This window comes from Streptomyces sp. NPDC046870, assembly GCF_040704595.1.
Classification (GTDB): domain Bacteria; phylum Actinomycetota; class Actinomycetes; order Streptomycetales; family Streptomycetaceae; genus Streptomyces; species Streptomyces argyrophylli.
The window spans coordinates 55,986-168,562 of record NZ_JBEYXM010000011.1 but is presented as its reverse complement, the minus strand read 5'-3'; the positions used below and the strand labels follow the sequence as shown (position 1 = coordinate 168,562).

General features: G+C 72.3%; 106 protein-coding genes (2 of these 106 cut by a window edge). 43 read left to right on the top strand and 63 right to left on the bottom strand.

Going from position 1 to position 112,577, the window contains the following annotated elements:
• The 4 genes in view from AB0946_RS24100 to cobI are tightly spaced (each overlapping or abutting the next) and all read left to right on the top strand, a layout consistent with a single transcriptional unit that may run on beyond the window.
• A protein-coding gene (locus tag AB0946_RS24100; RefSeq protein ID WP_366762707.1) for a putative cobaltochelatase crosses the window boundary here: on the top strand, window positions 1-134 show its 3' portion. Its footprint begins 1,864 nt before the window's first position; 134 of the gene's 1,998 nt are visible here — the last part of the coding sequence; its start codon lies beyond the left edge, outside the window; it ends in the stop codon at window positions 132-134.
• Window positions 134-733 carry a cob(I)yrinic acid a,c-diamide adenosyltransferase gene (gene cobO, locus AB0946_RS24095; RefSeq protein WP_366762706.1) on the top strand — a complete coding sequence of 200 codons (600 nt, stop codon included), beginning with the start codon at window positions 134-136 and terminating at the stop codon, window positions 731-733. Before AB0946_RS24100 ends, cobO begins: the two co-directional genes overlap by 1 nt.
• Entirely contained in the window at window positions 733-2,106 is a 1,374-nt protein-coding gene (locus AB0946_RS24090; protein WP_366762705.1) for a cobyrinate a,c-diamide synthase, read from the top strand. Before cobO ends, AB0946_RS24090 begins: the two co-directional genes overlap by 1 nt.
• Entirely contained in the window at window positions 2,103-2,834 is a 732-nt protein-coding gene (gene cobI / locus AB0946_RS24085) for a precorrin-2 C(20)-methyltransferase (RefSeq protein WP_366762704.1), read from the top strand. Before AB0946_RS24090 ends, cobI begins: the two co-directional genes overlap by 4 nt.
• Window positions 2,835-2,845: 11 nt before the next feature.
• On the opposite strand, the gene AB0946_RS24080 is transcribed toward cobI, so the two are convergent.
• On the bottom strand, window positions 2,846-3,574 hold the full coding sequence (locus AB0946_RS24080) for a ZIP family metal transporter (RefSeq protein WP_366762703.1): 729 nt from the start codon (window positions 3,572-3,574) through the stop codon (window positions 2,846-2,848).
• A gap of 82 nt (window positions 3,575-3,656) precedes the next feature.
• Here AB0946_RS24080 and cobM point away from each other — a divergent pair, with 82 nt between their 5' ends.
• From cobM to cobC, 6 genes are read left to right on the top strand one after another with little or no spacing between them, the layout of a single operon-like run.
• A complete protein-coding gene (gene cobM, locus AB0946_RS24075) occupies window positions 3,657-4,475 on the top strand; it encodes a precorrin-4 C(11)-methyltransferase (RefSeq protein WP_366762702.1) in 819 nt (272 codons plus the stop codon).
• A complete protein-coding gene (gene cbiE, locus AB0946_RS24070) occupies window positions 4,472-5,707 on the top strand; it encodes a precorrin-6y C5,15-methyltransferase (decarboxylating) subunit CbiE (protein WP_366762701.1) in 1,236 nt (411 codons plus the stop codon). The genes cobM and cbiE overlap by 4 nt, the downstream gene beginning before the upstream one ends.
• On the top strand, window positions 5,704-7,386 hold the full coding sequence (gene cobJ / locus AB0946_RS24065) for a precorrin-3B C(17)-methyltransferase (RefSeq protein WP_366762700.1): 1,683 nt from the start codon (window positions 5,704-5,706) through the stop codon (window positions 7,384-7,386). Before cbiE ends, cobJ begins: the two co-directional genes overlap by 4 nt.
• Window positions 7,383-7,973 carry a precorrin-8X methylmutase gene (locus AB0946_RS24060; RefSeq protein ID WP_366762699.1) on the top strand — a complete coding sequence of 197 codons (591 nt, stop codon included), beginning with the start codon at window positions 7,383-7,385 and terminating at the stop codon, window positions 7,971-7,973. The genes cobJ and AB0946_RS24060 overlap by 4 nt, the downstream gene beginning before the upstream one ends.
• The gene (locus tag AB0946_RS24055; RefSeq protein ID WP_366762698.1) at window positions 7,970-8,887 is read left to right on the top strand and encodes a sirohydrochlorin chelatase; all 918 of its coding nucleotides are present in this window, start codon (window positions 7,970-7,972) and stop codon (window positions 8,885-8,887) included. The genes AB0946_RS24060 and AB0946_RS24055 overlap by 4 nt, the downstream gene beginning before the upstream one ends.
• A complete protein-coding gene (gene cobC / locus AB0946_RS24050) occupies window positions 8,877-9,980 on the top strand; it encodes an Rv2231c family pyridoxal phosphate-dependent protein CobC (RefSeq protein WP_366762697.1) in 1,104 nt (367 codons plus the stop codon). Before AB0946_RS24055 ends, cobC begins: the two co-directional genes overlap by 11 nt.
• A gap of 148 nt (window positions 9,981-10,128) precedes the next feature.
• Here cobC and AB0946_RS24045 read toward each other — a convergent pair whose 3' ends face one another.
• The 5 genes from AB0946_RS24045 to AB0946_RS24025 all read right to left on the bottom strand — a co-directional run bounded on the left by AB0946_RS24045 (window position 10,129) and on the right by AB0946_RS24025 (window position 14,774).
• On the bottom strand, window positions 10,129-11,040 hold the full coding sequence (locus AB0946_RS24045; protein ID WP_366762696.1) for an SCO1860 family LAETG-anchored protein: 912 nt from the start codon (window positions 11,038-11,040) through the stop codon (window positions 10,129-10,131).
• 155 nt (window positions 11,041-11,195) lie between these two features.
• A complete protein-coding gene (locus AB0946_RS24040) occupies window positions 11,196-12,287 on the bottom strand; it encodes an amidohydrolase family protein (protein WP_366762695.1) in 1,092 nt (363 codons plus the stop codon).
• Between the two features lie 17 nt (window positions 12,288-12,304).
• The gene (locus tag AB0946_RS24035) at window positions 12,305-13,099 is read right to left on the bottom strand and encodes an amino acid ABC transporter ATP-binding protein (RefSeq protein ID WP_014671928.1); all 795 of its coding nucleotides are present in this window, start codon (window positions 13,097-13,099) and stop codon (window positions 12,305-12,307) included.
• The gene (locus tag AB0946_RS24030) at window positions 13,096-13,929 is read right to left on the bottom strand and encodes an amino acid ABC transporter permease (protein WP_366762694.1); all 834 of its coding nucleotides are present in this window, start codon (window positions 13,927-13,929) and stop codon (window positions 13,096-13,098) included. Before AB0946_RS24030 ends, AB0946_RS24035 begins: the two co-directional genes overlap by 4 nt.
• Entirely contained in the window at window positions 13,926-14,774 is an 849-nt protein-coding gene (locus tag AB0946_RS24025) for a transporter substrate-binding domain-containing protein (protein ID WP_366762693.1), read from the bottom strand. Before AB0946_RS24025 ends, AB0946_RS24030 begins: the two co-directional genes overlap by 4 nt.
• 139 nt (window positions 14,775-14,913) lie before the next feature.
• On the opposite strand from AB0946_RS24025, the gene AB0946_RS24020 reads away from it, so the two are divergent.
• From AB0946_RS24020 to thpD, 5 genes are all read left to right on the top strand, one after another.
• Window positions 14,914-16,014 carry an aminotransferase class V-fold PLP-dependent enzyme gene (locus AB0946_RS24020; protein ID WP_366762692.1) on the top strand — a complete coding sequence of 367 codons (1,101 nt, stop codon included), beginning with the start codon at window positions 14,914-14,916 and terminating at the stop codon, window positions 16,012-16,014.
• A 347-nt stretch (window positions 16,015-16,361) separates the two neighbouring features.
• Complete coding sequence (gene ectA / locus AB0946_RS24015) at window positions 16,362-16,880, top strand: diaminobutyrate acetyltransferase (protein ID WP_366762691.1); 519 nt, start codon at window positions 16,362-16,364, stop codon at window positions 16,878-16,880.
• Between the two features lie 13 nt (window positions 16,881-16,893).
• A complete protein-coding gene (gene ectB / locus AB0946_RS24010) occupies window positions 16,894-18,165 on the top strand; it encodes a diaminobutyrate--2-oxoglutarate transaminase (RefSeq protein WP_366762690.1) in 1,272 nt (423 codons plus the stop codon).
• Window positions 18,166-18,195: 30 nt separating this feature from the next.
• Complete coding sequence (locus AB0946_RS24005) at window positions 18,196-18,600, top strand: ectoine synthase (protein WP_366762689.1); 405 nt, start codon at window positions 18,196-18,198, stop codon at window positions 18,598-18,600.
• A gap of 6 nt (window positions 18,601-18,606) precedes the next feature.
• Window positions 18,607-19,500, top strand: coding sequence for an ectoine hydroxylase (gene thpD, locus AB0946_RS24000; protein ID WP_366762688.1), 894 nt, complete (start codon window positions 18,607-18,609; stop codon window positions 19,498-19,500).
• Between the two features lie 82 nt (window positions 19,501-19,582).
• On the opposite strand, the gene AB0946_RS23995 is transcribed toward thpD, so the two are convergent.
• The 4 genes from AB0946_RS23995 to AB0946_RS23980 all read right to left on the bottom strand — a co-directional run bounded on the left by AB0946_RS23995 (window position 19,583) and on the right by AB0946_RS23980 (window position 23,733).
• Window positions 19,583-20,644 (bottom strand): aminotransferase class V-fold PLP-dependent enzyme, encoded by a 1,062-nt coding sequence (locus AB0946_RS23995; protein WP_366762687.1) that lies wholly within the window; start codon window positions 20,642-20,644, stop codon window positions 19,583-19,585.
• Window positions 20,645-20,739: 95 nt separating this feature from the next.
• Entirely contained in the window at window positions 20,740-21,459 is a 720-nt protein-coding gene (locus AB0946_RS23990) for a DsbA family oxidoreductase (RefSeq protein ID WP_366762686.1), read from the bottom strand.
• A 105-nt stretch (window positions 21,460-21,564) separates the two neighbouring features.
• Complete coding sequence (locus AB0946_RS23985; protein WP_366762685.1) at window positions 21,565-22,194, bottom strand: DUF1349 domain-containing protein; 630 nt, start codon at window positions 22,192-22,194, stop codon at window positions 21,565-21,567.
• 9 nt (window positions 22,195-22,203) lie between these two features.
• On the bottom strand, window positions 22,204-23,733 hold the full coding sequence (locus AB0946_RS23980) for an aldehyde dehydrogenase (NADP(+)) (protein WP_366762684.1): 1,530 nt from the start codon (window positions 23,731-23,733) through the stop codon (window positions 22,204-22,206).
• Window positions 23,734-23,885: 152 nt separating this feature from the next.
• Between AB0946_RS23980 and AB0946_RS23975 the strand changes: the two genes are divergently transcribed.
• The 3 genes from AB0946_RS23975 (at window position 23,886) to AB0946_RS23965 (ending at window position 26,722) form a co-directional block, all read left to right on the top strand.
• Window positions 23,886-24,659, top strand: a complete 774-nt coding sequence (locus AB0946_RS23975) for an IclR family transcriptional regulator (RefSeq protein WP_365781551.1) — start codon at window positions 23,886-23,888, stop codon at window positions 24,657-24,659.
• A gap of 39 nt (window positions 24,660-24,698) precedes the next feature.
• The gene (locus tag AB0946_RS23970; protein ID WP_366762683.1) at window positions 24,699-25,172 is read left to right on the top strand and encodes a GNAT family N-acetyltransferase; all 474 of its coding nucleotides are present in this window, start codon (window positions 24,699-24,701) and stop codon (window positions 25,170-25,172) included.
• Between the two features lie 95 nt (window positions 25,173-25,267).
• Window positions 25,268-26,722, top strand: coding sequence for a penicillin-binding transpeptidase domain-containing protein (locus AB0946_RS23965; RefSeq protein WP_366762682.1), 1,455 nt, complete (start codon window positions 25,268-25,270; stop codon window positions 26,720-26,722).
• A gap of 4 nt (window positions 26,723-26,726) precedes the next feature.
• Here AB0946_RS23965 and AB0946_RS23960 read toward each other — a convergent pair whose 3' ends face one another.
• From AB0946_RS23960 to AB0946_RS23920, 9 genes are all read right to left on the bottom strand, one after another.
• Window positions 26,727-28,124 carry an NCS2 family permease gene (locus AB0946_RS23960; protein ID WP_366762681.1) on the bottom strand — a complete coding sequence of 466 codons (1,398 nt, stop codon included), beginning with the start codon at window positions 28,122-28,124 and terminating at the stop codon, window positions 26,727-26,729.
• Between the two features lie 279 nt (window positions 28,125-28,403).
• Window positions 28,404-29,201 carry an HAD family acid phosphatase gene (locus AB0946_RS23955; RefSeq protein ID WP_366762680.1) on the bottom strand — a complete coding sequence of 266 codons (798 nt, stop codon included), beginning with the start codon at window positions 29,199-29,201 and terminating at the stop codon, window positions 28,404-28,406.
• Window positions 29,202-29,486: 285 nt separating this feature from the next.
• A complete protein-coding gene (araD, locus tag AB0946_RS23950) occupies window positions 29,487-31,229 on the bottom strand; it encodes an L-arabinonate dehydratase (RefSeq protein WP_366762679.1) in 1,743 nt (580 codons plus the stop codon).
• Entirely contained in the window at window positions 31,217-32,128 is a 912-nt protein-coding gene (locus tag AB0946_RS23945; protein ID WP_366762678.1) for a dihydrodipicolinate synthase family protein, read from the bottom strand. Before AB0946_RS23945 ends, araD begins: the two co-directional genes overlap by 13 nt.
• A complete protein-coding gene (locus AB0946_RS23940) occupies window positions 32,125-32,781 on the bottom strand; it encodes a GntR family transcriptional regulator (protein WP_366762677.1) in 657 nt (218 codons plus the stop codon). The genes AB0946_RS23945 and AB0946_RS23940 overlap by 4 nt, the downstream gene beginning before the upstream one ends.
• 222 nt (window positions 32,782-33,003) lie before the next feature.
• The gene (locus AB0946_RS23935) at window positions 33,004-33,285 is read right to left on the bottom strand and encodes a hypothetical protein (protein ID WP_366762676.1); all 282 of its coding nucleotides are present in this window, start codon (window positions 33,283-33,285) and stop codon (window positions 33,004-33,006) included.
• Window positions 33,286-33,322: 37 nt separating this feature from the next.
• Window positions 33,323-33,628, bottom strand: coding sequence for a hypothetical protein (locus AB0946_RS23930; protein ID WP_366762675.1), 306 nt, complete (start codon window positions 33,626-33,628; stop codon window positions 33,323-33,325).
• A 110-nt stretch (window positions 33,629-33,738) separates the two neighbouring features.
• Window positions 33,739-34,326: a TIGR03086 family metal-binding protein gene (locus AB0946_RS23925; protein ID WP_366762674.1), complete on the bottom strand. Its 588-nt coding sequence runs from the start codon at window positions 34,324-34,326 to the stop codon at window positions 33,739-33,741.
• Window positions 34,327-34,328: 2 nt separating this feature from the next.
• On the bottom strand, window positions 34,329-34,775 hold the full coding sequence (locus tag AB0946_RS23920; RefSeq protein WP_366762673.1) for a DUF6010 family protein: 447 nt from the start codon (window positions 34,773-34,775) through the stop codon (window positions 34,329-34,331).
• Between the two features lie 231 nt (window positions 34,776-35,006).
• Between AB0946_RS23920 and AB0946_RS23915 the strand changes: the two genes are divergently transcribed.
• Entirely contained in the window at window positions 35,007-36,221 is a 1,215-nt protein-coding gene (locus AB0946_RS23915) for an MFS transporter (RefSeq protein ID WP_366762672.1), read from the top strand.
• Window positions 36,222-36,303: 82 nt separating this feature from the next.
• Here the strand turns inward: AB0946_RS23915 and AB0946_RS23910 are convergent, their stop codons facing one another.
• Window positions 36,304-37,467 (bottom strand): hypothetical protein, encoded by a 1,164-nt coding sequence (locus tag AB0946_RS23910; RefSeq protein ID WP_366762671.1) that lies wholly within the window; start codon window positions 37,465-37,467, stop codon window positions 36,304-36,306.
• Between the two features lie 34 nt (window positions 37,468-37,501).
• Entirely contained in the window at window positions 37,502-38,443 is a 942-nt protein-coding gene (locus AB0946_RS23905) for a 5-dehydro-4-deoxyglucarate dehydratase (protein WP_366762670.1), read from the bottom strand.
• A gap of 212 nt (window positions 38,444-38,655) precedes the next feature.
• Between AB0946_RS23905 and AB0946_RS23900 the strand changes: the two genes are divergently transcribed.
• From AB0946_RS23900 to AB0946_RS23870, 7 genes are all read left to right on the top strand, one after another.
• Window positions 38,656-39,465, top strand: coding sequence for an NAD(P)-dependent oxidoreductase (locus AB0946_RS23900; RefSeq protein WP_366762669.1), 810 nt, complete (start codon window positions 38,656-38,658; stop codon window positions 39,463-39,465).
• A gap of 282 nt (window positions 39,466-39,747) precedes the next feature.
• On the top strand, window positions 39,748-40,518 hold the full coding sequence (locus tag AB0946_RS23895) for a DeoR/GlpR family DNA-binding transcription regulator (protein ID WP_366762668.1): 771 nt from the start codon (window positions 39,748-39,750) through the stop codon (window positions 40,516-40,518).
• An 85-nt stretch (window positions 40,519-40,603) separates the two neighbouring features.
• Window positions 40,604-41,974 (top strand): sugar ABC transporter substrate-binding protein, encoded by a 1,371-nt coding sequence (locus tag AB0946_RS23890; RefSeq protein WP_366762667.1) that lies wholly within the window; start codon window positions 40,604-40,606, stop codon window positions 41,972-41,974.
• Window positions 41,971-42,909 (top strand): sugar ABC transporter permease, encoded by a 939-nt coding sequence (locus AB0946_RS23885; protein WP_366762666.1) that lies wholly within the window; start codon window positions 41,971-41,973, stop codon window positions 42,907-42,909. Before AB0946_RS23890 ends, AB0946_RS23885 begins: the two co-directional genes overlap by 4 nt.
• Entirely contained in the window at window positions 42,906-43,733 is an 828-nt protein-coding gene (locus AB0946_RS23880) for a carbohydrate ABC transporter permease (RefSeq protein ID WP_366762665.1), read from the top strand. Before AB0946_RS23885 ends, AB0946_RS23880 begins: the two co-directional genes overlap by 4 nt.
• On the top strand, window positions 43,730-44,719 hold the full coding sequence (locus AB0946_RS23875; RefSeq protein WP_366762664.1) for a zinc-dependent alcohol dehydrogenase family protein: 990 nt from the start codon (window positions 43,730-43,732) through the stop codon (window positions 44,717-44,719). The genes AB0946_RS23880 and AB0946_RS23875 overlap by 4 nt, the downstream gene beginning before the upstream one ends.
• Before the next feature lie 86 nt (window positions 44,720-44,805).
• Window positions 44,806-45,942: a TerD family protein gene (locus tag AB0946_RS23870; RefSeq protein ID WP_366762663.1), complete on the top strand. Its 1,137-nt coding sequence runs from the start codon at window positions 44,806-44,808 to the stop codon at window positions 45,940-45,942.
• 36 nt (window positions 45,943-45,978) lie between these two features.
• Here AB0946_RS23870 and AB0946_RS23865 read toward each other — a convergent pair whose 3' ends face one another.
• The 3 genes from AB0946_RS23865 to AB0946_RS23855 form a co-directional block, all read right to left on the bottom strand.
• Entirely contained in the window at window positions 45,979-46,551 is a 573-nt protein-coding gene (locus tag AB0946_RS23865; RefSeq protein ID WP_366762662.1) for a helix-turn-helix domain-containing protein, read from the bottom strand.
• Between the two features lie 228 nt (window positions 46,552-46,779).
• Window positions 46,780-48,231 carry an alkaline phosphatase PhoX gene (locus AB0946_RS23860; RefSeq protein WP_366762661.1) on the bottom strand — a complete coding sequence of 484 codons (1,452 nt, stop codon included), beginning with the start codon at window positions 48,229-48,231 and terminating at the stop codon, window positions 46,780-46,782.
• A gap of 188 nt (window positions 48,232-48,419) precedes the next feature.
• On the bottom strand, window positions 48,420-49,847 hold the full coding sequence (locus AB0946_RS23855) for a hypothetical protein (protein WP_366762660.1): 1,428 nt from the start codon (window positions 49,845-49,847) through the stop codon (window positions 48,420-48,422).
• Window positions 49,848-50,112: 265 nt separating this feature from the next.
• Between AB0946_RS23855 and AB0946_RS23850 the strand changes: the two genes are divergently transcribed.
• Window positions 50,113-51,939: an endonuclease/exonuclease/phosphatase family protein gene (locus AB0946_RS23850; protein ID WP_366762659.1), complete on the top strand. Its 1,827-nt coding sequence runs from the start codon at window positions 50,113-50,115 to the stop codon at window positions 51,937-51,939.
• A 71-nt stretch (window positions 51,940-52,010) separates the two neighbouring features.
• Here the strand turns inward: AB0946_RS23850 and AB0946_RS23845 are convergent, their stop codons facing one another.
• The 4 genes from AB0946_RS23845 to AB0946_RS23830 are packed head-to-tail and all read right to left on the bottom strand — an operon-like array spanning window position 52,011 to window position 53,855.
• On the bottom strand, window positions 52,011-52,544 hold the full coding sequence (locus tag AB0946_RS23845; protein WP_366762658.1) for a DUF3618 domain-containing protein: 534 nt from the start codon (window positions 52,542-52,544) through the stop codon (window positions 52,011-52,013).
• Window positions 52,541-52,960, bottom strand: coding sequence for a phage holin family protein (locus tag AB0946_RS23840; protein ID WP_366762657.1), 420 nt, complete (start codon window positions 52,958-52,960; stop codon window positions 52,541-52,543). Before AB0946_RS23840 ends, AB0946_RS23845 begins: the two co-directional genes overlap by 4 nt.
• 53 nt (window positions 52,961-53,013) lie before the next feature.
• Window positions 53,014-53,709, bottom strand: a complete 696-nt coding sequence (locus AB0946_RS23835) for a hypothetical protein (RefSeq protein WP_366762656.1) — start codon at window positions 53,707-53,709, stop codon at window positions 53,014-53,016.
• The gene (locus tag AB0946_RS23830) at window positions 53,706-53,855 is read right to left on the bottom strand and encodes a hypothetical protein (RefSeq protein WP_366762655.1); all 150 of its coding nucleotides are present in this window, start codon (window positions 53,853-53,855) and stop codon (window positions 53,706-53,708) included. The genes AB0946_RS23835 and AB0946_RS23830 overlap by 4 nt, the downstream gene beginning before the upstream one ends.
• A gap of 167 nt (window positions 53,856-54,022) precedes the next feature.
• Between AB0946_RS23830 and dapA the strand changes: the two genes are divergently transcribed.
• Window positions 54,023-54,922 (top strand): 4-hydroxy-tetrahydrodipicolinate synthase, encoded by a 900-nt coding sequence (gene dapA / locus AB0946_RS23825; RefSeq protein ID WP_366762654.1) that lies wholly within the window; start codon window positions 54,023-54,025, stop codon window positions 54,920-54,922.
• A gap of 41 nt (window positions 54,923-54,963) precedes the next feature.
• On the opposite strand, the gene dapD is transcribed toward dapA, so the two are convergent.
• The 3 genes from dapD to AB0946_RS23810 form a co-directional block, all read right to left on the bottom strand.
• Window positions 54,964-55,950 (bottom strand): 2,3,4,5-tetrahydropyridine-2,6-dicarboxylate N-succinyltransferase, encoded by a 987-nt coding sequence (gene dapD, locus AB0946_RS23820; protein WP_366762653.1) that lies wholly within the window; start codon window positions 55,948-55,950, stop codon window positions 54,964-54,966.
• 65 nt (window positions 55,951-56,015) lie between these two features.
• Window positions 56,016-56,549 carry a TetR family transcriptional regulator gene (locus AB0946_RS23815; protein ID WP_366762652.1) on the bottom strand — a complete coding sequence of 178 codons (534 nt, stop codon included), beginning with the start codon at window positions 56,547-56,549 and terminating at the stop codon, window positions 56,016-56,018.
• Window positions 56,549-56,872 carry a multidrug efflux SMR transporter gene (locus AB0946_RS23810; protein WP_366762650.1) on the bottom strand — a complete coding sequence of 108 codons (324 nt, stop codon included), beginning with the start codon at window positions 56,870-56,872 and terminating at the stop codon, window positions 56,549-56,551. The genes AB0946_RS23815 and AB0946_RS23810 overlap by 1 nt, the downstream gene beginning before the upstream one ends.
• Before the next feature lie 106 nt (window positions 56,873-56,978).
• Between AB0946_RS23810 and AB0946_RS23805 the strand changes: the two genes are divergently transcribed.
• Window positions 56,979-57,722 (top strand): AbfB domain-containing protein, encoded by a 744-nt coding sequence (locus tag AB0946_RS23805; RefSeq protein ID WP_366762649.1) that lies wholly within the window; start codon window positions 56,979-56,981, stop codon window positions 57,720-57,722.
• A gap of 53 nt (window positions 57,723-57,775) precedes the next feature.
• Here AB0946_RS23805 and AB0946_RS23800 read toward each other — a convergent pair whose 3' ends face one another.
• From AB0946_RS23800 to AB0946_RS23765, 8 genes are read right to left on the bottom strand one after another with little or no spacing between them, the layout of a single operon-like run.
• Window positions 57,776-58,108: a metal-sulfur cluster assembly factor gene (locus tag AB0946_RS23800; protein ID WP_171157451.1), complete on the bottom strand. Its 333-nt coding sequence runs from the start codon at window positions 58,106-58,108 to the stop codon at window positions 57,776-57,778.
• Complete coding sequence (gene sufU / locus AB0946_RS23795) at window positions 58,105-58,572, bottom strand: Fe-S cluster assembly sulfur transfer protein SufU (RefSeq protein WP_366762648.1); 468 nt, start codon at window positions 58,570-58,572, stop codon at window positions 58,105-58,107. Before sufU ends, AB0946_RS23800 begins: the two co-directional genes overlap by 4 nt.
• A gap of 16 nt (window positions 58,573-58,588) precedes the next feature.
• Entirely contained in the window at window positions 58,589-59,845 is a 1,257-nt protein-coding gene (locus AB0946_RS23790; RefSeq protein WP_356341027.1) for a cysteine desulfurase, read from the bottom strand.
• Window positions 59,842-60,606, bottom strand: a complete 765-nt coding sequence (gene sufC, locus AB0946_RS23785; RefSeq protein ID WP_014671977.1) for a Fe-S cluster assembly ATPase SufC — start codon at window positions 60,604-60,606, stop codon at window positions 59,842-59,844. The genes AB0946_RS23790 and sufC overlap by 4 nt, the downstream gene beginning before the upstream one ends.
• A 7-nt stretch (window positions 60,607-60,613) precedes the next feature.
• On the bottom strand, window positions 60,614-60,934 hold the full coding sequence (locus AB0946_RS23780; protein ID WP_366762647.1) for a bifunctional 3-phenylpropionate/cinnamic acid dioxygenase ferredoxin subunit: 321 nt from the start codon (window positions 60,932-60,934) through the stop codon (window positions 60,614-60,616).
• A complete protein-coding gene (sufD, locus tag AB0946_RS23775) occupies window positions 60,931-62,115 on the bottom strand; it encodes a Fe-S cluster assembly protein SufD (protein WP_366762646.1) in 1,185 nt (394 codons plus the stop codon). Before sufD ends, AB0946_RS23780 begins: the two co-directional genes overlap by 4 nt.
• Before the next feature lie 58 nt (window positions 62,116-62,173).
• Window positions 62,174-63,595, bottom strand: a complete 1,422-nt coding sequence (gene sufB / locus AB0946_RS23770; protein WP_014671980.1) for a Fe-S cluster assembly protein SufB — start codon at window positions 63,593-63,595, stop codon at window positions 62,174-62,176.
• On the bottom strand, window positions 63,592-64,326 hold the full coding sequence (locus AB0946_RS23765) for a metalloregulator ArsR/SmtB family transcription factor (RefSeq protein ID WP_366762645.1): 735 nt from the start codon (window positions 64,324-64,326) through the stop codon (window positions 63,592-63,594). The genes sufB and AB0946_RS23765 overlap by 4 nt, the downstream gene beginning before the upstream one ends.
• A 182-nt stretch (window positions 64,327-64,508) precedes the next feature.
• Here AB0946_RS23765 and AB0946_RS23760 point away from each other — a divergent pair, with 182 nt between their 5' ends.
• Genes AB0946_RS23760 through AB0946_RS23745 form a run of 4 tightly spaced genes read left to right on the top strand, consistent with a single transcriptional unit; the run spans window position 64,509 to window position 68,113 of the window.
• Window positions 64,509-65,321, top strand: a complete 813-nt coding sequence (locus tag AB0946_RS23760; RefSeq protein ID WP_366762644.1) for an AAC(3) family N-acetyltransferase — start codon at window positions 64,509-64,511, stop codon at window positions 65,319-65,321.
• Window positions 65,322-65,352: 31 nt separating this feature from the next.
• Entirely contained in the window at window positions 65,353-66,276 is a 924-nt protein-coding gene (locus AB0946_RS23755; RefSeq protein ID WP_366762643.1) for an ABC transporter ATP-binding protein, read from the top strand.
• 50 nt (window positions 66,277-66,326) lie between these two features.
• Window positions 66,327-67,043 (top strand): ABC transporter permease, encoded by a 717-nt coding sequence (locus AB0946_RS23750; RefSeq protein ID WP_366762774.1) that lies wholly within the window; start codon window positions 66,327-66,329, stop codon window positions 67,041-67,043.
• A gap of 59 nt (window positions 67,044-67,102) precedes the next feature.
• Window positions 67,103-68,113: a COX15/CtaA family protein gene (locus tag AB0946_RS23745; RefSeq protein ID WP_366762642.1), complete on the top strand. Its 1,011-nt coding sequence runs from the start codon at window positions 67,103-67,105 to the stop codon at window positions 68,111-68,113.
• A gap of 1 nt (window position 68,114) precedes the next feature.
• On the opposite strand, the gene AB0946_RS23740 is transcribed toward AB0946_RS23745, so the two are convergent.
• From AB0946_RS23740 to AB0946_RS23725, 4 genes are all read right to left on the bottom strand, one after another.
• A complete protein-coding gene (locus tag AB0946_RS23740; protein ID WP_366762641.1) occupies window positions 68,115-68,852 on the bottom strand; it encodes a nucleotidyltransferase domain-containing protein in 738 nt (245 codons plus the stop codon).
• Between the two features lie 18 nt (window positions 68,853-68,870).
• The gene (locus AB0946_RS23735) at window positions 68,871-69,977 is read right to left on the bottom strand and encodes an amidohydrolase family protein (protein WP_366762640.1); all 1,107 of its coding nucleotides are present in this window, start codon (window positions 69,975-69,977) and stop codon (window positions 68,871-68,873) included.
• Between the two features lie 133 nt (window positions 69,978-70,110).
• Window positions 70,111-70,431 carry a hypothetical protein gene (locus tag AB0946_RS23730; protein WP_366762639.1) on the bottom strand — a complete coding sequence of 107 codons (321 nt, stop codon included), beginning with the start codon at window positions 70,429-70,431 and terminating at the stop codon, window positions 70,111-70,113.
• 69 nt (window positions 70,432-70,500) lie between these two features.
• A complete protein-coding gene (locus AB0946_RS23725) occupies window positions 70,501-71,472 on the bottom strand; it encodes a heme o synthase (protein ID WP_366762638.1) in 972 nt (323 codons plus the stop codon).
• A gap of 363 nt (window positions 71,473-71,835) precedes the next feature.
• On the opposite strand from AB0946_RS23725, the gene tkt reads away from it, so the two are divergent.
• Genes tkt through pgl form a run of 5 tightly spaced genes read left to right on the top strand, consistent with a single transcriptional unit; the run spans window position 71,836 to window position 78,497 of the window.
• Complete coding sequence (tkt, locus tag AB0946_RS23720) at window positions 71,836-73,923, top strand: transketolase (RefSeq protein ID WP_366762637.1); 2,088 nt, start codon at window positions 71,836-71,838, stop codon at window positions 73,921-73,923.
• 33 nt (window positions 73,924-73,956) lie between these two features.
• Window positions 73,957-75,075, top strand: coding sequence for a transaldolase (tal, locus tag AB0946_RS23715; protein WP_366762636.1), 1,119 nt, complete (start codon window positions 73,957-73,959; stop codon window positions 75,073-75,075).
• A 1-nt stretch (window position 75,076) separates the two neighbouring features.
• Window positions 75,077-76,615, top strand: a complete 1,539-nt coding sequence (gene zwf, locus AB0946_RS23710; protein WP_366762635.1) for a glucose-6-phosphate dehydrogenase — start codon at window positions 75,077-75,079, stop codon at window positions 76,613-76,615.
• Window positions 76,612-77,718, top strand: coding sequence for a glucose-6-phosphate dehydrogenase assembly protein OpcA (gene opcA / locus AB0946_RS23705; RefSeq protein ID WP_366762634.1), 1,107 nt, complete (start codon window positions 76,612-76,614; stop codon window positions 77,716-77,718). The genes zwf and opcA overlap by 4 nt, the downstream gene beginning before the upstream one ends.
• Window positions 77,715-78,497: a 6-phosphogluconolactonase gene (pgl, locus tag AB0946_RS23700; protein WP_366762633.1), complete on the top strand. Its 783-nt coding sequence runs from the start codon at window positions 77,715-77,717 to the stop codon at window positions 78,495-78,497. The genes opcA and pgl overlap by 4 nt, the downstream gene beginning before the upstream one ends.
• Before the next feature lie 71 nt (window positions 78,498-78,568).
• Here the strand turns inward: pgl and AB0946_RS23695 are convergent, their stop codons facing one another.
• The 6 genes from AB0946_RS23695 to AB0946_RS23670 all read right to left on the bottom strand — a co-directional run bounded on the left by AB0946_RS23695 (window position 78,569) and on the right by AB0946_RS23670 (window position 90,235).
• Entirely contained in the window at window positions 78,569-83,452 is a 4,884-nt protein-coding gene (locus AB0946_RS23695) for a DUF3320 domain-containing protein (RefSeq protein WP_366762632.1), read from the bottom strand.
• Between the two features lie 162 nt (window positions 83,453-83,614).
• Complete coding sequence (locus AB0946_RS23690) at window positions 83,615-84,454, bottom strand: carbohydrate ABC transporter permease (protein WP_366762631.1); 840 nt, start codon at window positions 84,452-84,454, stop codon at window positions 83,615-83,617.
• 10 nt (window positions 84,455-84,464) lie between these two features.
• Complete coding sequence (locus AB0946_RS23685) at window positions 84,465-85,820, bottom strand: ABC transporter permease subunit (protein ID WP_366762630.1); 1,356 nt, start codon at window positions 85,818-85,820, stop codon at window positions 84,465-84,467.
• Between the two features lie 11 nt (window positions 85,821-85,831).
• Complete coding sequence (locus AB0946_RS23680; RefSeq protein ID WP_366762629.1) at window positions 85,832-87,157, bottom strand: ABC transporter substrate-binding protein; 1,326 nt, start codon at window positions 87,155-87,157, stop codon at window positions 85,832-85,834.
• Window positions 87,158-87,188: 31 nt separating this feature from the next.
• A complete protein-coding gene (locus AB0946_RS23675; RefSeq protein WP_366762628.1) occupies window positions 87,189-88,799 on the bottom strand; it encodes a glycoside hydrolase family 13 protein in 1,611 nt (536 codons plus the stop codon).
• A gap of 164 nt (window positions 88,800-88,963) precedes the next feature.
• Window positions 88,964-90,235 carry an ABC transporter substrate-binding protein gene (locus AB0946_RS23670; RefSeq protein WP_366762627.1) on the bottom strand — a complete coding sequence of 424 codons (1,272 nt, stop codon included), beginning with the start codon at window positions 90,233-90,235 and terminating at the stop codon, window positions 88,964-88,966.
• A gap of 124 nt (window positions 90,236-90,359) precedes the next feature.
• On the opposite strand from AB0946_RS23670, the gene AB0946_RS23665 reads away from it, so the two are divergent.
• The 3 genes from AB0946_RS23665 to AB0946_RS23655 are packed head-to-tail and all read left to right on the top strand — an operon-like array spanning window position 90,360 to window position 93,927.
• Window positions 90,360-90,875, top strand: coding sequence for a PadR family transcriptional regulator (locus tag AB0946_RS23665; protein WP_366762626.1), 516 nt, complete (start codon window positions 90,360-90,362; stop codon window positions 90,873-90,875).
• Window positions 90,872-91,624, top strand: coding sequence for an ABC transporter ATP-binding protein (locus AB0946_RS23660; RefSeq protein ID WP_366762625.1), 753 nt, complete (start codon window positions 90,872-90,874; stop codon window positions 91,622-91,624). The genes AB0946_RS23665 and AB0946_RS23660 overlap by 4 nt, the downstream gene beginning before the upstream one ends.
• A gap of 20 nt (window positions 91,625-91,644) precedes the next feature.
• Window positions 91,645-93,927, top strand: coding sequence for an FtsX-like permease family protein (locus tag AB0946_RS23655; protein WP_366762772.1), 2,283 nt, complete (start codon window positions 91,645-91,647; stop codon window positions 93,925-93,927).
• A gap of 6 nt (window positions 93,928-93,933) precedes the next feature.
• On the opposite strand, the gene AB0946_RS23650 is transcribed toward AB0946_RS23655, so the two are convergent.
• The 13 genes from AB0946_RS23650 to uvrC form a co-directional block, all read right to left on the bottom strand.
• Entirely contained in the window at window positions 93,934-94,149 is a 216-nt protein-coding gene (locus tag AB0946_RS23650) for a hypothetical protein (RefSeq protein ID WP_366762624.1), read from the bottom strand.
• Window positions 94,146-94,652, bottom strand: coding sequence for a thioredoxin domain-containing protein (locus tag AB0946_RS23645; RefSeq protein WP_366762623.1), 507 nt, complete (start codon window positions 94,650-94,652; stop codon window positions 94,146-94,148). The genes AB0946_RS23650 and AB0946_RS23645 overlap by 4 nt, the downstream gene beginning before the upstream one ends.
• A 124-nt stretch (window positions 94,653-94,776) precedes the next feature.
• On the bottom strand, window positions 94,777-96,429 hold the full coding sequence (pgi, locus tag AB0946_RS23640; protein ID WP_366762622.1) for a glucose-6-phosphate isomerase: 1,653 nt from the start codon (window positions 96,427-96,429) through the stop codon (window positions 94,777-94,779).
• Between the two features lie 454 nt (window positions 96,430-96,883).
• Entirely contained in the window at window positions 96,884-97,219 is a 336-nt protein-coding gene (locus AB0946_RS23635; RefSeq protein WP_003976875.1) for an RNA polymerase-binding protein RbpA, read from the bottom strand.
• 203 nt (window positions 97,220-97,422) lie between these two features.
• Window positions 97,423-97,659, bottom strand: a complete 237-nt coding sequence (gene secG / locus AB0946_RS23630) for a preprotein translocase subunit SecG (protein ID WP_014672006.1) — start codon at window positions 97,657-97,659, stop codon at window positions 97,423-97,425.
• 107 nt (window positions 97,660-97,766) lie between these two features.
• Window positions 97,767-98,543 carry a triose-phosphate isomerase gene (gene tpiA, locus AB0946_RS23625; protein WP_366762621.1) on the bottom strand — a complete coding sequence of 259 codons (777 nt, stop codon included), beginning with the start codon at window positions 98,541-98,543 and terminating at the stop codon, window positions 97,767-97,769.
• 3 nt (window positions 98,544-98,546) lie between these two features.
• On the bottom strand, window positions 98,547-99,758 hold the full coding sequence (locus AB0946_RS23620; RefSeq protein ID WP_366762620.1) for a phosphoglycerate kinase: 1,212 nt from the start codon (window positions 99,756-99,758) through the stop codon (window positions 98,547-98,549).
• Between the two features lie 136 nt (window positions 99,759-99,894).
• Window positions 99,895-100,902, bottom strand: a complete 1,008-nt coding sequence (gene gap, locus AB0946_RS23615; RefSeq protein ID WP_366762619.1) for a type I glyceraldehyde-3-phosphate dehydrogenase — start codon at window positions 100,900-100,902, stop codon at window positions 99,895-99,897.
• A gap of 298 nt (window positions 100,903-101,200) precedes the next feature.
• Window positions 101,201-104,155, bottom strand: coding sequence for a M14 family zinc carboxypeptidase (locus AB0946_RS23610; RefSeq protein ID WP_366762618.1), 2,955 nt, complete (start codon window positions 104,153-104,155; stop codon window positions 101,201-101,203).
• A 152-nt stretch (window positions 104,156-104,307) separates the two neighbouring features.
• Complete coding sequence (gene whiA, locus AB0946_RS23605; protein WP_061919442.1) at window positions 104,308-105,297, bottom strand: DNA-binding protein WhiA; 990 nt, start codon at window positions 105,295-105,297, stop codon at window positions 104,308-104,310.
• A complete protein-coding gene (gene yvcK, locus AB0946_RS23600; protein WP_366762617.1) occupies window positions 105,288-106,355 on the bottom strand; it encodes a uridine diphosphate-N-acetylglucosamine-binding protein YvcK in 1,068 nt (355 codons plus the stop codon). Before yvcK ends, whiA begins: the two co-directional genes overlap by 10 nt.
• On the bottom strand, window positions 106,352-107,473 hold the full coding sequence (rapZ, locus tag AB0946_RS23595; protein ID WP_366762616.1) for an RNase adapter RapZ: 1,122 nt from the start codon (window positions 107,471-107,473) through the stop codon (window positions 106,352-106,354). Before rapZ ends, yvcK begins: the two co-directional genes overlap by 4 nt.
• Window positions 107,470-109,626: an excinuclease ABC subunit UvrC gene (gene uvrC / locus AB0946_RS23590; protein ID WP_366762615.1), complete on the bottom strand. Its 2,157-nt coding sequence runs from the start codon at window positions 109,624-109,626 to the stop codon at window positions 107,470-107,472. Before uvrC ends, rapZ begins: the two co-directional genes overlap by 4 nt.
• Window positions 109,627-110,223: 597 nt before the next feature.
• Here uvrC and AB0946_RS23585 point away from each other — a divergent pair.
• Window positions 110,224-111,171 carry a hypothetical protein gene (locus AB0946_RS23585; RefSeq protein WP_366762614.1) on the top strand — a complete coding sequence of 316 codons (948 nt, stop codon included), beginning with the start codon at window positions 110,224-110,226 and terminating at the stop codon, window positions 111,169-111,171.
• A gap of 66 nt (window positions 111,172-111,237) precedes the next feature.
• Here the strand turns inward: AB0946_RS23585 and AB0946_RS23580 are convergent, their stop codons facing one another.
• The gene (locus AB0946_RS23580; protein ID WP_366762613.1) at window positions 111,238-111,666 is read right to left on the bottom strand and encodes a Rieske (2Fe-2S) protein; all 429 of its coding nucleotides are present in this window, start codon (window positions 111,664-111,666) and stop codon (window positions 111,238-111,240) included.
• 301 nt (window positions 111,667-111,967) lie between these two features.
• On the opposite strand from AB0946_RS23580, the gene AB0946_RS23575 reads away from it, so the two are divergent.
• Window positions 111,968-112,577 carry the 5' portion of a LacI family DNA-binding transcriptional regulator gene (locus tag AB0946_RS23575; protein ID WP_366762612.1) on the top strand. 542 nt of this gene lie beyond the right edge of the window, so the window shows 610 of its 1,152 coding nt (coding positions 1-610); the start codon lies at window positions 111,968-111,970; its stop codon lies beyond the right edge, outside the window.

Below are 112,577 nucleotides of genomic sequence, written 5' to 3'. Positions count from 1 at the left end.
CGGTGCGGCTCGGGCTCGCCGGGCAGCTGGCCGGTGAGCTGGGCGGTACGGCCGTCACGCTGGACGAGCTGCGGGCCGACTCGATCGCCGGGCTGGTCAGGGATGTGCAGGGGACGTCGAGGAGGGCCGCGTAATGCCGCAGGGACAGCCGAGTGTCGTACCGGACGACGGGCTGACGACTCGTCAGCGACGGAACCGTCCGCTGGTCGTCGTGCACACGGGCGTCGGCAAGGGCAAGTCCACCGCCGCGTTCGGGCTCGCGCTGCGCGCCTGGAACCAGGGGTGGCCCATCGGGGTCTTCCAGTTCGTCAAGTCGGCGAAGTGGAAGGTCGGCGAGGAGAACGCGCTCAGGGTGCTCGGCGCCTCCGGCGAGGGCGGGAGCGTCGACTGGCACAAGATGGGCGAGGGCTGGTCGTGGGTCCAGCGCGACGCGCAGATGGACAACGAGGAGAAGGCCCGCGAGGGCTGGGAGCAGGTCAAGCGGGACCTGGCCGCCGAGACGTACCGGCTGTACGTGCTCGACGAGTTCGCGTACCCGATGCACTGGGGCTGGGTCGACACCGACGAGGTCGTCGAGGTGCTGCGCGGCCGTCCCGGCACCCAGCACGTGGTGATCACCGGGCGCAACGCGCCGGAGAAGCTGGTGGACTTCGCCGACCTGGTCACCGACATGTCCAAGGTCAAGCACCCCATGGACGCGGGCCAGAAGGGCCAGAAGGGCATCGAGTGGTGATGTCCGTCCCCCGGCTGGTCATCGCCGCGCCCTCCTCGGGCAGCGGCAAGACCACCGTCGCCACGGGGCTGATGGCCGCGTTCGCCGCGCGGGGGCTCACCGTGTCCCCGCACAAGGTCGGACCGGACTACATCGACCCCGGGTACCACGCCCTCGCGACCGGACGGGCGGGGCGCAACCTCGACGCGTACCTGTGCGGGCCGGAGCTGATCGCTCCGCTGTTCCTGCACGGGGCGCGGGGGTGCGACCTCGCGGTGGTCGAGGGCGTGATGGGGCTGTACGACGGGGCCGCCGGCGAGGGTGAGCTGGCGTCCACCGCGCAGGTCGCCAAGCTGCTGCGGGCGCCGGTGGTGCTCGTCGTGGACGCGTCCTCGCAGTCGCGGTCGGTGGCGGCGCTGGTGCACGGGTTCGCCTCCTGGGACCCCGGGGTGCGGGTCGGGGGCGTGATCCTGAACAAGGTCGCCTCCGACCGGCACGAGGAGTTGCTGCGGGAGGCGCTGGACGCGGCCGGGGTGCCGGTGCTGGGCGCCTTGCGGCGGGTCGCGCGGGTGGACGTGCCCTCCCGGCACCTCGGGCTGGTGCCGGTCGCCGAGCGGCGGGCTGCGGCGGTGGACGCCGTCCAGGCCATGGCCGCGCAGGTGGCTCGGGGATGTGACCTGGCCGCGTTGGAGGCACTCGCCCGCGGCGCCGGTGCCCTCCCGGGGGGCTCCGCCCCCTGGACCCCCGAGCCGCCCGCCCACGGCGACCCGTCCCGGTCGGCCGGCGGGCGCGGGCCCGTGGTCGCCGTCGCCGGCGGGCCCGCCTTCACCTTCTCCTACGCCGAGCACACCGAGCTGCTCGCCGCCGCCGGTGCCGAGGTCGTCACCTTCGACCCGTTGCGGGACGAGCGGCTGCCCGAGGCAACCGCCGGGTTGGTGATCGGAGGCGGCTTCCCCGAGGTGTACGCCGCCGAGCTGTCCGCCAACGAGCCCCTGCGCAAGGCCGTCGCGGACCTCGCGTGCTCCGGCGCCCCCGTGGCCGCCGAATGCGCCGGGCTCCTCTATCTGTGCCGCGAGCTGGACGGACGGCCCCTGTGCGGGGTGCTCGACGCCACCGCGCGGATGACCGACCGGCTGACCCTCGGCTACCGGGACGCCGTGGCCGTCGGCGACAGTGCGCTGGCGGCGGCCGGGACGCGGATGCGGGGCCACGAGTTCCACCGCACCGCCGTCGAGCCGGGCGCCGGTGCCGCTCCCGCCTGGGGCGTACGGGCCCCGGTCCGGCGGGTCGAAGGTTTCGTACAGCAGGGCGTGCACGCGAGTTACCTGCACACGCACTGGGCGTCCGAGCCCGGTGTCGCCCGTCGGTTCGTGGAGAGGTGCCGGACGTCATGAGCAGCAGGCTGGTCGGGGTCGGGGTCGGTCCCGGTGATCCGGAGCTGGTGACCGTGAAGGGGGTCAACGCGCTGCGGGCCGCCGCTGTCGTCGTCGTACCGGTCCTGGACACCGGGGAGCGGGGACGGGCCGAGGCGACGGTGCTGCACTACGTGCCCGCGGAGAAGGTCGTCCGGGTGGTGTTCGCGCTGAACGAGCGGACCGACCGGGCGCGGCGGGAGGCGGCCTGGGACGCGGCCGGTGCCCGGGTCGCCGAGCTGCTCGCCCGGCACGGGTCCGTCGCGTTCGCCACCATCGGCGACCCGAACGTGTACTCGACGTTCACGTATCTCGCGCAGACCATCACCGGGCTGGTGCCGGGTGTCACCGTGGAGACGGTGCCCGGGATCACCGCCATGCAGGATCTCGCGGCGCGCTCGGGGGCCGTGCTGACCGAGGGCACCGAGCCGCTGACCCTCGTGCCGGTGACGGCCGGGTCGGCGGTGCTGAAGGAGGCGCTGGCCGGGCCGGGGACGGTCGTGGCGTACAAGTTCGGGCGGCAGGCCGCCGAGGTCGCCGAGGCGCTGCGGGAGACCGGGCGGCTCGGGGACGCCGTGTGGGGCTCGGCGCTGGGGCTGCCGGAGGAGTCGGTGCGGCCGGCCGCCGAGCTGGACGGGGCGCCGCTGCCGTACCTGTCGACGCTGATCGCGCCGCCGCGCCGGGACGGCGGCCGGGGCGGAAAGCTGTGACACGGCCCGGGTCACCCCGTGACGCCCACCACCAGCCAGATGAAGGCCGCGCCCGCGACCGTGCACAGCAGGGTGGAGCGGGCGGGGTGCTCGTGGTGGGCCTCGGGGAGGATCTCCGCCGCGGCGAGGTACAGCAGCGCGCCGCCGAACAGGCCGAGATAGCCGCCGAGGACGCCCGCCGGGACGGTGAGGAACGTGGACGCGGCGGCTCCGGCGACGGGCGCCACCGCGTCCGCGAAGAGCATGGCCAGGGCCTTGCGGCGGGCGTTGCCGTACAGGCTGGTGAGCGTGAAGGTGTTGAAGCCGTCCGCGAAGTCGTGCGCGATGACGGCGAGCGCGACCGCGGTGGCCATCCCGCCGCCCACCTGGAACGACGCGCCGATCGCCACGCCGTCCATCAGGCTGTGGCCCACCATCGCCGCGGCCGCCGTCAGGCCCACCTCGGGGGCCCTGTGGTGGTGTTCGTCCGCCCCGTGCGAGGCGCGGCGGGCCGCCAGCAGGCGTTCCACCAGATGGGCGAGGAGGAAGCCGGCCAGGAACAGCAGGAGCGCGGCCGGGACGCCGTGGACCTCGGTGCCCGCCGCCCGCAGCGCCTCCGGCAGCAGGTCCAGGCAGACCACGCCCAGCATCAGCCCGCCGGCCAGGCCCAGCACCAGATGGCGGCGGTCGGTCACGCGCTGTGCCGTCCAGCCGCCGGCCAGCGTCATCAGGAACGCGCCGAGCGCGACGAAGACCGCCATAGGCCCTTGCTATCGGATCGACCCGCGTTCGCGCACGTCCGACAGCCACAACCGCAGTACTCGTAGGAGAGGACCGATTTCCATGGCCGATGCCCCCACCGGCAAGGTGACCTTCGTCGGTGCCGGCCCCGGCGCCGCCGACCTGCTGACGTTCCGTGCCGCGCGCGCCATCGCCGAGGCCGACGTCGTGATCTGGGCGGCGAGCCTGGTCCAGGCGGAGGTCCTCGAACACGCCCGCGAGGACGCCGAGATCCTGGACTCGGCGACCATGTCGCTGGAGGACGTCGTCGCGGTGTACCGACGCGCGTTCGAGGAGGGACTCCGGGTGGCCCGTATCCACTCCGGCGACCCGTCCCTGTGGGGCGGCACGCAGGAGCAGCTGGACCGCTGCCAGGAGATCGGCATCGCGACCGAGGTCGTGCCGGGCGTCTCCTCCTTCTCCGCCGTGGCCGCGCTGGCCCGGCGCGAGCTGACCATTCCCGAGGTCGCGCAGTCGGTGGTGCTGACCCGACTGGGCGGGGGCAAGACGCCGATGCCGCCCGGCGAGGAGGTCCGCGAGTTCGCCCGCCACGGCACCACCATGGCGATCTTCCTGTCGGCGGCGCGCAGCGGGCAGCTGGTGCGGGAGCTGCTGGAGGGCGGCTATCCGACGAGCACCCCGGTGGTGATCGCGTACCAGGCGACCTGGCCGGAGGAGCTGGTCGTGAAGTGCACGATCGGCACGCTGGAGGAGACCGTCAAGGAGCACCGGCTCTGGAAGCACACGCTGTTCCTGGTCGGCCCGGCGCTGGACGCGCACGGGACGCGTTCGCACCTGTACCACCCGGGTCACTTCCACGGCTACCGCAAGGCCGACCCCGAGGCGCGGCGGGCGCTGCGCGAGCAGCGGGCGAAGAGTTGATCACCGTCGTCGGTGCGGGGACCGGGGCGCCGGTGCCCGCGGACGTCCTCGCCGGTGCCGCGCTGGTCGTCGGCGGGCGGCGGCACCTGGACGCCGTACGGCTGCCCGAGGGGGCGGAGCGGGTGGTGCTCGGTCCGCTGGCGCCGGCGCTGGAGACCATCGCCGGGTACGTCGGCAAGGAGCTGCCGGTGGTCGTGCTGGCGTCCGGGGACCCGGGGTTCTTCGGGATCGTGCGGGCGCTGGCCGAGCGGTTCGGGTCCGGTCTGCTGGACGTGCGGCCGGGGGTGTCCTCCGTGGCCGCCGCCTTCGCCCGGATCGGGCTGCCCTGGGACGACGCGGTCGTGGTCAGCGCGCACGGCCGGGACCTGCGGACGGCGGTGAACGTGTGCCGGGCGCGGCCGAAGGTGGCCGTGCTGACCGGGCCGGGCGCCGGCCCGGCCGAGCTGGGGGCCGCGCTCCCCGGTGACCGGACCCTGGTGGTGGCGAGCGCGCTCGGCGATCCGCAGCGGGAGCGCGTGGAGCGGGTGACGGCCGCCGAGGCCGCGGTGCGGGACTGGGGCACGGCGGTGAGCGTGGTGCTGTGCCTGGACGGGGCACGGGCGCTCGGCACGGTGCGGACCGTGGCCGGGGTGCCCGGCGCGCCGGACCGGTGGGCCCTGGAGGAGGGCGCGTTCACGCACCGGGACTCGATGATCACCAAGTTCGAGGTGCGGGCACTGGCCCTGGCCCGGCTGGGGCCGCGCCTGGGCGACCTGGTGTGGGACGTGGGCGCCGGGTCGGGCTCGGTCGCGGTGGAGTGCGCGCGGCTCGGTGCCGCCGTCGTCGCCGTGGAGAAGTCCCCGGACGGGGTGGCGCGCATCCGTGCCAACGCGGACGCCCACGGCGTCGGCGTGGACGTGGTGCACGGCTCGGCGCCGGACGCCCTGGCGGGGCTGGCCGGCGATCCCGACGCGGTGTTCGTCGGCGGCGGGGGCCGGGAGCTGCCCGCCGTGGTGACGGCGTGCGCGCGGCGGGCCCGGCGGACGGTCGTCGTCGCCATGGCCGCGCTGGACCGGGTGCCGGCGGCCCGGCAGGCGCTGGCGGAGGCCGGGTTCACCTGCGACGGGGTGCTGTTGCAGTCCTCGCGTCTCGCGCCGCTGCCGGGGGACGTCACCCGGCTGGCGGCCACCAATCCCGTGTTCCTGCTGTGGGGCGTGAGAACCCCGGTGTCTAGTGAAGGAGTAGTCCAGTGATCGGCCTGATTTCCGCCACCGCGGCGGGGGCGGCGGCGCGGGACCGGCTGGCCGCGGCCTGGCCGGAGCGCACGCGCGTCTACGAGGGTCCCGTCGGGGAGGCCGTACGGGCCGCGTTCGCGGAGTGCGAGCAGCTGGTGTGCTTCCTGGCGACCGGGGCGGTGGTGCGGCTGCTCGCGCCGCTGCTCGCCGGCAAGGCGGCCGACCCGGGTGTGGTGTGCGTGGACGAGGGCGGCCGGTTCGCGGTGTCGCTGCTCGGCGGGCACGGCGGCGGTGCCAACGCGCTCGCCCGCGAGGTGGGTGCGGTGCTGGGCGCCGAGCCGGTGGTGACGACCGCGACGGACGCCGCCGGGCTGCCGGGCCTGGACACGCTCGGGCTGCCGTACGAGGGGGCGGTCGCCGCGGTCTCCCGTGCGCTGCTGGACGGCGAACCGGTCGCGCTGGAGGCGGAGGTGGCGTGGCCGCTGCCGCCGCTGCCGGTCGCGCCCGAGGGCGCGTACACGATCCGGGTGACCGACCGGGCCGTCACGGCGGGCGAGCGGGAGGTGCTGCTCAGGCCGCCGTCGCTGGTGGTCGGGGTCGGCGCGTCGAAGGGCGCGCCGGCCGAGGAGGTCCTCGGTCTGGTCGAGGAGGCGCTGCGGGAGGCGGGCCTGTCGCCGCGGTCGGTCGCCGAGCTGGCCACCGTGGACGCCAAGGCCGAGGAGCCGGGCGTCGTGGCCGCCGCCGAACGGCTCGGGGTGCCCCTGGTGACGTACTCCGCCGGGGAACTGGCGGCGGTCGAGGTGCCCAATCCGTCCGAGGCGCCCCTGGCGGCCGTCGGCACCCCGTCGGTCGCGGAGGCCGCCGCCCTGGTCCGGGGCGGTGAACTCCTCGTCCCCAAGCGGAAGTCGGACGCGCGGCCCGCGATGGCGACCTGCGCGGTCGTACGGCGTCCGGGGCGTGGGCGGCTCGCGGTCGTCGGCCTCGGGCCGGGCGCCCGGGACCTGCTCACCCCGCGCGCGGCGGCCGAACTGCGCCGGGCGTCGGTGCTGGTCGGGCTCGACCAGTACGTGGACCAGATCCGCGATCTGCTGCGGCCCGGCACCCGGGTGCTGGAGTCGGGCCTCGGCGCGGAGGAGGAGCGGGCCCGGACGGCGGTCGCACAGGCCCGCGAGGGGCACGCGGTGGCGCTGATCGGCAGCGGGGACGCGGGCGTGTACGCCATGGCCTCCCCGGCGCTCGCGGAGGCCTCGGACGACATCGACGTGGTCGGGGTGCCCGGGGTGACGGCCGCGCTGGCCGCCGGGGCGGTCCTGGGCGCGCCGCTGGGCCACGACCACGTGTCCATCAGCCTGTCCGACCTGCACACACCCTGGGAGGTCATCGAGCGCCGGGTGCGCGCGGCGGCCGAGTCGGACCTCGTCGTCACCTTCTACAACCCGCGTTCGCGGGGCCGCGACTGGCAGCTTCCGAAGGCGCTGGGCATCCTCGCCGGGCACCGGGACGCCGGCACCCCGGTGGGTGTCGTCCGCAACGCCTCCCGCGCCGACGAGTCCGCCCGGATCACCACGCTCGCCGCGCTCGACCCCGCGACGGTCGACATGATGACGGTCGTGACGGTGGGCAACACCGCGACCCGGAACATCGCCGGGCGCATGGTGACGCCGCGCGGCTACCGCTGGCAGGAGGACCCGAAGTGAACCGCGTCGTCCACCCGATCGAGCAGGAGTCCTACCGGCGGCTGCGCGCCCGCCTGGACACCTCGCACTTCCCGCCGCTGACCCGGGCGGTGGTGGAGCGGGTCATCCACTCCGCCGCCGACCTGGAGTACGCGAACGACCTCGTCATGGACGAGGGCGAGCTGGTGGCCGCGCACGCGGCGCTGCACGCCGGGGCGCCGGTGGTCGTGGACGTCGAGATGGTGGCCGCCGGGATCACCCGGCGCGAGACCGTCTGCCGGCTGAGGGACGCGGTGGCCGGGCCGGGTCTGACCCGGTCCGCGCACGCGATCCGGCTCGCGTACGAGCAGGTCGGTCCCGGTGCCCTCTGGGTGATCGGCAACGCGCCGACCGCGCTGGAGGAGCTGCTGACCCTGGACGCCGCCCCGGCGCTCGTCATCGGCCTGCCCGTCGGCTTCGTCGGCGCGGTCGAGTCCAAGGCCGCGTTGCGCGAGAGCGGGCTGCCCGCCGTGAGCAACGTGTCCGAGAAGGGCGGGTCGGCGGTCGCGTCCGCCGCGCTCAACGCCCTGCTGTACCACCCCGCTTCACACTCCGAGGAGAACGCGTGACCACCCCGCCCGCCCTGCTCATCGCCGGCCACGGCACCCGTGACGACGCCGGCGCCGAGGCGTTCCGCGCCTTCGTCCGGGAGCTGGGGCGCCGCCACCCCGGGCTGCCCGTCGCCGGCGGCTTCATCGAACTGTCCCCGCCGCCGCTGGGCGAGGCCGTCACCGAGCTGGTCGGACAGGGCGTACGCCGGTTCGCCGCCGTGCCGCTGATGCTGGTCTCCGCCGGGCACGCCAAGGGTGACATCCCGGCGGCGCTGGCCCGTGAGAAGGAGCGGCACCCGGGCATCTCGTACACCTACGGCCGTCCGCTGGGCCCGCACCCGGCGCTGCTCGGCGTGCTGGAGCGGCGGCTGGACGAGGCGCTGGGCGGCACGGACCGCTCGGAGGCGACCGTGCTGCTGGTCGGGCGCGGCTCCACCGACCCCGACGCCAACGCCGAGGTGTTCAAGGCGGCGCGGCTGCTGTGGGAGGGCCGGGGGTACGCCGGGGTGGAGACGGCGTTCGTGTCGCTCGCGGCGCCGGACGTGCCGAGCGGGCTGGACCGGTGCGCGGCGCTCGGGGCGCGGCGGATCGTCGTCCTCCCCTACTTCCTGTTCACCGGCATCCTGCCGGACCGGGTGCGGCAGCAGACCGAGGAGTGGGCCGCCGCGCACCCGGGGACCGAGGTGCGCTCGGCCGACGTCATCGGGCCCGAGCCGGAGCTGCTGGACCTGGTGATGGAGCGGTACGAGGAGGCCGTCAAGGGCGATCTGCGCATGAACTGCGACTCGTGCGTGTACCGGATCGCGCTGCCCGGCTTCGAGGACAAGGTCGGGCTGCCGCAGCAGCCGCACTTCCACCCGGACGACGACGACCACCACCACGGGCACGGGCACCACCATCACGGGGGGCACTCGCACAGCCATGCGCACTGAAGCGACCGCCTGGTCCGGCGGGTCCGGGCACGACCTGCGGCACCACGGGGACGCGGAGGTGCGGGACGACGGGGCCGCGTTGGTCGACCTCGCCGTCAACGTCCGCGCGGACACGCCCCCGGCGTGGCTGCGGGAGGAGATCGCCGGCTCGCTGTCGTCCCTCGCGGCCTACCCGGACGGGCGGGCCGCGCGGGCGGCGGTGGCGGCGCGGCACGGGCTGCCGGTGGAGCGGGTGCTGCTGACGGCGGGCGCGGCGGAGGCGTTCGTGCTGCTCGCCCGTGCGCTGAAGGTCCGCCGGCCGGTCGTCGTGCACCCGCAGTTCACCGAGCCGGAGGCCGCGCTGCGGGACGCCGGGCACACCGTGGACCGGGTGCTGCTGCGGGAGGCGGACGGGTTCCGGCTGGACCCGGCGGCCGTGCCGGAGGACGCCGACCTGGTGGTGATCGGCAACCCCACGAATCCGACGTCGGTGCTGCATCCGGCGGAGACGGTCGTCCGGCTCGCCCGGCCGGGGCGGACGCTGGTGGTGGACGAGGCGTTCATGGACGCGGTGCCGGGTGAGCGGGAGGCGCTGGCCGGGCGGACGGACGTGCCGGGGCTCGTCGTGCTGCGCAGCCTCACCAAGACCTGGGGGCTGGCCGGGCTGCGCATCGGGTACGTGCTGGCCGCGCCGGAGGTGATCGCCGAGCTGGAGCGGGCCCAGCCGTTGTGGCCGGTGTCGACACCGGCGCTGGCGGCCGCGCGGGCGTGTGTGGCGCCGAGGGCGCTGGCGGAGGCGGGGCACGCGGCGCACCGCATCGCCGGGGACCGGGCGCACCTGGTGGCCGGGCTGGCCGCGTTCGCCGCTCGCGGAGTGCGGGTGGTGGAGGCGGCGGAGGGGCCGTTCGTGCTGGTCCGCATGCCGGGGGCGGCCGGGGTACGACGGCGGTTGCGGCAGCTTGGTTATGCGGTGCGCCGGGGTGACACGTTCCCGGGGCTCGGGGAGGAGTGGGTGCGGGTCGCCGTGCGGGACCGGGCGACGGTGAACGGGTTCCTGCGGGCGCTGTCGTCCGCGCTGGACGCGCCGGCCCGCCCACCGGTGCCGCCCGGCTGAGAGACCGGGCCACCGACCGGCGCGGGCGAGGCGGGACCGGTCACGTGCACCGCCGGCGTGACCGCCCCCCGCCACCGCCGACGTGACACCCCCCAGCCACGGCCTGCCACCCGGCGGCGATCCGGCACCAGCCCGGCCGCCGACCCCGTCAGCCCTTCCGGCGCCGGGCCACGGCGACCGCTCCCCCGCCCGCCAGCAGCAGGGCGAGTGCGCCGCCCGCGATGTACGGGGTCGCCGAGCTGCCGCCGGTCTCCGCGAGGTCCGCTTCGGCGGGGGCGCCCTGGGGGCGGGGGCCGGCGGCCGGGTCGTGGCTCGGTGCCGGGGTCGCGGCGGGCGGGGACACCGGGGACTCGCAGGTGGCCTTGGCCAGGGTGACCGTGCCCTCGACGTCGGCCACGTTCAGCTTCAACGGGTTGACGGACACCTTGAGTTCGAGGGCGGTCGCGGCGGCCGTACGGGTCGTGGTGGTCCGCCGGGACAGGTCGAGGCGGACCTCGCCGACGCCGGGCACCTTCACCTCGGTCGGGCCGCCGGCGGTGAGGGTGACGCGCTTGCCGAGGACGGTGACGGCACCGAGGACGTTCGCGGAGGCGACCGGTGCCCTGCCGGCCTCACAGGTCGCCGTGGCGGTGATCGTGTCGGCCTTGATCAGGGACAGCAGGGGCAGGCCGGGGACGTGCAGCTCGGCGTGGGCGACATGGACCGAGCCCTCGGCGCGTCGCGCGGTCACCGTGGCCCTGGACCGGGCGACGTCCGCGCCGAGGACGGTGAACGGCTTGCCGCCGTTCACGCCGTCGAGGCGGGCGGACAGCGCCGTCCGGTCGGCGCTGCGCGGTGCCTGGACCTCGTTGAGGGAGACCGCGAGCGGGACGTTCACGGTCTTGTCGAGCAGGGACACGCCGAGCCCGGTGCGCAGGACGACGGCGGAGGCGCGGCCGTGGGCACCGGTCGCGTGCGCGGCGCCCGCGCCCCCCAGGACCACGGGCGCCGAGGCGAGGGCCGTGGCCGTCGCGAGGACGGTGAGACGGCGTGCGGACATGCGGAAGTTGTTGCTGTTCAAGGCGGTGGGACCCCCAGACGGAACCTGCTTGGGACCCGTCAACCTTGTCCCCGGTGTGGGTGAACGGTCAGCGATCCGGGGTTACTTCACTCAAACGTGGATTTTCCGCAAGCCGATTCGATTCCGGGGTGAGATCGGCGGGATCACGGGAACGTCTACTCGACCACCCGTCCGTTCAGCACCACCCGCCGGGGCGCCGCCAGCACCCGCACGTCCGTCCGCGGATCGGCCTCGTACACCACGAGGTCGGCCGGGGCGCCCTCCTCCAGCCCGGGCCGGCCGAGCCAGGCGCGGGCGGCCCAGCTGGTGGCGGCGAGCGCGTCGAGCGGCGGGATGCCGGCGGCGACCAGTTCGGCGACCTCCTCCGCGACCAGCCCGTGCGGCAGTGACCCGCCGGCGTCCGTGCCGACGAAGACCGGGATGCCGGCGTCGTAGGCGGCGCGCACGGTGTCGTAGCGCCGCTCGTGCAGCCGGCGCATATGGGCGGACCAGCGCGGGAACTTCTTCTCGCCGCCGTCCGCGAGCCGGGGGAAGGTGGCGATGTTGACGAGGGTGGGGACGATCGCGACACCCCGCTCGGCGAACAGCGGGATCAGGTCCTCGGTGAGGCCGGTGGCGTGCTCGATGCAGTCGATGCCCGCCTCGACCAGGTCGCGCAGGGAGTTCTCGGCGAAGCAGTGGGCGGTCACCCGGGCGCCCAGCCGGTGGGCCTCGGCGATGGCAGCCTCCACCGCGCCGCGCGGCCAGCAGGGGGCCAGGTCGCCGAGGTCGCGGTCGATCCAGTCGCCGACCAGTTTGACCCAGCCGTCGCCGCGCCGGGCCTCCCGGCCGACGTAGGCGACGAGGTCGTCCGGCTCGATCTCCCAGGCGAAGTTGCGGATGTAGCGGCGGGTACGGGCGATGTGCCGGCCCGCCCGGATGATCTTCGGGAGGTCGTCCCGGTCGTCGATCCAGCGGGTGTCGGAGGGCGAGCCCGCGTCGCGGACCAGCAGGGTGCCCGTCTCGCGGTCGGTGAGCGCCTGCTTCTCGGCGGTCTCCGCGTCGACCGGGCCCTCGGCGCCCAGGCCCACGTGGCAGTGGGCGTCGACCAGACCGGGCAGCGCCCATCCCTCGACGGTGGTGATGTCCCGGGCCCCGGAGGGCCGGTCGTAGCAGACGCGGCCCCCGACCACCCACAGCTCGTCACGGACGTCGTCCGGCCCGGCCAGGACCCGGCCCTTCACGTGCAGCACCGCACCATCGCTCATGCCCGCACCCTAACGACCTACGGCTCGGACTTCCCCACCTGGTCCGAGGTCTCCTCCTCGACCTCGGCCATGGCCGGGTCGAGCAGCCGGGAGAGGAAGTGCCGGGTGCGCTCGTGCTGCGGGTCGCCGATGACCCGCTCCGGGCTGCCGTCCTCGACGATCACACCGCCGTCCATGAAGACGACCCGGTCGGCGACCTCGCGGGCGAAGGTCATCTCGTGCGTGACGACCATCATCGTCATGCCCTCCCGCGCGAGCCGGCGCATGACGGCGAGGACGTCGCCGACCAGTTCCGGGTCGAGCGCGGAGGTCGGCTCGTCGAAGAGCATCACCTCGGGGCCCATGGCGAGCGCGCGGGCGATGGCGACGCGCTGCTGCTGGCCGCCGGAGAGGGAGGACGGGTAGGCGTCCGCCTTCTCGGAGAGGCCGACGCGGGCGAGGTTCTCGGCGGCGACGCGCGCCGCCGTCTCCTTGTCCCGCCCGAGGACGCGGCGCTGCGGCAGCGTGAGGTTCCCGGTGACGTTCAGGTGCGGGAAGAGGTTGAACTGCTGGAAGACCATGCCGATGCGGCGGCGTACGGCGTCGATGTCGACGTCGGGGTCGGTCACCTCGGTGCCGCCGACGAAGACCTGGCCCTTGGTCGGCTCCTCCAGCAGGTTCACGCAGCGCAGCAGCGTGGACTTGCCGGAGCCGGAGGGGCCGATGACGCAGACGACCTCGCCCTGGCCGATCTCCAGGTCGATGCCGCGCAGCACCTCGTTGTCACCGAAGGACTTGTGCAGTCCGCGGACCTCGATCTCCGGGCGGCTCACCGGATCGCCTCCTGGGCCTTGGATTCCATACGGCGCACGACGAAGCTGAGCGGGATGGTGACCAGCAGGTAGCACAGGCCCGCGACCAGGATCGGCGTGGAGTTGGCGGTCGTACTGGCGAGGTCGCGGCCGAACTTGGACAGTTCCCGCTCCTCCAGGGTGACACCGAGGAACAGCACCAGCGAGGAGTCCTTGAAGAGCAGGACGAGTTCGTTGGTGAGCGGCGGCAGGATGATCCTGAAGGCCTGCGGGACGATGATGGAGACCATGGCCTTCGCGGGCGAGAAGCCGAGCGAACGGGCCGCCTCCATCTGTCCCTTGGGCACCGCCTGGATGCCGGCCCGGATGGTCTCCGCCATGTACGCGGCCGAGACCAGGCCGAGCGCCAGGGCGACCTTGCCGTAGGTGCCGCCCGGGATCTCCGTGCCGGGGAAGGCGAGAGGCACGGCCACGCCGACGAAGATGAAGATCAGCAGGGCGGGCAGCCCGCGGAAGATCTCGATGTAGACGCCCGCCAGCCAGCGGTAGGGGCCCACGGAGGACAGCCGCATCAGCGCGATGACCATGCCGAGGACGAGTCCGACGACGAAGCCGGACAGCGTGTAGAGCACGGTGTTCTTCAGCGCCAGCGTGATGACGTCCGGGAACATCTGCTGCGCGATGTCCGCCTGGGCGAACTGGTTCTGCAGCCGGCCCCAGTCCGCCGTGACCGCGAAGGCGATCACGGCGGCGGCGAAGACGGCGTACTGGACGCCGCGCGACAGACCGCGCTTCTGACGCCGGGTCAGTCCCTTCTTCTTCGGCTGGAGGGCTGTGTCCGTGTCGGTCATGAGGCGGCGGGAGAGGCGACGGAGGCCTCGTACGGGCCGATCCACTGCTCGTAGATCTTCTTGTAGGTGCCGTCGGCCTTCGCGGTCCTGATCGCCTTGTTGACGGCGTCGAGCAGCGCCTTATTGCCCTTCTTGACGGTGAAGCCGTACTGCTCACCGGTCTTGAGGTTGTCGACGACCTTGAACTTGTCCGCGTTGGCCTTGTCCTTCAGCCAGCCCTGGACGACCGGGTAGTCGATCACGACGGCCTGGACCTGGCCGGTGCGCAGGCCGTTGAGGACGGCGTCGGAGGACTCGAAGGAGATCGGGTCGTAGCCCTTGCCCTTGACGTAGTCCTCGCCGGTGGTCTGCGCCTGGGCGCCGAGCTTCCTGCCCTTGGCCTTGACGTCGGCGAGCGAGTCGATCCCGCTGTTCTTGTCGACGAGGACGGCCTGGGTGGCCTCGAAGTACGGGTCGGAGAAGTCGACGTTCTTCTTGCGCTCGGCGGTGATGGTCATGCCGGCGGCGGCCAGGTCGCACTCGCCCGAGTTCAGGAAGGCGCCCGTCTTGAAGTTCTCGAAGGGCGTGTCGAGGATCTGCTGCTTGACGCCGAGGTCCTTGGCGACGAGGTCGATGAGGGAGACGTCGAAGCCCTGCACCTTGCCGTTCACCTCCGACTGGAACGGCGGGTACGGCAGGTGGGTGCAGGTGGTCAGCTGACCGGCCTTGACCAGGTGGACGCCCTTGACCGTGGTCTTGCCGCTCCCCGAGTCGCTGGAGGAGCAGCCGGCCGCGACGAGCACGAATGCGGCGGTCGCGGTGGTGGCGGCCAGGAGGCGGGTCCGGCGCCCGGCGAGCGTTTTCATGGGGGAGGTCTCCTGTCGGGGAACTAAGGGTTCCGATTATAAGGACGGGTTTGAGTCTCTCAAATCAAACCCATGGCCAGGCGGGCCCCCGACCTAAGATCGGGGGAGTCGGCCCCCGAGAGACGAAGAGAGCACCGCCGTGACCCACCCCTTCCTCGACCTGCCCCCGCTGACTGCCGAGCGTTTCGCCGCCATCGAGGACGGGGTGGCCCGGCTGCTGGACACCCGTCAGGACGTCCTGATCACCCAGGGCGAGGCGCTGCTGCCGCTGGAGGGCGCGATCCGCGCGGCCGCCGGTCCGGGCACGGTGGCCCTGAACGTGATCACGGGCCCCTACGGGCAGACCTTCGGCAACTGGCTGCGCGACGCCGGCGCCACGGTGCACGACCTCTCGGTCCCCTTCCACACGGCGGTGACCGCGGCGCAGGTCCGCGAGGCGTTCGCCGAGCACCCGGAGATCGACTTCGTGTCGCTGGTGCACGCCGAGGCGGCGACCGGCAACACCAACCCGGTTGCGGAGATCGGTGAGGCGGTGCGGGAGCAGGGCGCCCTGTTCTATCTGGACGCGGTGGCCTCCGTGGGCGCCGAGCCCGTGCTGCCGGACGCGTGGGGCGTGGACCTGTGCGTGATCGGGGCGCAGAAGGCGATGGGCGGCCCGGCGGGTGTGTCGGCGATCTCGGTGAGCGAGCGGGCCTGGGCCCGGATGGCCGCCAACCCGAACGCCCCGCGCCGCTCCTACCTGTCCCTGCTGGACTGGAAGGAGCGCTGGATCGACGCCGGCCGCAAGGCGCTGCCGCACGCCCCGGCGCAGCTGGAGATGCTGGCGCTGGAGGCGTGCCTGGAGCGGATCGAGTCGGCGGGGCTGGAGTCGGTGATGGCCCGGCACCGGCGCGCGGCACTGGCCTCGCGGGCCGGCGCGGTGGCACTGGGCGGGGGCCTGGAGCCGTACGTGTACGAGGAGCGGGACGCGGCACCGGTCGCCACGACCCTGCGGGTGCCGTCCGGCGTGGTGGCCTCCGACCTGGTGGCGCGCGCCCTGGCGGCCGACCCCGCCCTGCCGCTCGCGGCGGGCGGCGGCGCCCTGGCCCGGGAGATGATCCGCGTCAACCACTACGGCCCCGACGCGACCCAGGGCGCGGTCGAGGACTCCCTGGCGGCACTGGGCGCGGCGCTCGCCGAGCAGGGCGTGCCGGTGGACCCGGCCGCCGCCCGGGCGGCAGTGGAGCACGCCTGGCGTTGACGGCGGTCCGTGGTCATCCCGGGAACGCAACGGAACCCCGGACGCGACGAAAACGGCTCGCGCACCCCGCACGGGCCGTTTTCACATCTTGAATTCCAATTACCTTCACAAACTCCGCCAATTCTGCGGGCGATAGCTTCCCGTCTTCTTCTGCCCGCTTTTTGCAGAGCTAAACAAGGGAGTTTGCCGACACGTTTAGCGCGCTTTCCGGCTTGTGACACACTCCACAGCGAGGGTGATTTGTACAGATTTAGTGTGGGTCATAGCGGACATTTCATTGGCCGAGCCGGAAACCTCCGCGTTCGCTCTCGTGCATTTTCGAATTCGCCTCGCTAAATTCGTGCCGCATGACTGCCGCACCTGCAGACCTTCTCATCGAACAGCCGGCGACGACCGACGGAGCCGCGCTCTGGCGTCTCGCCAAGGAATCGAAAACCCTCGACCTGAACTCCTCCTACAGCTATCTGCTGTGGTGCCGTGACTTCGCCGGCACCTCGGCGGTGGCACGCGGCGCGGGCGGGGAGCCGGTCGGCTTCGTCACCGGATACCTGCGGCCGGACCGCCCCCGCACGCTGCTCGTCTGGCAGGTGGCCGTCGACCCCGCCCACCGGGGCCACGGCATCGCCGCCAAGCTGCTGGACGGGCTGACCGCCCGGCTCGTCGCGGAGCGGGGGATCACCGGGATGGAGACCACCATCACGCCCGGCAACACCGCCTCCGAGCGGCTGTTCACCTCCTTCGCCGAGCGGCACGGCGCACAGGTGACCCGCGAGGTGCTGTTCCCGGCCGAACTGTTCGCGGACGGCCCGCACGACCCCGAAGTCCTGTACCACATCGGCCCGTTGACCGACTCCACCGCCCACTGAGGAGCGAATCACCGTGACCATCACCCAGCCCGACCTCAGCGTCTTCGAGACCCTGGAGTCCGAGGTGCGCAGCTACTGCCGCGGCTGGCCCACCGTCTTCGACCGCGCGCAGGGCAGCCGGATGTACGACGAGGACGGTCATGCGTACCTCGACTTCTTCGCCGGTGCCGGCTCACTCAACTACGGCCACAACAACCCCGTCCTCAAACGGGCGTTGATCGACTACCTGGAACGGGACGGCGTCACCCACGGCCTGGACATGTCGACCACGGCCAAGCGCACCTTCCTCCAGGCCTTCCAGGACCTGGTCCTGCGCCCGCGCGACCTGCCGTACAAGGTCATGTTCCCGGGGCCGACCGGCACCAACGCCGTCGAGTCGGCGCTGAAGCTGGCGCGGAAGGTGAAGGGCCGCGAGGCGATCGTGTCGTTCACCAACGCCTTCCACGGCATGTCGCTGGGCTCCCTCGCCGTGACCGGCAACGCCTTCAAGCGCGCCGGCGCGGGCATCCCGCTGGTGCACGGCACGCCCATGCCGTTCGACAACTACTTCGACGGCACGGTCCCGGACTTCCTGTGGTTCGAGCGGCTGCTGGAGGACCAGGGGTCCGGGCTGAACAAGCCCGCCGCCGTGATCGTGGAGACCGTGCAGGGCGAGGGCGGCATCAACGTGGCCCGGCCCGAGTGGCTGCGCGCGCTGAAGGAGCTGTGCGAGCGGCAGGACATGCTGCTGATCGTCGACGACATCCAGATGGGCTGCGGCCGTACCGGCGCGTTCTTCTCCTTCGAGGAGGCCGGCATCACCCCGGACATCGTCACCGTGTCGAAGTCGATCAGCGGCTACGGGCTGCCGATGTCGCTGTGCCTGTTCAGGCCCGAGCTGGACGTGTGGGAGCCGGGCGAGCACAACGGCACCTTCCGCGGCAACAACCCCGCCTTCGTGACCGCCACCGCCGCCCTGGAGACGTACTGGACCGACGGCTCGGCCATGGAGAAGCAGACCCTTGCCCGGGGCGAGCAGGTCGAGCAGGCCCTGATCTCCATCACCGAGGAGAACCTGGCCGACGTGAAGGAGTACCGCGGCCGCGGGCTCGTGTGGGGCCTGGAGTTCCACGACACCTCCCGGGCCTCCCGCGTCGCCCGCCGCGCCTTCGAACTCGGGCTGCTGATCGAGACGTCCGGCCCCCAGGGCGAGGTCGTCAAGCTGCTGCCGGCCCTGACCATCACGCGCGACGAACTGGACGAAGGGCTCAGCGTCCTCGCCCGCGCCGTCCGCGAGACCGCCTGACCACACCCAGCAAGGAGGAAGTGCACCCCTATGATCGTCCGTTCGTTCAAGGACATCGAAGGCACCGACCGGCACGTCAGGGCGAAGTCCGGTACCTGGGAGAGCAAGCGGATCGTCCTCGCCAAGGAGCGCGTCGGCTTCTCCCTGCACGAGACCATCCTGTACGCCGGGACCGAGACGTCGATGTGGTACGCCAACCACGTCGAGGCCGTCGTCTGCACCAGGGGCGAGGCCGAACTCACCGACCAGGAGACCGGGAAGACGTACACCATCACCCCCGGCACCATGTACCTCCTCGACGGGCACGAGCGGCACACGCTGCGCGTCAAGGAGGACTTCCACTGCATCTGCGTGTTCAACCCGCCGGTCACCGGCCGGGAGGACCACGACGAGAACGGCGTCTACCCCCTGCTCACCGAGCCCGAGGAGGTGTGAGGACCGATGACCACCGCCACCGTGAAGGATCTCTACCCGACCCGCGGCACCACCGAGGTGACCGTCCCCCGCCAGGACCCCGTCCTCTGGGGCACCCCGGACACCCCGGGTCCGATCGGGACGGCCGACCTCCAGGCGTACGAGCGGGACGGCTTCCTCGCCGTCGACCAGCTGATCGGCCCGGACGAGGTCGAGGTCTACAAGCGTGAGCTGGACCGGCTGGTCGCCGACCCGGCGATCCGTGCCGACGAGCGCTCGATCGTGGAGCCGAAGTCGAAGGAGATCCGCTCGGTCTTCGAGGTGCACCGGATCAGCGAGGTGTTCGCGGACCTGGTGCGCGATCCGCGCGTGGTCGGCCGCGCCCGGCAGATCCTCGGCTCGGACGTGTACGTCCACCAGTCCCGGATCAACGTCAAGCCGGGCTTCGGCGCGAGCGGCTTCTACTGGCACTCGGACTTCGAGACCTGGCACGCCGAGGACGGCCTGCCGAACATGCGCACGGTGTCCGTCTCCATCGCGCTGACCGAGAACCACGACACCAACGGCAGCCTGATGATCATGCCGGGTTCGCACCGGACGTTCCTGGGCTGCGCCGGTGCCACGCCGAAGGACAACTACAAGAAGTCCCTGCAGATGCAGGACGCGGGCACGCCGTCGGACGAGGCGCTGACCGCGCTGGCGGGCGAGTACGGCATCCGGCTGTTCACCGGCAAGGCCGGCTCGGCGACCTGGTTCGACTGCAACGCCATGCACGGCTCCGGCGACAACATCACGCCGTTCCCGCGCAGCAACGTCTTCATCGTGTTCAACAGCGTGGAGAACACGGCGGTGGAGCCGTTCGCGGCGCCGGTGCGGCGGCCGGAGTTCATCGGGGCGAGGGACTTCACCCCGGTGCGGTGACCCCCGGCAGCCGGGCCGGGGCCTCCTCGTGTGGGACGGGAGGCCCCGGCCCGGTCGTGTCGGCCGGACGGCGGCCGGCGGGTCAGCCGGACAGCGCCTCCAGCAGCCGGTCCACGTCGGCGGCCGTGTTGTAGAGGTGGAAGGCCGCGCGCAGGTTGCCCGCGCGGTCGGAGACCTCGATGCCCGCCTCGCTCAGCCCGGGCTGCCGGGAGCCCAGTGCGGGGACCGAGACGATCGCCGAGCCCGGGGCGGCCACCGGCTCGTGGCCGAGGTCGGCGAGACCGGCGCGGAACCGGTCGGCGAGGGCGATGTCATGGGCGTGCACGGCATCCACCCCGAGTTCCTCGATCAGCTCCAGCGAGCGCCGCAGTCCGGCGAAGGTGAACAGGGCGTGGGTGAGGTCGAACCGCCGGGCGGAGCGGGCGAGCTCGGCCACCGGGCCGTAGCAGCTGTCCCACGGCCGCTCGGCCGCGACCCAGCCGGCGAGCAGCGGGGTCAGCCCGCCGAAGTCCTCCGGGACGGTGAGGAAGGCGGCGCCGTGCGGGCCCAGCAGCCACTTGAAGGAGACGCTCGCGGTGAAGTCGTAGGCGTCCGCCTCCACCGGCAGCCAACCGGCGGCCTGGGAGAAGTCGACGTAGGTGCGGGCGCCGTGGGCGCGGGCGGCCTCGCGCAGGGCGGGCAGGTCGGCGATCCGGCCGTCGGCGGACTGGGCGGCGCTGACCGCGACGAGCGCGGTGCCCGGCCGGACGGACTCGGCGATCCGCTCCAGCGGGACCGTGCGGACCTTGAGGTCGCCGCGGACGTGGAAGGCGTTGAGCACGGAGGTGAAGTCGTCCTCGGCGGTGAGGACTTCGGCGCCCGCCGGGAGCGAGGCGGCGATCACACCGGTGTGCGCGGCGACCGAGGCGCCCGCCGCGACCCGGGTGGCCGGGACGCCGGCGAGCCGGGCGAACGCGGCCCGGCTCGACTCCACGTCCTCGTACAGCGGGGTCAGCGGCCGGCCCTCGGCCCGCATGAGCGCCGCCTCCTGGAGGGCGGCGACGGTGCGGGCCGGCAGCAGGCCGTTGCTCGCGGTGTTGAGGTAGATGCTCTTCGGGGTGAACTCGGCGCGGACGAGGCTCTCGAACGTCTCCGTGGGCTCCATGGGTCCACTCTGCGGCCCAGGGAACTACACGTCCATCGCGAACTTTTACGTGGTTCCTCTTAGCGGCGCTTATACGACCGCCCCGGCCTGCGCCTTCAGCCCTGCTGCGGCACCGCGCACCCGTCCGGCCCGCACGCCTGGGCGTCACCCTGCTCGACGAGCCTCAGCGGCGAGCGCTCGCCCCAGGCCTGGGTGAGCGCCTGGGTGAAGACCTCGGCGGGCTGGGCGCCGGAGACGCCGTACGTCCGGTCGAGGACGAAGAACGGCACCCCGGTCGCGCCGAGCCGGGCGGCCTCGCGCTCGTCGGCGCGGACCTCGTCGGCGTAGCGGGCGGGGTCGGCGAGCACCGCGCGGGCGGCGTCGGCGTCCAGGCCCGCCTCGACGGCCAGCTCCACCAGGCGTTCGTCGCCCTCGGTGAAGACGGACCGTTCCTCGGCGAAGTTCGCCCGGTAGAGGATCTGGATCAGCTCGTCCTGCCGGCCCCGCTCCCTGGCGAAGTGCAGCAGGCGGTGCATGTCGAAGGTGTTGCCGTGGTCGCGGTCCCGGGTGCGGTAGTCCAGGCCCTCGGCGGCGGCCTGGGCGGCCAGGTTGTCCTCGCCGGCCTGCGCCTGCGCCTCGCTCATGCCGTACTTCCTGGTCAGCATGGCGATCACCGGCTGGACGTCGCCCTTGGCGCGGCCCGGGTCGAGTTCGAAGGAGCGGTGCACCACCTCGACCTCGTCGCGGTGCGGGAAGGCAGCCAGCGCCTTCTCGAAGCGGGCCTTGCCCACATAGCACCAGGGGCAGGCGATGTCGCTCCAGATCTCGACGCGCATGTCTTCGGCTCTCTCCGGGTCGTACGGGCGCGGGGACTCTCCCCGACCGGTGCGTGAACGTTCAAGCAGCCGGTTTCATTCCCGCACCGCCGTGTCCCGCGGGCCTCAGCCGCCGTCCCGCAGGTCGCCCGGCCCGCCGGGCCGGAACGCGATGTGGTCGTACGCCACCGCGCACCCCTCCCCCACCGGCGACTGCGCCATGAACCCGACCAGCACGGCGCCCGCCTCCTTCTCCTCCCCCAGGGTGAAGAACCGGACGAAGGTCCAGCGCACGCCGTCCGGGGAGGCGTGGAAGGCGAAGGCCCGTCCCGTCCGGCTGACCCGCAGCCACACCGAGTCCCCGTCCACCGTGAAGGCGTTGGCGTCGTCGGAGCGCCCCCGGGTGACCACGGTGCACACGGTGGGCACGTCCGGGGAGTACTCCAGACAGAGCTTGGCCCAGGCCCGCTCGCCCGCGTGGACGTACAGCACCCCGGCGTCGAACGCGTCCCGGAATCCCACGGAGACCCGGGCGATCAGTTGGAAGTCCCCTTCCGGCGGTGCGCCGAGCAGCCGGGGCGCGTCGGAGGCGGGTTCCAGCGCGTCACCGTCGGGCGGCACGAACCGGTCCTGACGCGGCCCGGCCCGCCCGGTCAGCACACCGTCCTCGTAGGACCAGTCACCGTCCGGGCCGTGGGCCTCGAGGGGGAAGGGCACCTCGGGAACGTCCAAGTACGTCGACCTCTCCTCACCCATCCTGCGGCGTCACCGCTCCAGAACCCCGTTGAACCGCCGCGGCAGCCCCAGGGGGTTGTCGTCCTTCAGCTCGTCCGGCAGCAGGGCCTCGGGCGCGTTCTGGTAGACGACCGGCCGCAGCCACCGCTCGATGGCGGTGCCGCCCACGGACGTCGACGTGGACGTGGTGGCCGGGTACGGCCCCCCGTGATGCTGCGCGGGCGCCACCGCGACCCCCGTCGGCCAGCCGTTGACCAGCACACGCCCGGCGAGCGGCGTCAGCTCGGCGAGCAGCTCCGGGCCCCGCCCCCGCCCGGCGGCCTCGTCCGAGGACACCTGGACGGTCGCCGTCAGGTTGCCCGGCAGCCGCGACAGGACCGCCGTGGCCTCGGCCTCGTCCGCGTAGCGGGCCACCACGGTGACCGGCCCGAAGCACTCCTCCAGCAGCAGGTCGTACGCGCCCTGCGTGGCCAGCTTCTCCGCCGGCACCGTGAGGAACCCGGCGCTGACCGCGTGTTCGCCGCCCGCGCCCGGGGTGACCGGCGACTCCACGTCCGGCAGCTCGGCGCGCTCGGCGACCCCGGCGACGAAGTTGTCCCGCATGCGGTGGTCGAGCAGCACCCCGGCGTCGGTGTCGCTGACGGCGTCGGTCAGGGACTTCACCAGCCGGTCGCCGGCCGCGCCGGACGGCACCAGCACCAGGCCGGGCTTGACGCAGAACTGGCCCACACCGAGGGTCATCGACCCGGCGAGCCCGCCGCCGATCTCCTCGGCCCGCTCGGCCGCGGCGGCCTCGGTGACCAGGACCGGGTTCAGCGAGCCGAGCTCGCCGTGGAACGGGATCGGCACGGGGCGCGCGGCGGCGGCGTCGAACAGCGCCCGTCCGCCCCGGACCGAACCGGTGAAGCCGGCGGCGGCGACCAGCGGGTGCTTGATCAGCTCGACGCCCGCCTCGAAGCCGTGCACGAGTCCGACGACGCCCTCGGGGATGCCGTGCTCGGCGGCGGCCCGGCGCAGCACCTTGGCGACCAGCTCGGACAGGGCCGGGTGGTCGGGGTGGGCCTTGACGACGACCGGGCAGCCGGCGGCCAGCGCGCTCGCGGTGTCGCCGCCGGCGACGGAGAACGCGAAGGGGAAGTTGGAGGCGGAGTAGACGGCGACGACGCCGAGCGGCACCTTGTAGCGGCGCAGGTCCGGCACGGGCGGGGTGGCGGTGTCGTCGGGGTGGTTGATGATGACGTCGAGGAAGGCGCCCTCGTCGACGATGTCGGCGAAGGCCCGCAGCTGGTAGCAGGTGCGGGCGAGTTCGCCGGTCAGCCGGCCGGGACCCAGCGCGGTCTCGGCGTCGGCGGTCTCGACGAGGCCGTCCTTCGCCGCGTCGAGGCCCGCGGCGGCCGAGCGCAGGAACGCGGCGCGGACCGCGCGGCCGGTGAGGGCGTCGCGCGCGGCGTGCGCCGCCCGGACGGCCGCGTCCACCTCCTGGGCTGTGGCCTCCACCGCAACCTGTTCACGCTGCTTCCCGGTGCGCGGGTCGACACTCCAGACTGGTGCTGCTGCCACCGCGGGTCCCTCCCAGTAAAGGCCGCATTGTCTACGACGATCCAGGCTCACCCATCAGCCGCGTTCGATATACTGAACACTGTCTCTGATGATGAATACGCTGCTCGGAGACTATATAACTCAGGTCCTGTCGAACGAAGGGGTCAAGGGCGATGACGGCAGGCGACACAGGGGGCGGGGCGCAGGTCAAGTCCGCGGTACGGACCGTTGAGCTGCTCGAATACTTCGCCGGCCGGCCCGGTATGCACTCCCTCGCGGCCGTCCAGGAGGCCGTGGGGTATCCCAAGTCCAGCCTGTACATGCTGCTGCGCACGCTCGTGGAGCTGGGCTGGGTGGAGACGGACGCGACGGGCACGCGGTACGGCATCGGGGTGCGGGCGCTGCTGGTCGGTACGTCGTACATCGACGGCGACGAGGTGGTGGCCGCCGCCCGCCCGACCCTGGACCGGCTCTCCGACGACACCACGGAGACCATCCACCTGGCCCGGCTCGACGGCACCAACGTGGTCTACCTGGCCACCCGCCAGTCCCAGCACTACCTGCGGCCCTTCACCCGTGTCGGCCGCCGGCTCCCGGCCCACTCCACCTCCCTCGGCAAGGCGATCCTCGCCAGCTACACCGACGAGCAGGTGCGCAAGCTGCTGCCGGAGACGCTGCCGGCGCTCACCGAGCACACCATCACCGACCGGGAGAAGCTCATCGAGGAGCTGCACCAGGTACGGGAGCAGGGCTTCGCCGTCGACCGCGAGGAGAACACGCTGGGCCTGCGCTGCTTCGGCGTGGCGATCCCGTACCGCACGCCCGCGCGGGACGCCATCAGCTGCTCGGTGCCGGTGGCCCGGCTGACCCCCGCGCACGAACAGATGATCAAGGACGCGCTGTTCGACGCGCGGGACCGGCTGACGCTGGCGACGCGCAGGCTCTGACCCCGCCGGCCGCGGTCCCGGGGCCGTAGGCTCGGTGGCATGGAGATCACGCTGCGGGCCGTACGGGACGGCGATCTGCCGGTGTTCTACCGGCAGATGACCGACCCGGAGGCCGTCCGGATGGCCGCGTTCGGCCCGGAGGACCCGTACGACCCGGAGGCCCTCGCGGCCTACTGGCGGCGCGTGCGGAACTCCTCCGACGTGCTGCGCACGGTCCTGGCCGACGGGGAGGTGGCCGGCAACACGGCCGTCTACGGCGTGGCCGGCGAGCGTGAGGTGACGTACTGGATCGACCGCGCCTACTGGGGCCGGGGCGTGGCGACGGCCGCGCTGCGGGCCCTGCTCGCCGAGGTCCCCGAGCGGCCGCTGTACGCGCGCGCCGCGGCCGACAACCACGCGTCGCTGCGCGTGCTGGAGAAGTGCGGCTTCCGCGAGGCGGCCCGCGCCCGGGGTTACGCGAACGCGCGGGGCCGGGAGATCGAGGAGGTCGTGCTGATCCTGGCGGCCTCCTGAACGCGGGCCGCGGGACGGCGCATGGCATGAACGCCGGATGAGAAAAACGGTCGTACGGGAACGATCGCCCCCGTCCCGGTCGTCTTCCCGGCGGGATGAACAAGACGATCAGGCGGGCGTCCGTCTTCGCGCTGCTGCTCGTGCTCGCCCTGCTGGTCAGGGCCACGTGGTTGCAGTTCTACGACGGCAAGGCCCTCGCGGACGACAACGACAACCGGCGGAACGCGATAGCGACCTACTCGCGGCCCCTCGGGAACATCATCGTGGCCGGGAACGCGATCACCGGCTCGACGCGGACGAAGGGGAGCGACCTCGCGTACAAGCGGACGTACACGGACGGCGAGCTGTACGCGGCGGTGACGGGGTACGCCTCACAGGCCTACGCCCCCACCCAGCTGGAGGGCGTCTACAAGGACCTGCTCAACGGCACGGACAACCGGCTGAAGACCGTGATGGACACCGTCACCGGCGAGCGCGCCGAACCGGGCGACGTGCTGACGACGATCGACCCGGCGGTGCAGAAGGCGGCCTACCGCGCGCTCGGCGACAAGAAGGGCGGGGCCGTCGCGATCGACCCCAAGACCGGCAGGATCCTCGCCGTGGTGTCGACGCCGTCGTACGACCCCTCCGCGCTCACCGACGCCAACACGGCCGGCAAGGCCTGGAAGACGCTCAACGCGGACAAGGACAAGCCGCTCACCAACCGCGCCCTGCGCCAGCCCCTGCCCCCGGGCTCGACGTTCAAGCTGGTCGTCGCGGCGGCCGCGCTGGAGGACGGGCTGTACGACAACGTGGACGAGCCGACCGACAGCCCCGATCCGTACCGGCTGCCGGGTACGGTGCGCGACCTGGCGAACGAGAACAGGTCCGCGCCCTGCCGCAACGCCTCGATCCGCGTCGCCCTGCGGTACTCGTGCAACAACGTCTTCGGCCACATGGCCGTCCAGCTCGGCCAGGACAAGGTGAAGGCCATGGCCGAGAAGTTCGGCTTCGACGACGACGCGCAGGACGTTCCGGTGCGGGCCTACGCCAGCGTGTACCCGTCCGGCATGGACCAGGCGCAGACCGCGCTGTCCGGCATCGGCCAGTTCGACGTCACCGCGACCCCGCTCCAGATGGCCATGGTGTCCGCGGCCATCGCCAACGGCGGCAAGCTGGTCTCGCCGCACATGGTCTCGCAGATCACCGACAGCGGCGGCGATGTGCTGAAGGACTACGACGACAGCGCCGGCACCAAGGAGATCGTCAGCTCCGCCACCGCCGAACAGCTCCGGTCGGCGATGGAGACGGTGGTGAAGGACGGCACCGGCACGAACGCGCTGATCGACGGGGTGACCGTCGGCGGCAAGACCGGTACCGCCCAGCACGGCGAGAACAACAGCAAGACGCCGTACGCCTGGTTCACCTCCTACGGCAGGTCCGACAGCAACGGCAAGGAGGTGGCCGTCGCGGTGATGGTGGAGCAGTCGGACGCGGCCCGCTCGGAAGTGAGCGGCAACGGCCTGGCGGCGCCGGTGGCCAGGGCGATGATGCAGGCGGCCCTGAAGTAGTCCCTCACCTCACCCCGAGGACCTGCTCCACCGGGTCGATCGCGAAGTACACCAGGAACAGCGCCGAGACCGCCCACAGCAGCCAGTTGACCTCGCGTGCCTTGCCGACCACCGTCTTGATGACGACGTAGGCCAGGAAGCCGGCGCCGATCCCGTCGGTGATGGAGTACGTGAACGGCATCGCGGCGATGGTGAGGAACGCCGGCACGGCGATCTCGTAGCTGTCCCAGTCGATGTGCTTGACGTGGGTCATCATCAGGAAGCCCACGGCGATCAGCGCGGGCGCCGCCGCCTGGAGCGGCACGATGGTGAGCAGCGGGGTGAGGAAGAGGGCGAGGCCGAACAGGCCGCCGGTGACCAGGTTGGCGAAGCCGGTGCGGGCGCCCTCGCCGACGCCGGCCGCCGACTCGATGTAGGCGGTGTTGGAGGAGGCGGAACCGATGCCGCCGGCGACGGCCGCGGCGCCGTCGATGAACAGCACGCGGCCGATGCCGGGCACCTGGCCCTGCTCGTCCAGCAGCCCGGCCTCCGCGGTGATGCCGACGATCGTGCCCATGGCGTCGAAGAAGTCGGACAGGATGAGGGTGAAGACCAGCAGGACCGCGGTGAGGACACCGGCCTCGGCGAAGCCGCCGAACAGGCTGAAGTGCCCGATCAGACCGAAGTCCGGGGCGGCGACGACCTTGTCGGGGACCTCGGGTGTGGTCAGGCCCCAGCTCTTGATGTCGGCGACGGCGTCGATGACGATCGCGACCACGGTCATCGTCACGATGCTGATGAGGATCGCGCCCTTCACCTTGCGGGCGAGCAGCGCGATGGTGAGCAGCACGCCGAGGCAGAACACCAGCACCGGCCAGCCGGTGAGCCGGCCGACGGCTCCGAGCTGGACCGGGACGGTGGTGTGGGCGGCGTCCGGGATGCGGCTGACGAACCCGGCGTCCACGAAGCCGATGAAGGCGATGAACAGGCCGATACCGACGCCGATGGCCTGCTTCAGCTGCTGCGGGATCGCGTTCATGACCGCTTCCCTGAGTCCGGTGAGCACCAGCACGCAGATGACGACGCCTTCGAGGACGACCAGGCCCATGGCGTCCGCCCAGCTCATCAGCGGGGCGAGCTGGAAGGCGACGACGGCGTTGAGGCCGAGTCCGGCGGCGATGGCGAGGGGCAGATTGCCGCCGACGCCCATGACGACCGTCATCACGCAGGCCACCAGGGCGGTGGCGGTGACGAGTTGGCCGGTGTCCAGGGTGTGCCCGAACTTGTCCTTGGCGCTGCCCAGGATGATCGGATTCAGGACGAGGATGTAGGCCATGGTGAAGAACGTGGCGAAGCCGCCGCGTATCTCCCGTCCGAGCGTGGATCCCCGCTCGGAGATCCTGAAGTACCGGTCGACGGACATGGTCCCACTCCTCGTCACCTGAAGATCGGTCGGCGGATGCTGGCTGGATTGTTCCCCTCGCGCACCTGCTTCAGGTTTTCTCCGTGTTACGTCCTCGAGTTCGGCCCGCCATACGGCGTCCGGTCCCCCCGAGGAGGAGCGACGGTACCGGCGGGTGAGCGGATGTTCGCGCCCGCGGCTCGAAGACGCCGTACGACCCCGCGCCGGCCGCCGCCACGGCAGGGTGCTGCCGGTGGCGGGGGCCGGGTGCGAGCGGCCGCCCGGGACGTACGGGTGGGCTCAGCTGACGAAGTACGTCGGGTTCGGCAGCTTGTACGTCCGGTCGGCGTGACCGCCGTCGAGGTCCGAGTACTGGTCGCCGAAGTTGGCGATGATCTCGTAGCCCAGGTCGTCCTCGATGTGCTGGCGCGTCCCCGACTTGTACTGCACGGTCGTGCAGTTCCAGGTGCCCGGGGTGGCGCAGTCCTTCAGGTAGGCCGGCGGGTTGGCCTTGTCCTTGAGGAACACGTGGCCGGCGTCGAGGTTCACGTCGGCGCCGACCTTCTTCAGGTTCTCCACGGCGGCGGCGCGCTGTGCCTCACTGAGGCCGGAGTTGTAGAAGACCTCGACGCCCTTGGACGCGGCGTAGCGCACGAGCTCCGGGCTGCCGAAGACGGCGGGCCGGTCGGCACGGTTCACGTAGTCGTTCCAGGTGCTGGAGTTGTACGTGTAGTTGTACCGCTTCTCGTAGTCGAGGCTGAGCAGCAGCGTGTCGTCGATGTCGAAGACGACGGCCGGCTTCTCGCCCCTGTGGTGCGCCTTGCGGGCCGCCTTGTCGATGTAGCTCCTGGCGTCGCTGTCCAGCCGCGCCAGGTCCTTGGCGTACGGGCTGTCCGGGGACGCCTGGTAGACGCCGTCGCTGTCGGCGGTGGTGCCGTAGTAGGCGTCGATGTCCTTCACCAGGACCCCGATGTTGTACGGCTCGTGAGTGGAGTTGGCCGTCGACTGACCGGCACCGGCCGCGCCCGCGCCGTACAGCGCCGCACCGGCGACGACACAGGCGGCACCGGCCGCGACCGCCTTGAGGGACTTCCGCATGGATTCTCCGGATCTGGTGGGTGGAATTGATGTACCAGGCCGGAGACTGTCTACGCGCATCACACACACAGGGCGAGCCCTGTTATCCGATCGATACCGACGCCTTGTCACATCCCGGCCCGCGTCATCGCCCTCGCCAGGGCGTCCAGTTGCCGAGGCAGGGCCGCGGCGAGGTCGGTCCGGAGGTGACGCACGTGCCGCCGCCGGGCTTGGGCGTGCCGGCCGCGCGGTCGTACACGATCACCACGTCCCGGGGGCCCTCCTGGGCGTGACGGGACGGGGACGTCAGCCGGTGTACGGGTCCGGCACGGTGCCCGGGCGGGCCAGGAACGCGAAGTCGCAGCCGGTGTCGGCCTGCGTGATCTGCTCGTTGTAGAGGGCGCCGTAGCCGCGCTCGTACCGGGCGGGCGGCGGCGTCCACCCGGCCCGCCTGCGGTCCAGCTCCTCGTCGTCCACGTGGAGGTGGAGGCTGCGGGCGTCGACGTCCAGCGTGACGAGGTCACCGGTGCGCACGAGGGCCAGCGGGCCGCCGACGTAGGACTCCGGGGCGACGTGCAGCACGCACGCGCCGTAACTCGTGCCGCTCATGCGGGCGTCGGAGATGCGGACCATGTCCCGCACGCCCTGCTTCAGCAGGTGGTCCGGGATCGGCAGCATGCCGTACTCGGGCATGCCCGGCCCGCCCTTGGGGCCGGCGTTGCGCAGCACCAGCACGCTGTCGGCGGTGATGCCGAGCGCCGGGTCGTCGATGGTGCGCTGCATGGTCCGGTAGTCGTCGAAGACGACGGCCGGGCCGGTGTGCTTGAGCAGGCGCGGCTCGGCGGCGATGTGCTTGATGACCGCGCCGTCCGGGCAGAGGTTGCCGCGCAGCACGGCCACCCCGCCCTCGCTCGCGACCGGATTGTCCCGGGGCCGGATGACGTCGTCGTCGTGCACCTGCGCGCCGGCGAGCTGCTCGCGCAGGGTGTCGTGCGCCACCGTCGGCCGGTCCAGGTGGAGCAGGTCGGTGATCCGGGAGAGGAACCCGGGCAGACCGCCCGCGAAGTGGAAGTCCTCCATCAGGTACCTCCGGCCGCCGGGGCGGACGTTGGCGAGGACCGGAACCGTGCGGGCGATGCGGTCGAAGTCGTCCAGGGTGAGCCGGACGCCCGCCCGGCCCGCCATGGCGATCAGGTGGATCACGGCGTTGGTGGAGCCGCCCAGGCCGAGCACGGTGGTGACGGCGTCCTCGAAGGCCTCGCGGGTGAGGATGCCGGACAGCCCGCGGTCCCGGTGGACCAGCTCGACGGCGGTCAGGCCCGCCCGCGCCGCCATCCGGTCGTGCCCGGAGTCCACCGCCGGGATGCTGGACGCGCCCGGCACGGTCACCCCGAGCGCCTCGGCGGCGGCGGTGAGCGTGGACGCCGTACCCATCGTCATGCAGTGGCCGGGCGAGCGGGCCAGGCCGCTCTCCAGCTCGGCCATCTCGCAGTCGCCGATGAGGCCGGCCCGCTTGTCGTCCCAGTACTTCCACATGTCGGTGCCGGAGCCGAGGACCTCGCCGCGCCAGTGGCCCGGGAGCATGGGGCCGGCGGGCACGAAGACGGCGGGCAGGCCGACGGAGGCGGCACCCATCAGCAGCGCGGGCGTGGACTTGTCGCAGCCGCCCATGAGGACCGCTCCGTCGACCGGGTAGGAGCGCAGCAGCTCCTCGGTCTCCATGGCGAGCAGGTTGCGGTAGAGCATGGGGGTCGGCTTCTGGAAGGTCTCGCTGAGGGTGGAGACCGGGAACTCCAGCGGGAAGCCGCCCGCCTGCCACACCCCGCGCTTGACGGCCTGGGCGCGGTCGCGCAGGTGGACGTGGCAGGGGTTGATGTCGGACCAGGTGTTGAGGATCGCGATGACCGGCTTGCCGAGGTGCTCCTCGGGCAGGTAGCCGAGCTGGCGGGTACGGGCGCGGTGGCTGAAGGAGCGGAGCCCGTCGGTGCCGTACCACTGGTGGCTGCGCAGTTCCCCGGGCTTCTTGCGGGGTGCGTTCACATGGACCACCCGGCGGCGATGGCGGCGACCTCGGCGCGCTCGTCCTCGGGCAGCGGCCTGCTCGGCGGGCGGACGTCCCGGCGGCACAGGCCGAGCGCGGCGAGGGCCTCCTTGACGACGGTGACGTTGTCGGCGTTGCCGTGCGCGGCGCGCAGTTCCTCGAACCGGCGGATCTGCTCCCAGACCTTCATGGCGGCCGGGTAGTCCCCGGCGCGCAGCGCCTGGAGCATGTTCAGCGAGACCGCCGGGGCGACGTTGACCAGTCCTGAGGTGAAGCCGGTGGCGCCGGCGGAGAAGTAGGAGGGCGCGTACGGCTCGGCGAGTCCCGCGACCCACACGAAGCGTTCCAGGCCCGCGTCCCGGGCGAAGGCGGCGAAGCGGGCGGCGTCCGGGACGGCGTACTTGACGCCGATCACGTTCGGGCAGTGGTCGGCGAGTTCGGCGAGCCGGGCACCGGGCAGCTGGGCGTCGCGCAGGTACGGCACCACGCCCAGCTCCGGGACGGCCTCGGCGATGGCCCGGTGGTAGTCGACCCAGCCGGCCGCCGAGACGTACGGGTGCACGGGCTGGTGGACCATCACCATCTGGGCGCCGAGGTCGCGGGCGTGCCGGGCGGAGGCGATGGCGGTGGGCAGGTCGTGCCCGATCCCGACCAGCAGGGTGGCCCGGTCGCCGGCCTCCTCGGCGGTCGACTCGGTGACGAGCCGGCGCTCTTCGGGGGTGAGGGCGTAGAACTCGCCGGTGTTGCCGCCCGGGGTGAGGGTCCTGATCCCGCCTTCGAGCAGGCGGCGCAGCAGGGCCCGGTGCGTCTCCCGGTCGACGGAGCCGTCCTCGGCGAACGGCGTCACCGGGATGGCCACCACGTCGGCCAGGGCCGCCCGTTGGCGCTCGAACGTCACGCTGCTCATCTCTGGCCTTCCTCTGGGCGGGGCTCGGGGAACGCACGGCGTACGAAGGACGCGATGTGCGCGTGCAGGGCGCTCGCGGCGCCGTCGGCGTCACCGTCCAGCGCGAGCCGCAGGATCTCCCCGTGCTCGGCGGCCTCCCGCTCCCAGGAGGGGTCGGCGGCCCAGGCCACGGCGGAGACGAGGGCGGCCTGGTCGCGGACCTCGTCCAGCATCCGGCCGAGCAGCGGGTTGCCGCACGGCAGGTAGAGGGCGCGGTGGAACTCCCGGTTGGCCAGCGAGCGTTCGGCGGGGTCGGCGGCGGCGTCGGCACGGGTCAGCGCGTCCCGTGCGGCGTCGAGGGAGACGCCCCGCGCGACGGTCCGGCGCAGGGCCTCGGGTTCGAGCAGCAGCCGTACGTCGTAGACCTCGCGCGCCATGTCCGCGTCCACCCTGCGCACCGTGACGCCCTTGTACTGGCTCATCACCACCAGGCCGGTCCCGGCGAGGGTCTTCAGCGCCTCGCGCACGGGGGTCTTGGACACCCCGAACTGCGCGGCCAGTTCCGTCTCCACCAGCGCCTGACCGGGCGTCAGCAGCCCGGTCAGGATGCGGTGTCTGATCGCGTCGAGCACGTACTGCGTGCGGGACGGGATCGGGGTGGGCACAGAGGTCATGCGGCCCTCTCGGATCTCACATATCGCGTCTCATATATGACGTACGAAGTACGACGCGTTGAAGGTAGGAGGGGGCCCGGTTTTCGTCAATGGCTGTGACAGAGGACGTCGGGAACCGGGGAGGCCGGCGTGCGGAGGGGGGATCCGGACCGCGGTGAGCCGCGCCGGAATCCGTGTGCCGCCGCGACGCGGCGAACCTGCCGGGCCGGCTCGGCGCGCCAGTCAGACCTCCATCACCGCGTCGCAGTCCGGGCACACCAGGGACGCGTACGCGGCCGGGTACCACGGCTCTCCGGGGCGCCCGGAAGACGTGTGGGGGGCTTTCGTCATGGCGAAGGTGTCCCTGCCGCACAGGGTGCGCGGGCCGGCGGCGTCGGGCCTGCCGGGTGCGGCGGGCGCCGCGTGCACCCTGCGGGGCAGCCGTTCCGCGCCGGGCGGCCCGGCCGCGGGGGTGTGGGCGGCCACGGCCTGTTCGAGCTCGTACACGACGACGATCCCGCTCATGTCTCCACCGTAGGCGCGGCGGTCCGGCGCGGCCCGTTCACCCGCCGGCGGCGCCGGGCAGACCGAGTTCACGGCCGCGGTAGAAGCCCTCGCGCTCCTCGGCGACGAAGGGGGCCATGGCCGCCCGCCGGCGTTGCTCCGCCTCGGAGGCCCGCCATGCGTCGCACGCCTCGCGTGAGGCCCAGAACGACACCCCGGTGATCTCCTGTCCGTCCTCGGACCAGTACGCGTAGGCCCGGTGCAGGCCCTGCGGTGCGGGCTCCGGGCGCCACGCCCGCTCGAAGTCCTCCAGCGTGCCCGGCTGAAGGCGGCGCGTCGTCACCCACACGTAGTGCTCCTGCATGGCGGCTCCCTCCGTACCCGTTCGGCTCGCCCCCTCCCAGGGTCACCGTAGGCCCGATGCGCCGCTTCCGCCGCCCGGCCGCCGCCCGGCCCGGGTCCGGCCGGCCCGGGTCAGGACCGGCGCGGCCACCCGGGGTCCCGGCCGCTGAGGCCGACGGCCCGGTCCAGCGGGGGCGCGTCCGCGGGAACCGGGACGACCGGGCCGAAGCCGCCGTTGCCGCGGCCGGGGTCGTCGGCCGCCGCGCGGAGGAAGGTGAGGGCCGAGTCGAGGGCGGCCGGGTCCGGGGCGTACTCCCGGCCGGTGGCGCGGGCCAGGTCCCAGCCGTGGACCACCAGTTCGTCGGCGACGACCGCGCCCGCGAGCGCGCCCGGCAGGTCCACCCCGCCGGCGCGGGTGTCGCCGGTCCAGGCGGCCGGGTCCCGCCAGGCGTCGGCCAGCTCGTCCAGCGCCTCGGGCAGTTCCTCGCGCCAGCCGGGGCCGAGGTCCGGGAGGGCGGCGTCCGGGTGGATGTCGGTGGTCGGGCCGAGGTCCTTGCGGGCGGCGTCCCGGAAGGCCACGGACAGCGTCAGCAGGTGGCCCAGAAGATCGCGCACCGCGTGCTCCGGGCACGGTGTGGCGGCGGTGAGCTGCTCGTCGGTCACCGATGCGGCGAGCCGCGCCACGATCCTGGTCTGCGGGCCGAGGTCCACCATGGTCATGGTCACTCCTTCAGGGTCGTGCTCCGCGGACGAAGGGGTGACCGGCGGGCCCCCGAAAACTCATCGGTGCGGCGCGGCGGCCCCCACGGCGCGCGGCCGCCGCCGAGGCACCAGAGGGCGATCACCGGGTCGCACAGCGCGCAGCCGAACGACGAGTCGTGCGCGAAGGGGATGATCGGGTGGCCCTTGAGGTGGTGGACGACGTCCCAGGCGGTGTGCAGCAGCCAGCCGGCGCCGATGAACGCCCACGAGTCCAGGCCCTTGTAGGCGACGCAGGTGGCGAGCGCCGTGAACGCGAACTCCCAGCCGCCGAGGCCGCCGCCGCTGAGGTAGGCGGCCCCCGCACCGGCGACCATGACGGCGTTGAGGCGGCGCCGGCGGGGTTCGGGGACGAGGGACATGAGGGTGACGTAGAGCAGGCCGACGAGAAGGGGCACCAGGTAGCGCATGCGGTCGACGCTAGGGTTCCGGGCCCCGGCGCCCCAGGGGCTCCCGTGCCAGGTTCCGACGGATTGTCGCCGTCACGCGGGGGCTGTCCGCCGTACCCAGGGTCGTTCGTCCGGATCAGGCCGGACCAGGGAGCGGTGCCAGGGCCCGCGAGCCCGGCATGATCCGAACGACAGGCCCTAGGTCACCTGCCCGATCCGCGGCCCCCCGCCTTAGGCCCACGATGACCGGGCATGACGACTTCCTGGACCGTGTCCCGCGTGCTGCGGGACCGCAACGCGGGACTGTGCCTGACCGGCCTGGTGGTGTCCGCCTTCGGCACCTCCTCGCTGTGGCTGGCGTCGGGTGTGTGGGTGAAGGAGCTGACCGGCTCGGACGGACTGGCCGCCCTGTGCCTGCTCGCGATGTGGGCGCCCACCCTCGCCGGCCCGGCGCTCGGCACGCTCGCCGACCGGTTCCGCCGCAGGCCCCTGCTCATCACGGTGAACCTGGGCCTCGCGGCGCTCCTGCCCGTCCTGTTCGCCGTCGACTCCCCCGGCCGTCTGTGGCTGCTGTTCGCCGTCCTGGTGGTCTACGGCGCCGCCGGTGCCGTCCATGACGCCGCCGAGTCGGCGCTGATGACGGCGGCGGTCGGCCCGGAGCTGCTCGGTGACGTCAACGGGCTGCGGATGACGCTCACCGAGGGCATGAAGCTCGTCGCCCCGCTGACCGGGGCGGGTCTCTACGCGGCCTGGGGCGGGCCGGCCGTGGCCTGCCTGGACGCCGTCACCTTCCTGCTCTCCGCCGGGCTGTGCGGCCTGCTGCGGGTGCGTGAGGACCGGCCCGTCCGGTCCGGCGACGGCTGGCGTGAGCAGACCGCGGAAGGCGTCCGGCACCTGTGGGGTCACCCCGTGCTGCGCCCTCTGCTCCGGGCGGGCGGCACGACGATGCTGCTGACCGCGCTGAGCGGCACCACGGTGTACGCCGTGGTGGACCGCCTCGGCCACTCCCCCGCGTACGCCGGCGTGCTGTACGCCGCGCAGGGCGCCGGTTCGGTGACGGCGGGGCTGCTGGCCGGCCCGGCGCTGCGCAGGCTGGGCGGGCTGCGGTTCGCGGCGGCCGGGATCGCGCTGACCGGGGCCGCGGTGGTGGCACGGGCCGTGCCGTGGGACCCGGTGGCCCTGGCCACCAGTGTGGCCTGCGGCCTGGGTCTGCCCTGCGTCCTGGTCGCCGCGCTGACGGCGGTGCAGCGGGAGACCCCCGGCCCGCTGCTGGGCCGGGCGACGGCCACCGCCGGCACGCTGCTCTTCACCCCGAACGTGCTGGGCCTCGCGCTGGGCGCCGGCCTGGTCGAACTGGCCGGCCCCGGGCTGCTGCTGCCGCTCTACGGCCTGGCGCTCCTCCTGACGGCCACGCTGCCGGCGCGGCACATCGCGAGCGCGACCGGGTCCCCGTCCGACACGGCGTGACGCGGCCGCGGTCCATCCGCGCCTTGCGCACGCGCGCCGCGACTGCCCCGCCCCCGGACCGGGGCTGCCGCTCCACGGCCGTTCAGCGCGCCGCCAGTGCCTGCCGGACCGCCGCCAGGTCCGCGTCCGACGCCAGCCCGGCGTGGTACAGCCGCAGTTCCGTCGCGCCTGCGGCTCGCGCGCGTGCCGCGTCCGCCGCGAGGGTGGTGGGGCTGCCGCCCATCCCCGCGACGACCGTGAGGTTGGCGGCCAGCACCGTGCCCTCGCGTGCCTGGGCGGCGAAGGGTGCCAGCAGGGCCGTACCGCCGGTGCAGGGCACCACCACGCCGTCGGCCACGGACAGGATGTGGGCCGGGTCGACGCCCACGTTGGCGCCGCAGTGGTACGGGACCGGGTCGGCGTGCAGCAGGATCCGGAAGCCGTCCGGTGCGGCGGCGCGCACGGCGGCGACGGCCTCCTCCTGGAGGGTGCGGGCGGTGGTGTCGCGCCACGCGCGCGTGGCGGCCGCCGTGTCCCCGCCGAGCAGCTTCTCCACCGTCGGCCAGCCCTCGTCGTCCGCCGTGCCCCGCCACAGCGGCTCCAGCGCCCCCCGCACGGCCCCGGCCAGCGCGTCGGCGTCCAGTCCCCGCTCGCCGTAGCCGGTGCGGCAGGACGGGCAGAAGCACAGGGACATCAGGTACTGCCCGGCGTCCCCGAGGCCGACGCCGGCGGTCTTGTCGTGGGCGTGCAGGTGCTGGAGCCCGTACCAGCCGAGGGACTCCAGTTCGGTGCCGCGCGCGCCGGGGCGCACGGCGGCCTCGGCGGCCAGGTCGACCAGGTACGCGCGCGTGGCGGGCTGGGCGACGCAGGGGGCCCACGGGTAGCGGTCGCCGTAGGCGTTGACGACCGAGGTGTCCGGATGCTCGGCGCCCAGACGGGAGTTGTGGGCGAGGACGACCCAGGTGTGCACCTCCAGGCCGGCCGCGGCGAGGGCTTCGGCGGCCTCGCCGTGGGCGTTGCCGGGGGCCCAGCGGCCGGCGGGGTAGGGCCGCAGGCCGCGGCCCGCCCAGCGGTCGCCCGGCGGGTAGAGGACGGCCGCGTACTCGGCGGTGACGATGCGGTGGCGGGGGTGGCGGGGGGTGAGGGCACGGGTGGAGTGGTAGGCGGAGGCCAGGGTCACCTGCTCCACACCGAGTCCGGCGATCCGCCCGGGGGCGGCGGGGTCCCCGTTGACGTCCCAGGGGTAGACGAACGCCGACGCCTTCACGCGTCCTCCCCCGCCAGGGCGTGGCCGTGCCCGCTCACGCGCCCTCCTCCAGCAGTTCGTAGCCGTGTTCGATGAGCCGGGCGAGCTGTTTGACGTGCTCCTCGGCGGGCTCGTGCAGCGGGGGCCGGACCTCGCCGACGTCGAGGCCGCGCAGCCGGACCCCGGCCTTGACGAGGGAGACGGCGTATCCGCGGCCCTGGGCGCGCAGTTCCACGAACGGGCGGTAGAAGCCGTCCAGGAGGCGGTGGGCGGTGGGCAGGTCGTCCGTGAGCAGGGCTTGGTGGAAGGCGAGGGCGATCTCCGGCGCGAAGCAGAACACCGCGGAGGAGTAGAGGGTGATGCCGAGGGCGCGGTAGGCGAGCTGGGTCTGCTCGGCGGTGGGCAGGCCGTTGAAGTACAGGAAGTCGCCGGGGACCTCGGTGCGGACCGCGCTCACGACCCGCTGCATGAGGTCGAGGTCGCCGAGGCCGTCCTTGAGGCCGATGACACCGTCGGTGCGGGCCAGTTCGGCCACGGTCGCCGGGGTGAAGACGGCGTTGTCGCGCTGGTAGACGATGACGGGCAGGTCGGTGGCGGCGGCGACCTCCCGGTAGTGCCGCAGCAGGCCCTCCTGGCCGGCGACCACGAGGTAGGGCGGCATGGCGAGGAGGCCGTCGGCGCCCGCGCCGGCGGCGATGCGCGCGTAGCGGACGGCGAGGGCGGTGCCGTAACCGGCGCCCGCGACGACCGGGACGCGCCCTTCGGCCGCCTCGACGGCCGCCCGGAGGCAGGCCTCGAACTCCTCCGGCAGCAGCGCGTGGAACTCCCCGGTGCCGCAGCAGGCGAAGACGGCGGCGGCACCGGCCGCGACACCGCGGCGCACATGGGCGCGGTAGGCGTCCAGGTCGAGCGAGCCGCCGGGGCCGAAGGCCGTGACGGGGAAGAACAGCGGCCCGCGCGGATCGCTGAGCCGTTCGGTCAGAGGGGCTGGCGTCACGGACTCTCCCTTGGGACACGCCGGTGCATGTTTCTGATCCACGTCCATATTTCTGAACGGGACCACGCTAAAGGGCCGTGTCGCGGCGGGTCAAGCGGGCAAACTCGCATGACCGGGAGCGAATGAGCCGACATCACGCGACACTTGACGGTGCCCGGCGAACTCTCTAGCGTGTCCACGTATGTGAATGCCGGCCACAAGGAGAACCGAGGATGCCCGCTCCCCGCACGATCCTGCTCACCGGCGCCGCCGGCGGGCTCGGCACCCTGATGCGGTCCCTGCTGCCGGAGTACGGCTACACGCTGCGCCTGTTCGACATGCGCCCCGTCGAGGGCGAGCCCGGCGCGATCACCGCCGACCTCGGTGACAAGGAGGCGCTGCGCGAGGCCGTACGGGGCGTGGACGCGATCCTGCACCTCGCGGGAATCTCCCTGGAAGCGCCCTTCGAGAAGATCCTCAGGTCGAACATCGAGGGCACCTACAACCTGTACGAGGCCGCCCGGCTCGCGGGCGTGCCGCGGATCGTCTTCGCCTCCTCCAACCACGCCGTCGGCTTCACCCCCGCCCCGCGCGCGGGCGAGCCGCTGATCCCCGTCGACACCCCGCGCCGCCCGGACACCTTCTACGGCCTGTCGAAGTCCTTCGGCGAGGACCTGGCCCAGCTCTACTGGGACAAGCACGGCCTGGAGACCGTCTCGGTGCGCATCGGCTCCTGCTTCCCGGAGCCCACCAGCGTGCGCATGCTGTCGGTGTGGATGAGCCCGGCGGACGGCGCCCGTCTCTTTCACGCGGCCCTGACCGCCGAGGAGGTCGGCCACACGGTCGTCTACGGCTCCTCCGCCAACACCCGCCTGTGGTGGGACCTGAGCACCGCACGGGCACTCGGCTACGAACCCCGGGACGACTCCGAGCCGTACGCCGGGAAGCTCATCGCCGAACAGGGCGAGCTGGACCCGGAGAACCCGGCCCAGCGCCACCTGGGCGGGCACTTCGTGAACGACCCGCCCATCTGGCCGTACTGACCCTTGCCGGCTCCCCGGGGGGACCCGGCGGCCGGAAACGATCGTCCACACGCGCGGGCGGGCACCGAACGGGCCCGCCCGCCGCCGTAACCGGGCATCCGCCGTGCCCGATCCCACCCCGCCCCGGACAGCCGCGCAGGTCCGCGGCGGGCACGGCCCGCGTGAAGCGGGCACAAGCGGGCACTATCGGGCCCGCAACAGACCTGGTCAGCGCCGCGCGCCGACGGTAGAACTTCCCCCATGGGCCCGAACGGGCAGGTCCACAGGGAAGTGGGTGACGACATGACCACCAGGACGGCGGAAGAACGCCAGCGCGAGATCGTGCGGGCCGCCCGCGCCACCGGCTCCGTGGACGTCACCGCGCTCGCCGCCGATCTGGGCGTGGCCAAGGAGACCATCCGGCGCGACCTGCGCGCCCTGGAGGACCACGGCCTGGTCCGCCGCACCCACGGCGGCGCCTATCCGGTGGAGAGCGCCGGGTTCGAGACGACCCTCGCCTTCCGCGCCACCAGCCATGTGCCCGAGAAACGCCGGATCGCCGCCGCGGCGGCCGAACTGCTCGGGGACGCCGAGACCGTCTTCGTCGACGAGGGCTTCACCCCCCAGCTCATCGCCGAGGCGCTGCCCAGGGGCCGGCCGCTGACCGTGGTCACCGCGTCCCTGCCGGTCGCGGGCGCCCTCGCGGAGGCCGACCAGGTCTCCGTGCTGCTGCTCGGCGGCCGGGTCCGTCCGGGCACGCTGGCCACCGTCGACCACTGGACGACGAAGATGCTGGCCGGCTTCGTGATCGACCTCGCCTACATCGGGGCCAACGGCATCTCCCGCGAACACGGGCTGACCACCCCCGACCCGGCGGTCAGCGAGGTGAAGGCGCAGGCCGTCCGGGCCGCCCGGCGCACGGTCTTCGCGGGCGTGCACACCAAGTTCGGCGCGGTCAGCTTCTGCCGGTTCGCGGAGATCGGCGCGCTGGAGGCGATCGTGACCAGCACCCTGCTCCCGGCCGCCGAAGCCCACCGCTACTCCCTGCTGGGCCCGCAGGTCATCCGGGTCTGATTCCGCGATCCGTCCCCCGTCCAGCGGTGCTCCGCACCGTCGAGCGCCCCTTATGTCCCCCTTTCCTCTCCTTCAGGAGCGATCCATGCGCACCCCGAGCCGACGGAGGCCGCGAGCCACGCTCGCCCTGGCCGCCGCAGGGACGCTGCTCGCCCCGCTGCTCTCCGGCTGCTGGGCCGGTGCCGGCGGGACCGGTTCCGGCGGCGACTCCATCAACGTCCTGATGGTCAACAACCCGCAGATGACCGAGTTGCAGAAGCTGACCGCCGCCCACTTCACCAAGGACACCGGCATCAAGGTCAACTTCACGGTCCTGCCGGAGAACGACGTCCGCGACAAGATCAGCCAGGACTTCGCCAACCAGGCCGGCCAGTACGACGTGGCCACCCTGTCCAACTACGAGATACCGATCTACGCCCGCAACGGCTGGCTGCACGAGATGAACTCGTACGTCGCGAAGGACGCCTCGTACGACGAGCGGGACGTGCTCAAGCCGATGCGCCAGTCCCTCACCGGCGACGACGGCAAGCTCTACGGACAGCCCTTCTACGGCGAGTCGTCCTTCCTCATGTACCGCAAGGACGTGTTCGCGGCGAAGGGCCTGACCATGCCCGAGCGTCCCACCTGGCGGCAGGTCGCGGACCTGGCCGCGAAAGTGGACGGCGCCCGGCCGGGCATGCGGGGCATCTGCCTGCGCGGGCTGCCCGGCTGGGGCGAGCTGATGGCACCGCTGACCACGGTCGTGAACACCTTCGGCGGCACCTGGTTCGACACGGACTGGAAGGCGCGGCTGGACTCCCCGGCCTTCGAGAAGGCGACGAACTTCTACGTCGGCCTCGTCCGCGAGCACGGCGAGTCCGGCGCCGCCCAGTCCGGCTTCGCCGAATGCCTGAACAACATGACCCAGGGCAAGACCGCCATGTGGTACGACGCCACCTCCGCGGCCGGACTGCTGGAGGGCGCGGGCTCCCCGGTCAAGGGCAGGCTCGGCTACGCCCCCGCCCCCGTCGAGCGCACCACGTCCTCCGGCTGGCTCTACACCTGGGCCTGGGGCATCCAGCAGGCGTCCCGCAACCCCGACAAGGCGTGGAAGTTCGTCTCCTGGGCGTCGGGCAAGGGGTACGAGCGGCTGGTCGGCGAGACCAGCGGCTGGTCGAACGTCCCGGCGGGCAAACGGGCGTCGACCTACACCAACGCCGACTACCGCAAGTCGGCCGCCGCGTTCCAGGAGATGACCAAGGAGGCCATCGAGAGCGCCCGGCCGAACGACCCCGGGGTGCAGCCGCGGCCCGCGCCCGGCATCCAGTTCGTCGGCATCCCCGAGTTCACCGACCTCGGCACCAAGGTCTCCCAGGAGATCAGCGCGGCCATCGCCGGACGCCAGTCCGTCGACGCGGCCCTGAAGAAGTCTCAAGCACTCGCCGAGAAGATCTCCAAGGAGTACGAGGGACGATGACAGCGACGACCACGGCCCCCCTCGCGGCCACACCCGCACGGACGGTCGGGCAGCCCCCGGCCCGGCTGCGCGCCTGGGCCACCCGCGCGCCGCTCCTGCCGGCCCTCGTGTTCATGATCGTGGTGACCCAGCTGCCCTTCGTGGCCACGCTGGTGATCTCCTTCTTCGACTGGAACGCCCTCTACCCCAAGGCCCGCCGCTTCACCGGCCTGGACAACTACCGCCAGGTGCTCAGCGACGCCGACCTGCGCCACTCGGTGTGGACGACCGTGCTGCTCACGGCGGCCGTGGTGCTGGCCAGCCTGGTCGTCGGGCTGGCGCTGGCACTGCTGCTGGACCGGCGGTTCCGCGGCCGGGGCATCGTCCGCACCCTGCTCATCGCCCCCTTCCTGATGGTACCGGTGGCCGCCGCGCTGCTCTGGAAGCATGTGCTCTACAACCCCGAATACGGCTTGCTCAACGGGTTGCTGCACTACGTGGGCGGGCCACAGCCGGACTGGGTCTCCCGCACCCCGCTCCTCGCGGTCGAGGCCTCGCTGGTGTGGCAGTGGACGCCGTTCATGATGCTGATCCTGCTCGCCGGACTGCAGAGCCGGGACCAGCAGCAGATCGAGGCCGCGCGGGTCGACGGCGCGAGCGACTGGCAGATCTTCCGCCATCTCACCCTGCCCCACCTGCGCCGCTACCTGGAACTGGGCGCACTGCTCGGCTCGATCTACATCGTCCAGAACTTCGACGCGGTCTTCACGATCACCTCCGGCGGCCTGGGCACCGCCAACCTGCCCTACACCGTCTACCAGAGCTTCTACCAGGCCCACGAGAACGGCCTGGCCTCGGCCGCCGGCGTCCTGGTGGTCATCGGCTCGATCGTCATCGCGACCTTCGCCCTGCGCGTGGTGTCGTCCCTGTTCCGCGAGGAGGTGTCCCGCGCATGACCGCCGTACTGCGCCGGGGTGGTCTCGGCCTGGTGGCCTGGCTGGCCGGCATCGTCTTCTTCCTGCCCATCGCGTGGATGGCCCTGACGTCCTTCCACTCCGAGGCGGACGCGGCGACCAACCCGCCGTCGTTCACCGCCTCGCTGACGCTCGACGGCTACCGCGAGTTCTTCGGCAGCGGCGGCGGGGCGAGCCCATGGCCCGCGCTGGTCAACTCCACGGTGGCGTCGGTCGCCTCGACGCTCCTGGTCCTGCTGCTGGCCCTGCCGGCGGCCTACGCGCTGTCGATCCGGCCGGTGCGGAAGTGGACCGACGTCCTGTTCTTCTTCCTGTCCACCAAGATGCTGCCGGCCGTGGCGGGCCTGCTGCCGGTCTACCTCTTCGCCAAGAACGCCGGGATGCTCGACAACATCTGGCTCCTGGTCGTCCTGTACACCTCCATGAACCTGCCGATCGCCGTGTGGATGATGCAGTCCTTCCTCGCCGAGGTGCCGGTCGCGGTCATCGAGGCGGCGCGGGTGGACGGCGCCCGGCTCCCGGTGATCCTGGCGCGCGTGGTGGCCCCGATCGCCCTGCCCGGCATCGCCGCCACCGCCCTGATCTGCTTCATCTTCAGCTGGAACGAACTGCTCTTCGCCCGAGTCCTGACGGGCGTGGTCGCCGAGACCGCCCCCGTCTTCCTGACCGGCTTCATCACCAGCCAGGGCCTGTTCCTGGCCAAGGTGTGCGCCGCGTCGCTCGTCATCTCCCTGCCGGTGCTCGCCGCGGGGTTCGCCGCCCAGGACAAGCTGGTCCAGGGCCTGTCGTTGGGAGCCGTGAAATGAAGGCCGCCGTCATCGAGTCCGTGGGCCGAGCCGTCGTCACCGAGGTGCCCGACCCGACGCCGGGCCCCCGCGAGGTGGTCGTCGAGGTCGCGGCCTGCGGTCTGTGCGGCACCGACCTGCACATCCTCCAGGGCGAGTTCGCGCCCAAGCTGCCGATCGTCCCCGGGCACGAGTTCGCGGGCGAGGTCGTCGGTGTCGGCACCCAGGTCACCGAGGTGGCCGTCGGAGACCGGGTGGCCGTGGACCCCTCGCTCTACTGCTACGAGTGCCGGTACTGCCGTACGGGCCACAACAACCTGTGCGAGCGGTGGGCGGCGATCGGCGTGACGACGGCGGGCGGCGCGGCCCGGTACGCGGTGGCGCCGGTCGCCAACTGCGTGAAGCTGCCCGACCACGTCCGCACCGAGGACGCGGCCCTGGTGGAGCCCCTGTCCTGCGCGGTGCGCGGCTACGACGTCCTGCGGTCCCGCCTGGGCGCCCATGTGCTGATCTACGGCTCCGGGACCATGGGCCTGATGATGCTGGAGCTGGCCAAGCGGACCGGTGCGGCGAGCGTGGACGTGGTCGACGTCAACCCGGCCCGCCTGGAGACGGCCCGGCTGCTCGGCGTCTCGGCGGCCGCGGCGAACGCCGACGAACTGGACCGCCCGCGGGGCTGGGACGTGGTGATCGACGCGACCGGCAACGCGGCGGCGATCCAGGACGGCCTGGACCGGGTCGCGAAGGCGGGCACGTTCCTGCAGTTCGGGGTGGCGGACTACGCGACCCGGGTGACGATCGACCCCTACCGGATCTACAACCAGGAGATCACGATCACCGGCTCCATGGCGGTGCTGCACAGCTTCGAGCGGGCGGCCGAGCTGTTCGCGAACGGCGTGCTGGACCCGGGCGTCTTCATCAGCGACCGGATCCCGCTGGAGCGGTACCCGCAGGCGCTGGAGCAGTTCGCCGCGGGGGTGGGGCGGAAGATCGTGGTGGTGCCCTGAGCCGGTCGGGGCGGGCCCCTGAGCCGATCGGGGGGTGGGTAAGGGAACGGTAAAGCGGTGTCGTTCGTTCTCCCGGCATGACAGCTATGACCCCTGGCTCGAACATCCCCCTCCCGGCCGCGCGCGTGACGGTGGACGTCTCCGCTCCGGTGCGGCTCGACGTGTCGGGCCTGCTGCTCACCGGTGACGGCAAGGTGCGCTCCGACGACGACTTCATCTTCTACAACCAGCCCACGGGGCCCGGCGTGACGTACCGGTCGGGAGGCGGTACGGCGCCGGACGCGGTCACGGTCGACACGGCCGCCGTACCGCCGGAGATCGAGAAGATCGTCGTCACGGCCAGCCCGGACGCGGCCGGCCAGACCTTCCGGGGGATCGAGCCGACAGCCACGATCCGGGACGCCGACGGCGGCGCCGTGCTGGCGACGTTCACCCCGCCGCAGCTCGGCGACGAGACCGCGCTGGTGGTCGTGGAGATCTACCGCCGGGGCGGCCAGTGGAAGGCTCGGGCCGTCGGGCAGGGGTACGCCAACGGGCTCGCGGGCATCGCGACCGACTTCGGCGTGACGGTGGAGGAGCCGGCCGCGGCTCCGGCCGCACCCCCGCAGCCGGCGGCACCGCCGCCCGCTCCCGCGCCGGGCGCCGGAAAGATCAACCTGGACAAGGGCCGGGTCAGCCTGCAGAAGAACCAGACGGTGTCCCTCATCAAGGGCGGCCGGCCGCTGCTCTCCCAGGTGCGGATGGGCCTCGGCTGGGAACCGGCGTTCCGCGGCAAGGACATCGACCTGGACGCCTCGGTCGTCGCCTACGGCCCGCAGCGCAACCACATCGACAGCTGCTACTTCGGCAAGCTGACGATCCTGAACGGCGCGATCCGGCACTCCGGGGACAACCTGACCGGCGAGGGCGGGGGCGACGACGAGGTCATCACGGTCGACCTGGGCCGGCTGCCCCAGGAGGTCACCGGGCTGGTCTTCACCGTGAACTCCTTCTCCGGCCAGAAGTTCACCGAGGTCGCCAAGGCGTACTGCCGTCTGGTCGACGCCTTCTCGGGCGAAGAGCTGGTCCGCTTCGACCTCACCGGCGCCGAGCCCCGGACCGGCGTCCTGATGGCCAAGCTCATCCGCCAGTTCTCCGGCGAGTGGGACATGACGGCGCTGGGCGAGTTCGTGAAGGCCCGCACCGTACGGAACATGGTGGAGCCGGGGGCACGGGCTCTGTAAGCCCGCGGGGACGGCGCCGCGGCGTGCCGCGGCGCCTCAGCCGGCCCGCAAGCCCTCCGTCAGCAGCTCCAGGTACCGCCGGATCTCCCGCTCCCCCGCCCCGGCGAGCTCCGCCGCCGAGGTCACCCCGTGGGTCAGGCGCAGCACGTCGACCGGCTCCACGTCCCCCCGGAGCGTGCCCTCCGCCTGCGCCGCCTTCACCAGCCGGGTCACCGCGCCGTGCACCACGGTCCCGCACGCCGTCAGCGCCGCCGCGCCGCCGTGCTCCGTCACCGCCGAGCCGAGCAGGGCCCTCATCCCCCGCACCTGGAGGGAGCCCACCGCCAGCTCGTACAGCCACTCCCCGAGCGCCTCGCCCGGCGGCCGTTCGGCCGCCAGTTCGTCGGCGCGTACCCCGAACGCCTCGATCCGCTCCACGTACGCCGCCTCCAGCAGCGCCTGCCGGTTCGGGAAGTGCCGGTAGAGGGTGCCCGAGCCGACACCGGCCCGCTTGGCGATGTCGTCGAGCGACGCGTTCTCCCCGTGCTCCGCGAAGGCCTCGGCCGCCGCCTTCAGCAGTCGCTCGTAGTTGCGCCGGGCGTCCGCGCGCATGGGCCTGCCCTGCGTCATCCACTCACTCCTCGCGAACCGGGGACCCCCTCCGCATGGTATCCGGCGACGGCGTCCCGGCACCGGTCCCGGCGGGAGGCGGGCAGCGGCACGCTCGCGCCCCCGCGCCGGGCCACCACCCGCCGCCACGGGTTCCGGGACGCCCCCCGTGCGGCCGGTGGTGTTCCAGGACCTTGCGTTTGGATCATGCCAGACCCCGCCAGTCCGGCATGATCCGAACGAAAGACCCTAGCGGGCCTGCCGCTTCCAGGGGCCGGTGATGGCGAGCATGATGCCGGGCGTCTGGATGTTGGCGAAGAGGGTCCTGCCGTCGGGCGAGAAGGTGACACCGGTGAACTCGCTGTACTCCGGCGCCTCGGCGGTGCCGATGTTCAGCTCGTTGCGGGCGATCGGGTACGTCCGGCCGCTGTCGGTGGCCCCGAACAGGTGCTGGACGCCCTCGCCGTCCTCGGCGATGACCAGGCCGCCGTACGGGGAGACGGTGATGTTGTCGGGGCCGTCGAAGGCGCCGTCCACCGCCGGGTCCGGGTTGACGCCGAGCAGCACCTTCAGCGTCAGCGTGCGGCGCTTGGGGTCGTAGAACCAGACCTGGCCGTCGTGCTGGACCGGGCTCTCCTGGCGGGCGTAGGAGGAGACGACGTAGACGCCGCCGTCGCCCCACCACATGCCCTCCAGCTTGCGGGCGCGGGTGACCTGGCCGTCGGTGAACTGCTTGCGCACCGAGACGGTCCGGGCGTCACGGTCGGGGACGTCCACCCAGTCGACGCCGTACACGGTGCCGATCCTGGTGGCGCGGGACAGGTCGTCCACGAACCTGCCGCCGGAGTCGAAGCACCTGAACGCCTGGAGCACGCCCGCGTCGTCGGCGAGGGTGCGCAGCCTGCCCCGGCCGTGCCGGAAGCCCTCCGGCGGGGTCCAGCGGTAGAACAGGCCGTTGGGGCCGGAGGCGTCCTCGGTGAGGTAGACGTGACCGCGCTTGGGGTCGACCACGACGGCCTCGTGGGCGTAGCGGCCCAGCGCCTTGATCGGCTTGGGGTCGCGGTTGGCCCGGCGGTCCTCCGGGTCGACCTCGAAGACATAGCCGTGGTCCTTGGTGAAGCCGTTCTTGCCGGCCTTGTCCTCGGTCTCCTCGCAGGTCAGCCAGGTGCCCCAGGGGGTGCTGCCGCCGGCGCAGTTGGTGGCGGTGCCGGCGATGCCCACCCACTCGGCGACCTCGCCGCCGCGGCGGACCTCGACGACGGTGCAGCCGCCGGCCGCCGCCGGGTCGTAGACCAGGCCCTCGGTGAGCGGCACCGGGTGCGGCCACTGGGCGCGGGCGCCGGCCAGCTCGTGGTTGTTGACGAGGAGGGTGGTGCCGCGCGGGCCCTCGAAGGTGGCCGTGCCGTCGTGGTTGGACGGGGTGAACTCGCCGGACTCCAGCTTGGTCCGCCCGCTGTACGTGATGATCTCGTAGGAGAAGCCGGCGGGCAGGGCGAGGATGCCCTCGGGGTCGGGGATCAGCGGGCCGTAGCCGACGCCGTGGTGGTGGCCCCCATGCGCGGACTCGGCCTCGGCGCTCGCGGTGTCCGTGGCGGCGAGGGCGTTCGGCGCGGTGGCGAGCGCGCCGACGCTGCCCGCCAGGGCGACCCCGGCCCCGGTGATCGCGGATTTCCTGGCGAAGTCCCTGCGGGTGAGCGACATGGTGTCTCCTGTGACGACGGTGGTGGTGCCGTGGAGGGTGGGGGGCCTCGGTTCGGCGCACACGCTCCCGCCCACTTGTGAACGTGGGTTGAACGCCGGGCTACTTCACCGGTCCTTGTTCAAGAACCCGTATGCACCACCCCATCGCCGGCAAAAGAGCCCGGCCGGACCCGCGACCGGCCGGGCTCTCAACCCCCTTGCTGCGACCGTGCCTTGAACGCCGCCTTCCGTGCCTGCTTGGCCACCTTCTTGTCCGGGTGCAACCGCCCCATCGCGTCCAGCACCTCGGCGGTGGCGGGGTGCTCCACCCGCCAGGCCGCCGCGAAGAACCCGCTGTGCTGGGAGGCCAGCCCCTCCACGAGGGCCTGGAGCTCCTCGGAGTTGCCCTCGGCCGCCAGCTGCGCGGCCAGTGTGTCGACGGTCAGCCAGAACACCATGTCCTCGGAGGGTGCCGGCACCCCGGCGACGCCCCGCTCGCTCAGCCACACCCGGGCGAGACCGCCCAGCTCGGGGTCGTCCAGCACCTCGCGCAGCGCGGGTTCGGCCTCCGCGCCGACCAGCGACAGCGCCTGCTGGCAGAGGAGCCTGCGCAGCGGGGCCCCGGCGTCCGCGCCGCGCGCCGCCGCCAGCAACTCCCGTGCCGCCGCGAGCGGTTCGCGCCGGGCCAGCCACTGCTCGGTCTCGGCCCGGGCGGCGGACTGGCCGAACCGGGCGGTGCCGTCGAGCAGGACGTCCGCGCCCTTGTCGGCCAGGTCACCGACGGCCGGCGCGTCGAACCCGGCCTCCAGCAGCCGTGCCCGCAGCCCGTACACGCCGAGCGGGGTGAGGCGGACCATGCCGTAGCGGGCGACGTCGGCGTCGTCCACGGTCGCGGCGGGCTCCTCGTCGGTGTCGGCCATCAGCGCCTCGTCCACCGGCCGGTAGTCCACGAGTCCGACCGGCTCCAGCACCCGGAACTGGTCGTCCAGCCGCATCATGGCGTCGGAGACCTGCTCCAGCACGTCGTTGGTCGGTTCGCCCATGCCGTCGGGCAGGAGCATGGAGGCGGCGAGGGCGGGCAGCGGGACGGTGCCGTCGCCGGGGCCGTCCTCACTGACGGTCAGCAGGTAGAGGTTGCCGAGGACGCCGTCGAGGAAGTCCGCCTCGGCCTGCGGGTCCCAGTCGAGTGACGAGAAATCGACCTCGCCGCCCTCGTCCAGCGCGTCGACCAGGTCGTCCAGGTCGGGGACGGCCGCGTCGGCGATGACGGTCTCCAGCGCGGCCAGCCACACGGTGAGCACGTCCCGCGGGGCGCCGCCGGTGAGCAGCTCCAGCTCCTCACCGGCCCGGACGGTGCCGGCCTCCTCGTCCACGATCTCGACCAGACCGGCGTCCACGGCGACCCGCCAGGCCTCGCTCGCGTACGCGGCGGCGTCGTCACCGCTCAGTCCGAGCAGTTCCACGGCGGCCGGCAACTGCTCCTCGGCCAGCCCGCCGCCGGCGTCGACGCGGGTGCCGGGCCCGGCCCAGCGGGCGAGGCGGGCCGCGCGGGAGAGCAACGGCGTGGACAGCGCGGCGCGCGCCAGCTCCGCTTCGGGATGCAGCCGTACGGGCGGCAGGGGGGAGCTGTCTGACATCGGCTGGTTCTCCTCGGACCGTGAACGGACTCAGCCGCTCAGCCTAGACGGATTTCCACCCATGCCGCCCGGTTCATCTCACCGTAAGGGGTCGTCGATGGCCGAAACCTTGACAACTCCCGGGGCCAGGCTGGAGATTGACGCGCGTAGAAGTTGGGGGGACAACTGTTCACTCGGCTCTATGCGTGTCACAGAGGGCCACCACCTCCACACGCTCCCGTTCCACCCTCGTCCCGGCGCATCGTCACGTCCCCGGAGGGATCCCTTGCCGAGCAGGTCTTCCGCGCGCCTCGCCGCGCTCACCGTCGCCGCCGTCTGCAGCGCGGCCTCCGCCGTCGCCCTCACCTCCCCCGCGCTCGCCGATTCGGTGCGCGTCCACGACATCCAGGGCACGACCCGGATATCCCCGTTCGCCGGGCAGAAGGTGACGGACGTACCCGGCATCGTCACGGCCACGCGCACGTACGGGTCCTCCAAGGGCTTCTGGCTCCAGGACCCGACCCCGGACGACAACCCGGCCACCAGTGAGGGCGTGTTCGTCTTCACCAGCTCCACCCCGAAGGTCGCGGTCGGTGACGCGGTGAAGGTGACCGGCACCGTCTCCGAGTACGTCCCGGGCGGCGCCTCCTCCGGCAACCAGTCGCTGACGGAGATCACCAAGCCGGTGATCACCGCCGTCTCCACGGGCAACGCGGTCCCGGCGCCGGTCGTCGTCGACGAGGAGGCGGTGCCGGACGCCTACGCGCCCACCGGTGACGCCGCCGCCGCCAACTCGATCAACGGCCTCCCCCTGGACCCGTCCGCTTACGCCCTGGACTACTACGAGTCCCTGGAGGGCATGAACGTCCAGGTCGCCGACGCTCGCGTGGTCACCGCCACCGACCCGTACAGCGAGCTGTGGGTCACCGTGAAGCCGTGGGAGCACCGCAGCCGGCGCGGCGGCACGGTCTACGGCTCCTACGACTCCCAGAACACCGGCCGGCTCCAGATCCAGTCGCTGGGCCCGACCGCCGACTTCCCGAAGGCGAACGTCGGCGACACCCTGGAGGGCACCACCACCGGCCCGCTGGACTTCAACCAGTACGGCGGCTACACCCTCGTCGCGAGCGAGCTCGGCACGCTCGGGAGCGCGGGCCTGGAGCGGGAGACGACGCGGAAGCAGTCGGATCGCGAGCTGGCGGTGGCGACCTACAACGTGGAGAACCTCGACCCGTCGGACACCACCTTCGACCAGCACGCCTCCGCGATCGTGCACAACCTCCAGTCGCCGGACATCGTGTCCCTGGAGGAGATCCAGGACAACAACGGCGCCACGGACGACGGCACGGTCGACGCGGACCGGACCGTGACGAAGCTGATCGACGCGATCGTCGCGGCGGGCGGCCCGCGGTACGACTGGCGCTCGGTCAACCCGGTCAACGACCAGGACGGCGGCGAGCCCGGCGGCAACATCCGCCAGGTGTTCCTGTTCAACCCGGAGCGGGTGTCCTTCACGGACCGCGCGGGCGGCGACTCGACCACCGCCGTCGGCGTCACCAAGGTGCACGGCAAGGCCCAGCTGACGGTGTCCCCGGGCCGGATCGACCCGGCGGACGCGGCCTGGAGCAACAGCCGCAAGCCGCTCGCGGGCGAGTTCGTCTTCCGCGGCAAGACCGTCTTCGTGATCGCGAACCACCTCAACAGCAAGGGCGGCGACCAGGGTCTGGCCTCGCAGTACCAGCCGCCGGTGCGCAGCTCGGAGATCCAGCGGCACGCCCAGGCGACCGAGGTGAACGCGTTCGTCAAGGACATCCTGTCCGTGCAGAAGAACGCGGACGTCATCGCGCTCGGCGACATGAACGACTTCGAGTTCTCCGGGACCGCGCGGATCCTGGAGGGCGACGGCGAACTGTGGTCGGCGATCAAGTCGCTGCCGGCGAACGAGCGTTACACCTATGACTACCAGGGCAACCAGCAGGTCCTGGACCAGATCCTGATCAGTCCGGCGATCCGCCGCGGCTGTGACTTCGAGTACGACAGCGTGCACATCAACTCGGAGTTCAACGACCAGATCAGCGACCACGACCCGCAGGTGCTGCGGTTCCGTCCGTGACACGACGGCGGGGCCGGCCCGGCTGGACGCCCGGCCGGCCCCTCCGTCCCGTGCTCACCGGCGGCGGGGGTTCACCGGCAGCGGTCGATCCGGCGCCAGACCACGGCCACGCCGAAGACAGCGGCGCCCGCCGCGCCGATGATCAGGGCCGGCCGGGGGTGCCGCATCGCGGCGCTCACGACGGACCGCACCGGGTCCGGGACCCGCGTGTCGTGCTCCGCGGTGTGACCGGCGTGGGCAGCCCCGTCCCGCAGGGCGTGCCGGCCGTGTCCGGCCCGCTCCTGCACCAGGTGCCCGGCCTTGGTCATCCGTTCCTGCGCGGTGTGGCCGGCCCGCGCGGCGCGGTCCTGCACCAGGTGGCCCGCCTTGGCCGCCCGGTCCTGCACACCGTGCCCCGCCTGGGCGGCGCCGGCGCGCAGCTGGACGGTCATGGCGCCGGCCTTGTCCTTCAGGTCGGCGGCGCGCGCCCGGGCCCGGCCCTTCACATCGACCCGGTCCACCAGCTGGGCGACGGTGTCGCCGAGCTGGCTCCGGGTCTGTTCGATCTGCCGCCGCAGCTCGTCGGGGCCCTTGGCGCCCGAGCCGTGCGCGTTCCTGTGCGTCATCGGTGTGCCCTTTCCCTGATGGCGTCGACGTCCGCCCTGACACTGCCGAGCGTCTTCTCGGGCGTGGGCGGGGCGGCCCGGCGCAGCTGGGCGCGGCCGGTCGCGGCCAGCAGGCCGGCGACGGCGAAGAACACCGCTGCCACGATGAGCGCCGCCGCCCACACGGGCAGCGCCAGGGAGAGGGCGGCGGTGGCCGCTCCGGCCAGGGTGATCAGCCCGACGTAACCGACGGCGCCGGCGGCGCCCAGCATGCCGCCGCCGCGTCCGGCGCGGCGTCCTTTCTCGGTCAGTTCCTCCTTGGCGAGGGCGACCTCCTGCCGCAGCAGCCGGGAGAGCTGTTCGGTGGCCCGGCCGACGAGTTCGCCCGTGGAGGGGTGCCCGTCGGCCGCGGGCCTGGTGTGCGGGGTCACGGTCACGGCGTTCCGCCTCCTCTCAGTGCGGAACCCCCGGGTACCCGGGCCGAAGGTCGTTAGCCCTGCCCGGTGCCGCCGGGTCCGCGTTCGCCGAGACGCGCGAGTTGGGACTGGAACCAGTCCAGGCGCGCCTGCAACAGGGCGGCCTCGGCGACGAGTTCGGGCACGCCCGGCTCGCCGTCCGCTGTCAACCCGGCGGCAGCGGGGCCGGTACCGCCGGCACCCCCGGTCACCCGGAGCCCGTGCCCGGCCAGCCGGGCGAACCCCGCGAGCGAGACCGGCGTCCGCCCGCGCACGCAGCCCGCGCAGACGGGCACCAGGACCCGCCAGCCCGGCCGCCCCCAGCCGGCGTCGGCCAGGGCGACGGCTCCGGCGCCGCAGCGGCAGGGTCCGGCCGTGGCCGTGCGCACCCGCTGCCGGGCGTAGCGGAAGCCGCGTTCGAAGCGGATGTAGGCACCGAGGACGGAGACCTCCAGCAGGACGGCCCCGCGGTGCTCGGCGGTGCACAGCAGCGCCTCGGCCGCCGCCCGGTCGTGCACGCAGTGGAAGCCGCAGTCGCACCGGCGGGCCGGCGGGCGGTGCCGGAAGCCGTAGACGCAGGAGGCGTCGTCCAGGACGCCGTACGGCAGTGCGCCGCCGAGCGACACACCGGTGAACCCGGCCCGGGTGCCGTCCTGGGACAGCACCGGGTGGGCGATCTTGTAGCCGGTCGGCGGCTCCGTCGGGCGTTCCGCCGGGAGCCGCAGCCTCATCGGGCGGCCGGGACCTCTTCGCGGACCGGTCCGGCCGGTTCGGCCGCATCCGCGCGGACGGTCTCCTCCGGCACCTGCGGCTTCTCCTCCCGGACGACCGGCCGCTCCTCCGCGACCCCGGTGGCCAGTGCCTTGCCGAGCTTCATGGTGCCTCCCATGACGGACGTCGGTGCCCCTCCGCCCATAGTGACCCATGACGCGCCGAGTTGGACACAGGGCGTCGGCCCACCCAGGGCACGATTCAGCATCTCTTACCGATACCTCGTAGGAGATTTAAGTAGAGCTTCACGGACGCGCTGCCGAGACTACTCCCATGACCCGTACCCGCGAGGCCGCACCCTTCGGCCGCACCCTCTGCGCCATGATCACGCCGTTCACCGAGGAGGGCGCCCTCGACCTGGACGGCGCCCAGCGGCTGGCCGCGCACCTGGTGGCGCAGGGGTGTGACGGCCTGGTCCTCAACGGCACCACCGGCGAGTCGCCGACCACGACGGACGAGGAGAAGGCGCGGCTGGTCGCGGCCGTGCGGGAGGCGGTCGGCGACGGGGCCTCGCTGGTCGCGGGCGTGGGCACGTCCGACACCCGGCACACGGTGGAGCTGGCACGGGCGGCCGGGAAATCGGGCGCCGACGGTGTCCTGGTGGTGACGCCGTACTACAGCCGGCCCCCGCAGGAGGCCGTGGCCGCCCACTTCCTCCAGGTCGCCGACGCAAGCGACCTGCCGGTGATGCTCTACGACATCCCGGGCCGCACGGGCACCCGGATCGAGCCGGACACGATGATCCGCCTCGCGGACCACCCGCGGATCGTCGCCGTCAAGGACTGCTCCTACGACTTCCTCGGCACCCTGAAGGTGCTCCGGCGCACGGCGTTGGCGTACTACGCGGGCTGCGACGAGCACGTACTGGCGCTGTACGCGGTCGGCGCGGCGGGCTGTGTGAGCACGGTCGCGAACGTCGTACCGGACCGGGTCGCGGCGATCCTGGCCGCGTTCGACGCCGGCGACACCGACCGCGCGGCCGGACTGCAGCGGGCCCTGACCCCGCTGACCGAGGCCATGATGGGCGCGGGCCTGCCCGGCACGGTCACCGCGAAGGCCCTCCTCACCCGCCTCGGCCTGCCCGCGGGCCCGGTCCGCGCCCCCCTGCTGCCCGCCGACCGGAACACGACCGACGGGCTGCTGAGGACGTACCAGGCGCTCACGACGAGCTGACGTTGACCGATGGGGCGGCCGCGGGTCACGGCCGCCGTTGATCAGTTGTGGCTGTGCAGGATGTCGTTCAGGCCGCCCCAGACCGCGTTGTTCGGGCGGGCCTCGACCGTGCCGGTGACCGAGTTGCGGCGGAAGAGGATGTTCGAGGCGCCGCTCAGCTCGCGGGCCTTGACGATCTGGCCGTCGGGCATGGTGATGCGGGTGCCCGCGGTGATGTACAGGCCGGCCTCGACCACGCACTCGTCGCCCAGCGCGATGCCGACGCCCGCCTCGGCGCCGACCAGGCAGCGCTCACCGATGGAGATGATCACGTTGCCGCCGCCCGAGAGGGTGCCCATGGTGGAGGCGCCGCCGCCGATGTCCGAGCCGTCGCCGACCACGACGCCCGCGGAGATCCGGCCCTCGACCATGGAGGTGCCGAGGGTGCCGGCGTTGAAGTTGACGAAGCCCTCGTGCATGACCGTGGTGCCCGCCGCGAGGTGTGCGCCGAGGCGGACCCGGTCGGCGTCGGCGATGCGCACGCCCTTCGGGGCGACGTAGTCCGTCATGCGCGGGAACTTGTCGATCGAGGTCACCTGGAGGTGCAGGCCCTCGGCGCGGGCGTTCAGGCGCACCTTCTCGATGTCGTCCACGGCGACCGGGCCGAGCGAGGTCCAGGCGACGTTGGCGAGGTGGCCGAAGATGCCGTCGAGGTTCTGGCCGTGCGGCTTGACCAGGCGGTGCGAGAGCAGGTGCAGGCGCAGGTAGACGTCGTGGGCGTCGATCGGCTTCTCGTCCAGCGAGGCGATGACCGTGCGGACCGCGACCACCTCGACGCCCCGGCGGGCGTCCGGGCCGGTCGCCGCGGTCGCGCCGCCGCCCAGCAGCTGGGCCGCCTGCTCGGCGGTCAGCCGCTCGGTGCCGGCCGGACCCGGCTCCTCGACCAGCTCGGGGGCCGGGAACCAGGTGTCGAGAACGGTGCCGTCGGAGGCGATCGTGGCGAGGCCGGCGGCGACGGCGCCGGTGGTACGGGTTGCAGACTCGGTCATGGGAGAAAACCTAACGTGGGCGGGGTGGTGAGGGCGAACCGCGTCTCACGTGCCGGGCGCGGGTTTCAGGGGATCAGCCGGGCCAGCGCGGAGCGCGCGTACTCCTCGTCGTAGGAACCGCCCGTCAGCAGCACCTGGAGGCAGATGCCGTCCATCAGCGCGAGCAGGGCCCGGGCCGTGACCGGGTCGGTCCGGCGGGCCAGCAGGGCCGCCCCCCGCTCGGTCCACTCGGCGGCGACGGGACGCAGCGCGGGGCGGCGCAGCGCGGCCAGGTACAGCTCGTACTCCAGTTCCACGCCCGTGCGCCCGCCCGCCAGCCACTGCCCGAGCGCCCGGGCGAGGTCGGCGGCGAGGTCGCCGTCACCGCCCTCCGGCACCAGCTCGGCCAGCACCCGGCCGAACCCCTCGTTCGCCTGCCGCAGCGCGGCCACCAGCAGTTCTTCGAGGGTGGCGAAGTGGTACGTCGTGGAGCCGAGCGGTACGTCCGCCTCGGCGGCGACCGTGCGGTGGCTCAGCCCGGCGATGCCGTCCCGGCCGGCCACCCGGATCGCCGCGTCGATGATCCGTTGCCGGCGCCCGGGGTCGTGGCGGCGCGGCATCAGTGGGCCGCCCCGCCGAGGTTCAGCACGACCACTCCGCCGATGATCAGCACGATCCCGGCGACCTTGGCCGGGCTCAGCCCCTCGCCGAACAGCAGCAGACCGAGGACGGCGACGGTCGCGGTGCCCACGCCGGACCAGATCGCGTACGCCGTGCCGATCTGGACGGTCCTCAGCGTCCGCGCGAGCAGCGCGAACGAGACGACGTAGCCCACAGCGGTCACGAGCGAGGGCCAGAGCCGGCTGAATCCCTCGCTGTACTTCATCGCGGTCGTGGCGGCGACCTCGGCGGCGATGGCGCCGGAGAGCAGCAGGTACCCCATGTGTACGAGCGTACACAGCGCCTGTGTACGCTCGTACACAACGAGGTGGTTCCTCTTGCGTCGAAACCGCTCGCGGCCGGCCCCGCCTCCACTACTGTGCGGGCCCGTGCTCGAAGACACCCCCCGCATCCGAAGACTCTGGCCGGCCGCCGCACTGGCGCTGGCGGCAGCCGTGGCGACCGTGGCCGTGACCGCCCTCGACGACCGCCCCGGCGAGACGAGGGCCACCGCACCGCCGACGCCGCCCGACGACGGCCCCGGCCTGCTCTCCTTCGCCTCCCCGTCCGCCTCGGCGGCGCACACGCCGGCTCCCGCGCGGAACCGCACGGCCCCGTCGCCGCCCTCGTCCTTTGCCCCCGCGTCCCCCGCCCGCCCGGAGCGCACGCCCGCGAAGTCGCCGACGCCCACGGCCGGTTCCTCCCGCCCGGCGGAGCACGGCACGTCCGTCCGCTCCCTCAGCCACCCCGACCGCTACTGGCACGTGAGCGGCGGTCTGGTGAGGCTCGACCCCGTCACCTCGGCCGCGGACCGCCGCGCCGCCACCTTCACCCGGGTCAGGGGCCTTGCCGACGGCCGCTGTTGGTCCTTCACCACGGCCGACGGCGGCTACCTCCGCCACCGCGACTTCCTGCTCCGCGCCGAACGCGCCGACGGCTCCGCCCTGTTCCGGCAGGACGCCACGTTCTGCCCCCGCCCCTCCGCCGTCACCGGCGCGGTCGTACTGGAGTCGGTCAACTACCCCGGCCGCTTCCTGCGCCACCAGGACTTCCAGCTCCGGCTGGACCCGTACCAGGACACCGGCCTCTACCGGTCCGACTCGGCGTTCCTGCTGGTGGACGGGGTGGCCTGAGCACGCGAAAGGGGCCGTGGCCCATGGCCACGGCCCCTGTCACCGGCTGTGTGTCAGACGTTGAACCCGAGCGCCCGGAGCTGCTCACGGCCGTCGTCCGTGATCTTGTCGGGACCCCACGGCGGCATCCAGACCCAGTTGATGCGCAGTTCGTTGACGAGGCCGTCCGTGGCGGACTTGGCCTGGTCCTCGATGACGTCCGTCAGCGGGCAGGCCGCCGAGGTCAGGGTCATGTCGACCGTGGCGATGTTGGAGTCGTCGATGTGGATGCCGTAGATCAGGCCGAGGTTGACGACATCGATGCCCAGCTCGGGGTCGACCACGTCCATCAGGGCCTCGCGGAGTTCTTCCTCCGAGACCGGCTTCATCTCTGCGGTGTCGGTCATGCCGTCTTCCTTTCGGCGTCGGCGCCACCCAGCGCCTGGGCCGTCGCGTCCTTCCACGCCATCCAGCTCAGGAGGGCGCACTTCACCCGCGCGGGGTACTTGGAGACACCGGCGAACGCGACCGCGTCCTCCAGGACCTCCTCCATCGCGTCGTCGGGCTCGATCTTGCCCTTGGACTGCATCAGCTCCAGGAAGGTCTCCTGGATCTTCCGCGCCTCGGCCAGGTCCTTGCCGACGAGGAGCTCGTTGAGCACGGAGGCGCTCGCCTGGCTGATCGAGCAGCCCTGGCCCTCGTACGAGACGTCCTCGATCTTCGTGCCGGCGTACTTCACGCGCAGGGTGATCTCGTCGCCGCAGGTCGGGTTCACATGGTGCACCTCGGCGTCGCCATCCCTCAGACCACGCCCGTGCGGGTTCTTGTAGTGGTCCAGGATGACGTCCTGGTACATCGAATCCAGCTTCACGGTGTCGACTCGCCTCTCAGCCGAAGAAGTTCCGTACGTGCTCCAGGCCGTCGACCAGAGCGTCGATCTCGGCCGGCGAGGAGTACAGATAGAACGACGCTCGCGTGGTCGCAGGAATTCCGTAGCGGAGGCAGACCGGGCGGGCGCAGTGGTGGCCGACACGGACCGCGATGCCCTGCTCGTCCAGGACCTGGCCCACGTCGTGCGGGTGGATGTCCCCGAGCGTGAAGGAGATCGCCGCCCCGCGGTCCTCGGCCGTCGTCGGGCCGATGATCCTCAGGTCGGGAACCTCCGCCAGGCGCCGCACCGCGTACTCCGTCAGCGCGTGCTCATGGGCGAGGATCCTGTCCATGCCGATCGACTGGAGGTAGTCGATCGCCGCGCCGAGGCCGACCGCCTGGGCGATCGGGGGCGTGCCCGCCTCGAACTTGTGCGGGGCGGGGGCGTACGTCGAGGAGTGCATCGAGACCGTCTCGATCATCTCGCCGCCGCCGAGGAACGGAGGCAGGTCCTCCAGCAGCTCCTGGCGGCCCCAGAGGACGCCGATGCCGGTCGGGCCGCACATCTTGTGGCCGGTGAAGGCCACGAAGTCGGCCTGCAGGGCCTGCACGTCCAGCGGCATGTGCGGGGCGGCCTGGGAGGCGTCGATGCAGACGAGGGCGCCGACCTCCTGGGCGCGGCGGATTATCGTCTCGACCGGGTTGACCGTGCCGAGGATGTTGGAGACCAGCACGAAGGAGACGATCTTCGTCTTCTCGGTGATGATCTCGTCGATGTTCGACAGGTCGAGACGGCCGTCGTCCGTGAGGCCGAACCACTTCAGCTTCGCGCCCGTGCGCTGCGCGAGCAGCTGCCACGGCACGATGTTGGAGTGGTGCTCCATCTCCGTGATGACGATCTCGGTCTCGTGGTCCACCCGGTAGGGCTCGTCGGCCCAGCCCAGCATGTTCGCCACGAGGTTGAGCGACTCGGAGGCGTTCTTGGTGAAGATCACCTCGTCGCGGCTCGGCGCGTTGATGAACGCGGCGACCTTGTCGCGCGCGCCCTCGTACAGCGCCGTGGCCTCCTCGGCGAGCACATGCACACCGCGGTGGACGTTGGCGTTGTAGCGCTCGTAGTACTCGCTCAGGGCGTCCAGTACCTGGCGCGGCTTCTGCGAGGTCGCCGCGTTGTCCAGGTACACGAGCTTCTTGCCGTCGTGGACGACTCGGTCCAGGACGGGGAAGTCCTTGCGGATCGCCTCGGTGTCGAGGAGGCCCGGCAGCTGTGTCACGCGGATGCGCCACCCTTCACGTATGCCTCGTAGCCCTCGTTCTCCAGCTTGTCCGCGAGCTCGGGGCCACCGGACTCGACGATGCGGCCGCCGGCGAACACGTGGACGTGGTCGGGCTTGATGTAGCGCAGGATGCGCGTGTAGTGCGTGATCAGCAGGGTGCCGACCTCGCCGGACTCGCGGACGCGGTTGACGCCCTCGGAGACGATGCGCAGCGCGTCGACGTCCAGGCCGGAGTCGGTCTCGTCGAGGATCGCGACCTTCGGCTTGAGCAGCTCCAGCTGGAGGATCTCGTGGCGCTTCTTCTCACCGCCGGAGAAGCCCTCGTTGACGTTGCGCTCGGCGAAGGACGGGTCCATGTTGAGGCGCTCCATGGCCTCCTTGACCTCCTTCACCCAGGTGCGCAGCTTGGGGGCCTCGCCGCGGATGGCGGTGGCGGAGGTGCGCAGGAAGTTGGAGACCGAGACGCCGGGGACCTCGACCGGGTACTGCATCGCCAGGAACAGGCCCGCGCGGGCGCGCTCGTCGACGGACATCTCCAGGACGTCCTCGCCGTCCAGGGTGACCGTGCCGCCGGTGATCGTGTACTTCGGGTGACCCGCGAGGGAGTAGGCGAGGGTCGACTTGCCGGAGCCGTTGGGGCCCATGATGGCGTGCGTCTCGCCCTGCTTCACGGTGAGGTCGACGCCCTTGAGGATCTCCTTCGTGGCGTTGTCGGCCTCGACGGTGACGTGCAGGTCTCGGATTTCAAGCGTTGCCATGGGTGCCTCAGGACTCCTGGGTGAGGGAGACGAGAACGTCGTCCCCTTCGATCTTTACGGGGTATACGGGGACGGGGCGCGTCGCGGGGAGGCCGGACGGCTTGCCGGTGCGCAGGTCGAAGGCGGAGCCGTGCAGCCAGCACTCGATCTGACAGTCCTCCACCTCGCCCTCGGAGAGGGAGACGTTCGCGTGGGAGCAGATGTCGTGGATCGCGAAGACCTCGCCCTCGGTCTTCACGACCGAGACGGGCGTGCCGTCGAGTTCCACCCGCTTCGGGGTGCCGTCCTCCAGCTCGCTGAGCCCACAGACGCGTACGAACGACGTCATGCGACCGAAGCCTCCAGCTCTTCCTCGATCTTGGCGAGCAGGCGCTCCTCGATGTCGGCGACACCGATCTGCTGGACCAGCTCGGCGAAGAAGCCGCGGACCACCAGGCGGCGGGCCTCGTGCTCCGGGATGCCGCGGGCCATCAGGTAGAAGAGCTGCTCGTCGTCGAAGCGGCCGGTGGCGGAGGCGTGTCCCGCGCCGACGATCTCGCCGGTCTCGATCTCCAGGTTCGGCACCGAGTCGACGCGCGAGCCGTCGGTGAGGACCAGGTTGCGGTTCATCTCGTAGGTGTCCGTGCCCTCGGCCTTGGCCTCGATGAGCACGTCACCGATCCAGACCGCGTGCGCGTCGTCACCCTGGAGGGCGCCCTTGTAGACGACGTTCGACTTGCAGTGCGGGGTGTTGTGGGTGACCAGCAGGCGGTGCTCCTGGTGCTGCCCGGCGTCGGTGAAGTACAGGCCGAACAGCTCGGCCTCGCCGCCGGGGCCGGCGTACTCCACGCGCGGGTGCAGGCGGACCACGTCACCGCCGAAGGTCACGACCACGGACTTGAAGGACGCGTCCCGGCCGACCAGCGCGTTGTGCTGGGCGACGTGGACGGCCTTGTCGTCCCAGTCCTGGACGGAGACGACGGTCAGCTTGGCACCGTCCCCGAGGAGGTAGTCGACGTTCGCGGCGAGCACCGCGTCACCGGTGTGGTCGATGACCACGACGGCCTCGGCGAAGGCGCCCAGCTCGATCACCTGGTGGCCGAAGGCGGTGCCGCCTTGGCCGTGCACGGCGATGCGGATCGGCTCGGTGAGGACGGTCTCCTTGGGGACGGTCACGACCGAGGCCTTCTCGAAGGCGGAGTACGCCTGGGCGGCGACGCGGTCCACCGGGGTGCCCGCCTTGCCGAGGCGCGCGTCGTCGCGGCCCACGGTCTCGACGGTGACGCCCTCGGGGGCCTGGACGTCGACCTTCACGCCGTCGCCGTTCGCGACGGCGGTGCCGTCGTGCAGGCCGCGCAGGCGCTCCAGCGGGGTGAACCGCCACTCCTCCTCACGGCCGTGCGGGACCGGGAAGTCCGCGACGTCGAAGGACGGGGGCGCGCTCATGCGCGAGACGACGGTCGACTCCGCGGCGACCGCGATCGAGCCGGCGGTCGTCGAACCGACCGGGATGTTAGGGGCCTCAGCCATGGCTGTCGTAATGCTCGCTTTCTTACGGGTGGGCTTGACGGGGAGTGCGGACCGGTGGTCAGCCGACCGCGCCCTCCATCTGCAGCTCGATCAGCCGGTTGAGCTCCAGCGCGTACTCCATGGGCAGCTCCTTGGCGATCGGCTCGACGAAGCCGCGCACGATCATCGCCATGGCCTCGTCCTCGGAGAGGCCGCGGCTCATCAGGTAGAAGAGCTGGTCCTCGGAGACCTTGGAGACGGTGGCCTCGTGACCCATGGACACGTCGTCCTCGCGGACGTCGACGTAGGGGTACGTGTCCGACCGGGAGATGGTGTCGACCAGCAGCGCGTCGCACAGCACGTTCGACTTCGACCCGGCGGCGCCCTCGCCGATCTCGATGAGACCGCGGTAGGACGTACGGCCGCCACCGCGCGCCACCGACTTGGAGACGATGTTGGACGAGGTGTTCGGCGCCATGTGGACCATCTTGGCGCCCGCGTCCTGGTGCTGGCCCTCGCCCGCGAAGGCGATGGACAGGGTCTCGCCCTTGGCGTGCTCGCCCATCAGGTAGACGGCCGGGTACTTCATCGTCACCTTGGAGCCGATGTTGCCGTCGATCCACTCCATGGTCGCGCCCTCGTAGGCCACGGCGCGCTTGGTGACCAGGTTGTAGACGTTGTTCGACCAGTTCTGGATGGTCGTGTAGCGGCAGCGGGCGTTCTTCTTGACGATGATCTCGACCACCGCGGAGTGCAGCGAGTCCGACTTGTAGATCGGCGCGGTGCAGCCCTCGACGTAGTGGACGTAGGCACCCTCGTCGACGATGATCAGGGTCCGCTCGAACTGGCCCATGTTCTCCGTGTTGATGCGGAAGTAGGCCTGGAGCGGGATCTCGACGTGCACGCCCTTCGGCACGTAGATGAAGGAGCCGCCGGACCACACGGCGGTGTTCAGCGCGGCGAACTTGTTGTCGCCGGCCGGGATGACCGTGCCGAAGTACTCCTTGAAGAGCTCCGGGTGCTCCTTCAGGGCGGTGTCGGTGTCGAGGAAGATGACGCCCTGCTCCTCCAGGTCCTCGCGGATCTGGTGGTAGACGACCTCGGACTCGTACTGGGCGGCGACACCGGCGACGAGGCGCTGCTTCTCGGCCTCCGGGATGCCCAGCTTGTCGTAGGTGTTCTTGATGTCCTCGGGCAGGTCCTCCCAGGACTCCGCCTGCTTCTCCGTGGAGCGCACGAAGTACTTGATGTTGTCGAAGTCGATGCCCGAGAGGTCGGAGCCCCAGTTCGGCATCGGCTTCTTCTCGAAGAGCTTCAGGCCCTTCAGGCGCAGCTTGGTCATCCACTCCGGCTCGGACTTCTTGCCCGAGATGTCGCGGACGACGTCCTCGTTGAGGCCACGCCTGGCGGAGGCACCGGCCACGTCGGAGTCGGCCCAGCCGTATTCGTACTTGCCCAGGCCCTCCAGCTCAGGGTGGGCAGTCTCCGTGGGGAGAGTCATGCGGGGTTCCTCCCGGCCGTGCTTGCAGGTGCGTCAGTGGAAATCTTGGGGATGAACGTCGTGCAGACGCCGTCGCCGTGCGCGATGGTCGCCAGTCGTTGGACGTGGGTGCCCAGCAGCTCGGCGAAGATCTCCGTCTCCGCCTCGCACAGCTGCGGGAACTGTTCCGCGACGTGGGCGACCGGGCAGTGGTGCTGGCAGAGCTGCTCGCCGACCGGTGCGCTGCGCGCCGTAGCAGCGTACCCGTCGGCGCTCAGGGCCTTGGCCAGCGCTTCGGCGCGTTTGTCCGGTGCCACGGCCTCGATCGCCTCGCGGTACGCGCCCGCCTGGGCGGCGATCCGGGCGCGGGCGAAGGCGGCGACCGCCTCGGGGCCGCCCCCCTGCTCCGCGATCCAGCGCAGCGCGTCCGCGGCGAGCTTGTCGTACGACTGGTCGAAGGCGTCCCGGCCGCAGTCGGTGAGCGCGAAGACCTTCGCGGGCCGGCCGCGCGTGCGCGTGCCGTACACCCGCTGCTCGCGGGCCTCCACGACGTCGTCGGCGACCAGCGCGTCCAGGTGACGCCGGACGGCCGCCTGGGTCAGTCCCAGCCGGCCGGCGAGTTCGGCGACGGTCGACGGCCCGTGGTCCAGGATGGAGCGCGCGACCCGGTTGCGCGTGGAGCGCTCACCGGTCGCTAGCTCCTCCTGAGGGGCCCCCGTGGGGGTCTCCCGAGCCTCGCCGACGTTTTTCACAACGCCATTGTTGCGTAATTCCGCGGAGCCTGACAAGCGCCGTCCGGATCACCAGCGGTGCCCTGCGTCACTTAGGTGAACCTAATCCGACCTGCGGAAACGATCATCCGGTCGACCGTCCGGGCCGTCGCCCTGGGTAATGCGGTGGCGTCCCGCGCGCCCGTCCGGGAGACTCCGGGACCATGCCCACACCCCCTCCGACCGGCCCTCTTGTCACCCGGGACGACATCGCCGCCCAGCTGGCACTGCTCGGTGTCGAGGCCGGTGAGACCCTCCTCGTGCACTCCTCGCTCAGCTCCCTCGGCTGGGTCAACGGAGGCGCGGTCGCGGTCGTCCGGGGAATCCTGGACGCCCTCGGTCCGGCGGGCACGCTCGTCGTCCCCACCCAGACCGGCGCCCACTCCGATCCGGCCGTCTGGGTGAATCCGCCGGTGCCCGAGGAGTGGTGGGACCGCATCCGCGCCACCATGCCGCCGTACGATCCGCTGATCACCCCCTCCCTCGGGGTCGGGGTCGTGCCGGAGACCGTGCGCACCTGGCCGGGCGCCCGGCGCAGCGCCCATCCGCAGACCTCCTTCGCCGCCGTCGGCCCGCGCTCGCGGGAGATCACCGACGGCCACGCACCCGACTGCCGGCTCGGCGAGCGCAGCCCGCTGGCCCGGCTGGAGCGGCTGGGCGCCCGGGTGCTGCTGCTCGGCGCGGGCTACGACTCCTGCACCGCGTTCCACCTCGCCGAGTACCGGATACCCGCGCCCCGCGTGCGGGTCGGCCGGCCCGCTCCCGGCGGCTGGGAGACGGTGACCGAGGTGTCGATCAGCTCCGACCGGTTCGACGAGCTGGGGCACGACTTCGAGCGGGACCGGCCCGTCGTGCGGGGCACGGTGGGCGCGGCGGACGTCCGGCTGTTCCCGGTCGCGGACGCCGTGGCCTACGCCGAGCGCTGGCTGCCCCTGCACCGGCCCCGTGAGGAGGACTTCCACCACCCCCGCGCCTGAGGGCCGGACGGCGTACCTAGACTCTGGACCCATGCGAAGTGAGCCGGTGGTCCAGGTCCAGGCCTTGGTGAAGCGGTACGGCACGAAGACCGCGGTGGACGGCCTCGACCTGGTCGCCCAGCCGGGCGTGACCGCCGTACTCGGGCCCAACGGGGCCGGGAAGACGACCACGGTCGAGACCTGCGAGGGGTACCGGAAGCCGGATTCCGGCACGGTGCGCGTCCTGGGTCTCGACCCGGTACGGCAGTCCGCCGAGCTGCGCCCCCGCATCGGCGTGATGCTCCAGTCCGGAGGCGTGTACTCCGGTGCCCGGGCGGAGGAGATGCTGCGCCACATGGCGAAGCTGCACGCCCATCCGCTGGACGTCGACGCCCTCGTCGAACGCCTCGGGCTCGGCTCCTGCGGCCGGACCGGCTACCGCCGGCTCTCCGGCGGCCAGCAGCAGCGGCTGGCGCTCGCCATGGCCGTCGTGGGCCGCCCGCAGCTGGTGTTCCTGGACGAGCCGACCGCCGGGCTCGACCCGCAGGCCCGCCGGGCCACCTGGGACCTGGTGAGGGACCTGCGCGCCGACGGCGTCTCGGTGATCCTCACCACGCACCACATGGACGAGGCCGAGCAGCTCGCCGACGACGTCGCGATCATCGACGGCGGCCGGGTCATCGCCCAGGGCTCCCCGGAGGAGCTGTGCAGGGGCGGCGCCGAGAACACCCTGCGCTTCACCGGCCGGCCCGGCCTCGACGTCGGCTCCCTGCTCAAGGCGCTGCCGGCCGACTGCACGGCCGCCGAGCTGACCCCGGGCTCCTACCGGGTCGTCGGCAAGGTCGATCCCCAGCTGCTGGCCACGGTGACGTCCTGGTGCGCCCAGCACGGGGTGATGCCCGAGCGGATCTCGGTGGAACGGCACACGCTGGAGGACGTCTTCCTGGAGCTGACCGGCAAGGAGCTGCGCTCGTGATCACGGCGGGTACGTACACCCCGAAGCCCGGAGCCGCCCCGCTCCCCCGCATGATCGCGGCGCAGGCGGCGCTGGAGACGAAGATGCTGCTGCGCAACGGCGAGCAGCTGCTGCTGACGGTCGTCATCCCGACCCTGCTGCTGGTGCTCTTCAGCTCGGTCGACATCGTGGACACCGGCAAGGGCGACGCCGTCGACTTCCTCGCCCCCGGCGTCCTGGCCCTGGCCGTGATGTCGACGGCGTTCACCGGCCAGGCCATCGCCACCGGCTTCGAGCGCCGCTACGGCGTCCTGAAGCGGCTCGCCTCCTCGCCGCTGCCCCGCTGGGCCCTGATGGCCGCCAAGACGGCGTCCGTGCTGGTCACGGAGGTCCTCCAGGTGATCCTGCTGACCGTCATCGCCTTCGCGCTGGGCTGGTCCCCGCACGGCGACCCGGCCGCCGTCCTGCTGCTGCTCGTCGTCGGCACCGCCGCCTTCTCCGGGCTCGGCCTGCTGATGGCGGGCACGCTGAAGGCAGAGGCGACGCTGGCCGCCGCCAACCTGGTCTTCCTGCTGCTGCTCGTCGGCGGCGGGGTCATCGTGCCGCTGGAGAAGTTCGGCTCGACGGGTGAACGGGTCCTCGGACTGCTGCCGATCTCCGCCCTCTCGGACGGCCTGCGGGACGTGCTCCAGCACGGCGCCGGCATGCCCTGGGGCGACCTGGGGATTCTCGCCGTCTGGGCGGTCGCCGGCCTCGCCGCGGCCGGGAGGTTCTTCCGCTGGGAGTGACCGATCCCGCACGCGCCGGGGCGGACCCTCGTGAACGCGTGCACAAGCGGCGGCCTACCATGGTGCGCGTGCCAAAGCTGAACCGCGCCGACGCCGAAGCCGCCCTGCGCAACCCGCTCGCCTTCATCGCCGACCGCTGGACCCCGGACCCCCGGACCGTCCGGCGGGCGGCGCTCGCCGCGCTCGTGATGTCGGTGGTCATCGTCGTGACCGGCGGCGCCGTCCGCCTGACCGGCTCGGGCCTCGGCTGCCCGACCTGGCCCACCTGCACCGACGACTCGCTGACCACCACCCGGGCCATGGGCTTCCACGGGGTCGTCGAGTTCGGCAACCGCATGCTGACGTACGTGCTGTGCGCGGCCGTCGGCTGGGCGATCGTCGCCGCCCGGGCCCACAAGCCGTGGCGGCGCGACCTGACCCGGCTGGGCTGGGCCCAGTTCTGGGTGGTCATGGGCAACGCCGTCCTCGGCGGCATCGTCGTCCTGGTCGGCCTCAACCCGTACACCGTCGCCGCGCACTTCCTGCTCTCCACCGCCCTGATCGCCATCGCCACGGTGATGTGGCAGCGCGCGCGGGAGGGCGACGCGGCGCCGCGTCCGCTGGTCGGCAAGGCGGTGCAGCAGCTGGTGTGGTTCCTGGTGCTCGCGTCCGTGCTGCTCATCGCGGTCGGCACGGTGGTGACCGGGGCCGGGCCGCACGCCGGCGACTCCAGCGAGGTCGACCGCATCCCGATCGACTGGGAGACGGTCGCCAAGCTGCACGCGGTGCTCGCGTGGATCGTGGTGACGCTGACGTTCGCCCTGTGGTTCGTCCTGAAGGCGGTCGACGCGCCGCAGGGTCCCCTGGCCCGGACCCGCGAGCTGTTCGTCGTGCTGCTGGCCCAGGGCGTGATCGGTTACGTGCAGTACTTCACGCACCTGCCCGAGGTCCTGGTCGCCCTGCACATGCTCGGCTCGTGCCTGATCTGGATCGCCGCCCTGCGGGTCCTGCTGTCGCTGCGCGAGCGTTCGGAAGCCGCCGCGGACCTGCCGGGCCCGGCGGCCGAGGTGCCGGTCGGCACCCGCGCGTGAGTCACCCGTACGTGGCGACGAGGGCGTCGATCGCCGGCCCCAGGTAGGCGCGGGTCAGCCCGGCCCGCCGGGCGAGCCAGTCGGTGGAGGCCGGGGCGGGGGTGCCGTAGCGGCGCCGGGTGATGTCCTCCACGACCTCCGCCGGAGCACCCAGCGCCCCCAGCTCGCCGAGGGCCTCCCGCTTGGAGATCAGCCGGCCCTCGCGCAGGGTCACGGTGGCCCGGGCGAAGGTCAGCAGGCCCAGGTCGACCCAGACGTCCTGCCGCCAGAGGCGGGCCTTGTCCACCGCGGGCCGCCAGAAGTCCCGCTGGTCGCGCACGACGAAGTCGGTCAGCTGCCGCTCCGGCACCGGCGGCAGCAGCCCCGCCGGGGCCTCGCCGTGCAGCACGCGTCCGAAGGCGTGCAGCTCGCGCCGGGTGACGGGGGTGACCGGCCGGCGCGTCACCCGTTCGTGGGCCCACGTGAGGTGGGGCCGGTCCGGGTCGTGCAGGGTGGCCGGCGTGAGGTAGCTGCAGTGGAGCTTCGCCGCGAGGGGTTCCCTGCGCTGCCCGCGGTGCAGCGCGACAAGCCGTCGTACCGTTCCCAGGGTCAGCGGGTCCGGCAGGACGGCGATCAGGTCGAGGTCGCTGCGGCCCTCCTGGTAGTCACCGCCGGCCAGTGAGCCGTGCGCCCAGACGGCGCGGGGGCGCAGGGGTCGCAGGGCGTGCAGGAACCCTTCGAGCACAACCGCGGTCGTCATCCGCTCAGTCTGGACGACTCACCCGAGCCCGTACACCCGGCGCGCGTTGTCCGCCGCGATCATCCTCGCCACCCGCTGGGCGTCCTCCAGGGACCAGGCGCCGTCGGCGACCCAGTGGCCCAGCACGCGGCCCAGCGCCTCCCGGAAGAGACGGGCGCCGACGACATGCAGTTCCGGCAGGCCCCGTGCGCCGGTGGAGAAGAGGATCTTGCCGAAGGGGGCCAGTTCCAGGATCTCGGCGAGGACCGTGGCCGCCCGGGCGCCGGTGCGGACCAGCGCGGCGCCGGAGTCGGCGTAGACGTGCGGGAAGACACCGGCCAGGTGGGCGGCGTGGCGGTGGTACGGATAGCCGTGCAGCAGGATCAGGTCGGTGCCGAGGCCGGCCGTGGCCCGGACGAAGTCGGTGAGCAGCACCGGGTCCGTGCGGTCGATGCGGGAGCCGGGCTCGCCGAGGCCCGCGTGCAGTTGCAGGGGCAGGCCCGAGGCGACGGCGATCCACAGCAGGTGCCGGAGCAGGACGGGGTCGCTGAGCGCGCCGCCGACGCACCGTCCGGCCAGCCAGCGGCCCGCCGCGCCGCGCACCTCCCCCGGCTCCGGCGGCTCGGGCGCGAGGGCCAGGCCGTGTCTGAGGCCCGCGACGGAGGTGAAGGCGACGGCGGTGGCCGCGGCTCCGTGCACCGACTCGGCGAGGTTGGCGAGGAAGGAGTCGACGGTGCCGGAGGTGTCGGCGACCTGCTCCGCGAGCGGTTCGAGCCGGATGACCTCGCGGGCCTGGGCCGCCGCCGCCGAGGCCAGTTCGGCCGGGCCGGTGAGGTCGCCGGGCAGCCCCGTGTCGACCAGGTAGGTCGTGATGCCGCTGCCGCGCAGCAGCCTGCGGCCCGACTCCAGGACGCCCAGTTCGCGGCGCCGGGCCAGGTAGCGGGCCGGCGGGCAGTGCGGTTCGAGGCCGAGCAGGGGCGGGCACCAGCGCCGTACCGCGAAGCCGGTCTGGGTGTCGAAGAGGGTGGTGCCCGGGGCCGGGGGTCCCTCGGTGCGGGCCAGCTGGGCCTCGAAGGTGCCGAGGCCCAGTTCCGTCCGCAGCACGCCGTGGCAGTACTGGTCCACGAGGGACGGCGTCTCGATCATTCCGGCTCCCCGTGGGACGTGGGCGCGCTGCCTTACACGTCCTAACGGGTGATCCGGGGTTCAGGTGGCGGCAGCCGACCCGAAGGAACGCGGCGCCGCATCCGTGTGCGGCTCCCCACGGGCGCCGCCCGCGCTAGCCGCCGATCTGGATGCCGGCCATCCGCTTCCACTCGTACGGCCCCGTCGCCACCTTCGCGGCGAACTCGCCGTCGAAGGACTCGTGGACCGTGATGCCCGCCTTCTCGACGGCCTTCTCGGCGATCTCGTACGTGGGAGCCACCAGGTCGCCCCAGCCGCCGTCCTCGCCGACGAGGACGATCCGGGCGCCGCGTTCGCCGATGTGGGCCACCTGGCCCTCGGCGCCGCCGTGGGCCTTGGAGAAGGCGCTGATCTCCCGGGCGAGCCTCGCCACCTTGCGCTCGGCCCGTGCGTCAACCTGCTGCGTGTCTGCCATGCCCAGGATGCTACCGACGGGTAGATCGGCTGGCGAGATCAGGGCGCTGTGACGTGCGCCCGGGCGCGCTCAGCGCAGGAACGGGTCCACCGCGATCGCGACGAACAGCAGCGACACATAGGTGATCGACCAGTGGAAAAGCCGCATCTCCTTGAGCTTCACGCCCGTGACCTCGGCCTTGGCCCGGTGCTGCAGCGCGTGCGCCTCCCACAGCCACCATCCGCCCGCGGCCAGCGCGACGGCCGTGTAGAACCAGCCGGTGTAGCCGAGGGGGGTGAGGAGCAGGGAGACGGCGACCATGACCCAGCTGTAGAGGACGATCTGCCGGGCCACGACCTTGTTGGAGGCGATGACCGGCAGCATCGGCACGCCCACGCGGGCGTAGTCGTCCTTCACCTTCATGGACAGCGGCCAGTAGTGCGGCGGGGTCCAGAAGAAGATCACCAGGAACAGGATGACCGGCGCCAGGGAGAGCGAGTCCGTCACGGCCGACCAGCCGATCAGCACGGGCATGCAGCCCGCGATGCCGCCCCACACGATGTTCTGCGACGTACGCCGTTTGAGGAGCATCGTGTAGACGACGACGTAGAAGAGGAGCGCCCCGAGCGAGAGCCAGGCGCTCAGCCAGTTGACGGTGAGGCCGAACAGCAGTGTCGACACGACCGCGAGGGTGATGCCGAAGACCAGGCACTCGGCCGGACTGACCATGCCCGTCACCAGGGGCCGCTGCGAGGTGCGGTCCATCAGGGCGTCGATGTCCCGGTCGATGTACATGTTCAGCGCGTTGGCGCCGCCCGCCGACAGATAGCCGCCGACGCAGGTGAGCAGCACCAGCTTGAGGTCGGGCACACCCTGCTGCGCCAGGAACATCACCGGAACGGTGGTGATGAGCAGCAGCTCGATGATCCGCGGCTTGGTCAGCGCCACGAACGCCTTGACACGGGCCCCGAACGGCCGATGAGCCGGGCCCTGGCTCGCACCATCGAGCAAAGCCGCTGGACGGGATTCGACGGCCGTCACGCACACCCCTGACAGAGACATCCCAGCAAGCCCCCCGTATGAAGTCCCGGTAAAGGCTCGCGCGTACCACGCCACTTTAGACGTTGCCCATACCCCGCCCTTCGCGGGGGTGGGGTCGTGTTGACGCACGCCCCATAAGAGGGGTCCCCGCACTCGATTGAGCGCTCAGATGACCGGCTCCGTATTCATGTGCCAAATGCCGTTCCCGGCCAGTCGGGAGGCGGATCGCGCGGACTCCCGGCAGTCTGGAAACACTCGAAAAAACGCACGTCCTTACGGGGGTAGGCTCGACAGCGGCCGGCGGGCGGCAAGCCCGTCGGCGGCCGGGTGGGCGCATGCCCCGACGACCGGCGACCGACATGTGGAGAGGAGCCCTGACCCAGGGTGAGCACCAAGCCGACCACCACAGACCTTGAGTGGACCGAGCTGGACCAGCGGGCCGTGGACACCGCCCGTGTCCTGGCCGCAGACGCCGTACAGAAGGTCGGCAACGGCCATCCCGGTACGGCGATGAGCCTGGCCCCGGCCGCCTACACCCTCTTCCAGAAGGTGATGCGGCACGACCCGGCGGATCCGGAGTGGGTCGGCCGCGACCGCTTCGTGCTGTCCGCCGGGCACTCGTCCCTGACCCTCTACACCCAGCTCTACCTGGCCGGCTTCGGCCTGGAGCTGGACGATCTGAAGTCGTTCCGGACCTGGGGCTCCAAGACCCCCGGCCACCCGGAGTACGGGCACACCAAGGGCGTCGAGACCACCACGGGCCCGCTGGGCCAGGGTGTCGCCAACGCGGTGGGCATGGCGATGGCCGCCCGCTACGAGCGCGGTCTGTTCGACCCCCAGGCCCCGGCCGGCGAGTCCCCCTTCGACCACTTCGTCTTCTGCATCGCCGGTGACGGCTGCCTCCAGGAGGGCATCTCCGCCGAGGCGTCCTCGCTGGCCGGCCACCAGAAGCTCGGCAACCTGATCCTGCTGTGGGACGACAACCACATCTCGATCGAGGGCGACACCGAGACGGCCGTCTCCGAGGACACTGTCAAGCGGTACGAGGCCTACGGCTGGCACGTGCAGCGCGTGGAGGCCAAGGAGAGCGGCGACCTGGACCCGCAGGCGATCTTCGCCGCGATCCAGGAGGCGAAGAAGGTCACCGACCGGCCGTCGTTCATCGCGATGCGCTCCATCATCGCCTGGCCGGCCCCGAACGCCCAGAACACCGAGGCCGCGCACGGCTCGGCGCTGGGCGAGGACGAGGTCGCGGCCACCAAGCGCGTCCTCGGCTTCGACCCGGAGAAGTCGTTCGAGGTCGCCGACGAGGTCATCGCCCACACCCGCAAGGCGCTGGAGCGCGGTGCCCAGGCGAAGTCCGAGTGGGAGAAGTCCCTCCAGGAGTGGCGGGAGGCCAACCCGGAGCGGGCCGCCGAGTTCGACCGGATCAGCAAGGGCGAGCTGCCCACCGGCTGGGAGGAGAAGCTCCCGGTCTTCGAGCCCGGCAAGGCCGTCGCGACGCGTGCCGCGTCCGGCAAGGTGCTGCAGGCGCTCGGCGCGGTGATCCCCGAGCTGTGGGGCGGCTCCGCCGACCTCGCCGGGTCGAACAACACCACCATCGACAAGGACAGCTCGTTCCTGCCCGAGGGCAACCCGCTGCCCGAGGCCAGCCCGTACGGCCGCACGATCCACTTCGGCATCCGCGAGCACTCCATGGGCGCGGAGCTGAACGGCATCACGCTGCACGGCAACACCCGCGTCTACGGCGGCACCTTCCTCGTCTTCTCCGACTACATGCGCAACGCGGTGCGCCTGTCGGCCCTGATGCACCTGCCGGTGACGTTCGTGTGGACGCACGACTCCATCGGCCTCGGCGAGGACGGCCCGACCCACCAGCCGGTCGAGCACCTGGCCTCGCTGCGCGCGATCCCGGGTCTGAACATCGTGCGTCCGGCGGACGCCAACGAGACGGCCATCGCCTGGCGCGAGATCCTGCGGCGCTGGACCAAGGAGTTCGGCAAGGGCCAGCCGCACGGCCTGGCGCTCACCCGCCAGGGCGTGCCGGTGTACGAGCCGGACGAGGACGCGGCCAAGGGCGGCTACGTGCTGTTCGAGGCCGACGGCGGCGAGCCGCAGGTGATCCTGATCGCCACCGGTTCCGAGGTGCACGTGGCCGTGGAGGCCCGTGAGCGGCTCCAGGCCGAGGGCGTGCCCACGCGTGTCGTCTCGATGCCGTGCGTCGAGTGGTTCGAGCAGCAGGACCAGGGGTACCGGGACTCCGTGCTGCCGCCGTCCGTCAAGGCCCGGGTGTCCGTCGAGGCGGGCATCGGTCTGACCTGGCACAAGTACGTGGGGGATGCCGGCCGCATCGTCTCGCTGGAGCACTTCGGTGCTTCCGCCGACGGCAAGCTGCTCTTCAAGGAGTTCGGCTTCACCGCGGAGAACGTGGCCGCGAAGGCGCGGGAATCCCTCGCCGACGCTCAGCGCTGACGCTCATATACGACACGTAGGAGATGTAATTCCATGACAGACGCACTCAAGCGCCTCTCCGACGAAGGCGTCGCGATCTGGCTGGACGACCTGTCGCGCAAGCGGATCACCTCCGGCAACCTCGCCGAGCTGATCGACCAGCAGCACGTCGTGGGCGTCACCACCAACCCGACGATCTTCCAGAAGGCGATCTCCCAGGGCGACGGCTACGACCAGCAGCTGTCGGACCTCGCCGCCCGCAAGGTCACCGTCGAAGAGGCCATCCGCATGATCACGACGGCGGACGTCCGCGACGCCGCCGACATCCTGCGGCCGGTCTTCGACGCGACGAACGGCCAGGACGGCCGGGTCTCCATCGAGGTCGACCCGCGCCTCGCGCACAACACCAAGGCGACCGTCGCCGAGGCCAAGCAGCTGGCCTGGCTCGTGGACCGCCCCAACACCCTGATCAAGATCCCGGCCACCGAGGCGGGTCTGCCGGCGATCGCCGAGACGATCGGCCTCGGCATCAGCGTCAACGTCACGCTGATCTTCTCGCTGGAGCGCTACCGCAAGGTCATGGACGCCTACCTGACCGGCCTGGAGAAGGCGAAGGAGCGGGGTCTCGACCTGTCGCAGATCCACTCGGTGGCGTCCTTCTTCGTGTCCCGCGTGGACACCGAGATCGACAAGCGGCTGGACGCCATCGGCACCGACGAGGCCAAGGCGCTGCGCGGCAAGGCCGCCGTCGCCAACGCGCGCCTCGCCTACCAGGCCTACGAGGAGGTCTTCTCCTCCGACCGGTGGAGCGCGCTGGAGAACGCGGGCGCCAACAAGCAGCGTCCGCTGTGGGCGTCGACCGGTGTGAAGGACCCCGCGTACCCGGCCACCCTCTACGTCGACGGGCTCGTCGCCCCGAACACGGTGAACACCATGCCGGAGGCCACGCTGGAGGCCACCGAGGCCCAGGCCGAGATCACCGGCGACACCATCACCGGCACCTACGAGCAGGCGCGCGCCGACCTCGACGCGCTGGAGAAGCTCGGCATCTCGTACGACGACGTCGTGCGGGTGCTGGAGGACGAGGGCGTCGAGAAGTTCGAGGCGTCCTGGACCGACCTGCTGAAGTCCACCCAGGCGGAGCTCGAGCGCCTCGCCCCCTCGGAGGGCTGACTTGTCACCCGTTTCCGGTTCCGGAGCGAACCCGCTTCGTGACCCGGCCGACCGACGGCTCCCGCGCATCGCGGGACCGTCGGGCCTGGTCATCTTCGGCGTCACCGGCGACCTGTCGCGCAAGAAGCTGATGCCCGCGGTGTACGACCTCGCCAACCGGGGTCTGCTGCCGCCGGGCTTCTCGCTGGTGGGCTTCGCCCGCCGCGACTGGGAGCACGAGGACTTCGCCGAGGTCGTCCACGACGCGGTCAAGGAGCACTCGCGTACTCCGTTCCGCGAGGAGGTCTGGCAGCAGCTCATCCAGGGGATGCGCTTCGTCCAGGGCACCTTCGACGACGACGAGGCATTCGAGCGGCTGCGCGCCACCATCGAGGAGCTGGACAAGGCACAGGGCACGGGCGGCAACTTCGCCTTCTACCTGTCCGTGCCGCCGCGCTCCTTCCCGGTGGTCATCCAGCAGCTGAAGAAGCACGGTCTGGCCGACCAGACCGGCGGTTCCTGGCGGCGAGCGGTCATCGAGAAGCCGTTCGGGCACGACCTGGCGTCGGCCGAGGAGCTGAACAAGGTCGTGCACGAGGTGTTCGAGCCGGAGCAGGTGTTCCGGATCGACCACTACCTCGGCAAGGAGACCGTCCAGAACATCCTGGCGCTGCGCTTCGCCAACACGATGTTCGAGCCGATCTGGAACCGGTCCTTCGTGGACCACGTCCAGATCACGATGGCCGAGGACATCGGCATCGGCGGCCGGGCCGGCTACTACGACGGCATCGGCGCCGCCCGGGACGTCATCCAGAACCACCTGCTCCAGCTGATGGCCCTCACGGCCATGGAGGAGCCCGCCTCCTTCGGCGCGGACGCGCTGGCCGCGGAGAAGGAGAAGGTGCTCGGCGCCGTCCGGCTGCCGAAGGACCTGGGCGCCGACACCGTGCGCGGGCAGTACGCGGCGGGCTGGCAGGGCGGTGAGAAGGTCATCGGCTACCTCGAAGAGGAGGGCATCGACCCGAAGTCGAAGACCGACACCTACGCCGCGGTCAAGCTGGAGATCGACAACCGCCGCTGGGCGGGTGTCCCCTTCTACCTGCGCACCGGCAAGCGCCTGGGCCGCCGGGTGACCGAGATCGCGGTCGTCTTCCAGCGGGCCCCGCACTCGCCGTTCGACACGACGGCGACCGAGGAGCTGGGCCAGAACGCGATCGTCATCCGCGTCCAGCCCGACGAGGGCGTCACCGTCCGCTTCGGCTCCAAGGTGCCGGGCACCTCGATGGAAATCCGGGACGTCTCCATGGACTTCGCCTACGGCGAGTCGTTCACGGAGTCCAGCCCGGAGGCGTACGAGCGGCTGATCCTGGACGTGCTGCTGGGCGACGCCAACCTCTTCCCGCGCACGGAGGAGGTGGAGCTGTCCTGGAAGATCCTCGACCCGATCGAGGAGTACTGGGACACGCACGGCAGGCCCGCGCAGTACAAGTCGGGCACCTGGGGTCCCGTGGAGGCGGACGAGATGCTCGCACGAGACGGACGGAGCTGGCGCCGGCCATGAAGATAGATCTGACCGACACCACCGCCGGCGCCATCAACAAGGCGCTCGTGCGTGGCCGCCGAGCCATCGGCACGCCCGCCGTCGGCATGGTGCTGACCCTCGTCATCGTCACCGACGAGGAGAACGCCTACGACGCCCTGAAGGCCGCCAACGACGCCTCGCGCGAGCACCCCTCGCGCACGCTGGTGGTCATCAAGCGGGTCTCCCGCTCCCCGCGCGACCGTACGTCCTCGCGGCTGGACGCCGAGGTGCGGGTGGGCGCGGAGGCGGGCACCGGCGAGACGGTCGTCCTGCGTCTGTACGGCGAGGCCGCCGACCACGCCGACTCGGTGGTCCTGCCGCTGCTGCTGCCGGACGCGCCCGTCGTCGTGTGGTGGCCGGTGAACGCCCCGCTCGACCCGGCGAAGGACCCGCTGGGCGCGCTCGCCCAGCGCCGGGTCACCGACACCTACGCGGCCGAGCAGCCGGTGCGGGAGCTGGCGGCCCGCGCCGAGGCGTACACGCCGGGCGACACCGACCTGTCCTGGACGAGGATCACCCCGTGGCGTTCCATGCTCGCGGCGGCGCTCGACCAGGTCACCTGCCGGGTGACGGCCGTCGAGGTCGAGGGCGAGGAGTTCAACCCGAGCTGTGAGCTGCTGGCGATGTGGCTCGCGGACCGGCTGGACGTACCGGTGAAGCGCTCCCTGTCCTCCGGGCCGGGGCTCACGGCCGTCCGCATGGACACCGACTGCGGGCCGATCGTGCTGGACCGGGCCGACGGCTCGCTGGCCACGCTGTCCATCGAGGGCCAGCCGGCCCGCGCGGTGGCGCTGCAGCGGCGGGACACCGCCGAGCTGATCGCGGAGGAGCTGCGCCGGCTGGACCCGGACGACACCTACGCGTCGGCGCTGCGCTACGGCGTGGAGCGGCTGGACACGGTGCCGCGGCAGGCGTCCGGGGCGCCGGCCGGGGACGCGGGCGCCGAGTCCTCGGCCGAGCCGGTCGCCGTACCGGAACCGGTCGAGGAAGCGGCCAAGGCCCCCGCGAAGAAGGCGGCGGCCAAGACCGCGAAGAAGGCACCGGCGAAGAAGGCACCGGTGAGGAAGGCGACGGCGAAGTGAGCACTCCGCAGCTGGTCGTCCACCACGACAAGGAACTGATGGCGCAGGCCGCCGCGGCGCGCCTGATCACGAAGATCGTGGACGCGCAGACCTCCCGGGGCACCGCGTCCGTGGTCCTCACGGGTGGCCGCAACGGCAACGGCCTGCTGGCCGCGCTGGCGGCGGCCCCCGCCCGGGACGCCATCGACTGGGGCCGCCTCGACCTGTGGTGGGGCGACGAGCGCTTCCTCCCCGAGGGCGACCCCGAGCGCAATGTCACGCAGGCCCGCGAGGCGCTGCTGGACTCGGTGCCGGTGGACCCGGAGCGCGTGCACGCCATGCCCGCCTCCGACGGCCCGCACGGCGCGGACGTGGAGGCGGCGGCCGAGGCGTACGCGGCGGAGCTGGCGAAGGCCGCCGGACCGGAGAACCACGGCCCGGTGCCCACCTTCGACGTCCTCATGCTGGGCGTCGGCCCGGACACCCACGTGGCCTCACTCTTCCCCGAGCTGCCCGCGGTCCGGGAGACCGAGCGCACGGTGGTCGGCGTGCACGGCGCCCCCAAGCCGCCGCCCACCCGGATCTCCCTCACCCTCCCGGCGATCCGCGCGGCCCGCGAGGTCTGGCTCCTCGCGGCCGGCGAGGACAAGGCGGAGGCCGTGGCCATCGCCCTGTCCGGCGCGGGCGAGATCCAGGCCCCGGCGGCGGGCGCGTACGGCCGCACGCGCACGCTGTGGCTGCTGGACTCGGCGGCGGCCGCGCAACTGCCGAGGTCGCTGTACCCGCCGGCGTCGCCGTGAGCGGCTGAACGGCTCAGAGCACAGGGGCGGCGGGATCCTTCCCGCCGCCCCTCTCGCGTCCCCCGGCCGGTTCAGCGCACCGCGTTGACGCGGTCCGGGTCCCCGTCCAGCCGGCCCTGCCGGCGCAGCTCGGCGACGTCCGAGGCGAGGCGGTCACGGATGTCCTTGCCGGTGCGCCGCCAGCCGAAGTACTCGCATGCCTGCTTGATCAGCTCGTCCTCGGTCATGCCCGGGCACTCGGCGGCCAGTTCGTACAGCGCCAGGTGCCGCTCGGCGGGAGCGATGTGCACGATCTTGCGGGGTGTCGTGCCGTCCTCGGGCCGGCGGGCGCTCAGCGCGTTCCGGTCCCGGACGTCGTAGAACGGCCCGTCGGCGGTGGCCCGGCCGGAGCGGACGAGGGCGAGCGCCACCTCACGGACGTTGTCCCGGATGCGGTTGCCCGCCCGGCCGACGCCCCATGCCTCCCGCGCCCGCTGCACCAGCAGGTCCTCGTGAACCGGGCCTTCCGTTTCGATGACCTCGGTCAGCAGGATGCTCAGCTGGGGACGCGCCTCCTGGGTGTGCAGTTCGTGGCGCGGCAGGACGGAGGCGGTGTTGGTCCGGTACCGGGTGCTCCACTGCCGCTCGGAGGCGATGTCCACGGGGACGCGTTCGTACTCCCGTTCCGGCTGCTGCGGGGTGAGAGCCGGCGCCGCGTCCGGCTCGGGCCGTGCGGGCGCGGTGGACGCCGGGGAGGCGGCGGAGGGCGGCGCGGTAGCGGCCGGCACGGAGAGTGGCCCGTCGGCCAGCGCCTGTTCGACCGCCTCGCGCAGCCGCTGCTCGGCGGCGGCCCGGCCGCGGTACCAGTCCGTGCCCCAGATGCGGTGCAGACGCCAGCCGAGCCCGTTCAGCACCTGCTCGCGCAGCCGGTCCCGGTCCCGGGCGGCCTTCGAGGAGTGGTACATCGCGCCGTCGCACTCGATGCCGAGCGCGTAGGCGCCGGGCAGTTCGGGGTGGCGTACGCCGATGTCGATGCGGTAGCCGGCCACGCCGACCTGCGGCTGCACCCGGTAGCCCCAGCCGCGCAGCACCGCGAGCACCGACTCCTCGAAGGGGCTGTCCGGCTCGGCGTCGGACTGGACGACGTCACGGGCGAGGACGGAGGGGCCGCTCTCGGCGTATTCGAGGTAGCGCTTCAGGTACTGGATGTTCTCGTTGGGGCTGTCCGGCATGCCGGCCCCGCGGAAGGAGGCGACGACCTCCATGCGGTAGCGGGCCCGGGTCACGGCGACGTTGAGCCGGCGCCAGCCGCCGCCCTTGTTGATCGGGCCGAAGTGGAGGCTCAGCTTTCCGTTCTCGTCGGGGGCGTAGCCCACCGACATGATCATCACATCGCGCTCGTCGCCCTGCACCGACTCCAGGTTCTTGACGAAGAAGCCGTCGAGACGGTCCTCGGTGAAGCAGTGGTCCAGGTCGGGCCGGGCCAGCCGGGCCTGCTGCACGGCCAGGTCGATGGCGGACGCCTGGGCCTGGGAGAGCGCGACGACTCCGAGCGTTCTGCCGGGACGGGTGTCGAAGTGGTGCAGGACGCGTCGCGCCACGAACTCCGCCTCGGTCTGGTTGTCCCGGCGGCCTCCCCGGTCGTAGACACCGCCGCCGTCGAAGAAGGCGACGCCGACGTCGTTCCCCTCCTCCAGGGCACCCGGGAAGGTGATCATCGAGTTGCCGTAGAACTCGTGGTTGCTGAAGGTGATGAGGTTCTCGTGGCGGCTGCGGTAGTGCCAGCGCAGCGGGAGTTCGCGCATGGCGCCGGCCTTGCAGGCGTGCAGCAGCGACTCGAAGGAGTCGGGGGTCTCGTCGTCGTACTCGTCCGAGTCGTCGTCCGCCGAGGAGTCGAAGAAGGAGGTCGGAGGGAGCTGCTTCTCGTCACCGGCGACGATCAGGGTGCGTCCCCGGTAGATGCAGTTGACGGCGTCGCTGGGCCGGACCTGGGACGCCTCGTCGAAGACGACGACATCGAAGTGGAAGCCGGCGGGCAGGAACTGACTGACCGTCAGCGGGCTCATCATGAAGCAGGGCTTGACGGCCTGCACCACCTCGCGGGTGCGGCCCAGCAGGTCACGCACCGGCATGTGACGGGTCTTCTTCTCCGCCTCCCGGACGATCACCGCGCCCGAGCCGCCGGCGAAGCTGCGGGGACGGCGTTTGTTGCACGCCTCGATGACGGCGCCACCGGCAGCGGCGATCAGCCGCCTGTCGGCCGCCCGGAAGTCGGCCACCCGCGCGTCGAGGTCGGCGGCGCGGGTGGTGCGCAGCCGCCGGTCGGTGGCGAGGACGTCGTCGGCCCAGGCGCGCAGTACCGCCTGTTCGACCACGTCGGGCAGGCACCGCGGGTCGAGTCCGCGCTCGGCCACGCTCCCCACGAGCGCGTCGGCGCCGTACCGGCTCAGCACGGCGAGGCCGTCGCGGTGGGCGCGCCACACCTCGGGGCCCTGCGGGTCGGCGCGCAGCGCGCCGAGCACCTGTCCCGCCTGCTCCAGGGGACCGAGCACGGCGGGTGAGAGCCGGGTCCGGCGGTCCGCGTCGAAGAGGTCGAGCAGGTCGGTCGCGGAGCGGGTCCAGCGCTCCGCGCGGGCGGCGGCGACCGCGCACCACGCTCCCAGCGCCCGGCGGATGTTCTCCGCGAGCAGCGCGGGCAGTGGATCCGTGTCGGCCCCGTCCGCGAGGTGCTCGACGAGCAGGTCGCGCCGTACGGCGGTGCCGCTCAGCGCCGCGATGCGGTCGGCGGTCGCCAGGGCGGCGTCGAGGTCCGCGCACGCGTCCAGGGTGCGCGGGGTGTACCTGCCGAGGAGGTCCGCGTGCCCGTCGGCCAGCCGGGTCACCTCGGTGGCGGCCCGCTGCCAGGCAAGGGCGTCCTCCAGGCGGCCCACGAGGGACTTGTTCCAGGTGCCGGTGCGGGTGAGCGCGACGACGGCGTCCCGGTCGTCCTTGAACCGCCCCGAGAAGCGGGACATCAGGCCCCGGTGCTCCGTGGCGAAGCGCTGTGCCAGTTCGGGCAGGTCCGCCCGGTGCAGCACCTGCTCGCCGAAGACGTCGGCCGCGGCGGCTCGGGCGGCCGCCTCGGCGTCCAGGGCCGTGCGCAGTTCCCGGGCCGCCGTGTGGGCCCGGCCGAGGACGTCCGGGTCGAACCAGCCGCTCGGCGGGCGCCGGTCGGCGTGGGTGAGGTCGGCCAGCTCGCACAGGTCGAAGGCCGCCTCGGGGTGGTCGGCCTTGGGCATGCCGAGCAGGTCGGCGAGCTGGGCCGCCTGTGCCGAGGCGTCGTCGGGCACGCTGCCGTCCCCCGCGGTCGCCCCGTCGGGGAGGCGGGAGCGCAGGGAGCGGACGAGCTGCTGGACCTCCCGTACCGTGCGGGGCTCGTCCTGGGTGACCGCGAACGGGCGGCGCCCGGCCGCCGTCGACAGGCCGTCGAGGGCGTCGGCGGCCTCGATGACGACCTGGTGCGCCGAGTCGCCGACCAGTCCACGCCAGGGGAACGCCTCGCCCTCGGCGGCGGGGCGCCAGGCGCGGGCGACGGCCTGGGCGGCCGCGGCGAGTTCCTGGAGGGCTCCGGCGCTGAGCGTGCGCACCGTCCGCACGTCGCCCGCACCGAGTGCCGGGGTGCCGGACTGCTCCAGGAGGACCAGGCGTCCCAGCACGTCGTGCAGGGTGCGGCCGAGGGGTTCGCGGGTCTCGTTCATCGCCGCCGCGTACGCGGACAGCTCCTCGCGGAGCTTGCGGGCCCGCTCCAGTTCGTGCTCCGCCGCTCCGGTGACGCGGGCTTCGGTGGTCAGCACGCGGGCGAGTTCGGTGGCCACCGCCTTCTTGCTCGTGTCACCGCTGTGCAGCGCCATGACGAAGTCACCGAGACCGACGCTCCTCAACCGGTTGCGCACGACGTCGAGTGCCGCCGCCTTCTCGCTGACGAAGAGCACACTGCGGCCGGCGTGCATGAGCGCGGCGATCATGTTGGTGATGGTCTGGCTCTTGCCGGTGCCGGGCGGACCGCTCATGACGAAGGACCGCTGCTCCAGGGCGGCGGCTATGCACTGGCGCTGCGAGGCGTCGGCGTCGAGGACCAGCGGCGTCCGCTCGGGCAGCTGGACCTCGTCGATGCGGTCCGCGTCCGGCGGGTCGAAGGAGAGGAGGCCGGCGGGCACGTCCGCGTCGGGTCCGAGGGCGACGGCCCGCACCAGGGGGTGGGCGAGGATCTGCTCCTCGTTCTGCTGCAGGTCCTGGTACATCGCCTCACGGTGCGAGGCGAAGAGACCCAGCACCGCCCGGTCCGCCACGGACCAGCCCTCGAGGCGGGACGCGACCGCGCGTGCCGCGGAGAGGACGCCGGGCAGGTCGGTGACGTCGGTGCCGGTGACGGGACTCCAGTCCACGCCGAGCCGTTCCAGCTTCACCGCGAGGGCCGGGTTGTGGATGCGTTCCTGGTCCTCGGCGGCGTGCAGGCGGTAGCGGCGGTTGCCGTCCCTGCGCAGTTCCACCGGGACCAGCAGCAGCGGCGCCGCGCTGGACTCGTGGGCGCCGGCCTCGCGCCAGTCGAGCATGCCGATGCCCAGCCAGAGCACCCACAGACCGTAGTCGTTGTACATCTGGCCGGACTTCTGGCGCAGTTGGTAGAGCGCGCTGTCCAGGGACGCCTGCGTGCTCTTGTGGGTGACGAGTCCCGGGCGTGCGCCGCGGCCGGCGGAGGGGGCCCGTTCGTCGGTGGCCTTCTCCAGCCCGACTCCGGTCCCCCGTTCGACGACCGGTGCGAAGTCCCAGCCCCGCGCGAGGTCCGCGAGGAGGGCGTCGGTGCCGGGCGTGGTGATCTCCAGGGTCGCCGTTCTGGCGTGCCGGAAATGCAGCAGCCGGTTGCGCCCGCCCATGTCCAGCAGGGAGTTCCGCCAGCCGTCGAGGACGGCCTTCACGGTCGGGTGCTGGTGAGCCATGGGCTGGGAACCTCCTGAGCTGCGCCCAGGGAGATCCACCCGTACCGGCCCCCCTGGAGATCTCTCCCTATCAGTTCGCAAGTCCCGACATGCCCGGGGCACCTGACACGATATGAAGTTGTTGTGAATGAAGTACACACAAAGTGTGCCGCTCGCCTGCCGTCACTTGACCGACCCCGCCATCACGCCCTGCACGAAGTGCCGCTGGAACGCGAAGAACACCACCACCGGCACGATCAGGGACAGGAACGCTCCCGGGGCGAGAACGTCGATGTTGCTGCCGAACTGGCGGATCTGCGACTGGAGTTCCACCGTCAGCGGCTGTGAGGAGCTGTCGGCGAAGAGCAGGGCGACCAGCATGTCGTTCCAGACCCACAGGAACTGGAAGATGGCGAGCGAGGCGATGGCCGGGCGGCCCACCGGCAGGACGAGGCGCGTGAAGATGCGCCATTCGCTGCCGCCGTCCATCCGTGCCGCCTCCAGCATCTCCTTCGGGATGTCCGCGAAGTAGTTGCGGAGCAGGAAGACGGCGAAGGGCAGGCCGTAGGCGACGTGGAACAGGACGACACCGGGGATCGTGCCGAACAGGCCCAGCGCACCGAAGAGTTTGGCGACCGGCAGCAGGCCGATCTGCACCGGCACCACCAACAGGGCCACCACCAGCAGGAAGACGGGTTCCCGCAGCGGGAAGTCCAGCCAGGCGAAGGCGTATCCGGCGAGGGCCGCGATGACGACGACCAGGGTGGTCGCCGGCACCGAGATCAGCACGGTGTTCCAGAAGGCCTGGGTGATGCCCGCGTTCTTCAGCAGCGCCGAGTAGTTGTCGAAGGACAGCTGGCCGGGGCTGGCCAGCGCCGTCCACCAGCCGCCCTTCGCCGTGTCCTGGGCCGAGCGCAGGGAGGACAGGAACAGGCCGGCCAGCGGGGTCAGCCAGACCAGGCCGATGACCACCAGGAAAGCCTGCACCAGGCCGCTGCCCAGGCCGCGCCTGATCGCGTTCATCGGTGACTCCTCATCGTTGACTGTTGCGGAAACGGCGGACGTTGAAGACCATCGCGGGGATCACCAGGAGCAGCAGGAGCACGCCGAGGGCGCTGCCGAGGCCCTGGTCGTTGCCGCCGCCGAAGGACACCAGCCACATCTGGGTGGCGAGGACGGTGGCGTCCTCCTGCACCGGGCCGGGCGCGATGATGTAGACGAGGTCGAAGACCTTCATCACGTTGATCACCAGGGTCACGAAGACCACGGTGAGCACGGGCGCGAGCAGCGGGACGGTGATCCGGCGGAAGATCTGCCACTCGTTGGCGCCGTCCATCCGGGCGGCCTCCAGGGCGTCGCGCGGCAGCGTGGACAGGCCCGCGCCGATGAGCACCATCGCGAAACCCGTCCAGATCCACAGGTAGGCGCCGATGATCGCGGGGGTGACGAGGGTCGGGCCGAGCCAGGAGACGCCCTGGTAGGGCGGGGCGAAGTTGGACTCCGGGAGTCTCACCGTGTACGGGCCCGCCTTGAGCCCGGAGAAGCGGAAGGCGCCGTCGGCGGTGGTGGTCGCGCTCGCGACCGTCTCGCCGTCGCGCACCGCCTCGACCTTCATGCCGGGCAGGCCGCTCTCCTTGGCGTCGACCTGGCCCTGCCTGCCGCCCCCGCCCGGGGTGAAGTCCAGGTAGACGACACCGCGCAGTTCGCCGGGGGCGGCCCTGCGCGCCGCGGCCGTACGGGCGGGTGAGGCGTTGCCGGGCAGGTCCTTGGGGAGCACGCCGACCATCGGCAGCACCACGGTGTCGCCCGCCGAGGCGGTCGTGCGGTAGGAGCCGTCCCGGTCCTGGGTGAGCAGTCCGGTGCGGCCCCGGGCGGTCGGGTAGGTCGAGGTGCCCTTGAAGGCGTCGTGGACGGAGACGACGGCCGCGTTGAGCACACCCTTGTCCGGGTCCTCGTCGTAGGCGAGGCGGAAGATGATGCCGGCGGCGAGGAAGGACACCGCCATCGGCATGAAGAGGAGCAGCTTGAAGGCCGTCGCCCAGCGGACCTTCTCCACCAGGACGGCCAGGATCAGGCCGAGGCCGGTGAGCAGGGCGGGGGCGACGACGACCCAGATGGTGGTGTTGCGGATGGCCTTGAGGGTGGCCGGGTCGCGGAACATCTCGGTGTAGTTGTCGCCGCCGACGAACCGGGTACCGGAGGCGTCGAAGAAGCTGCGGCCGACGGAGAACAGCACCGGGTAGACGACGAGCGCGCCGAGCAGGAGCAGCGCGGGGAGGACGAAGAGCAGGGCGATCAGCCGGGCACGCCGCCGGCCGCGGCGCGCGGGCGCCGGGCCGGCGGCGGCACGCGGGCCCGCCTGCTGTTTCACGACAGTGGTGGCGGTCATGGGTGGGCCGCTCAGTTCCGGTAGGCCTTGGCCGCGGCGGCTTCGAGCTTCGCCGCCGTGCCCTTCGGGTCCGACGGGTCGCGCAGGAAGTCCTGGAGGAGCTTCCACTCGCCGGTGCCCTTGGTGCCGCCGAAGGCCGCCGGTGCCTGGTCGGACATGTCGAAGCGGACCGAGTCCCCGGCGCCCACGAGGGACTTGGCGGTGGCGCGGGTGACGTCGTCGCCGTACGCGGTAAGGCTCAGCTTCCTGTTCGGGGACAGGAAGCCGCCCGCCTTCGCCCACACGGCCGCGGCCTCGGGGGTGGCCAGGTACTCCACGAGCTTCATGCCGGCCTTGGCGTTCTTGCCGTCCTTGAGGACGACGGCCGCGTCACCGCCGCTGACGACGGGTGCCGTGCCGCCGCCGACCGCCGGGAACGGGAAGAAGTCGGCGTCCTTGCCGATGGCCTTGCCGTACTGGTCGTGGGCGACGCCGGCGACGAAGTCGCCCTCGTAGACCATGCCGGCCTGGGGCTTGGGTCCGAACACCTTCTCCACGGAGCCGGGGAAGTCGGTGTTGAGGGCCCCGTTCCGGCCTCCGGCGATGAGCTGCTTGTCCTTGAAGAGCTTGCCGAGGGTGGTGAGCGCCTCGACGACGGACGTGTCCGTCCAGGTGAGCTTGTGCGCGGCGAGGGCGTCGTACTTCTCGGGGCCGGCCTGGGAGAGGTAGATGTTCTCGAACCAGTCGGTGAGGGTCCAGCCGTCCTGTCCGGCGACCGCGAAGGCGGCGAGGCCGGAGTCGGACACCGTGTGACCGGCCTTGAGCAGCTCGTCGTACGTCTTCGGCGGCTTGACCCCGGCCTGGGCGAGGGCGTCGGGGCTGTACCAGACGGTGGACTTGTGGGCGGCCTTGAAGTAGAGGCCGTAGAGGGTGCCGTCGACGCTGCCGTACTTCTTCCAGACGGGGGCGTAGCCGGCGTCGATGGTCTGCTGTGCGGCCGGCGAGAGCGGCTTGAGCCAGCCCTTTCGCGCGAACTGGTTCAGGACGCCGACCTGCGGGACCATCACGACGTCGGGTGCGTTGCCGCCCTCGATCTTGCTGCCGACGACCGTGGAGACGTTGTCGCCGGTCGACACGAACTGGGTCTTCGCGCCGGTCTTCTCGGTGAAGGCGTCCAGCACCTTCTGGAAGTTCTTCTGCTCGCTGCCGGACCAGACGCCGGCCACGGTGACGGTCTGGCCGCTGAGCGCCTTGTCGCCGCCGCCCGCCGAGACGGGTCCGCCGCCGCAGGCGGTGGCGCCGAGGGCGAGGGCGAGGGCGGTGCAGCCGGTGAGCAGGGTCGTGCGTCGTCGCATCATCGTTGACGGACCTTTCATCAGGGACGGGTGATCACAGGTCGTTCAGCCACCAGGCCGCCGTGGCGCCGGGCAGGACGCCGGGCGGGCAGGGGCCGCTGGACAGCAGGGGGGTGCCGGAGGCCGGCGCGGGGGCGGGGCCGGTACCGAAGTTGACGGCGCAGACCAGGCCGTCACCGCGGACGAAGGCGAGGACGTCCGGCGGGGCATCCAGCCAGCGCAGCGTGCCCTCGCCCAACTGGGGCAGGGACTTGCGCAGTTGGAGACCGTCGCGGTACAGGTGCCAGAAGGAGCGGGTGTCGGCGAGGGCGCGGTCGGTGGCGTACTCGGCGAAGTAGTCGGGCTGCGGCAGCCAGGGCTTGACGCCCTCCACGCCGGAGGTGAAGCCGAACGGGGAGGCCTGCCCGGACCAGGGCAGCGGCACCCGGCAGCCGTCACGGATGCGGGCGCGGCTGCCGGTGCGCCGGTAGATCGGGTCGGTGAGCACGTCGTCGGGCAGGTCGACGACCTCGGGCAGGCCCAGTTCCTCGCCCTGGTAGATGTACGCGGCTCCGGGCAGCGCCAGCATCAGCAGCGCGGCGGCGCGGGCGCGGGCGGCGCCGAGACCGCTGCCCTCGGTGGCGGGTTCGCCGTAGCGGGTGACGGTGCGGACCTGGTCGTGGTTGTTGAGGACCCAGGTGACCGTGGAGCCGGTGCCGGCGATGTCCTGCATGGCCTCGGAGATGACCTTGCGGAAGGCGTCGGCGTCCCAGGGGGCGCCGAGCAGGTCGAAGAAGAAGGCCTGGTGGAGCTCGTCGGGGCGGACGTACAGGGCGTGTTCGCGGGCGGTGGGGACGGAGACCTCGCCGACGAGCAGGCGCTCGTGGCCGTCCCGGCCGGCGTACTCCTCGCACAGGGCGCGCCAGCGGCGCCACACCTCGTGCACCTCGGGCTGGTTCCAGGCGAGCGGGTTGACCGAGTCGCGGGTGCGGGCGTCGGCCTCCGGGTCGTCGGAGTCGGGCAGTCCGGGGTGCTTGAACAGGCCGGCGGCGACGTCGATGCGGAAGCCGTCGACGCCCCGGTCGAGCCAGAACCGCAGGGTCCGGTCGAACTCTTCGGGGATCTCGGGGTTGCGCCAGTTCAAGTCGGGCTGTTCGGGCGTGAACATGTGCAGGTACCACTGGCCGTCGGGGACCCGGGTCCAGGCGGGTCCGCCGAACATGGCGTGCCAGTTGTTGGGCGGCTCGCTGCCGTCGGGGCCACGGCCGTCGGCGAAGTGGAAGCGGGCGCGGGCCGGGCTGCCGGGCTCGCCGGCCAGGGCCTCGCGGAACCACGGGTGCTCGCTGGAGCAGTGGTTGGGGACGATGTCGAGCAGCACCTTGATGCCGAGCCGCCGGGCCGCCGCCATCAGCAGGTCGAACTCGGCGAGGTCGCCGAAGAGCGGGTCGACACCGCGGTAGTCGGCCACGTCGTAGCCGTGGTCGTGCTGCGGCGAGGGGTAGAAGGGGCTCAGCCAGATCCCGTCGACGCCGAGCTTCTTGAGGTACGGCAGCCCGGCCCGGACGCCGGCCAGATCGCCGATGCCGTCACCGGTGCTGTCCAGGAAGCTGCGGACGTACACCTGGTAGATCACGGCGTCCCGCCACCAGTGGTACTTACTCAACATGCATGCATGTTAGGTAGGCGTGTCGCGACGATGTCAACGAAAAGAACAGAGGCTACCGGGGAGTTGGGGGAGAAAATACGGACTTACCGGGACAGCAAGAGGCCAGTTGAGATGTCCGCGTTACCTAACAAGTAACTAGCGACCGTCCCGTGCCCGGCTGTCGGCTACCGGCTGGCGATGGCGTCGAGTTCGCGCGCCAGCCGGCGCACGGCCTGCCCGGGCGTCTGCCGCCCGGTGAGCGCGTCCTGCACGACCGCCTGCACGGCCAGGCTGACCTGGTCGTAGTGCGGGCTCTTGGGACGCGGCCGGGCGGTGAGGACGGCGGTGCGCAGGGTCGGCAGATAGGGGAACCGCCGGATGAGCGCGGGGTCCTCGTAGAGCCCGGCGCGTACCGGCGGCAGCGCGCCCCGCGTGAGCACCTGGCGCTGCACGGGCGCGCTGGTGAGGTAGGCGATCAGGCGCGCGGCGGAGTCCGGGTGCCGGGCGTGGGTGTTGACCGCGAGGTTGGAGCCGCCGAGGACGCTCGTCCCCGGCCCGTCCGGCCCCGGCAGTGGTACGGCGCCGATCTTCCCGGCGACCCTGGAACCCGGGGCGGACGCGACGGCGTAGGCGTAGGGCCAGTTGCGCAGGAAGAGCAGCCTGCCGTCCTGGAAGGCCTGTTTGGACTCCTCCTCCTTGTACGTCAGGGCCTGCCTCGGGATCCAGCCCTCGCGGATGCCGCGGGCGAGGAAGCCGATGCCCTCGCGGGCGGCGGCCGAGTCGACGGTGACACGGGTGCCCTCGCCGCCCAGGATGGTGCCGCCCGCCGAGTACACGGCCTCGGCCGCGTTCACGGTGAGGCCCTCGTAGGGCAGGAACTGGCCCGCGTAGCCGCCGAGTCCGTACTTCGGCGCGATGGTCCTCGCGTCGCGCTCCAGCTCGGCCCAGGTGCGCGGCGGGGGCACCCCCTCCCGGCCGAGGATGTCCTTGCGGTACAGGAGGAGTCCGGCGTTCGTGACGTACGGGACCGCGTACAGCCGTCCGTCGTAGGTCGCCGTGTCCACGACCGGCGGCAGGAAGCTGTCCAGCGGGAAGCGGTCGCGGGGCAGCGGGCGGATCCAGCCGGCCGCCGCGAACTCGGAGGTCCAGTCGACGTCGATGTTGAGGACGTCGAACCGGCCCCGGTCGCCGCCGCGCAGGTCGGTCGTCATCTGCGCGTGCGTCTCGTCGGCGGAGTCCGGCAGCTCGACCAGGGTGACCTTCTCGCCGGGGTGGGTGCGGTTCCAGCCCTCCAGCAGCGGGCCGAGATAGCCCGTGAGGTCCCCGGCGGTGGCCAGCGTGAGCGGGCCCCGGCCGGCTCCCGCGCCCTCGTCGGCGCGGGCTCCCGAGGCCACGTACCCGGCCATGACCACGGCGAGAACGAGAAGGCCCCTACCGGCGGCGCGCATCCACCGCATAGGTTCCTCCCTGTACACCCGGCACCACGGGCACCCTCGCCCGGGGACAGAGGCCATGTATACCTGTTAGGTATGCGCGATACTAGGGCCTGGAGCACATGGAGCAGACAGGAGGACAGCACGAGTGCGCCTGCCCCTCCTGGCACTCCTCGCCCGCGGTCCGGCCCACGGCTACGAGCTGAAGCAGGACCTTGAGCAACTGCTGGGCGCCGCGTACCCTCAGCCGAACGTCGGCCAGATCTACGTCACCCTCGGCCGTCTGGAGAAGTCCGGGCTGATCGAGGGCGAGGACGTCGAGCAGTCCAGCCGGCCCAACAAGAAGGTCTACCACCTCACCGACGCCGGGCGCGAGGCGCTGCTCGCCTGGTTCGAGGAGACCGAGGACGAGCCGCGGGTGCGGGACGACTTCTTCATGAAGCTCGCCCTCGCCCCGCAGACCGGTCTCGCCGACCAGATCGCCCTCATCAACCGGCAGCGGCGCCAGTACCTCAACACCATGCGCAACCTGTCGAAACTGGCCGCGGCCGAGAGCCGGGACAACCGAATCGCCCAGCTGCTGATCGAGGGCGCGATGCTGCACCTCCAGGCCGACCTCGACTGGCTGGAACGGTGCCAGGAGGAACTGGAGGGTCTGGAGTGAGTGACGGACACGCTCCGGTGCTGCGCGCCGAAGGGCTGGTGAAGACCCACTACGGCGAGGGCGCGCCGGCGCACGCCGTGCGCGGGGTCGACCTCGCCGTGGCCCGCGGCGAGTTCGTCGCGATCACCGGGCCGTCCGGCGCGGGCAAGTCCACGCTGCTGCACCTGCTGGGCGGGCTCCAGCGGCCGGACGAGGGCAGCGTCTGGCTCGACGGCCGGTGCACGGACTCCTTCAGCGAGGCCCGCTGGGCCGTGGAGCGCAGGAAGGCCATCGGGATCGTCTTCCAGTTCTTCAACCTGGTGTCGAACCTGTCGGTCGCCGACAACGTGGAGCTGCCCGCGCTGCTGGCCGGGGTCCCGCCGAAGAAGGCCCGCGCCGAGCGGGAGGCGCTGCTCGCCGAGCTGGGTCTGCAGGGCAAGGAGCGCAGCATGCCGGGCGAGCTGTCCGGCGGCGAGCAGCAGCGGGTCGCGCTCGCCCGGGCGCTGGTCAACCATCCGCCGCTGCTGCTCGCGGACGAGCCGGCCGGCAGCCTGGACAGCAAGGGCACCCGCGAGGTGACGCGGCTGCTGTCCCGCTTCCACGGGCGCGGCCAGACCATCGTGCTGGTCACCCACGACGCCCGGCTGGCCAGCGCCGCCGACCGCGTGATCAGCTTCTTCGACGGCCGCATCGCCGACGACGCGGCCCTGGACGGCGCGCCGCCACCCCGGCGGAGCGGCATATCCGGCGTGCTGGAGCTGAGGGACTGACCGTGCCGGACCTGAGGGACGTGCGGGCCACCTTGCGCTGGGCCCACTCCGACCTGCGCACCCACCGCGGCGAGGCGCTGTTCCTGGTGCTGGCCACCGCGGGCATCGTCGCCTCGCTGCTGCTCGCCGCCGCCCTGTTCGGCTACGCCACGAACCCCTGGCAGCGGACCTTCGCCGAGGCGCACGGCGCCCACGTCTGGCTGCACACCGCGCCGTCCGCCGACGCCCGCGCGCTGGCCCGGCTGGACGGCGTCACCGCGGTCGCCGGCCCCTACCGCGCCGAGTCCGCCACCGTCGCCGCCCGCGGCACCCGCGCCTCCGTCGAACTGCGCGCCACCCCTGACCTGCCCTCCGTCGGCCGGCCCCTGCTCACCTCCGGGCACTGGCTGGACCCGGCGGCGCCGGACGGCGTGGTCGTGGAGAGCAGCCTCGCGCGGGCTCTGCTGGCCGAACCGGGTGACACCCTGACGCTGCCCGGCACGGCGCGCACGCTCACCGTCGAGGGCATCGCGGACAGCGCCGAACCCCCGTACCGCCCCGGCGAGCAGCCCGGTCTGATGTGGGCACTGCCGTCCGCCGTGCGGGCGCCGGCCGGGCAGGTCATCGGGCTGCGGCTCGGCGATCCCTCCGACACCGACTACGCCGTCCAGCGGGCCGTCACCGTGCTGGGTGCCGGCGCGGTCGGCGAGGTCTCCACCTGGCAGCAGGCCCGCGCCGAGGCACAGGGCGACAACCGGCTGCTCGGCCAGGTGCTCGGGCTGTTCGGTCTGGGCGCCCTCGCCGCCGCCGGGTTCGCGGTGCACGGCGCCATCGCGACCCGCATCCGCGGGCACCTGCGGGACCTGTCGGTGCTGAAGGCGATCGGCTTCACACCCGGCCAGGTCGTACGGATCTTCCTGCTCCAGCACCTGGCGTACGCGCTGCTCGGCGCGGTGGCCGCGGCCGCGCTCACCGAGGGGCTGGGCAACCGGGTCCCGGGGCGGCTCGGGGACGCGGTGGGTGTGTGGCAGGGGCTGCCCGGGCACACCCTGGCGCTGTGCGCGGTGCCCGCGGGGGCGGTGCTGTTCATCGGTCTGACCACGGGGCTCGCGGCCTGGCGGGCGGGCCGGGTGCCGCCGGTCCCGGTGCCGCGCCCGGCCGCGCCGGCGGGCGGGCGGCTGAGCGGGGCGGCCCGGCGGGCGCTGGGGCTGCGGCTGCCGGCCGCGCTGGTCCTCGGCTGCCACAAGGCGTTCGCGGGGCGCGGCCGGTCACTGGCCACCGTGGCCCGGCTGACGCTGCCGCTGCTGCTCATCGTGGTGGCGCTCAGCGCCTGGACCACGATCGACCGCCTCCACAGCAGCCCCGAGCGGGTGGGTCTGCCGACGGCGCTCACGGTCCGCTCGGACGGCGCCCTGGACGCGTCGGGCGTGCGCAGCGTGCTGGCGCACGACTCCCGCGTCGCCGCCGCCTATCCGGGCGTCGAGGTGGCCGCGCTGGTCCCCGGCCAGACCGGGACCATCGCCCTGCGCGGCGTCGGCACCCGCGCCGAGCCCTACCCCTACGCCCTCGCCGAGGGCCGCGCCGCCCGCGGTCCGGACGAGGCGGTGGCCGGACAGGGCCTGCTCGACCTGCTGGACGCGCGGGTCGGCGACTGGGTGCGGATGACGGTGGGCGACCGGCCGCAGATCCTGCACATCGTGGGCCGCACCCTGGAGCCGCGCAACGCCGGCCGGGTCGTCACCACCTCCCTGGACACCCTCCGGGAGAACGACCCGGAGCTGTCCCCGGCCTTCTACGAGCTGCGGCTGCGCTCCGGTGCGGACCCGCGCCGCGTGGCCGCCGCGCTCGCCTCGGCCGGCCACGGCCACCTGGAGGTGCACGCCGTGACGAACCCCGCCGACGGTCTGTCCCCGCTGCGCGGAGTCGTCGCCGGACTGATCGCCGTCCTGGCCCTGATCGGACTGGTGGAACTGCTCACCGCGATCGGCGGCAGCGTCCGCGAGGGCGAGCGGGACGTACTGGCGCTCCGGGCGATCGGCATGTCGCCCCGGCAGATCACCGCGATCACCGTCACGGCGACGAGCTGTACGTCCCTCGCGGCGGTCGTCACCGGTACGGCACTGGGGCTGCCGCTGGCCCGCCGGCTGATCGACGCCCAGGGCGGCTCCAGCGGCATCGGCGCCGGAATCGCCCAGTCCCCCTCCCCCGGCCTGCTTCTCCTCCTGGGCGCGGCCGCCGTTCTGGGAGCGGCGGCCCTGGCCGCCCTGCCCGCGTCCCGCGCGGCCCGCCGGCGCCTCGCGGACACGCTGAGCGCGGTGGCCTGAAGCCGCTCAGGGGGACACGGCCCGCCAGCTCCCCGGGTCTTCGCGGATCTTCTTCAGCAGGCTGCCGAACACCGTCCCGTCGAACAGCAGGCCGTTGTATTGCACCGGGACGCGTACGTCGTCGATCTCGGCGGTGGGGGTGCCGGGACCGCCGGGGTTCCGCGGCCCGCCCGCCCTCTCGTACGCGTCCTCGCTGTTGGTCACGAACGTCCGGTACTTCATGGTCCGGACGGCCGAGTCGAAGTCCGGTCCGCGCAGCCCCGGCACCCGGCCCGCCACCCCTTGTCCAGCGCGGCCCGCAGGGCGTTGACCGCCTTGCGGGACCCCGCGCCGCCGAGCCGGGCGTCCAGGAAGGAGGCGAGGGTGTACTGGGTCTTCACCTCACGCCGCATGGTCGCCTCACGCAGTTGCGGAGCACCGCCGGTGGTCTCGAACCGCTCGCACACCGGGCACCGCGGATCCTCGTACAGGTGCACGGTCAGCGGGGCGGCCTCGTCCCCGACCATGATGGTCGTGCCGTCGTTCCCCAGCCGCTCCGGCACGTCCGCCGGCCCGGTGTACGGTACGGCCTTCGCCGTCGCGGTGACCGTGGGGTCCGGCCGGCCGCCGTTCGACCCGGCCGACCGCTGTCCGCTGTCCGCTGTCCGCTGTCCGCTGTCGCAGCCCACCGCCGCCGCTCCCGCCACGGACACCGCTACCGCCGTGGCCAACATCCTGCGCACCATGCGCCATCCCTCCCTGATCCAAACGAAGGGCCCCAGGGGACGGGCGGGGACGCGCGCGCAGGGACGTCACCGCCACGGGCCCCGGCCGGGACCGGCTCCGGCCGGGGTCCGCTCCGGTCGCGGGTCAGCTCCGGCCGCGCAGCTCCCGGTACTTGGCGACCAGTGCCTTCGTCGACGCGTCCAGGCCGGGCACGTCGGCGCCCTCGGTGAGCGCGGGTTCGACGCGCTTGGCGAGGACCTTGCCCAGCTCCACGCCCCACTGGTCGAAGGAGTCGATGTTCCACACCGCGCCCTGCACGAACACCTTGTGCTCGTAGAGGGCGACGAGCTGGCCGAGGACGGACGGGGTCAGCTCACGGGCGAGGATCGTCGTGGTCGGCCGGTTGCCCTGGAACGTCTTGTGCGGGACCAGCTCCTCTGGGACCCCCTCCGCACGGACCTCCTCGGCGGTCTTGCCGAAGGCCAGCGCCTGGGTCTGGGCGAAGAAGTTGGCCATCAACAGGTCGTGCTGGGCCTTGAGTTCCTCGCTCAGCTCGGCGACCGGCCGGGCGAAGCCGATGAAGTCGGCCGGGATGAGCTTGGTGCCCTGGTGGATCAACTGGTAGTAGGCGTGCTGCCCGTTGGTGCCGGGCGTGCCCCACACGACCGGCCCGGTCTGCCACTCCACCTGCTTGCCGTCGCGGGCGACGGACTTGCCGTTGGACTCCATGTCCAGCTGCTGGAGGTAGGCGGTGAACTTGGAGAGGTAGTGGCTGTACGGGAGCACGGCGTGCGACTGGGCGTCGTGGAAGTCGTCGTACCAGATGCCCAGCAGGCCGAGCAGCAGCGGGACGTTGTCCTCGGCGGGCGCGGTGCGGAAGTGATCGTCGACGATCCGGAAGCCGTCCAGCATCTCGCGGAACCGGTCCGGGCCGATGGCGATCATCAGGGAGAGGCCGATCGCGGAGTCGTAGGAGTACCGGCCGCCGACCCAGTCCCAGAACTCGAACATGTTGTCCGGGTCGATGCCGAACTCGGTGACCTTCTCCGCGTTCGTGGACAGCGCCACGAAGTGCCTGGCCACGGCGGACTGGTCGCCGAGCGCGGCCAGCAGCCACTTCCGCGCCGAGGTCGCGTTGGTGATGGTCTCGATGGTGGTGAAGGTCTTGGAGGCGACGATGAACAGCGTCTCCGCCGGGTCCAGGTCCCGGGTGGCCTCGTGCAGGTCGGCGCCGTCCACGTTGGAGACGAAGCGGACCGTGAGGTCGCGGTCGGTGAAGCAGCGCAGCACCTCGTAGGCCATCGCGGGCCCGAGGTCCGAGCCGCCGATGCCGATGTTGATCACGTTCCTGATGCGCTTGCCGGTGTGCCCGGTCCACTCTCCCGAGCGGACGCGGTCGGCGAAGCCGGCCATCTTGTCGAGCACGGCGTGCACCTTCGGCACGACGTTCTCGCCGTCGACCTCGACCACCGCGTCCCGGGAGGCGCGCAGCGCGGTGTGCAGCACGGCCCGGTTCTCGGTGACGTTGATCTTCTCGCCGCGGAACATGGCGTCCCTGAGGCCGAAGACGTCCGTCGCCGCGGCCAGCTCGCGCAGCAGGCGCAGGGTCTCGTCGGTGACCAGGTGCTTCGAGTAGTCGATGTACAGGTCGCCGACCTGGAGCGTGTACCCGGTGCCGCGCGCCGGATCGGCGGCGAACAGGTCCCTGAGATGGGTGTCCGCCAGCTCCTCGCGGTGCTTGGCGAGAGCGGTCCACTCGGTCGTCTGGTTGAGCCTGGTACGGCCGTCTGCGTTCATGTCCGACTTCCGCCTTCTTTCGTGCCTGTCCCAGCCGTTCCAACCTAATTGATCAGCGCGCGGGACGAGTGGTGAGGACGCTGTCCGCGCGGGCAGCACCGGATGCGTCCGGCTCACGCGCCGGTATCAGCGCGAGGACGGCCGAGGCGATGCGGCCGACCATGGCACTCGGGGCCGCGCTGCTGCATCAGGGTGACCTGGCCGGCGTTCCGGACCATGCCCGTCGCACCCAGCAGCAGCGTCCGGATCACCCGGTCGCACTGAGGGCGACCGGGCCGCGGAGGCGTTGTCGAAGAGCGTCTGGAGCGCGGTGACGGAGGCTATGACGAGGGGCTCGTCGGCGAGGCTCGTGGCCGGCAACGGCAGCGCGAGGGCACCGCTGACAACGGGCCGTCCGCAGCGGGGGGAAACGGCTCCGGCCAGGCACCCGCGGGCACCCGGCCGGTCACAACTCCTAGATCTCGCCTCGCAGTTTGGCGAGCGCCTCGGCGAGGATCGCCTCACCGTCCGCGTCGCTGCGCCGCTCCCGTACGTACGCCAGGTGCGTCTTGTACGGCTCGGTGCGCGGCGGGTCCGGCGGGTTGTCCCGGTCCTGGCCGGCCGGGAAGCCGCAGCGCGGGCAGTCCCAGGTCTCGGGCACCTGCGCGTCGCTGGCGAAGCTGGGCTGCGTCTCATGCCCGTTGGAGCACCAGAAGGAGATGCGCAGACGCGGCGCGGACTCGCCGCGCTCGGCCTCGCCCATCGGCCCCGCCCCGACCCGGCTTCCTCGGATCGCGTTGCCACTTGCCACGGTCGTAACTCCCTGCGTGATGGTGCCGCGAAGCGAGTCGGCGTTTCGCTTCGCCGCGAGCGCCTCAGTCTACGTAAGGCCCAACGCGCGTCCAGTGATTGGAGTTACCGGCCCCCACACCAAGACGCAAGCCCCATGATAGGCCGCGCTCGGGAGCGCGTACCGAACATGGGGCTTTACGTGCGGAATGTACTGCTCGCGTGTCAGCTGTTCGTCTTGATCAGCATGCCGAGGACGATGATGCACGCGAACCACAGCAGGCCGACCACGATGGTGATCCGGTCGAGGTTGCGCTCGGCGACCGAGGAGCCGCCGACGGAGGACTGCATGCCGCCACCGAACATGTCGGAGAGGCCGCCGCCCTTTCCCTTGTGCATCAGCACCAGCAGCATCAGCAGCAGGCTGAAGATGATCAGGGCGATCGAGAACCCCAAAACCACGGCTGGACCAACTTCCTCGGATTCGGATGGACGACGGGGGCACAGCACCCGGCTGTGCCCCCGCAAGGGTACGACGTATCGCCGCTACCGCCTACTCACGGACATGATCACTGGTCGCGGAAGCGCACGATCTTGACGAACTCGTCGGCGTCCAGCGAGGCACCGCCGACCAGGGCGCCGTCGATGTCGGCCTGGGCCATGATCTCGGCGACGTTGCCCGACTTCACGGAGCCGCCGTACTGGATGCGGACCTGGTCGGCCACGTCCTGGGAGTACAGCTCGGCGATCTTGGCGCGGATGGCGGCGCAGACCTCCTGGGCGTCCCCGGCGCCGCAGACCTTGCCGGTGCCGATGGCCCACACCGGCTCGTACGCGACCACGATCGTCCCGGCCTGCTCGGCCGGAAGGTCCTTCAGGCCGCCCTCGACCTGGGCGAGGGTGTGGCCGACGTGGTCGCCCGCCTCGCGGACGTCCAGCTCCTCGCCGACGCACAGGATCGGCGTGAGACCGTGCTTGTACGCGGCCTTGACCTTGGCGTTGACCTGCTCGTCGGTCTCGTTGTGGTACTGGCGCCGCTCGGAGTGGCCGATCACCACGTAGGTGCACTTCAGCTTGGCCAGCATCGGGCCGGAGATCTCGCCCGTGTAGGCGCCGGAGTCGTGCTGGGAGATGTCCTGGGCGCCGTACTTGATCTTGAGCTTGTCGCCGTCGACCAGGGTCTGCACGGAGCGCAGGTCGGTGAAGGGCGGCAGGACGGCGACCTCGACGGCCTCGTAGTCCTTGTCGGCCAGGGCGAACGCGAGCTTCTGGACGTGTGCGATGGCCTCGAGGTGGTTGAGGTTCATCTTCCAGTTGCCCGCCATCAGCGGCGTGCGCGTGCTCAAGGGTCAGTCCTCCAGTGCGGCGAGGCCGGGGAGCGTCTTGCCCTCGAGGTATTCGAGGGAGGCGCCGCCACCGGTCGAGATGTGGCCGAATGCATTCTCGTCGAAGCCGAGCGTGCGCACGGCCGCGGCGGAGTCCCCGCCGCCGACGACCGCGAAGCCGTCCGTGTCGACGAGTGCCTGGGCGACCGCCTTGGTGCCCTCGGCGTAGTCGGGGTGCTCGAAGACACCCATGGGACCGTTCCAGAAGACGGTCTCGGCGTCGGCGAGCTTCGAGGCGTAGAGCTCTCGGGTCTTCGGGCCGATGTCCAGGCCCTCCTGGTCGGCGGGGATCTTGTCCGCGTCGACCACGGTGTTCTCGGTGGGCGCCTTGGTCTTCAGGTCCGGGAAGGTCCGGGAGACCACGACGTCGACGGGGAGCAGCAGCTCGACGCCCTGCTTCTCGGCGCGCTCCATGTACTCCTCGACGGCCGGGACCTGGTCCTCCTGGAGGAGGGAGATGCCGACCTCGTAGCCCTTGGCCTTGAGGAAGGTGTAGGCCATGCCGCCGCCGATGAGGAGCCGGTCGGCCTTGCCGAGCAGCTGGTCGATGACGGCGAGCTTGTCGGAGACCTTGGCGCCGCCGAGCGCGACGACGTAGGGGCGCTTGACGTCCTCGGTGAGCTTCTTCAGGACGCCGACCTCGGTGGCGATCAGGTAGCCGGCGTAGTGCGGCAGCCGGGCCGGGAGGTCGTAGACGGAGGCATGCCGCCGGTGCACGGCGCCGAAGCCGTCACCGACGTAGACGTCGGCGAGGGCGGCCAGCCGGTCGGCGAACTCACCGCGCTCGGCGTCGTCCTTGGACGTCTCACCGGGGTTGAAGCGCAGGTTCTCGATGACCGCGACCTGGCCGGGCTGGAGGCCGTCGACGGCGTCGTGGGCGGCGGGACCGACGGTGTCCTGGGCGAAGGCGACCGGGGCGCCGAGCAGTTCACCGAGGCGCTCGGCGGCGGGCAGCAGCGAGAAGGCGAGGTCCGGGGCGCCCTTGGGGCGGCCCAGGTGCGAGGCGACGATCACCTTGGCGCCCGCGTCCGCGAGGGCCTTGACGGTGGGCAGGACGGCACGGATGCGGCCGTCGTCGGTGATCGTCCCGTCGGCGAGCGGCACGTTGAGGTCGGCGCGGACGAAGACCCGCTTGCCGCTCACGCCGTCGGCGAGAAGTTCGTCGATCGTCTTCATGGGAGTGGACTCCTACAGGAGGGCTCGTGGTGCACCTGATCGTAAAAGGACGTGGTCGGTACGTGGGACAGGGCCCGGACAGCGCGGCGGTGCGCTGCACGGGCCCTGCTCCCACTTCGGGGTCCTGCTTCGGCGATCAGAGCTGGTTGCCGACGAAGACCGTGAGGTCGACGAGGCGGTTGGAGTAGCCCCACTCGTTGTCGTACCAGCCGATGACCTTCACGTTCTTGCCCTCCTGGACCATGGTCAGGGAGGAGTCGAAGGTGCAGGAGGCCGGGGCGTTGACGATGTCGGAGGAGACGATCGGGTCCTCCGTGTAGTCGAGGAGGCCCTTCAGCTCACCCTCGGCGGCCTTCTGGAAGGCGGCGTTGACCTCTTCCTTGGTGACCTCGCGGCCCAGCTCCACGACCAGGTCGGTGACGGAGCCGGTCGGGACCGGGACGCGCATGGCGATGCCGTCCAGCTTGCCCTTGAGCTGCGGCAGGACCAGGGCGGTGGCCTTGGCGGCACCGGTGGTGGTCGGGATGATGTTCTCGGCGGCGGCACGGGCGCGGCGCAGGTCCTTGTGCGGGAAGTCCAGGATGCGCTGGTCGTTCGTGTACGCGTGCACCGTGGTCATCAGACCCTTGACGATGCCGAAGTTCTCGTCGAGGACCTTCGCCATCGGCGCCACACAGTTGGTGGTGCAGGAGGCGTTGGAGATGACGTGGTGGTTCGCCGGCTCGTACTTGTCCTGGTTGACGCCCATCACGATAGTGATGTCCTCGTCCTTGGCCGGAGCCGAGATGAGGACCTTCTTCGCGCCGCCGGCGATGTGCTTGGCGGCGTCTTCCTTCTTGGTGAAGATGCCGGTCGACTCGATGACGATGTCGACGCCCAGCTCACCCCACGGGATGTCGGCCGGGTTGCGCTCGGACAGCACCTTGATGGTGTGGCCGTCGACCGTGATGGTGTCGGCCGTGTGGGAGACCTCCTGCTTGAGGCGGCCCAGGATCGTGTCGTACTTGAGCAGGTGAGCGGTGGTCGCGGTGTCACCCAGGTCGTTGACAGCCACGACCTCGATGTCCGCTCCCTGCTCCAGCAGCGCGCGGAAGTAGTTACGCCCGATGCGGCCGAAGCCGTTGATGCCTACGCGGATCGTCACGAACCGATCTCCTCGTTGGTACGCCGGCCATGCGGTGCCGGCGAGCTCTGTTTGGGATGTCCCCGACCACCACCGACCCTACCTCTCTGCGGGCCCCGAGGTGACATCGAGATGTCCCATACGCGGGCAGGCGGTCCGTACCAGTCAGTAGGGGTACGGACCGCCTCGGATCGGCAATGGATTCACCCGTGTTTGCTACGGAACGCGGGGCGCTTCTGACGCCGTTTTCACTCGTTCGTGAGCGGGTCGGCTCACTTGATGCACACCTCCGCCGCGCACCCCTGAGAGGGGGGCGCGCTCACCTGTCGAGCGAGTCGAACGCCTTGCGCAGCAGGCCCGTCCGATCGGCCGCCGACGGCACCTGCTCCAGGCCGAAACCGAGCAGCACGGTGTCGTCCGTGGTGACCGCTCCGTACGTCTGGAACAGGGTCCCCGTGCGCGTCCAGTCCTTCAGCACCGCCGGGCTGCCGGCGGGTGGTCCGGCCGCCTTCCAGGCGCCGAGGGACGACTCGAAGCCCTCGGTCTCCCGCGCCGCGCCGCCGACGACCAGCGAGGCGTCGTCGGCGAGGACACCGTGCCCGCCGCTGCCGGGGTCGGTGATGTAGCTGATCGAGATCTCGACGGACTTCCCGGCGTACGCGCTCAGGTCGAAGCCCACCTGCCGCCAGCCGCCGGAGCTGCCGGTGAGGCTGTGCCACGCGCCGGTGGTGCCGGTCGCGGTGCAGGTGCTGCCGGTGAGCGTCAGGTAGTGCTTCAGCCACGGGTGCTCACCGATCAGGAAGCCGGCCCCGCACTCCTGCGGCACGGCCGCCTTCGTGGCCCCGCCGGTCTCCGGCAGGGTCGTCCAGTCGTCCGCGCCGACGGTGTGCGCCTCGACCACCGCGTGGTCGTAGCCGGGCTCGGTGTCCCACAGCAGCCGGGTGGTCAGGGCCGGCTTGTCGGCGGCGGTGACCCCGGTGAGGTCGACGGTGCGGGTGAGGCGCTTGTAGGCGTCGTCGGTGTGCACGGCGGCGGCCATCGAGGCGCCGGTGTACGGACCGTACGGGTTGACGGTGCCCGCGAAGGTGCCCGCGCCCGCGCTCTTGAACTGCGGGTGGGTGGCGACCGGCAGTTCGTCGGAGGTGACGCCGTAGGTGCCGGCCTTGTCGAGCGGGTTGCCGGGCGCGTCGCCGAGGGCCCCGAAGAAGCCGTCGAGCGCGCCGGAGCCGGTGAAACCGGTGGCCCCCTTGGTCGACGTACGGCTGTAGGCGCCCAGGTAGTACTGGCTGAAGTCGTCGGACAGGGTGCCGTCGCCGAGGTCGACGCTGCCGCCGGCCAGCTCGCCGGCCTCGATCAGCCTGCCGCCCTCGTTGAGGTAGGCGCGCAGCTGGAGCTGGGTGGCGTTGGCGGGGCCGCCCGCGCCGGAGTAGTGCACGACCGTCCGGAAGTGCCCGAGCACGCCGAGCGCGTCCGGGGCGCCCTGCGTGGCCACGTCCCACACGAGCGCCCGGTGCCCGGCGCCCTTCAGCGCGTCCACGTACGTCCGCGCCTGCGTGGCGGCCGTGCCCTCCTCGGCGACCACCAGGGTGTCGGCCGCCGGCCGCTTCGCGACGGTGTAGGTGAAGTGGCTGCTGGAGACCTTCTTCCCGCCCCTGGTCCGGCCGGTGAACCACACCTCGACCTTGTCGCCCGGCTCGCCGCCGCGCACCTTCGCGCGGTACTCGTCGAAGTAGAGGTCGTCCTCACCGCCGTACGTCTCCCCGCCCTTCCAGTGCCTCAGCGCCCGGTCGCGCGTACGGCCGCCGTTGACGCGGTACTTGAGCTCCTTGTCCCGGACCGCCTTGCGGACGACGACGGAGACCTCCTGGTCCGCGCCCCGGGAGTACGACGTCGAGAACGCGGCCGGAGTGAAGTCGGCGGCGCTCAGACCGACCGAGGAGACCGGCCTGTCGGGGTGCGCGGCGGTCTCGGCGACGGAGAGCGCGAACGGGACGTTCTTGGCGAACTCCTGCTGGATCAGCTTCTCGTCGTCGGGGAAGTTGAAGACGGACTGGCAGTCCTGGCTCTTCCAGGCGTCGTCCGGGTCGACGTCCGACGCGGTCTGACAGGTCGACATCTCCGGGGTGAACATCGCCATCCCGTTGACGTTCGACGCGTGGCCGTCCGCCTCGCCGTTGGTGGTGTACAGCTCCGAGGAGACCTGCGGGTGGTAGCCCGGGACGGCGGAGTTGCCGGGGGTGCCGGCGAGCGCCTTGTAGAGGACGTCGTCGGGGGTCGGGGTGGCCACCTGCCAGCCGACGCCGTACAGGAGGAGTTCGGCGGCGGAGTGGTAGTTGATGCCGTACCGGAAGCGGACGCGCTTCTCGAAGGCGTCGAGGGCCTTGGTCTCGGGCTCGGAGCCCGGGCTCGCGCCGCGGTAGGTCTGGCTGGTGGGATTGGGGGACGAACCCTCGTCGTCGTAGCCCCATTTGTAGGGGAAGTTGCGGTTGAGGTCGACGCCGTCGCCCGTGCTGATGACGCCGTCGCCGTTGACGTCCCGCAGGTTCTTGCGCCACAGGCGGGTGCCGGAGTCCTTGAACGTGTAGTCGTAGCCGTCCGGGTTGGCCGAGAGGACGAACCACAGCTCGGTCGTGTCGACGATCTTCTTGACGCGCCGGTCGGTCGTGTAGCGGTCCAGGTAGTAGTGCATCAGGCGCCGGGTCATCTCCGGCGTGATCCACTCGCGCGCGTGCTGGTTGGACATGTAGAGCACGGCGGGCCGGGAGCCGTCCTTCGCCTTCTCCGCGTTCCTGGTCAGTTTGAGCGCGAGGATGTCCTGACCGCCCAGCGTCCTGCCGATGGACTCGACCTTGGTGAGACCCGGGTGGGCCTGGGCGGTCCGGAGGATCTCCTCCTTGAGCCCGCCCCGTCCGCTGTACGGGCGGAACACGCCCTGTGCGGCTTCCTCGACCCTGGCCTCCGCCTTGGCCGAGAGCGCGTGCTCGGTCAGGGCGACGCCCTGCTCGCGCAGCTGCGCCGCCTGCTTGCCGGTGAGGTAGACCTCGACCTTCGTCCGGCCGTGTCCGCTCACCTGCTCCCCGAGTTCGTGGCCGTCCTGGCCGGCCTTGAGCAGCAGGGGTACCTGCTGCCTGGTGACCTCGGCGCGGTAGACCTTGACCTCTTCCGGTCCGGACGGCGCCGGACTTCCGTTCTGTGCCCGGGCGACGGGTGCGAGGCTCGCTCCGCCGACCAGGAGCGCGCCGACAGCGAGGATCGATCTCGCTCTGTGTCTCATGAACCCCCCTAGCGGTGGTCCGCCACAGCGACGAACAGGTTGCCAGGCTCATGTCACTTCATGATCCAGTCAAGACCGCCACAAGGACACGCAAAAGCCGGTGCCGACCACTCGAACGGCCGTCGGCACCGGCCCTGTGACACCTCGTCCGGTCAGCCGGCCAGGTTGTCCGCCAGCTCCTCGCTGAGGTTGGCCTCCGTGCCCGGGATGCCCAGATCGCTCGCGCGCTTGTCGGCCATGGCCAGCAGCCGGCGGATACGGCCCGCGACCGCGTCCTTCGTCAGCGGCGGATCGGCGAGCGCGCCCAGCTCCTCCAGGGAGGCCTGCTTGTGCTCCATGCGCAGCCGCCCCGCCGCGGCCAGGTGCTCGGGCACCTCCTCGCCCAGGATCTCCAGCGCGCGCTGGACCCGGGCCCCGGCGGCCACGGCGGCACGGGCCGAACGGCGCAGGTTGGCGTCGTCGAAGTTGGCGAGCCGGTTCGCCGTGGCCCGCACCTCGCGGCGCATCCGGCGCTCCTCCCAGGCCAGCACCGACTCATGCGCACCGAGCCGGGTGAGCAGGGCACCGATCGCGTCACCGTCCCGGACGACCACCCGGTCCACCCCGCGCACCTCGCGGGCCTTCGCGGCGATCGACAGTCTGCGGGCGGCACCGACCAGCGCGAGCGCCGCCTCCGGGCCCGGGCAGGTCACCTCCAGGGAGGAGGAACGGCCGGGCTCGGTCAGCGAGCCGTGCGCCAGGAAGGCCCCGCGCCAGGCCGCCTCCGCGTCGCAGGTGGCCCCCGAGACCACCTGCGGGGGCAGACCGCGGATCGGGCGGCCTCTGCCGTCCACGAGACCCGTCTGCCGGGCCAGCTGGTCACCGCCCGCGACGACCCGTACGACATACCGTGAGCCCCGGCGCAGCCCGCCGGGCGCCATCACGATCAGCTCGGAGCTGTGCCCGAAGATCTCCAGGATGTCCCGCTTGAGCCGGCGCGCCGCCATCGCGGTGTCCAGCTCCGCCTCGATCACGATGCGCCCGCTCACCAGGTGGAGGCCTCCGGCGAACCGCAGGATGGCGGAGACCTCCGCCTTCCTGCAGCAGGTCCGGGTGACGGGGAGCCGGGAGATCTCGTCCTTCACCGCTGCCGTCATCGCCATGGGCCGATCCTTCCATGCATCCGAAAAATACGGTCGTACGCGGCGGCCAACAGCTCCGGATCGTGCCGGGGTGTTCCGTCGGTCCGGGCCACCGGGGCCAGCTCGACCGCGGCTCCCAGCCGCTTGGCGGCCTCGGTGAGCGAGTCGCGGTCGGGCACGGCGGCCACGTCGGCCAGCACCACGTCCAGGGCGAGTTTAGGGGCGTGTCGCCCCAAAACCTCCAAATGACGCTGCGGGGAGAAGCCCTCGGTTTCTCCCGGCTGCGGCGCCAGGTTCAGCGAGAGCACCCGGCGCGCCTTGGTCTCGGTGAGGGCGTCCAGCAGCTCGGGGACGAGCAGGTGCGGGATGACCGAGGAGAACCAGGAACCGGGGCCGAGCACCACCCAGTCCGCGTCCAGGACCGCCGCCACGGCCTCGGGGACGGCGGGCGGGTCGTTGGGCACGAGGTGCACCGACTGCACCTCGCCGGGCGTCAGGGCCACGGTGGCCTGCCCACGCACCGTGTCCACGTCGTCCGGGCGCTCCGGATCATGCCCCTTGACCAGGGCCTGCAGCTCCAGCGGCACGGCCGACATGGGCAGCACGCGCCCGTGCGCGCCGAGCAGCTTGCCGACCAGGTCCAGGGCCTGCACATGGTCGCCGAGCTGCTCCCACAGGGCGACGATCAGCAGATTGCCGACCGCGTGCTCGTGCAGCTCGCCCTGGGACTGGAAGCGGTGCTGGATGACCCGGGCCCAGGTCTGGCCCCAGTCGTCGTCCCCGCACAGCGCGGCCAGCGCCTTGCGCAGGTCGCCGGGCGGCAGCACGCCCAGCTCGTCCCGGAGCCGCCCGCTGGAGCCGCCGTCGTCGGCCACGGTGACGACGGCGGTGAGATCACCGGTGATCCGGCGCAGCGCGGCGAGCGAGGCGGACAGGCCCATGCCGCCGCCGAGCGCGACCACCTTGGGCTGGGCGCCGCGCCGGCGGGGCCGCGCCCCACGGGCCTCGGCCGGGCGGCCGGCACGCGCGTCGGGCACCATCCGGCGCAGCCTGCTCAGCCGCGGTGTACGTTGTGTCATTCCCGTCCCATGTCCCGGTGCACGACCACCGTCTCCACGCCCTCGGCCGCGAGGCGCGCGGCGAGCTTCTCCGACATCGCGACCGAGCGGTGCTTGCCGCCGGTACAGCCGATGGCGATGGTCACATACCGCTTGCCCTCGCGCCGGTAGCCGGCCGCGATGAGCCGCAGCAGTTCGGCGTACCGGTCGAGGAACTCCTTCGCGCCGGGCTGGTTGAAGACGTAGGCGGCGACCTCCTCGTTGAGGCCGGTGTAGGGGCGCAGCTCCGGGACCCAGTGCGGATTGGGCAGGAACCGCATGTCCGCGACCAGGTCGGCGTCGACCGGCAGGCCGTACTTGAAGCCGAAGGACATCACGGTGGCCCGCAGCTCGGGCTCCTCCTCGCCGGCGAACTGGGCGTCCATCTTGGCGCGCAGCTCGTGCACGTTGAGGCTGGAGGTGTCGATCACCAGGTCGGCGTCGCCGCGCAGCTCGCGCAGCAGCTCCCGCTCGGCGGCGATGCCGTCGACGATGCGCCCGTCGCCCTGGAGCGGGTGCGGACGGCGCACCGACTCGAAGCGGCGGACCAGGGCCTCGTCGGAGGACTCCAGGAAGACGATCCGCCGGGTGACGCCCCGGGTGTCCAGGTCGGCGAGGGACTCGCGCAGGTTGTCGAAGAAGCGCCGGCCGCGCACGTCCACGACGACCGCGATCCGCGCCACGTTGCCCTGGGAGCGGGCCCCCAGCTCGACCATGGTGGGGATGAGGGCGGGCGGGAGGTTGTCGACGACGAACCAGCCGAGGTCCTCCAGACACTTCGCGGCCGTGGACCGGCCGGCCCCGGACATGCCGGAGATGATCACCAGCTCGGGGATGGCCGCCTCGGGGACCCCGGCTGTCTCGCTGCCCGTGCTCACCTGTGCTCCGTTGTTCTGGCCGGTGTCCTGTCCGGCGTTCTGGTCGGCGCCGGACCGGCGGGTGTCCCGTCCGGTGTCGGTTCGGCCCGCGTCCGTTCGGCCGGTGTCGGGCCGGACGGCATCCTCAGCCGGGCCGTTGTGCGCCTGATCCCGCTCGTGCGCCTGATCCCGCTCGTGCGCCTGATCTCGCTGTGCCGTGGGCTGTGCGTCGTGCTCGGTCATGTCTCCTGCCCCCGTCGTTCGTCCGGGACGCCCGCGGTCACGGGCTCCCCCGAGGAACCCCCCGTCGTGCCGGGTTCCTCGTCCTCAATGATCTCTCCGGTCGCCGTGTTCACGGCGGGCGCGGCCGGGGCCGCCTGGGCGAGAGCCACGGCGATGGTCTCGGCCGTCTTCCGGCCTATCCCGGGCACTTCCTGGATCTGCTCGATTGTGGCGGACCGCAGCTTCTTCACCGAGCCGAAATGCTTGATGAGCGCCTGTTTGCGGGTCTCGCCGAGGCCGGGGACGTCGTCCAGCGGGCCCGCGCGGAAGCGCTTGGCGCGCTTGGTGCGCTGGTAGGTGATCGCGAACCGGTGCGCCTCGTCGCGGACCCGCTGGAGCAGATAGAGGCCCTCGCTGGTGCGGGGCAGCACCACGGGGTCGTCCTCGCCGGGCACCCAGACCTCCTCCAGGCGCTTGGCCAGGCCGCAGACGGCGATGTCGTCGATGCCCAGCTCGTCCAGCGCGCGCCGGGCCGCCGCGACCTGCGGCTGACCGCCGTCGACCACGACGAGCTGGGGCGGGTAGGCGAACTTCCTGGGGCGGCCGTCGTCGTCCTTGAGGGAACCGGTGATCACCTCGCCGTCGGTGAGCGTGGCGCCGCCGTCGGGAAGCGAGCCGCCGGTGCCGGGGCCTGCCGTGAGGGTGCCGTCGGTACCGGTGCCGGCGGCGAGGGGGTCTTCGGTGCCGGAGCCGTCGGTCCACTCCCCCGTCCGTTCCTTCTCGGCGAGGTAGCGCTTGAAGCGGCGGGTGATCACCTCGTGCATGGAGCGGACGTCGTCCTGCCCCGCGAAGCCCTTGATCTGGAACCGCCGGTACTCGCTCTTGCGCTGCAGACCGTCCTCGAAGACGACCATGGAGGCGACCACGTCGTCCCCCTGGAGGTGCGAGATGTCGTAGCACTCGATCCGCAGCGGGGCGCTGTCCAGGTCGAGGGCCTCGGCGATCTCCTCCAGCGCACGCGAGCGCGTGGTCAGGTCGGAGGCGCGCCTGGTCTTGTGCAGCGCGAGGGCCTGCTGGGCGTTGCGCTGCACGGTCTCCATGAGCGCCTTCTTGTCGCCGCGCTGGGGGATGCGCAGCGACACGTTGGACCCGCGGCGGCCGGTCAGCCACTCCTGGACCGGCTCGACCGGCTCGGGCAGGGCCGGAACCAGCACCTCCTTGGGGACCGCGTCCCCGCTCTCCTCGCCGTACAGCTGCTGCAGGGCGTGCTCGACCAGGGCGCCGGTGGTGACCTCCTCGACCTTGTCCGTCACCCAGCCGCGCTGACCGCGGACCCGGCCGCCGCGCACATGGAAGATCTGCACGGCCGCCTCCAGCTCGTCCTCCGCGACGGCGATGAGGTCGGCGTCGGTCGCGTCGGCGAGCACGACCGCGTTCTTCTCCATGGCCTTCTTCAGGGCCTCGATGTCGTCGCGCAGGCGGGCCGCCCGCTCGTACTCCATCTCCTCGGCCGCCTCCATCATCTGCTTCTCCAGACGGCGGAGGTAGGTGCCGGTGCGGCCGGCCATGAAGTCGCAGAACTCCTCGGCCAGGTCGCGGTGGTCCTCGGGGGTGATCCGGCCGACGCAGGGGGCGGAGCACTTGCCGATGTAGCCGAGCAGGCAGGGCCGGCCGGTGCGGGCGGCGTTCTTGAAGACGCCGGCCGAGCAGGTACGCACCGGGAACACCCGCAGCAGCAGGTCGACGGTGTCCCGGATGGCCCACGCGTGCGCGTACGGCCCGAAGTAGCGGACGCCCTTCTTCTTGTGACCGCGCATCACCTGGACCCGCGGGAACTGCTCGTTCATCGTGACCGCGAGGTACGGGTAGCTCTTGTCGTCCCGGTACTTGACGTTGAACCGGGGGTCGTACTCCTTGATCCAGGAGTACTCCAGCTGCAGCGCCTCGACCTCCGTGGACACCACCGTCCACTCCACGGACGCGGCCGTGGTCACCATCGTCCGGGTGCGCGGGTGCAGGTTCGCCAGGTCCTGGAAGTAGTTCGCCAGGCGCTGGCGCAGGCTCTTCGCCTTTCCGACGTAGATCACCCGGCGGTGCTCGTCGCGGAACCTGTACACCCCCGGAGAGTCCGGGATGTCTCCCGGCCTGGGGCGGTAGCTGGAGGGGTCGGCCATGTCTCACACCCTACTGGCGAGCACCGACACCGCGTCGGGCCTGTGGACAACGCCCCCCCGGACGGCGTCCGCACGGTGGCCTCGGGGCATCCCTTCCCGGCCGACGGCCGGCCGGAGGTCTCGCTCGGGGCCTCGCGGGGCTTCGCGGGGCCTCTCGGACAGGGGGCGCGCGCTCGCGCGGGGCGGTTCCCCGGCTCGCCTGGCACCTCCCCCTGACGGCCCTGCGCCCACCTCCCCCGTCCCCCTCCGCGCACCCTCGCGCCGTCCGTCCGTCGCCTTCCGGCCATGCCGGTGACGCCCGGCCCGGCGTCGTCTGTCCGGCCCGGCGCCCGGCGAGGCGTGCGCGACCTCCGCCGCCCTGCCCACCGGGCCGTGAGCGGCGCGGCCCGGCCAGTCGTCCGGAACGGCCGGGTCGCAGGTGTTGTCGGGTTCTGGTCAACACGCTTCAATGCGGGGGAACTCGGGGCCGTACACGCATGCGTACGGCAGGCGCGGCGTGCCCAGCCAGGGACGCGCGCGGTGCCCACGGGGGTGGCCCCGCACACCGCACAGCGGTCTGACCAGCCGTAGCGACACCTCACAGAAAGGCCCCTCGGCATGCGGCATGCCACAGAGCACGCGGACGTCCCCACCGCGGAACTGGACACAGCCCTGCGCGGCGGCCCCTTCCACGTGGCGCTGCGCGCCGCGATCGCCGCACGCGGACTGCCGCTCCAGCGCGTGCAGCACCATCTGTCACGCCACGGGGTCAAGGTCGGCGTCACCAGCCTGAGTTACTGGCAGCAAGGTGCTCGCCGCCCGCAGCGCCCGGAGTCGCTGCGCGCCGTACGCGCGCTGGAGGAGATCCTCCAGCTGCCGGACGAGTCGCTGATCCGGCTGCTCGCCGAGTCCGACGAGCGGGCGACGGCCGACCGTCCGGCGGGCCGCTCCTACCGCTCCCTGATCGAGGCCTCGGGCGTCGGGGACCGGCTCACCGCCGACCTCGGCTGGTCCCAGGACGGCGGGCTGCACACCGTGGGGCACCACGAACGCGTCCGGATCGGCGCCCGGCGGGAGCTGGTGAGCCGCGAGGCCCACCACATCGTGCGGGCCCACCGCGACGGCGTCGACCGCTTCGTCACCCTCCACCACGGCGACCCCGGCTGCGACCCGCGCCGCGTCACCGTGCACGCCCTGGAGAACTGCCGCACCGGTCGCCTCCGCTGGGACCAGGACACCGGCGTCCTCGTCGCGGAGTTGCTCTTCGGCACCCGGCTGCGCGCCGGTGACACCTTTCTCTTCCGGTACTGCATCGAGGACGGCACGGCCGGGGCGTCCCGCGAGTATCTCCAGCGGTTCGGCTTCCCCGGCGGCCAGTACGCGCTCCAGGTGCGTTTCGACTCGGGCACGCTGCCGGTCCGCTGCCACCGCTTCACCCAGCACTCGGCCGCGGCCCCGCGCAGCGGACGGCAGGAGCTGCCCGTGACCAGTCCGCACCACTGTGCCCACCTGGTCGAGCCCCGCATCCGGCCGGGCGCCCTGGGGATCGCCTGGGACTGGGAGTGAGCCGAGCCCACACCCGGACACCGGACCGGGCTCGTGTCCACCGCCCGTCGGCCCGCCGTCCTCCGGTCAGTCCGCGGGACCGGCGACGATCCTGCCCTTCGCGGCCTTCACCGGCAGTTCGGTCAGGGGCTCGGTGGCCGGCGCCTGGACCACCTTGCCCGTCACGGCGTCGAACTCGCTGCCGTGGCAGGGGCAGACCAGGGTCGTCCCCCGCAGTTTGTTGATGGGGCATCCGGCGTGCGTGCAGATCGTGCTGTACGCCTTCAGGGTGCCGTCCTCGGCACGGCTGACGACCACGTTGTGGTCCCGGTAGAACTTGGCCCCACCCTTGGCGACCTCGGTCTCGGCGCCGAGGTCGACCGGCGCGGTGGGGGCGTCCGCGGCGGCCCCGCTGCCGTCCGGGGCCGAGCACGCGGCCAGGGCTAGCCCGGCGACCGGGGCCGCGGCGGCCCCTCGAAGGACGGTACGGCGGCTCGCGGAGGAGCGGGCGGGCATCTGGAACTCCACTGGTCAAGGGGTGTGCAGGGCGACGATACCCGGGCAGAGGGCACGGTCCCGGAGCGGGGTGGCGGGCGGTCCCGGAGCGGGGCCGCGCTGGGTGCGGGCGGAACCCGGTGTCCACCCCAGGGACGTCGAGGGGGCGGGTGCCGGGGAGGAGGAGGCGCTCCGGGCGGTGCGCGTAAACGCTTACGTAAGCGTTTACGCGAGGCGGGGGCATGGGGTACCGTCCGGCCGGAAGCTGAGGAGAACCGGGGCCGGCGCCGATTTGGACCGCAGCCCCGAAGAAGGGAGCGCGATGGCCACCATGGCGGATGTCGCCCGCAGTGCCGGGGTCTCCGTGGCGACCGTCTCCCACGTGCTCAACGGCACGCGTCCGGTGCTCCCGCACACCCGTCAGGCGGTACTCGACGCCGTGGACGCCCTCGGTTACACCCCGAACACCCTCGCCCGCTCCCTCGTGACCTCCCGCACCCGTTCCATCGGCCTCGCGGTGTCGGCCATCAGCAACCCGTACTTCACGGAGACCCTGCAAGGCGTCGAGGCCGCTGCCCTGGAGGCGGGCTACAGCCTGCTCATCGCGGATCCGCACGACGACCCCCGGCACGAACGCAAGGTCGTACAGCTCCTCCATGAGCGCCGGGTGGACGGCATGATCGTCGCCCCGTCCGCCGAGCCGGGTGACCTCGTCGGTTACCTGCGCCGCCACGCCGTACCGACGGTGTTCCTGGACCGGCTGGTCGACGCCGGCGCGACGGAGGACGTCACGGCGGGCGACGGTGCGCCGGGCGACGGTGCGGACGGCACCGCCACGTCGCCGAGCACCGCGTGTTTCGACCAGGTCTGCACCGAGAGCGCCGCGCCGACGGCCCTGCTCGTGACCCATCTCGCCGGGCTGGGGCACCGCC

Coding starts and splice junctions, on each gene's coding strand:
- cobO (WP_366762706.1), top strand. CDS start 134: ATGCCGCAGGGACAGCCGAGTGTCGTACCGGACGACGGGCTGACGACT.
- AB0946_RS24090 (WP_366762705.1), top strand. CDS start 733: ATGTCCGTCCCCCGGCTGGTCATCGCCGCGCCCTCCTCGGGCAGCGGC.
- cobI (WP_366762704.1), top strand. CDS start 2,103: ATGAGCAGCAGGCTGGTCGGGGTCGGGGTCGGTCCCGGTGATCCGGAG.
- AB0946_RS24080 (WP_366762703.1), bottom strand. CDS start 3,574: ATGGCGGTCTTCGTCGCGCTCGGCGCGTTCCTGATGACGCTGGCCGGC.
- cobM (WP_366762702.1), top strand. CDS start 3,657: ATGGCCGATGCCCCCACCGGCAAGGTGACCTTCGTCGGTGCCGGCCCC.
- cobC (WP_366762697.1), top strand. CDS start 8,877: ATGCGCACTGAAGCGACCGCCTGGTCCGGCGGGTCCGGGCACGACCTG.
- AB0946_RS24040 (WP_366762695.1), bottom strand. CDS start 12,287: ATGAGCGATGGTGCGGTGCTGCACGTGAAGGGCCGGGTCCTGGCCGGG.
- AB0946_RS24030 (WP_366762694.1), bottom strand. CDS start 13,929: ATGACCGACACGGACACAGCCCTCCAGCCGAAGAAGAAGGGACTGACC.
- AB0946_RS24025 (WP_366762693.1), bottom strand. CDS start 14,774: ATGAAAACGCTCGCCGGGCGCCGGACCCGCCTCCTGGCCGCCACCACC.
- ectA (WP_366762691.1), top strand. CDS start 16,362: ATGACTGCCGCACCTGCAGACCTTCTCATCGAACAGCCGGCGACGACC.
- AB0946_RS24005 (WP_366762689.1), top strand. CDS start 18,196: ATGATCGTCCGTTCGTTCAAGGACATCGAAGGCACCGACCGGCACGTC.
- thpD (WP_366762688.1), top strand. CDS start 18,607: ATGACCACCGCCACCGTGAAGGATCTCTACCCGACCCGCGGCACCACC.
- AB0946_RS23995 (WP_366762687.1), bottom strand. CDS start 20,644: ATGGAGCCCACGGAGACGTTCGAGAGCCTCGTCCGCGCCGAGTTCACC.
- AB0946_RS23990 (WP_366762686.1), bottom strand. CDS start 21,459: ATGCGCGTCGAGATCTGGAGCGACATCGCCTGCCCCTGGTGCTATGTG.
- AB0946_RS23985 (WP_366762685.1), bottom strand. CDS start 22,194: ATGGGTGAGGAGAGGTCGACGTACTTGGACGTTCCCGAGGTGCCCTTC.
- AB0946_RS23975 (WP_365781551.1), top strand. CDS start 23,886: ATGACGGCAGGCGACACAGGGGGCGGGGCGCAGGTCAAGTCCGCGGTA.
- AB0946_RS23970 (WP_366762683.1), top strand. CDS start 24,699: ATGGAGATCACGCTGCGGGCCGTACGGGACGGCGATCTGCCGGTGTTC.
- AB0946_RS23965 (WP_366762682.1), top strand. CDS start 25,268: ATGAACAAGACGATCAGGCGGGCGTCCGTCTTCGCGCTGCTGCTCGTG.
- AB0946_RS23960 (WP_366762681.1), bottom strand. CDS start 28,124: ATGTCCGTCGACCGGTACTTCAGGATCTCCGAGCGGGGATCCACGCTC.
- AB0946_RS23955 (WP_366762680.1), bottom strand. CDS start 29,201: ATGCGGAAGTCCCTCAAGGCGGTCGCGGCCGGTGCCGCCTGTGTCGTC.
- AB0946_RS23945 (WP_366762678.1), bottom strand. CDS start 32,128: ATGAGCAGCGTGACGTTCGAGCGCCAACGGGCGGCCCTGGCCGACGTG.
- AB0946_RS23940 (WP_366762677.1), bottom strand. CDS start 32,781: ATGACCTCTGTGCCCACCCCGATCCCGTCCCGCACGCAGTACGTGCTC.
- AB0946_RS23935 (WP_366762676.1), bottom strand. CDS start 33,285: ATGAGCGGGATCGTCGTCGTGTACGAGCTCGAACAGGCCGTGGCCGCC.
- AB0946_RS23930 (WP_366762675.1), bottom strand. CDS start 33,628: ATGCAGGAGCACTACGTGTGGGTGACGACGCGCCGCCTTCAGCCGGGC.
- AB0946_RS23925 (WP_366762674.1), bottom strand. CDS start 34,326: ATGACCATGGTGGACCTCGGCCCGCAGACCAGGATCGTGGCGCGGCTC.
- AB0946_RS23920 (WP_366762673.1), bottom strand. CDS start 34,775: ATGCGCTACCTGGTGCCCCTTCTCGTCGGCCTGCTCTACGTCACCCTC.
- AB0946_RS23915 (WP_366762672.1), top strand. CDS start 35,007: ATGACGACTTCCTGGACCGTGTCCCGCGTGCTGCGGGACCGCAACGCG.
- AB0946_RS23900 (WP_366762669.1), top strand. CDS start 38,656: ATGCCCGCTCCCCGCACGATCCTGCTCACCGGCGCCGCCGGCGGGCTC.
- AB0946_RS23895 (WP_366762668.1), top strand. CDS start 39,748: ATGACCACCAGGACGGCGGAAGAACGCCAGCGCGAGATCGTGCGGGCC.
- AB0946_RS23890 (WP_366762667.1), top strand. CDS start 40,604: ATGCGCACCCCGAGCCGACGGAGGCCGCGAGCCACGCTCGCCCTGGCC.
- AB0946_RS23885 (WP_366762666.1), top strand. CDS start 41,971: ATGACAGCGACGACCACGGCCCCCCTCGCGGCCACACCCGCACGGACG.
- AB0946_RS23880 (WP_366762665.1), top strand. CDS start 42,906: ATGACCGCCGTACTGCGCCGGGGTGGTCTCGGCCTGGTGGCCTGGCTG.
- AB0946_RS23875 (WP_366762664.1), top strand. CDS start 43,730: ATGAAGGCCGCCGTCATCGAGTCCGTGGGCCGAGCCGTCGTCACCGAG.
- AB0946_RS23870 (WP_366762663.1), top strand. CDS start 44,806: ATGACCCCTGGCTCGAACATCCCCCTCCCGGCCGCGCGCGTGACGGTG.
- AB0946_RS23865 (WP_366762662.1), bottom strand. CDS start 46,551: ATGACGCAGGGCAGGCCCATGCGCGCGGACGCCCGGCGCAACTACGAG.
- AB0946_RS23860 (WP_366762661.1), bottom strand. CDS start 48,231: ATGTCGCTCACCCGCAGGGACTTCGCCAGGAAATCCGCGATCACCGGG.
- AB0946_RS23855 (WP_366762660.1), bottom strand. CDS start 49,847: ATGTCAGACAGCTCCCCCCTGCCGCCCGTACGGCTGCATCCCGAAGCG.
- AB0946_RS23845 (WP_366762658.1), bottom strand. CDS start 52,544: ATGACGCACAGGAACGCGCACGGCTCGGGCGCCAAGGGCCCCGACGAG.
- AB0946_RS23835 (WP_366762656.1), bottom strand. CDS start 53,709: ATGAGGCTGCGGCTCCCGGCGGAACGCCCGACGGAGCCGCCGACCGGC.
- AB0946_RS23830 (WP_366762655.1), bottom strand. CDS start 53,855: ATGAAGCTCGGCAAGGCACTGGCCACCGGGGTCGCGGAGGAGCGGCCG.
- dapA (WP_366762654.1), top strand. CDS start 54,023: ATGACCCGTACCCGCGAGGCCGCACCCTTCGGCCGCACCCTCTGCGCC.
- dapD (WP_366762653.1), bottom strand. CDS start 55,950: ATGACCGAGTCTGCAACCCGTACCACCGGCGCCGTCGCCGCCGGCCTC.
- AB0946_RS23815 (WP_366762652.1), bottom strand. CDS start 56,549: ATGCCGCGCCGCCACGACCCCGGGCGCCGGCAACGGATCATCGACGCG.
- AB0946_RS23810 (WP_366762650.1), bottom strand. CDS start 56,872: ATGGGGTACCTGCTGCTCTCCGGCGCCATCGCCGCCGAGGTCGCCGCC.
- AB0946_RS23800 (WP_171157451.1), bottom strand. CDS start 58,108: ATGACCGACACCGCAGAGATGAAGCCGGTCTCGGAGGAAGAACTCCGC.
- sufC (WP_014671977.1), bottom strand. CDS start 60,606: ATGGCAACGCTTGAAATCCGAGACCTGCACGTCACCGTCGAGGCCGAC.
- AB0946_RS23780 (WP_366762647.1), bottom strand. CDS start 60,934: ATGACGTCGTTCGTACGCGTCTGTGGGCTCAGCGAGCTGGAGGACGGC.
- sufD (WP_366762646.1), bottom strand. CDS start 62,115: ATGGCTGAGGCCCCTAACATCCCGGTCGGTTCGACGACCGCCGGCTCG.
- sufB (WP_014671980.1), bottom strand. CDS start 63,595: ATGACTCTCCCCACGGAGACTGCCCACCCTGAGCTGGAGGGCCTGGGC.
- AB0946_RS23760 (WP_366762644.1), top strand. CDS start 64,509: ATGCCCACACCCCCTCCGACCGGCCCTCTTGTCACCCGGGACGACATC.
- AB0946_RS23755 (WP_366762643.1), top strand. CDS start 65,353: ATGCGAAGTGAGCCGGTGGTCCAGGTCCAGGCCTTGGTGAAGCGGTAC.
- AB0946_RS23750 (WP_366762774.1), top strand. CDS start 66,327: ATGATCGCGGCGCAGGCGGCGCTGGAGACGAAGATGCTGCTGCGCAAC.
- AB0946_RS23745 (WP_366762642.1), top strand. CDS start 67,103: ATGGTGCGCGTGCCAAAGCTGAACCGCGCCGACGCCGAAGCCGCCCTG.
- AB0946_RS23740 (WP_366762641.1), bottom strand. CDS start 68,852: ATGACGACCGCGGTTGTGCTCGAAGGGTTCCTGCACGCCCTGCGACCC.
- AB0946_RS23735 (WP_366762640.1), bottom strand. CDS start 69,977: ATGATCGAGACGCCGTCCCTCGTGGACCAGTACTGCCACGGCGTGCTG.
- AB0946_RS23730 (WP_366762639.1), bottom strand. CDS start 70,431: ATGGCAGACACGCAGCAGGTTGACGCACGGGCCGAGCGCAAGGTGGCG.
- AB0946_RS23725 (WP_366762638.1), bottom strand. CDS start 71,472: ATGTCTCTGTCAGGGGTGTGCGTGACGGCCGTCGAATCCCGTCCAGCG.
- tal (WP_366762636.1), top strand. CDS start 73,957: ATGACAGACGCACTCAAGCGCCTCTCCGACGAAGGCGTCGCGATCTGG.
- opcA (WP_366762634.1), top strand. CDS start 76,612: ATGAAGATAGATCTGACCGACACCACCGCCGGCGCCATCAACAAGGCG.
- AB0946_RS23695 (WP_366762632.1), bottom strand. CDS start 83,452: ATGGCTCACCAGCACCCGACCGTGAAGGCCGTCCTCGACGGCTGGCGG.
- AB0946_RS23690 (WP_366762631.1), bottom strand. CDS start 84,454: ATGAACGCGATCAGGCGCGGCCTGGGCAGCGGCCTGGTGCAGGCTTTC.
- AB0946_RS23685 (WP_366762630.1), bottom strand. CDS start 85,820: ATGACCGCCACCACTGTCGTGAAACAGCAGGCGGGCCCGCGTGCCGCC.
- AB0946_RS23680 (WP_366762629.1), bottom strand. CDS start 87,157: ATGATGCGACGACGCACGACCCTGCTCACCGGCTGCACCGCCCTCGCC.
- AB0946_RS23675 (WP_366762628.1), bottom strand. CDS start 88,799: ATGTTGAGTAAGTACCACTGGTGGCGGGACGCCGTGATCTACCAGGTG.
- AB0946_RS23670 (WP_366762627.1), bottom strand. CDS start 90,235: ATGCGGTGGATGCGCGCCGCCGGTAGGGGCCTTCTCGTTCTCGCCGTG.
- AB0946_RS23650 (WP_366762624.1), bottom strand. CDS start 94,149: ATGAAGTACCGGACGTTCGTGACCAACAGCGAGGACGCGTACGAGAGG.
- AB0946_RS23645 (WP_366762623.1), bottom strand. CDS start 94,652: ATGGTGCGCAGGATGTTGGCCACGGCGGTAGCGGTGTCCGTGGCGGGA.
- pgi (WP_366762622.1), bottom strand. CDS start 96,429: ATGAACGCAGACGGCCGTACCAGGCTCAACCAGACGACCGAGTGGACC.
- AB0946_RS23620 (WP_366762620.1), bottom strand. CDS start 99,758: ATGAAGACGATCGACGAACTTCTCGCCGACGGCGTGAGCGGCAAGCGG.
- AB0946_RS23610 (WP_366762618.1), bottom strand. CDS start 104,155: ATGAGACACAGAGCGAGATCGATCCTCGCTGTCGGCGCGCTCCTGGTC.
- whiA (WP_061919442.1), bottom strand. CDS start 105,297: ATGGCGATGACGGCAGCGGTGAAGGACGAGATCTCCCGGCTCCCCGTC.
- yvcK (WP_366762617.1), bottom strand. CDS start 106,355: ATGACACAACGTACACCGCGGCTGAGCAGGCTGCGCCGGATGGTGCCC.
- rapZ (WP_366762616.1), bottom strand. CDS start 107,473: ATGACCGAGCACGACGCACAGCCCACGGCACAGCGAGATCAGGCGCAC.
- uvrC (WP_366762615.1), bottom strand. CDS start 109,626: ATGGCCGACCCCTCCAGCTACCGCCCCAGGCCGGGAGACATCCCGGAC.
- AB0946_RS23585 (WP_366762614.1), top strand. CDS start 110,224: ATGCGGCATGCCACAGAGCACGCGGACGTCCCCACCGCGGAACTGGAC.
- AB0946_RS23580 (WP_366762613.1), bottom strand. CDS start 111,666: ATGCCCGCCCGCTCCTCCGCGAGCCGCCGTACCGTCCTTCGAGGGGCC.